Genomic DNA, 110,142 nt, shown 5'->3' on the forward strand with positions numbered 1-110,142 from the left:
TGATGGCGGCTATGATCATTTTCATCTCAGTACCCCTTGGGTTGCCCAGTTTCCGTCCAATGTTTGCCCTCAGGCGCTGTCCGTTGCGGGGCAGCTGTCAGGCGCGTTTGCATCTGCAGAAAAGACGCTGGGCCGAGTCGTGCCTATAAATTGGGAGCAGGTTTCCGCGTGCAGCGCGCCGGGCGCACAAAAATTTTGCGCCTTTTGGGGCAGTCGCCTAAAAACCGGACATCTGGAAAAGCAGGTTTGCGGGCTTCTGGCCCCTCTACATTCCCATGGCGCCGGGGTATTGTCGGCGCAAACGGGTAAACCGGGCAGGACTTCGAGATGGCACAAGGAAACGGGCGCAAGCCCTTGGTGGCAGACAAGCGCAATTATGCAGGTGGCAAGCGCAAGCCTGCCGCCGCCAAGACGTCCGGGCGCAAGCCGGCGACGGGCAAGCGCCGTGGAGGCTTCAGTCTGCTGGGCTTGTTCCGGCCCAGGAAACCGGCCCCCAGACCGGTGCGGAAAAAGCGCGGCCCCCTCGGCCTGCTTCTGGCGCCCTTCGTCTGGGCGTTCCGGCTGCTCTGGGGCTTCACCTGGCGCATTGGCATGGTGGCCTGCTTGCTGGTGGCGGTCGCAGTGGCGTTCCAATACGCAAGATTGCCCGAGGTCTCGGCCTATCTTGACGGGCGCGCGCGGGGATCGGTCACCTTGCTGGACCGCAATGGCGAAGTCTTCGCCTGGCGGGGGGACCAGTTCGGCGGCGTGGTGCGTGCCGACACCGTCTCGCCGCATCTGAAGAACGCCATCGTCGCGACCGAGGACAAGCGCTTCTACCAGCATTTCGGGATTTCGCCGCGCGGCATCGCCAGCGCCATCCGCATCAACCTGCGCGAAGGGCGGGGGCCGCTGTCGGGGCATGGCGGCTCGACCATCACCCAGCAGACCGCCAAACTCCTGTGCCTGGGGCGGATCTATGACCCTGCGGAATGGGAGAACGAGCGCGCCTACGAGGCCGACTGCCGCAAGAGTTCGCTGTGGCGCAAGGGCACCGAAGCGATCTTCGCGCTGGCGATGGAGCTGAAATACTCCAAGGATGATATCCTCTCGATCTACATGAACCGCGCCTACATGGGCGGCGGGGCCTATGGCGCCGAGGCGGCCGCGCAGCGCTACTTCGGCAAGTCCGCGAACCAGCTGAACCCGGCCGAGGGCGCGATGCTGGCGGGTCTGCTGACTGCGCCCTCGACGCTGGCGCCGACCAATGATCTCAAGCGTTCGCAGGATCGGGCCGCGACGGTGCTGCGGCTGATGCAGGAGCAGGGCTACCTGACGACGGCCGAGATGACGCGGTTTCAGAACAACCCGGCCGGGCTGAGCGAGGCAGCGGCAGCGCGGGCCGGGGGCTACTTTGCGGATTGGGTGATGGACAGCATTCCCGATTTCCTTGGCGATCAGACCACCGAGGACGTCGTGATCCGCTCGACCCTGGATCAGCGACTGCAACGTGCCGCCGAGGAGGCGCTGAAATACGTCTTTGAGAACAAGGTCCGCGAAGGCTCCAAGGCGCAGGCCGCGATCGTGGTGATGAGTGCCGACGGCGCCGTGCGCGCGCTGGTCGGTGGACGAAAGACGCGGGTGTCGGGCGTGTTCAACCGCGCGACCCAGGCCAAGCGGCAGACCGGGTCGGCCTTCAAACCCTTCGTCTATGCCACCGCGCTGGAACTTGGATACTCGCCCTATGACCGGGTGCTTGATGCACGATACTGCATGAACATTCCCGGATCAGGCCAATGGTGCCCGGAGAACTATACACGCAAGTTCTATGGCGAGGTCACCCTGGCGCGGGCGTTGCGCGATTCCCTGAACGTGCCTGCGGTCAAGCTCTCGGAGGCGGTGGGCCGCGACAAGGTGAGCCGCGTGGCGCGCGATTTCGGCATCGACAGTGATCTCGCGGCGGGACCTGCGCTGGCGCTCGGCGCGTCCGAAAGCACCCTTCTGGAGATGACCGGCGCCTATGCGGGCATCCTCAACGGCGGTTCTTCGGTGACGCCCTACGGGGTGAATGAGCTGCGGCTGGTTGCCGACAGCGAGGCGCTGATGGGCGCCAGCGGCGGCATCGGGGAGCGGGTGGTCCGCACCGAAGCGGCGCAGCAGCTGGTCTGGATGATGGAGAAGGTCATCTCCGAAGGCACCGGGCGACGGGCGCAAATCCCCGGCTGGCAGGCCGCGGGCAAGTCCGGCACGACATCGGCAGCAAAGGACGCCTGGTTCATCGGCTTCACCGCGGATTACGTGGCCGGCGTCTGGATGGGCTACGATGACAACACGCCGCTGACGGGGGTGACGGGCGGCGGCCTGCCTGCCGAAATCTGGCGGGAAACCATGGTGCGGGTCCACGAGGGGCTGGAGCCAAAGCCGCTGCCGATGCTGGAGCCTGCACCGATCGCCCCGCCGCCGCAGCCCACCCGACGAGAGCGTCGCAAGCGCCAGGTGCCCAACCTGGGCCAGGAGCTGGGGCGTGCCGTGGACAATATCCTGCGCGACATTCTGGGCAACTGACGGCCTGTCCCAATCTGTGCCGACAATTGGCGCAGAAAGGGGCGTGCTCCCGCCCGGCTCGGCGCCCCCTGCGGGGCGCTTGCGCCGGTTGGGCCCGGCGCCGCACCGGGGGTGCGGCGCGCGTCGCACTCCTTGGCGGCCCTGTTCAAGACGTCGGATCACGGGCGCATGTCGCATCATTGGTGCCATGGCGCAGGGCGGACGAGCTGGACGGTAAACGGCGCGCGCGAAACGCGAAAAAAGGCTCCCTTTTCAGGGAGCCTTTTCTGTGTGTCCAGTCACGGGGCTCGGCGGCTGTTCGGATTTGACGGCGAGCCCGGTGTCTATTCGTTTCTCGACCGGCCTCAGCCCTGGCGTTCCAGTTCCGCGATCAGCGCGTTGATGTCGCCGCCCTTGCTGTCCAGAATCGCGCCGATCTCGGTGCGTTCGGTCAGCAGGAGGTTCACACCCTCGATGAACATGTTGAAGAACAGGTCCTTGCCCGACCGGTCCGACACGAGGAACGTCACTTCGAACGGCGACTGGCCCTTGAGGTAGGCGATGGTGCTGACCTCATACCACTTCTTCACCTTCTTGACGCCGGTGACTTCCAGCTTGCCGCCAATGAACTCCCGGAACCGCTTGCCGTACTTGCGCGCGATGTAGCCCTGGAACGCCTTGGAAAACGCACGTTTCTGGGCCGCGCTGGCCCGGCGACCATCCACGCCCAGGGCGTAGGCGGCGATGTAGGAGGTGTCGCTGTAACGCGAGAAGATGCGCTCGAACTCGCGGAACATGGCGGTCTCGCCCTTGCCGGATTCGATCACCCGGTTGATGTCGCCCACCAGGTTGTTGATCAGCGTGCTTGCCCGGCTCTCGGTCAGCGCCCAAAGCGCCCCGGGGGCGGAGACGACTGCGGCGGCGCCAGCGGCAAGCGAAGACAGGAAAGTACGGCGGTTCATCATTCAGAATCCTTCAGTATCCAGTTCGAACGGGTCGATTTCCTTGATCTCCGCTCCGTCACCCAGCTCGAACCGGCGATTTTGCAGGTAGATCAGGCGCGATTGCGCATAGCTGTCGGCGCTCTCGTAGAGAATCGAATCGATGGTGTCGGAATAATTGCCACGATCCCCCATCCGCCGCACGATCTCAGCGTAGATGCTGATGTTCTTGGCGGTATTCTGCTCGACATAGCCCAAGGGGTTCAGAACGAAGTCCACTGCGATCCCCGCGGCATCGCGGCTGGTCGACGGGCCAAGCAGCGGCAATTCCACATATGCGCCTTCACCCACGCCCCAGGCGTGCAGCGTTTCGCCGAAATCGGTGTCAACTTCCGGCACGTTGAAATCCGATGCCGGATCGCCCAGCCCGCCAATCCCGAAGATGGTGTTGACGACAAAACGCGTCAGCGCGGCGCCGGTGGATTTCAAATCGCCCTGCAGCAGGGCGTTGACGGCCTGCCCCGGCATCGACAGATTTTCCGCGAACAGGCCGAAACTTGTGACCATATCCGGCGGAACGATCGAGACGTAGCCCTTCGAGGCGGGGCGGAACACCAGCCGGTCAACGCCGCGGTTGAAGCCGTGAACCGCGCGGTTGGTATTCTCGTAGGGGTCAAAAACTTCGCCTGCGCTGCGGGCCACCGGATCCTGTGTGGCACAGCCTGCAGCCAGCGCCGCCAACACAAACACCGCCGGGATTTTTAGTAGTCGCAACATGAAAGGCATTCGGATAAGGGTCCACTTGATAAGGGGGCGGCGGATCAAAAGCGACGTAAGAGCTTTCCGGCCGTTTTCCAGTCTGATTACATTTTTTTACCTGCCTTGGGCCAGAACTGCTACAAATCAGCCCTGAGCCGAGGCCACGGAACCACTATTGCAGTCTGATCATGAATAAAAGCATTTATAGGAACGGCTACGAAGAGCTGCGCGCGGTGCGGCGGCAAAGCCGCGGACTCTACTGGTCCGTCGGAATTTTCAGCTTCTTCGTGAACCTGCTGATGCTCACCGGGCCCTTGTACATGATGCAGGTCTACGACCGGGTTCTGGGGAGCCGGTCCGAGGCGACCTTGCTGGCGCTGTCGCTGCTCGTGGTGTTCCTCTATGGCATGATGGGGCTGCTGGATTATTCCCGCGGCCGCATCATGGCGCGGATCGGGGCGCGGTTCCAGGCTGCGCTGGATCGGCGGGTGTTCGATGCGATGATCCGACGTTCCGCGGTGGCGCAGGATCCGGCCGCGCAGACCGGCCTCAGCGACCTTGAATCTGTGCAACGGCTGATCGCGTCACCGGTGCTCGGGGCGGCCTTCGACCTGCCGTGGACACCGGTTTTTCTGGCGGGCATTGCGCTGTTTCACCCCTGGTTGGGACTGCTGGCGCTGGCCGGCGGCGCGGTGCTGGTGCTGATCGCGGTGCTGAACCAGATCTTCACCCGCGTGCCGATGCAAAAGGCCAACATGACCGGCCACAAGGCCAACCTCATGTCCGAGGAAATCCGCACCGAGGCGGAGATGATCCAGTCGATGGGGATGCGTGGCGCGTCCTTCTCTCGTTGGAAACAGGCCCGCGATGCGGCGCTGGCGGACAGTGTCGCTGCCAATGACACCGGCGGCGGTTTCACCACGCTGACCAAAACGCTGCGCCTGTTCCTGCAATCGGCGATGCTGGGATTGGGCGCCTACCTGGTGCTGCAGAACGAGGTGACGCCCGGGGCGATGATCGCGGGCTCGATCCTGATGGGCCGCGCCCTGGCTCCGATCGAACTGGGGCTGGGTCAATGGGGCATGGTTCAGCGCGCCCTGAAGGGCTGGCACAGCCTGGCCGAGTTGTTGGACAAGGTGCCGGAGGAGGCTGACCGTACCGCGTTGCCAAAGCCAAAGGCGCTTCTGGAGGTGCAGGGGCTGGCCGTGGTGCCGCCGGGCGGCAACACGCCTTTGCTGCGAAACGTCAACTTCCGGGTGCAGCCCGGCCAGGCGATCGGGGTGATCGGCCCGTCCGGTGCCGGCAAATCGACCCTGGCGCGGGCGCTGACCGGGGTCTGGCGGCCAGCCGCCGGGTCGGTGCGGCTCGACGGGGCATCACTGGACCAATATGCGCCGGACGTGCTGGGCGGCCACATCGGCTACCTGCCGCAGCGCATCCAGGTCTTCGACGGCACCATCGCCCAGAACATCGCCCGTCTCCAGCAGGAGCCCGATGCCGAGAAGGTGGTTGCCGCCGCGCGCAAGGCCGCCGCTCACGAGATGATCCTGAAGCTGCCCGAGGGCTATGACACCAAGGTCACAGCCTCCGGCGGGCGGCTGTCGGGGGGGCAGATGCAGCGGGTCGGCCTTGCACGCGCGCTGTATGATGACCCGGTGATCGTGATCCTGGATGAGCCGAACTCCAACCTCGATAACGAGGGCTCGATCGCGCTCAACCAGGCGATCAAGCAGATCAAGGCCGAGGGCCGCTCGGTCCTGATCATGGCGCACCGTCCGGCTGCCATTCAGGAATGTGACATGCTGCTGGTCATCGACAAGGGCACACAGACCGCCTTTGGCCCCAAGGACAAGGTCCTGCAGGAAATGGTCGCCAACCATCAGAATATCCGCCAGGCCACCGGTGCCGGAGGTGTGCGATGAGCGCTGCAAACCAATGGACCGCGCGGCGGCCGATGATCCTCGGGGTGCTGACCTTGCTGGTGCTGGTCGGCGGTTTCGGCACCTGGTCGGTAATGTCCTCCATTTCCGGTGCGGTGGTGGCCTCGGGACGTCTTGAGGTCGACCGCAACCGTCAGGTGGTGCAGCACCTGGATGGCGGCATCGTCGCCGAGATCCTGGTCGACGAGGGCGACACCGTTGCCGAGGGCGATACGCTGATCCGGCTCGACGCGACCGAGCTGATGTCGCAGCTGGTGATCACCGAAGGCCAGCTGTTCGAGCTGATGGCGCGCCGTGGCAGGCTGGAGGCCGAGCGGGACGAGGCGGACGCCATAACCTTTGACCCGGAGCTGCTGGAGGCGGCCGAACGCCAGCCGGATGTGAAGGATCTGGTCGAAGGCCAGCGTCGGCTGTTCCAGGCCCGCAAGGACACCACCGCGCGCGAGATCGAGCAGCTGGAAAAACGTCGCGGTCAGATCGAAGAGCAGATCCGCGGTATCCAGGCGCAGCAGAAATCGATGCAGGTGCAGCTGGAGCTGATCGAGGAAGAGCTGAGCAACCAGCAGTCGCTTCTGGATCGCGGCCTCGCGCAGGCGACGACCGTGCTGAACCTGCGGCGTACCCAGGCCAATCTGGACGGCCAGCTGGGGGAGTTGGTCGCTGCCGAAGCGCAGGCCGAGGGCCGCGTCACCGAGATCGACATCGAGATCCTCAAGCTGGCCACTGGGCGGCGCGAGGAGGCCATCAGCCGTTTGCGTGATCTGCGTTACCAGGAGCTGGAGCTGGCCGAAACGCGCCGCTCACTGCGCCAGCGTCTGGCACGGCTCGACATCACGGCGCCGGTTTCGGGCGTGGTTTACGGGCTGCAGGTGCAGACGCCGCGCTCGGTGATCCGCCCGGCCGATCCGGTGCTCTACCTCGTGCCGCAGGACCGCCCGCTGGTGATCGCAGCGCAGGTGGCGCCCACCGACATCGATCAGCTGTACACCGGCCAGCAGGTGACCCTGCGGTTCTCGGCGCTGGACCAGCGCACCACGCCGGAGCTCTTTGGTGAGGTCACACAGGTCTCGGCGGATGCGTTCGAGGATCCTTCGAGCGGTCTGTCCTACTACCGGGCCGAGATCGAATTGAACCCCGGTGAGCAGGGACGGCTGCCAGCCGGTACGGTGCTGCTTCCGGGGATGCCGGTGGAAAGCTACATCCGCACCGCCGACCGCTCGCCGCTGGCCTATCTGGTCAAGCCGCTGGCCGATTATTTCAACAAGGCCTTCCGCGAAAGCTGATGTTGCCCCAGTGCGATGGGGCGTCGGCGCACCTTTTCGTGCGCCGCAAGCGGGCAGGGGCTCGGAGCGGGCGGATGGCGCAATGCCACGCCGCCGCTACGCATTTGCTCTTTCCGATTTCGCGGCGGGCGAGTAGCGTCCGACCAGAACTGAACTGGAGGAATGCCACCATGAGCATCGAAGCAAAGCTGAAAGACCTGGGCGTGACCCTGCCCGACGCACCCGCCCCGGCGGCAAACTACGTGCCCTATGTGGTCAGCGGTGACATGGTCTACATCTCTGGCCAGATCTCTGCGGATGAAAACGGCCTGATCACCGGCACCCTTGGCGCGGACATGGACGTCGAGGCAGGCCAGGCTGCGGCCAAGCGCTGCGCCATTGCCCTGCTGGCCCAGCTGAAGGCAGCCTGCGACGGCGATCTGGAGCGCCTTGTGCGGGTCGTCAAACTGGGCGCCTTCGTCAATTCGACCGCCGATTTCACCCAGCAGCCGCAGGTCGTGAACGGCGCGTCCGATTTCCTCGTCGAGGTGCTGGGCGACATCGGGCGTCACGCGCGTTCGGCCGTCAGCTGCCCGTCTTTGCCGCTGGGCGTGGCGGTGGAGATCGACGGCGTATTCCAGATCCGATGACACCGGCCCTGCCAGCCGAGTTCCTGGCCGTGCCGCTGGCGCATCGTGCCCTGCATGATGCCTCGGCGGGGCGGCCCGAGAACAGCCGCGCGGCGATCCGCGCGGCGTTGACCGCGGGGTATGGCATAGAGATCGACCTGCAGCTGTCCGCCGACGGCTGTGCCATGGTGTTTCACGATGATGATCTTGACCGTCTCGCGCAGGCCCGAGGCCCGGTCCGGGCCCAGAGCCGCGACCAGCTGCGCGCCACGTCGTTGAAAGGTGGCGACGGTGAGGGCATCCCGGATCTGGCCGAGGTGCTGGCGATGGTGGCGGGACAAGTTCCGCTGTTGATCGAGCTGAAGGATCAGCATGGCCAGATGGGGCCGGGGGACGGTCGGTTGGAGAAGGCCGCCGCGGCCGCGCTGGACGGGTATCAAGGGCCGGTGGCGCTGATGTCCTTCAACCCCCATTCAGTGGCGGCGATGGCGCAACTGTCGCCAAGGCTTGCGCGGGGACTGGTCACCAGCGCCTACGTGCCGCAAGACTGGCCCGAGCTGCCGGAGGCGACCTGCGACCATCTGCGCGGCATTCCGGATTTTGACCGCAGCCACAGTGCCTTTATCAGTCACGAGGCAAGCGATCTGGCGCGCCCGCTGGTGCAGCGCATGCGCAGCGAGGGGGTGCCGGTCTTGTGCTGGACGGTGACTTCGGCGGCGCAGGGGGCCGCGGTGCAGGCGCTCGCTGACAACGTGACCTTTGAAGGATACCTGCCGCCGCTAACATCTTGATTAAGCAGGGGCACACCCCACATCATGGAAGCGGTGCGGAGGAAATCCATGGATCACGCTCAGATCAAGATTCAGCTGCTGCCATCTTTGACGCAGATCCCGGCGGCAGAGTGGGACGCCTGCGCGTGCCCCGAGGTTGCGCAAGGGGGGCGGGCGCGCGATCCCTTCACCACCCATCGGTTCCTGCTGGCGCTTGAGCAAAGCGGTTCGGTGGGGCCGGGGACGGGCTGGCAGCCGCAGTATCTGACCGCCTACAAGGACGCGCAGCTGATCGCCTGCGCGCCGCTTTATGCCAAGGGGCACAGCCAGGGCGAATACGTCTTCGACCACAACTGGGCGCATGCCTATGAGCAGGCCGGCGGGCATTATTACCCCAAGCTGCAGATGGCAGTGCCGTTCACACCGGTCACCGGACGGCGATTCCTGGTGCGCCCCGGCTTTGACGGCGTCGGCCACTCGGCCCTGTTGCAAGGCGCGGTGCAGCTCGCCTCGCAGAACAACCTGTCGTCCCTGCACATAACCTTCTGCACCGAGGACGAGGCCCGGCTGGGCGAGGAAATGGGCCTGATGCGGCGCAGCAGCCAGCAGTTTCACTGGCAGAACGAGGGCTATTCCGATTTCGAGGGCTTCATGCGGGCGCTGTCGTCGCGCAAGCGCAAGAACATCCGCAAGGAACGCATGCAGGCGCAGTGTTTCGGGGGCGAGATCAATGTCTATCAGGGCGATCGCCTGCAACCCGCGCATTGGGATGCCTTCTGGGAGTTCTACCAGGACACCGGCGCCCGCAAGTGGGGCTCGCCCTACCTGACGCGGTCCTTCTTCGACCTGCTGCATCGCACCATGGCCGATGACGTGGCACTGGTTCTGGCTGAGCGCAACGGCCGCCCGGTGGCAGGTGCCTTGAATTTCATCGGCCGCGACACTCTTTTCGGCCGCTATTGGGGCTGCACGGAACATCACCCCTGCCTGCACTTCGAATTGTGCTACTATCAAGCCATCGAACTGGCGCTTGCCCTTGGGCTGCAACGTGTCGAGGCCGGCGCGCAGGGGGAACACAAACTGGCGCGCGGGTACCTGCCGCGCCAGACCCATAGTCTGCACTGGATCGCAGATCCGGGCTTTGCCGAGGCGGTTGGCCGCTACCTGGAGGCCGAACGCGCGGCGGTCGACGAGGAAATCGAAATCCTCACCGAATATGGCCCGTTCCGCAAAGCGCAAGTAGAGGAAAAAGAATGACCGAAAAACTCTCCGACGCCACCCGCGGCCCGCTGCTGCAGCCGCTGTTCGCCACCGGCTGGAAGATGGTCGAGGGGCGCGATGCGATCACCAAGACCTACAAGTTCACCAATTTCGCCGATGCCTTCGGCTGGATGACCCGCGCCGCGATCTGGGCGGAAAAATGGAACCACCACCCGGAGTGGAGCAATGTCTATAACCAGGTGACAGTGGTGCTGACCACCCATGATGTCGACGGCATCAGCGCCCAGGACGCCAAGCTGGCGCGCAAGATGGACGGGCTGTTCGGCGAACCTCAGGACTGAGCCGCGACAAGTATCGCGGCGTCATCGCGCCAGTTGAGCCCGTTGAAACAAGGCAAGGCGCGTGGTTCGCAAAATGGGTCAGCAGGACTGCCCCAATGTTTCCCGCGCGAAACATTGGGGCATGGCTTCTGACCTGATTTTTAACAGAAAATTAAGCACCGGCAGCGATCCGGGCAGGACCGCCGCCGCAGGTTTGCGGGCGGGTCAGCCCATCGCGTCCAGCAGGCCTTCACCCGCTGACAGTTCGCACTGGCCGGGGTTCTCTTCCTTGTTGAGGATCTTGACCTCGCCGTCTTCCACCAGCATCGCGTAGCGCAGCGAGCGGCCGACCAGACCGGCCGCGGGGGCGTCAAAGCGCATGCCCAGGGCCTCGGTCAGTTTGCATTCGGCGTCCGACAGCATGGTGATACCTGCCTCGGTTGCGCCGGTATTGTCGCCCCAGATCGACATCACGAAGGGGTCATTGCCGGCCAGGCAGATGATCTCGTCCACGCCCTTTTCGGCGAATTTGTCCTTGGTGCGGATGAAGCTGGGCACATGCGCCGAGTGGCAGGTGCTGGTGAAGGCGCCGGGGACAGCGAAGATCACCACTTTGCGCCCTTTCAGCTTGTCGGCCAGTTGGACCTGCTCGGGGCCGTCCGCTCCGATCCGCGTCAGGGTGGCGTCTGGCATCTGGTCTCCAACAGAAATCATGGCAGGTTCCTCTTTCTCATGATTGCGTTTCGGTTGCCCCATTCGGTAGGGTCCGCCCAAAGCGTGACTGGAACTAATGCGAGAGGCAAGCGGAGATGTCCCATATCGTCGTGATCGGAGCCGGGCAGGCGGGGTCTTCGCTGGTGGCGAAGCTGCGTAAGGATGGATTTGACGGTGACATAACGCTGATCGGTGCCGAGGACGTGCTGCCCTATCAGCGCCCGCCGCTGTCCAAGGCGTATCTTCTGGGCGAGATGGAGCTGGAGCGTCTGTTCCTGCGACCGGCGAGCTTTTACGCCGACAACAACATCACCCTGAAGCTCGGCCAGCGTGTCACCGGCATCGACACCGCGGCCAAAACCGTGTCGCTGGGGGATGAGGTGGTCGGATATGACCAGCTGGCGCTGACCACGGGCTCGGACCCGCGTCGCCTGCCGGCCGCGATCGGCGGCGATCTGGAGGGCGTGCATGTGGTGCGCGGTCTGGGCGATGTGGACGCGATGGCACCGCAGGTCCGCGAGGGGGCCCGGGCGCTGATCGTCGGAGGCGGCTACATCGGGCTGGAGGCGGCCGCGGTCTGTGCCAAACGCGGCGTCAAGGTGACGCTGGTGGAAATGGCTGACCGTATCTTGCAACGTGTCGCCGCGCCGGAAACCTCCGATTATTTCCGCGCGCTGCACAGCGGCCATGGGGTCGATATCCGCGAGGCCACCGGGCTGGAGCGGCTGGAAGGCGAGGGCGGCAAGGTCACGCGCGCCGTGCTCAGCGGTGGCGAGGTGCTGGAGGTGGATTTTGTCGTCGTCGGCGTCGGCATTACCCCGTCCACGCAGCTGGCGGAGCTGGCCGGGCTGGACCTGGACAACGGCATCAAGGTTGACGCGCAGGGACGGACCTCGGACGCATCGATCTGGGCCGCGGGCGACTGTGCCTCCTTTCCGTATCGTGGTCGGCGGATCCGGCTGGAAAGCGTGCCCAACGCCATCGACCAGGCCGAGGTGGTGGCGCAGAACATGCTGGGGGCGGCCAGGGACTATGTTGCGCAGCCCTGGTTCTGGTCGGATCAATACGACGTGAAGCTGCAGATCGCCGGGCTGAACACCGGGTATGACACGGTGGTGACCCGCCAGGGCGCGGGGCTGCAGCGATCGTTCTGGTATTACGCCGACGGGCAGCTGGTGGCGGTGGACGCGATGAATGATCCGCGAGCCTATATGGTGGCCAAGCGCCTGATCGACATGGGCAAGACCGCCGACAAGGGGGTGGTGGCAGATCCGGCGGCGGATCTGAAATCACTGCTGAAAGCGTGAGGATCATCGCAGGCGAATTCCGCGGCCGGGCGCTGGCGGCGGTGGGCAAGGGGGACGCGGGCGCGCATCTGCGCCCCACGACCGACCGGGTGCGCGAAAGCCTGTTCAACGTGCTGATGCACACCGGTGCCATTCCCGGCGCGCGGGTGCTGGATCTGTTCGCGGGCACCGGTGCCCTGGGGCTGGAGGCACTGTCGCGCGGCGCGGCCGAGGTGCTGTTCGTCGATGACGGCCGGGTGTCGGGCGGGCTGATCCGCAAGAATATCGGCCTGTGCCGGGCGGAAGACCGTTGCACGCTGGCGCGCCGCGATGCGCTGAAGCTGGGGCAGAACCCGGATGCGCCTTTCGACCTCGTGTTCCTCGATCCGCCTTACGGCAAGGGCCTGGGGCAGAAAGCGCTGACCGCCGCCGTGGCCGGTGGCTGGATTGCGCCGGAGGCGCTGGTTGTCTGGGAGGAAAACACCCCGATGGCGGCTCCCGAGGGGTTCACGCTGCAGGACAGTCGCAAATATGGCGACACCCATATCACGCTGATGTGGCGCGAAGCGGCCGAGTGACCGCGGCGCGCAAGGAGTAAACCGCATGCCACCGACCTTTCCGACACCCAAGCTGGTGATCTTTGACTGCGACGGCGTGCTGGTCGACAGCGAGCGCCTTACCAGCCAGGTGCTGGTGGACAACCTGGCCGCCCACGGGCTGAGGCTGTCTGTGGAACAGGCGATGGCCCAGTTCGTCGGGGGCACCATGGCGGGGGTGATGCAGAAGGCACGTGCGATGGGCGCCGATCTGCCGTCGGATTGGGTGGACGAAATCTACGCTGAAACCTACGCGCGACTTGCACAGGGGGTGCCGCTGGTCTCCGGCATCCCAGAGCTGTTGGCGCGGCTGGATCAGGCGCAGATCCCCTGCTGCGTTGCCTCCAACGGCAGCGAGGAGAAGATGCGCATTACCCTGGGCCAGAACGGGCTGTGGGAGCGGTTTCACCCGCAGGCGATGTTTTCGGCGCATGCGCTGGGCGTGGCCAAGCCGGAGCCGGGGCTGTTCCTGGCGGCAGCCAGCCATTTCGGCGTGCAGGCCCGCGATTGTCTGGTGATCGAGGACAGCGCCAGCGGTGTCACCGCGGCCCTGCGCGCGGGCATGCGCTGCCTTGCCTATGCGCCCCATGGCGATGGCGCCCGCCTCGCGGAACTGGGAGGCGAGCTGGTCCGTGACATGGCCGAGGTGCCCGCACGGTTGTCGATCTGACAGGGATCATCTGGCCCTGGCCGCAAGGGGGCTTAAGGGGCCTAGGGGGGCGGGGTGGCCCGCCCGCCGTACCGGGGCAGCCTATCCGTAGGTCGGGTGGAACTTGCCCGCGGGCGACAGGGTAAAGATGTCGGCCCCGTCGGCGGTGATGCCGATGGAATGTTCGAACTGCGCCGACAGCGACTTGTCACGGGTGACCGCGGTCCAGTCGTCGGCCAGGATCTTGGTCTCGGGGCGGCCGAGGTTGATCATCGGCTCGATGGTGAAGAACATGCCTTCCTCGAGCACCGGGCCGGTTCCGGGACGGCCGTAGTGCAACACGTTGGGCGGGGCGTGAAACACCTGGCCCAGCCCGTGGCCGCAGAAATCACGCACCACGCTCATCCGTTGGCTTTCGGCATAGGATTGGATCGCATGGCCGATGTCACCGAAGGTGTTGCCGGGCTTGGCGGTCTCGATCCCCTTCATCAGCGAATCATGGGTGACCTGGATCAGCCGTTCCGCCTTGCGGCTGAGCTTGCCCGCCACATACATGCGCGAGGTGTCCCCGAACCAGCCGTCCACGATCACGGTGACGTCGATGTTCAGGATGTCGCCATCCTTGAGCTTCTTGTCGCCGGGGATGCCGTGACACACCACGTGGTTCACCGAGATGCAGCTGGCGTGCTGGTAGCCCTTGTAGCCGATGGTGGCAGATTTCGCGCCTGCGTCCTCGACCATCTGGGTGATGATGCGGTCGATCTCACCGGTGGTCTGGCCGGGGAACACATGTGCGGCGATGTCATCCAGAATGCGCGCGGCGAGGGCCCCGGCCTTGTGCATGCCGGCAAAATCGCCGGGCTCGTGAATGCGGATGCCGTCCTTTGTCGTGCGGCCGTCTTTCGATCTCATCGGGCGGAGCTCCATCGGATGTCGTTGCCCAAGCTATGTAAGGGGTTCGCGCCCAAAGGGCCAGAGGGGGCAGCCGGGAACTTTTCCGCGTGGTGCCGAGTTGGGTCCGAGTACATTTTTGCAAACAACACGGAGGGGCAAGACGGCATGGATGGGATCAACGACCTGATGCAGACGGAGATTTACGGGGGCAAGGCGCTGGCGGATCTGGTGACGCTGGAGTTCCTTGCCGAGGTGCTGGGCAGCGCTGTTGCCGCAGTCATCATCCTGATCGCGGGGTTCATCGTCGCGGGCTGGGTGAAGCGCCGGATCGTCGCCGTGGGGGACGCCCATGCCAAGTTCGACGTGACCCTTTTCCACTTCCTCGGCAACCTTGCGCGCTACGCGGTCCTGGGGTTTGCGCTGCTGTTCGTGCTGAACACCTTCGGGGTCAAGACCACCTCGATCATCGCCGCCATCGGCGCCGCCGGGCTTGCGATCGGTCTGGCCATGCAGGGTGCTTTGTCAAACGTGGCGGCCGGGGTGATGATCATCCTGTTTCGCCCCTTCAATCTGGGCGATTTCATCGAGGTCGACGGCCAGATGGGCACGGTCAAGGACATCAACCTCAACAACACGGTTCTGGCCAGCCTTGGCAATCTCAAGGTGATCATTCCCAACTCCGAGGTCTGGGGCAACACGATCACCAACTACTCCTCCTTTCCGACCCGCCGCGCCGAGTGGACCTTCGGCGTCGGCTATGGCGCCGATCTGGCGCTGGCAGAGCGGGTGATCCGCGACACCATCATGGGCGACAGCCGCTCGCACAGCGACCCGGAGCCGTTCATCCAGGTGAACGAGCTCAACAGCAGCTCGGTGGATTTCCTCGTGCGGGTCTGGGTCGATGCCGCGGACTACTTCCAGTACCAGGCGGACATGAAGCGGAAGGTGAAAGAGGCGCTGGACGCGGCCGGGGTCGATATTCCTTTCCCGACCCGGACCATCGTGCATGCGGATCAGGCCGGTATCGACGAGGAAGCCAGCGAAGCCGCCTGAGCACACCAGCCCGACGGGCTGACCTCAGCCCACGGCAGCGATGGGCTGGCCGACCTCGACGCCTGTTGGCGAGATCGTGGTGCCCAGCACCAGCCGTTCCACCCCGGCGGCCTGCGCGGCGTCAAAGGCCGCCGCGTAGGCGGGATCAATGTCGGCCGCCAGCTGGAAGCGATCGCAGTCGGTGCGCTGCACCAGATAGAGCATCACCGCGCGGTGGCCCTCGGCCACCATCCGGGCCAGTTCGCCCAGATGTTTGGTGCCACGGGCGGTGACGCTGTCGGGGAACTCCGCAAGGCCCGGCTGGCGTGACAGGGTGACGCTTTTGACCTCGACATAGCAGTCGGGCAGGCCGGGCTGAGTCAGCAGGAAGTCGATGCGGCTCTTCTCGCCGTATTTCACCTCGGCCCGGATGGCTTCATAGTCCGCCAGCCCGGCAACCTGTCCGGCCTCCAGCGCGGCGCGCAGGGCGCGGTTGGGCACCGAGGTGTCGACGCCGGTGAAATGGCCCCCCGCGTGTTCGACCAGTCGCCAGCCGAATTTCAGCTTCTTCTTCGGATCGTCGTTGGGCTCCAGCCAGATCCGCATGCCGGGTTCGGCCAGCCCCATCATGCTGCCGGGGTTGGCACAATGGGCGGTCACCTCGCGCCCGTCCTCCAGGCGGCAATCGGCAAGAAATCGTTTGTAGCGGCGGATCAGCACCGCGGGGATCAGAGGGGTTTCAAAGCGCATGGCTTCGGGCCTATACCTGCCATGACGCGGTATCAAGGGAGTACGATCATGCCCAATCCAACAGCAGCCATGCTGGTCATCGGGGACGAGATCCTGTCGGGCCGCACGCGCGATGCGAACATGCATTACCTGGCCGGAGAGCTGACCAAGCACGGGATCGACCTGAAGGAGGTGCGCATCGTCAGTGATGACGCTCCGGCGATCGTGGCGGCGGTACGGGCGCTGTCGGCGGCTTATGATCACGTGTTCACCAGCGGCGGCATCGGGCCGACCCATGACGACATCACCGCCGATTGCATCGCCGAGGCGTTTGACGCGCATCTGGATGTGCGCGCGGATGCCCGTGCGATCCTGCAGGCGCATTATGACACCCAGGGGCTGGAGCTGAACGAGGCCCGGCTGCGGATGGCGCGCATTCCCGAGGGGGCGGCGCTGATCGACAACCCGGTCTCGGCCGCGCCGGGGTTCACCCTGGGCAATGTGCATGTGATGGCCGGCGTGCCGATGATCTTCCAGGCGATGGTGGCCAGCGTGATGCCGACGCTGACCGGCGGCCAGCCGATGTTGTCCCAGACCCTGCGGGTGCAGCGCGGCGAGGGCGAGATTGCCGCGCCATTGCGCCAGCTGGCCGAGACCTATGATGATCTGACGGTGGGCTGCTATCCGTTCCAGAAGGACGGCGTCTTTGGTGCCAACATCGTGATCCGTGGCCATGACGGGGCGCGGATCGATGCGGCGATGACCGATCTCGCCCGGGAGCTGGGGCAGTGACAACCGATCCGCGCTATTACGCGGTGACCGAAGCGACCTGGCCGCCTGCCGCAACGTGGCAGCTGGGCTCCGTCACCCTGCGCAAGGGGCTCGGTGGTGGTAGCCGGGTCTCGGCAGCGACGGTGGACGGGGCGGCTTCAGAGGCCGATATCGCAGCCGCCGAAGCCGAGATGCGGGCCATGGGGCAGGCGTGCCTTTTCATGATCCGCGACGGCCAGACGGCGCTGGATGCGCAGCTCGCCGCGCGCGGCTACACGGTGAAGGATCCGGTGAACCTCTGGGTTTGCCCGGTGACGCAGCTGACCGACAGGCCGGTGCCGCCGGTCACTGCCTTCTGCGTCTGGGAGCCCCTGGCGATCCAGCGCGAGATCTGGGCCCAGGGTGGCATTGGCCCGGAGCGGCTGGCGGTGATGGAGCGGGTTGCGGGGCCGAAGACGGCGCTCCTGGCGCGGCATCGCGACAAGCCGGCGGGCGCCGGTTTCGCGGCCATCCACGACGGCGTTGCGATGGTGCATGCGCTGGAGATCCTGCCGCATCAGCGCCGTGCGGGCATGGGGGCGTGGATGATGCGCCAGGCGGCGTTCTGGGCGTTGGAAAACGGTGCCACTGAAATGGCGGTCTTGTGTACGAAACGTAACGCGGGGGCAAACGGGCTTTATGCTTCCCTCGGCATGGCGCTTTCGGGAGAGTATCACTACCGGATTTTGCAGGAAGGTGATTGAACGATGACGAACCAGACCCAGCCTACAGCTCTCGATCTGCCAATGGTGGACCCGCTGCCGCCCGAAACGCAGCGCTACTTCGATATCTGCGTGGAAAAGCTGGGCTTCGTGCCCAATGTGCTGAAGGCAAACGCCTTCGACATCGACAAGCTGAATGCCTTTACCGCGATGTACAACGACCTGATGCTGGCCGACAGCGGTCTCAGCAAGCTGGAGCGGGAGATGATCGCGGTGGTGGTGTCCTCGATCAACCGCTGCTTCTACTGCCTGGTCGCCCATGGGGCGGCGGTACGGCAACTGTCGGGCGATCCGGCACTGGGCGAAATGCTGGTGATGAATTACCGCGTCGCGCCACTGGAGCCGCGACAGCGGGCGATGCTGGACTTCGCCGCCAAGATGACCACTGCGAGCGCCGAGATCGAAGAGGCGGACCGGCAAGGTCTGCGGGACGTGGGCTTCAGCGACCGTGACATCTGGGACATTGCCAATGTGGCAGGGTTCTTCAACATGTCCAACCGCGTTGCCAGCGCCACGGCCATGGTTCCCAACCCGGAGTATCACGGCCAGTGTCGCTGAGGCGCCTGTGGTGTCTGCACGTGGCGGGCCTGCGCTGGCTCGCCCATGTCTGCGTGCTGGTGGCGATCGCCCCTGCACGGTTGGCCGCCGCCGAGTTGATGCTGCCCGCAGAGGCCGAAGCGCTGTCTCAGCGCGACACGGCTCTGGGAGTGTACCAGCTGCCCACGGGCCCCGAGCGCGCGGACGAAGTGCCCTCGCAGGCCTTTGAAGGGCGGATCAGTCGCCGGACCTGGCGCCTGCCGCCCGCGGGCAGCGCGCTGGAGGTGCTGGTGCCCCTGCGGGCGCAGCTGGTGGAACAGGGCTACGAGGTGCACCTTGACTGTGCGGCACGCGACTGTGGCGGTTTCGACTTTCGCTTCGGGATCGAAGTGGTTCCGGCACCGGACATGATGGTCGACATCTCGACCTATCACTTCCTGTCCGCCAGCCGAGGGGACGAGGCGGTGTCGCTGCTGGCGTCGCCGGCAGGGGGGGTGACCTTCTTGCAGATCATCACCGTGCAACCGCCCGAAGCGGCTGCTGCGGTGACGGTCTCGAAACCTGCGGCCCTGCCGGCGGTGCCGGGGCCGTCGCTGGTGGACCTGGCGAAGACGCTGGAAGTGCGCGGCCACGTGGTGCTGACGGACCTGGAGTTCGAAAGCGGATCCACCCGCCTGCAGGAGGGCGCGTTTCCCAGTCTGCGCGCGCTCGCCGCCTTCCTGGGCGACAATCCGCAATACCGCCTGCTGCTGGTTGGCCACACCGACACGGTCGGATCGTTGCAGCAGAACATCGGCATTTCCGAGCGCCGGGCGCAGGCGGTCAAGGATTACCTGACGCAGAGATTGGAGGCGGATGGCTCCCGGATCGATGTCGCCGGAGCCGGGTTCCTGGCGCCGATTGCCAGCAATCTGACGGCCGAGGGGCGTCTGGCCAACCGGCGGGTCGAAGCGGTGTTGCTGACGGAGTGATCCGGGGCTTGCCCCCTTATGTTGCGCATACTCGACCGACAGCGGTTCGATCCGCTTGACGCCTGAAGGGGGCAAAGGTGCGCAGGCTCTGTCTGGCACAAAAAAGCCCCCGCAGCGGATGCGGGGGCAGGTCTTCGAGGGATGTCTTGGTCCGGTGTGAGCCCGGGGAGGTCAGGTCTTCCAGTCCGAGGGGTCGCGGTCAGCAAAGGCCGCCACCAGGAAATCGATGAAGGCGCGGACCTTGGGCTGGGTGAATTTGCCCGGCGGGTAGACCGCATAGATGCCTTGGGTTTCCACCGGCAGGCTGGGCATCACGTCTTCAACCAGCCCTTCGGCCATGGCCGAAGCGTAGAGGTAGCTCGGCAGATAGGCGATGCCGAGGCCGGAAATCGCCGCATTTAGCAGCGACTGGCCGTCATTCACCGACAGCCAGCCGGAGGTGCGCACCTGGCGCTTTTCTCCCGAGGGGGCGGTGATCTTCCAGACGTTGCCGCTGGACTGGCTGGAATAATGCAGCAGCTTGTGGGCGTTCAGCTCGTCGATCTTCTGCGGGCGGCCGAATTTCTCCAGATAGGCGGGGGAGGCGATCATCCGCTTGGTGGTCTCGGTCAGCTTGCGGGCGCGCAGGGAGCTGTCCTCCAGCTCGCCGATGCGTACCGCCATATCAAAGCCTTCGGAAATCAGCTCGACGTAGCGGTTGTTCAGCACCATGTTGACGGTGATGTCCGGAAAGTCGCGCAGGAAATCCGACAGCACCGGCGACAGGTGGTTGACGCCGAAATCGGTGGCGACCGAAATTCGCAAGAGGCCGGAGGGCGCCGACTGCATCGAGGTGACCAGCGCATCCGCTTCGCCCGCATCGTTCAGGACGCGGCGGGCGCGGTCGTAGTAGGCAAGGCCGATCTCGGTCGGCGACACCCGGCGGGTGGTGCGGTTCAGCAGCCGCGCGCCAAGGCGGGCCTCAAGGCTGGAGACATGTTTGGAGACGGCGGATTTGGAGATCCCCATCTTGCGCGCCGCGTCGGTGAACCCGCCCTGGTCCACCACATTGGCAAAGGCCTCCATTTCGGTCAGTCGATCCATGATCCGGCGTCCTCATCATCCTCGGGTTGAGGTGAACTTGCCGGTGAAATCGGGCAAGATCGGGGCGCAGGTGGGATAATTGCGGGGTTTTGATGGGATCGTTTGCGCTGTGGAAACGGCCAGCTTGCGCTGCGATCACGAAGACTTCGATGCAGGGCGAAGCATTTGACCCTGTGCAGCTGCTAGTTCTGGGCCTGCAACAACCCCGGAGAACCGCCCTATGCTGACCTGTGTCATCCGCTATCACATCGACCCGACCAAACGGTCAGAATTCGAACAATACGCCCGCAACTGGGGGCAGGCGATCCCGCGCTGCGGTGCGGATCTGGTTGGCTATTACGCCCCGCATGAAGGCTCGTCGACGCTGGCCTACGGGATATACAATGTCGCCAGCCTGGCGGACTATGAAGCCTACCGCGCGCGGCTGGCGGCGGATCCGCTGGGGCGGGAGAATTATGAATTTGCACAGCGCGAGCGGTTTCTGCTGCGCGAGGACCGGACTTGGCTGCGGCGTATCCCGGGCTCGCAGGGGACAAGGGAAAGGGAGCGGCATGATCGCAGTCATTTTTGAAGTGGAGATCGCCGAGGGCGAGAAGGACAGCTATCTGGCGGCGGCCGCCGCGTTGCGGCCCCTGTTGGACGAAGTCGACGGCTTTGTGTCGATTGAGCGGTTCCAGAGCCTTGCCAATCCGGAGAAGCTGCTGTCGCTGTCCTTCTGGCGTGACGAGGAAGCGGTGGCGCGCTGGCGACAGATGTCGGAGCATCGCTCTGCGCAGGTGCAGGGGCGATCAGGGATCTTTGCCGACTACCGCCTGCGGGTGGCAGGGGTCATCCGTGACTACGGTTTGCAGGACCGGACGCAGGCGCCGCAGGACAGCCGCGCCGTTCACGGGGGGGCTGGAACGGAAGGCGTCACAGAAGCCTGAGCCAGCGCATCACCAGCAGCATGCCCGCGCCCAATCCCAGCAGGCTGAGGCAGAGGATGGGGAAGGCCAACGGCGATTCCGCGCCCGGGATACCGGCGAGGTTCACGCCGAACAGGCCGGTCAGGAACCCGAGCGGCAGGAACAGCGCCGCCACCACCGACAGCGCATAGCTGTTGCGGCCCATCTGCCGCGCCAGTTCGGCATCGGTGTGGTCCCGCAGCACGGCGAGCCGCCCGGTCAGCGATTGCAGCGTTTCCGCCGACAGGGTGAACAGGTTCACCGCTTCGCGCAGATGCAGCTGTTCGTCTTCCGAGAACAGCTGCTCTCCGGTTTCCTGCAGGTTCAGCAGGGCTTCGCGCTGCGGTTCCAGGTAGCGGTACAGCTTCAACACGTTGCGACGCGGTGCCTTGAGCGCCTCGGCGGCGGGCAGGGTGCCGTCCTCGGTCATTTCCTCCAGCGCTTCGGTTGCGGCGCTGAGTTCCAGCACGACGTCGCGGGTGTGCAGCGCCAGACCGTTGATAAGACGGTAGAGGAATTCGCCCGGCGCTTTCGGGCCGTGGCCGGTGCTGCATTCAGCGCGGATCGCATCCAGCGCGAAGGTCTTGCGCAGGCGCACGGTGACGATGGTGCGGCTGGTTGCCCAGATCCTGAGCGACAGCATCTCGGCGGCCTTGGCGCCGGGGTTGCGGTTCACCGTGCGCAGGTTCAGGATCAGCCCGTCTTCGAACATGTCACAGCGGGGGCGGGTTTCGCTCTGCAGCAGCGCCTGTCCGGGAATGCTGGGAAGCTGCGCTGCGCACCAGTCGGTCAACTCCGGGTCCGCAAGATCGAAATGCAGCCAGCGGTAGCGTCCCGGCCCGGTCACGCTGGTTTCCGCCGCGGGGCGGGCAGTGCCATCGGCCCAGAGGTCGTAAGCGGAAATCGGCATGGCGCGGCCTCGTTTGCTACCGTTTTACCATGGGTAGCGCGGATGCGCCCATGCCGCCAGTTTCATTGAAGAAATTCGGCGTGGTTTGTCCCGCTAAAACTGCACGAGGGAGGGCGCGGGCGAATAGTTGGTGAGGTTTGCGCCTGCCCGGGGTGTCCCGGCAGTGCGGGGGGCTGGCTCGCTCCTGTGGTAGGGCAGGAAGATACGCGGCTTCCGGGTCTTCCGACCCAGAAGCCGCGCGTGCATCATTGGCACAGCGCTGTGTCAGCCCTGGCTGCGCTGATGCGTGCCTTCCTCGATCTCTTCGGTGATCTTGGAGACGAAGGCCTTCAGGTCGTCGGGCTGGCGGCTGGTGACGATGCCCTGATCCGCCACGACCTCGACATCCTGCCAGTTCGCCCCGGCATTGATGATGTCGGTCTTGATCGAATGATAGGAGGTCATGTCACGGCCCTTGGCGATCCCGGCCTCGGCCAGGACCCAGGGGGCGTGGCAGACCGCGGCGATCACTTTGCCGCTCTCGTAAAAGGCTTTGACGAGGTTGAGGACGTCCTCCTCGACCCGCAGCAGGTCGGGGTTGATCTGGCCGCCCGGGATGACCAGAGCATCGTAATCCTCGGCCTTGGCATCGGCGATTTTCAGATCGGCCTCTGCCTCGCGGCCCCAGTCGCTGCCTTCCCAGCCCTTGATCGCCTTGCCGTCGAGCGTCGCGACATGGACCTCGGCGCCCTTGACGCGCAGCTGGTCCCGCGGAAATTCCAGTTCCGACTGCTCGAAACCGTGGGTGGCGATGATCAGGATTTTTGCGTCTGCGATTTTGGGCATATCAGAGTCCTCTTCTTGCCAGGATTTACGTACCGCCCCTGAGGACGGCCTCGCAGAAGCAATGCGCCACGGCCCGGATTGGTTCCGAGCCGCGGGCGAAGCAGAAGAGGAATGACTGGTGACAGGCGGCGCTTCAGAGCGCCGCGGCCAGCCGTGTGCCCTGGTTGATGGCGCGTTTGGCGTCCAGTTCGGCCGCCACGTCAGCACCGCCGATGACATGGGCGGTGATGCCCCGTTCGGCCAGCTGATCGGCCAGCGAGCGCTCGGACACCTGGCCTGCGCACAGCACGATGGTGTCGGCTGGCACCAGCGTCGGGTTTTCGCGCGCCTCGCCAAAGCTGACATGCAGACCCGCATCGTCAATCTTCTCGTAGTTCACGCCGCCGATGAATTCGACGTTTTTCATCTTCAGCGTGGCGCGGTGGATCCAGCCGGTGGTCTTGCCCAGACGTTTGCCGTGGCGTTCCGCCTTGCGTTGCAGCAGGGTGACATGCCGGGCCGGGGGCGCGGGCTGCGGGCCTTCGGGCGCGAGGCCTGCGCGGTGCTCTGCCGGGTCGGTGACGCCCCACTCCTTCATCCAGGCGGGCAGGTCGGTGGCCGGGCTGTGGCCCTCCTCCAGCAGGAATTCGGACACGTCAAAGCCGATGCCGCCGGCGCCGATCACCGCCACGCGCTGACCGACCGGTTTCTTGTGACGCAGCACGTCGATGTAGCTCAGCACATTGTCGCGGTCCTGGCCGGGGATCGCGGGATCGCGGGGGAGAACACCGGTGGCGATCACCACTTCGTCAAAGCCGACAAGATCATCCGCTCCAACCTCGCGTCCAAGCTTCAGCGTGATGCCTGCATCGGCCACCATGGTGCGGTACCAGTCCACCAACCCCCAGAACTCCTCCTTGCCGGGCACCTGTTTGGCCATGTTGAGCTGGCCGCCGATCTCGTCGGCGCGGTCGAACAGGGTGACGACATGGCCGCGCTGCGCGGCGGTCAATGCCGTCGACAGCCCGGCGGGACCGGCGCCGACGATGGCCACGGTCTTGGGCGATGCCGCCGGTTCGATCACCAGCTCGGTCTCGTGGCAGGCACGCGGGTTGACCAGGCAGGAGGTCAGCTTGCCGCTGAAGGTGTGATCGAGGCAGGCCTGGTTGCAGGCGATGCAGGGGGCAATGTGGCTGGCCTCACCGGCGGCGGCCTTGGCGACGAAATCCGCATCCGCCAGCATCGGGCGCGCCATCGACACCATGTCGGCGCAGCCCTCGGCCAGCACCTGTTCGGCGACTTCGGGCGTGTTGATGCGGTTGGAGGTGATGACCGGGATGCCGACCTTGCCCATCAGCTTTTTCGTCACCCAGGCAAAGGCCGCGCGGGGCACCGAGGTGGCGATGGTGGGGATGCGGGCCTCGTGCCAGCCGATGCCGGTGTTGAGGATGGTGGCGCCGGCCTTCTCGACCTCCTGCGCCAGCTGCACGACCTCTTCATAGGTCGAACCCTCGGGCACCAGGTCGATCATCGACAGCCGGTAGATGAGGATGAAATCGCGGCCCACGGCCTCGCGCGTGCGGCGCACCACCTCAAGCGGCAGGCGCATGCGGTTTTCGTAGGAGCCGCCCCAGCGGTCGGTCCGCTTGTTGGTGCGGGTGACCAGGAACTGGTTGAGGAAATAGCCCTCGGACCCCATGATCTCGACCCCGTCGTAGCCTGCCTCTTGTGCAAGCCGGGCGGCGTTGACGATGTCGCTGATCTGTTTCTCGATCCCGTCTTCGTCCAGCTCGATCGGGGCAAAGGGCGAGATCGGCGATTTCAGCGGGCTGGGGCCGACGCATTTCGGCCCATAGGCGTAGCGGCCCGCGTGCAGGATCTGCATCGCGATCTTGCCACCCGCATCATGCACCCGGTCAGTGACGATCCGGTGGTTGGCCACGTCCTTGTCGCTGGTCATCATCGCGGCGCCGGGCAGGACCGAACCTTCGAGGTTGGGGCCGATTCCGCCGGTCACCATCAGCGCCACGCCACCGCGGGCGCGGGCGGCGTAGAATTCGGCCACCCTGTTCCAGTCGCCGGTTTCCTCCAGCCCCGTGTGCATCGACCCCATCAGCACGCGGTTCTTCAGCGTCGTAAAGCCGAGATCCAGCGGCGCGAGCATGTTCGGGTACGCAGTCATTTGAACTCTCCCTGGCAGTTGTCGCAAGGATCGTGAACCGGGCCGCCATTGTCACGAGGAAACGCGGCGTCACCCTCTTGCGTGCCGCGGCGGCAATCGGTCTAAAGGGATGGCTGCAACGCCAAGGAGAGCCTGATGACGCCCGAAGAAATTGCCAAACTGCCCTATCGTGCGAATGTGGGCGTCATGCTGATCAACGCCGAGGGCGCGGTCTTCGTGGGGCAGCGCCGAGACCGGTTCAAGGATGCCTGGCAGATGCCGCAGGGCGGGATCGACGCGGGCGAGGACCCGCGCGCCGCAGCCCTGCGCGAGCTGGAAGAGGAAACCGGTGTCTCGCCGGAACTGGTGGAGATCGTTGCCGAATCGGACGGCTGGCTGCCCTATGATCTGCCGCATGACGTGGTGCCCAAGTTCTGGGGGGGCAAGTACCGCGGCCAGCAGCAGAAATGGTATCTCATGCGGTTCCTAGGCACGGACGATCAGGTCAACATCGAGACCGACCACCCTGAGTTCTCGGCCTGGTGCTGGCAGCCGGTCGACAGCCTGGTGGAGAAGATCGTGCCCTTCAAGCGCGAGGTCTATGCCCGGGTGGTCGAGGAGTTCAGGGAGTATCTGTGAGATGCCTGTTTTCAAGGAACTGTTCGGAAGCTCTGCCCGTCTTGCGGGGCTGCGCGTTCTGTCCGCGGCCTGCGGCGCGGTCGTGGCGGCCACACCCGCAGCGGCGCTGAGCTGCCTGCCCTGGGGGCCGGCGGATGCCTATCTGGAAGCGGCCAACTCCAGCAGCGCCTACAATGTCATCGCCGGAGAGCTGCGCTTTGACGAGACGCAGCTGCCGCGCTCGCACTCCGAAAACCCCGAAGACATGCCGGAGCTGAGCCGCATCCCGGCACAGATCTCGGGTAAGCTGCTGGACGGGAAATACTTCTCTCAGCGTGTGTCTGTCCCGGCGGTGCTGGAGGTGGAATGCGCCGGCCCGTGGTGCGCGGGGGCGCGGTCGGGCGTGGATTACGTGCTGTTCGCCGAGCAGCGCGGAGGCGAACTTGTGGTTCGCCTCGGCGCCTGTGGTGGTTTTGCCTTTGACGACACCCCCGAGGTGCGCCGCACCGTGTTGGAGTGCCATCGCGGCGGCAGCTGCGCGCCGCTGGCGCCGCGCTGACGAGCCGGGTTAGCGAGCCGTGGCGGCCTGCCGCCGCAGCCGCACCCTGCCTTGCCCGAGCCACAGGCTGAACAGGGCAAGGCTGGCGCCCAGCATCTGGTTCGCGGTCAGGGTTTCATTCAGCAACAGCCACCCGAGCACGACAGCGGACAGCGGGCTGAACACCCCCAGCAGCGAAACCTGTGCAGGGTCGAGCCGCGCCAATCCCCGGAACCACAGGATATAGGTCAGCGCGCCGCCGATCAGGCTCATGTAGGCGAGGCCCGCGATATTGGCCGCGGTGAACTGCGGCACGTCGGGCACCATCCACAAGGTAACGGGAACCAGCAGCAGTCCGCCCGCGGTCAGCTGCCATGCGGTGAAGGTCAGCGGCGGCACCGGTGGTTGCCACTTGCGGCTCAGCACCACGCCCGCCGCCATCGACAGCGCACCGCCGAGGCCCGCCAGCACGCCGATGGTATCCAGCCGTGCGGCCGGGGTCAGCACCAGCAGGGCAACACCTGCGATGCTCAGCAGCGCGGCGGTGACGGCGGCGGCGCGGACCGGGGTGTTCAGCAGCAGCGTCGACAGGAATACCACGAGCAGCGGCTGCACCGCGCCCAGCGTGGCCGCAACCCCGCCCGGCAGCCGATAGGCCGACAAGAACAGCAGCCCCCAGAAGAGCGAGAAATTCAGCGCTCCCAGCAGCAGCAGCCGTGGAATCCAGTGAACCGGTGGCAGCTCGCGCACGAGCAGCAGCAGCAACAGCCCCGCAGGCAGGGCCCGCAGCAGGGCCACCACCAGCGGCGAGTGCCCCGGCAGCAGCGTGGTGGTCACGATATAACTGCTGCCCCAGATCGCGGGGGCCAGGGCAGTCAGGCAAAGCGTTCGGACGGACATGGGACTCTCCTTATCTTGATGTCGAGATACCATATATTGTCTTGACGTCAAGATTAACCTCGCTACACCGGAGCCATGGATCATGTAGATGTCATTACCCAGCAGTGGGAACAGGAGCGGCCGGACCTAGACGTGACGGCCATGGGCGTGATTGGCCGGGTCGCACGGTTGCAGCTGGCCTATCAGCGCGAGATGCAGAAGACCTGGGCCGAGTTCGGGTTGAACGCGGCCAAGTTCGACGTGCTGGCAACGCTGCGCCGCGCGGGCGCCCCTTATGCGTTGTCGCCGGGGGCGTTGCTGGAGGCAACCATGGTGGCCTCTGGCACGATGACCAACCGGATCGACCGGTTGGCCGCGGACGGGCTGGTAAAGCGCGAGGTGAACCCGGAGGACAGCCGCAGCTTCCTGATCGGGCTTACCGAGAAAGGTTTTGCACTGATCGACGAGGCGGTTACCGCGCATGTGCAGACGCAGGCGCGCCTGCTGGCCGGATTGTCCGCCGAAGACGTCGCAGCGCTGCAGACCTTGCTGGGCAAGGCACTGAAGGCTGCGGACAGCTGACACAGGCCCGCGGTTGCGCCTGGCCCTGTGCAGCGGTCGAAAAGACGCGCCGCGTTGGGAGAGCTGATGGCGGCGAACGCCGCCAGCCGGGGCCGCCCTGGCGGTCCCGGCTGCGCCCAACGGGCGCGGCGGCACCGTCAGGTGATGTTGCGACGGGCGGGAGGCCCACCTGCGGAGACGGGCGCGGGCCGATCAGACCAGACCGGCGTCCTCCAGCAGGGCCAGCACATTTGTTTCCGGGCGCGGGCCGATGTGGCGGATCACCTCGCCTGCGCAGATGCACCCCATCCGCGCCGAGATCTCGATGTCCCGGCCCGTGGCGAGGCCGAACAGGAAGCCGGCTGCGAACTGGTCGCCTGCGCCGGTCGCGTCCACCGGAACGATGGTTTCCACCGGGACGTCGACCCGCTGGTTATCCTGCACCACGGTCACCCCGTCGCCGCCGCGGGTGCAGACCATCAGGTCGCAGATCTCCGCAGTTCTGGCCATGGCCTGTTCCAGATCCTCGGTCTCGAACAGAGCGCAGATCTCGTCCTGGTTGCCGATGACAAAGTCGAGATCATTGCCGATCAGATTCAGGAAATCCTCCCGATGGCGTTCGACACAGAACGGGTCGGAGATCGACAGGCCGACGCGCCCGCCGCTTTGGCGGCAGATGCGGGCGGCTTCCATGAAGGCGGTCTTCCCCTTGTCCCGGTCGAAAAGGTAGCCCTCGAGGAACATGATCTGAGCCGCGCTTGCGGTCTCTTCCGGCACGTCGGCAGAACTCAGCTCGGAGGAAGTGCCGAGATAGGTGTTCAGTGAGCGCTCGCCATCGGGCGAGACGAAGATCATGGAGCGCGAGGTGGGCAGCTCGTCGCCCTCGACCGGCGGGTTCACGAAGGCGACGCCCTCGTTGTTCATCGCATCGGCATAGAATTTGCCAAGGGTGTCGTCGCGCACCCGGCCGATAAAGGCCGCGTCCAGCCCCAGCGCACCGGCGCCTGCGATGGTGTTGGCCACCGAGCCGCCGGGGGTCATCACCCGGTTGCCCATCGCGGCATAGAGCTCCTCGCAGCGATCGCGCTCGATCAGCTGCATGATGCCCTTTTCGATACCCTGTTCGGACAGGAAGGTGTCTTCGCATTGTGAAATCACGTCGACCACGGCATTGCCGATGCCAACCAGATGATAGGTCTTGGTCATTGTCTCTCCTTGGGGAATGCGCCCGGCTGCGGGGCGTCCAGGTCTGGATCAGAGGGGCGGCAGGCCGGGGGCGGCGGTTGCCGGGACGATACGGAGGGCGACTGCGCGGCTCACAGGTTCTTGTCCTCGTACTGGCACAGGTCGCGGATCAGGCAGGTGCCGCAGAGGGGCTTGCGGGCCTTGCAGTGGTACCGACCGTGCAGGATCAGCCAGTGGTGCGCGTGCTGCTGAAAATCGGCCGGGATGTTGTCCTCGATGGCGCGTTCCACCGCGTCCACATCCTTGCCCGGCGCAATCCCCGAGCGGTTGCCGACCCGGAAGATATGGGTGTCCACTGCCTGCGCCGGTTGCTTCCACCACATGTTCAGCACGACATTGGCGGTCTTGCGGCCGACCCCCGGCAGCGACTGCAGCGCGGCGCGGGAATTGGGCACCTCGCCGCCGTATTCCTCCACCAGGATGCGCGACAGCTTGATGACGTTCTTGGCCTTGTTGCGGTAGAGACCGATGGTCTTGATATGCTCGATCAGGCGTTCTTCGCCCAAATCCAGCATCTTCTGCGGGGTGTCGGCGATCTTGAACAGCTCGCGGGTCGCCTTGTTGACGCCGGCGTCGGTGGCCTGCGCCGACAGCGCCACCGCCACCACCAGCGTATAGGCGTTGACGTGCTCCAGCTCGCCCTTGGGTTCGGGCTCGGCCGCCTGAAAGCGGGTGAAGATCTCGCGCAGGGTATGGTAATCGAGTTGCTTGGCCATGACGCGCCTTATGTACCGTCGAGAGATTAAAGCGCAATTGAAATTGCGCCGTGGGCGTCCTCCCTCCGGGCGGAGCGTTGCGTCGCCCGGGTCTTTTCGCAAGTTCCGGGTCGCAGGTCGGCGCGCATCGCATTAGCCTGTGGGTTGAAGACAGCAGGTGGCGGAAATGACAGTCGAGACGCAGGAAACTTCTTACCATTATGGCGTCATGCGCCGTGCGATCGCGTTGATCGACGCGGGCGGCGAGGATCTGACGCTGGAGCAACTGGCCGCCCGCATGGACATGAGCGCCAGTCATTTCCAGCGCGTGTTCTCGGCCTGGGTCGGGGTGTCGCCCAAGCGATACCAGCAATACCTGCGGCTGGGGCACGCCAAGAGCCTTTTGCGCGAACGTTTCACCACGCTGGAGGCGGCGCATGCAGTGGGCCTGTCGGGATCGGGGCGGCTGCACGATCTGTTTCTGCGCTGGGAGGCAATGAGCCCCGGAGAATATGCCCGCAAGGGGCAGGGGTTGCGCATCTTCTGGGGGTGGTTCGACAGCCCCTTTGGGGCGGCGTTGGCGATGGGGACGACCAAGGGCATCTGCGGGCTGGCCTTTGCGGCGGAGACCGGCGCGGAGGCCGCCATGCGAGATATGTGCGCCCGTTGGCCGTTGGCAGATTTTGTCGAGGATACGACGCGGCTGCGGCCGCAGGTCGACGCCATCTTTGCCCAGCGGGGAGAGGCGGCGCTGCATATGATCGGCGCTCCCTTGCAGATCAAGGTCTGGGAGGCGCTGCTGCGCATCCCGTCAGGCCACGTGACCACCTATTCCGAGCTGGCCCGGGCGATCGGGGCACCGCGAGCGGTGCGGGCAGTGGGCACGGCGGTGGGGCGCAATCCGGTCAGCTGGCTGATTCCCTGCCACCGGGCCTTGCGCAAGTCGGGCGAATTGGGCGGCTATCACTGGGGGCTGCCGGTGAAACGCGCGATGCTGGCCTTTGAAGCCGCGCAGGATGACGCCACCCCGCGCGCGCCCAATGCGGCGCAGACAGGCCTGCACACCGGCAACTGAGCCATGGCCGCACCGGGCCATGAGGCAGCTTTCAGCGGTATTTCGCCAATCTCTGACAACCTGTCCTTGAGCTTGACGCTCGGCGCCCCGATATTCGGCGGGACAGCCGGACCTGGGGGTCTGGTGCGTGCAATACAAGAAGGCAGTTTGATTATGCAGATGAAACTCACCTCGGCCGGCCTTGTGACGGCTGCCTTGACCCTTGCGGCCTGTACCGATCCCGCCACCGTGGCGACGCCCGGAAGCAACACCCAGCAGGGCGCGATCCTGGGGGGCATCATCGGCGCTGGTGTGGGTGCGCTGACCAATGATTCCGATCCGGGTCTCGGGGCATTGACCGGCGCCGTGGTCGGGGCCACTGCGGGCGGGGTGATCGGCAACCAGCTCGACAAGCAGGAGCGCGAGCTGCGCCAGACACTCGCCAATGACGAGATCACCATCGTCAATACGGGCGACCGGCTGATCCTGTCGTTCCCGAATGACCTGACCTTTGCCACCGACAGCGCCGCGATTTCGCCTGCGGTGCAGGGTGATCTGCGCAAGGTCGCCAACAGCCTGGTGCGCTACCCCAACAGCCTGGTGCAGGTGATTGGCCACACCGACAGCGATGGTGCCGCCAGCTACAACCAGGATCTGTCGGTGCGCCGGGCGAATGCGGTGGCCGATCAGATCCAGGCCGGCGGCGTGCCCTATAGCCGTCTGAGCATCATCGGTCGGGGGGAGGAGCAGCCGGTGGCGTCGAACCTGACACCCGAGGGCAAGGCCCGTAACCGCCGCGTCGAAGTGGTGGTGATTCCGCAGAGCAGCTGATCGAAAAGCAGGCTTTCACACGTCTTATGCAGCGGCCTGTCCCACCGGGGCGGGCCGTTGTTGCATCGAGGTCAGCGAGTGCCGCGGGGACTGCTGCCCCGCGCCTGCGGAATTATGCACATGCGCTGCGCGGCGGCAGCTCTTTCAGCCGGGGCCGGAGTGCATAGATGATGGGTGAAGACCAGAAACCAACGTCAGGAACATCCGATGGCAGATCCCGTCTTGCTCACTATCTCCGGCTCGCTGCGCCAGGAGGCCACCAATCGCAAGCTTCTGGCCGAAGCCGCGCGTCTGTTCGGCCCGGCCACCGTTGTCGAGGCGGAGCTGAGGTTGCCGCTGTACGATGGCGATGACGAGGCTGCCGACGGAATCCCGGCGGCGGTTCAGACCTTGTCGGACCAGATTGCGGCGGCGGATGCGGTGCTGATCTCCACGCCGGAATACAACAAGGGGCCCTCGGGCGTTCTCAAGAATGCGCTGGATTGGGTGAGCCGGACCAAGGGCAATCCCTGGGCAGGCAAGCCGGTGGCGGTGATGTCCGCGGCCGCTGGGCGGGCCGGCGGCGAGCAGGCGCAGGCGCTGCTGCGCAGTCTCCTGGTGCCCTTTCAGCCACGCGTGATCGCCGGGCCTGCGGTGCATCTGGCCAACTCCCGAAACGAGTTCGACGATGCCGGGCGGCTCATCAGTGAACGCTATCAGGAGACGCTGGCGATGCTGATGCAGAACCTGCGTGCCGAATTGGCCGACTAAGGCCGCGCGGGGCCATTCAGAGGTTGTCTTCGACGCGGAACCCCTGGGGAATGTTGTCGGTCTCCTCGAGCAGCAGGTCCGCCATCACCTCGGCCGTCTTTGGCGCCATGCCAAAGCCGATCTTGAAGCCGCCGTTGGCGATGTAGTGGTCCTCTCGTCCCGGCCAGGCCCCCAGCATCGGCGCGCGGGACCTGGCGCGTGGGCGCACCCCGGCCCAGCGTTCGATGACCTCGGCGCCATGCAGCACCGGTACCGCCGCACAGGCGCGCTCGATCACGTCGTCAAGCTGCATGTCGGTGGCCTGGCCATCCGTGAACTCCCGCTCGGAGGTGGAGCCGATCGCAAGGGTGCCATCGGCATGCGGGATGATGTGCAGCCCGTCCGCATAAAGCTGCGGCACCGCGCCTTCGTGAAAGCGCAGCAGCGCCGCCTGACCCTTGACGCCGCTGCCCACGGTCTTGCCGAAACGCTCATTCAGCTCCAGCAGCCCTGCGTGGCCCTTGGCATGGACGACCTTGCCCTGATCCGGGGCCTCGGCCACCACGGTGATGTCGCGCACCGCCAGGGCGGCCACCAGCGCCGAACAGGCGCGGCGCGGATGCATCCGGGCGCTGAGGGTGTCATGGACCACCATGCCGGTGGCGCTGGGCGGCACCCAGGGGCCGAGATCGGCGGCAGGCACCACGCGCCATTCGGCCGCGTCCTTCCAGAGTTGTGCGGCGCTGGCTTCGCGCTGGCGGGCGAGCTCCAGCGCGCGCGCGTCGTTCAAGGGCTGCAATCGCCCGGTGCGGCCATAGCCCGCGCTGACGCCGCCTTCGGCCTCTACCGTCTCCCAGAACGCCTGCGCCATCAGCAGGCTTTCCAACTGGAATTGCTTCTTGGGGTTCCAGTTCTCGGGGACATGCGGTGCGAGCGCGCCGACCAGGCCGCCGCTGGCCCCCGCACCGGGGCCAAAGGGGTCGATGACCTGCACCCTGGCGCCGCGCCGGGCGCAGGTCCAGGCGATAGACAGACCGAAGATCCCCGCGCCGCGCACCGTTACATCTGCCATTGCCATTTGCGGATCCTTTCGCCAGTGTCGCGCCGTTCGGCTTACCTTTAGGGGATTATACCATGGCAGACCAGCAGGCCCGTCTCAGCTGGCGGGAAGGCGTCATTCCGGTGTCGGATCAATTCGATGATCCCTATTTCTCGATCCAGAACGGGCTGGCGGAAACCGAACACGTATTCCTGGCGGGCAATGACCTGCCGCGACGCTTTGCGCCAGGGTTCCACATTGCCGAGCTGGGGTTCGGCACCGGGCTGAACATGCTGGCGGCCTGGCGCGCCTGGGAGGAAACCGGCCAGACGGGGGCGCTGCGGTTCACCAGTTTCGAGGCCTTTCCGATGGGACCCGAGGACATGGCCCGCGCCCTGGAGGCTTTCCCGGCGGTGGCGCCTTGGGCCGAGCGGTTCCTGGCCGCCTGGTCGGGCCATGGCGCATGCGATCTCGGCACTCTGCATCTGGAGGTGGTAGAAGGCGACGCCCGCATGTCGCTGCCAAGCTGGACGGCGCGCGCCGATGCCTGGTTTCTGGACGGGTTCTCGCCGGCCAAGAACCCCGAGCTGTGGGAACCGGCCCTGATGGCAGAAGTGGCGGCTCATACCGCGGAGGGCGGCACGGCGGCGACCTATACCGCGGCCGGTTTCGTGCGCCGCGGGCTGGAGGCCGCCGGATTCGAAGTAACCCGCATTCCCGGTTTCGGGCGCAAACGGCATATGACACAGGCGGTAAAGAGATGACCCAAGCAGCACCCGCGCAGGGCAGCGCCGGACTGGCCCCAACCCGTGGACCCCAGACCAACAACGTGCCGCTGGGCATTTTCCTGATGATTAGCGCCACGGTGGTGTTCGCCCTGCAGGACGGGATCTCGCGTCACCTCGCGGGCACCTACAACACCTACATGGTGGTGATGATCCGCTACTGGTTTTTCGCGGCCTTCGTCGTATTCCTGGCCGCCCGGGCGCCCGGGGGCATTCGCAAGGCTGCGCAGACGCGCCAGCCGTGGTTGCAGATCTTCCGCGGGGTCTTGCTGGCGGCGGAGATCTGCGTCGCGGTCTATGGTTTCACCAAGCTGGGGCTGGTCGAGAGCCAGGCTGTCTTCATCTGCTACCCGCTGCTGGTGGCCGCTCTGAGCGGGCCGTTGCTGGGGGAAAATGTCGGCTGGCGGCGCTGGGCGGCGATCGGCGTCGGACTGGCCGGGGTGCTGATCATCCTGCAACCGGGCGCCGGAGTGTTCGATCCCTTGGCGGTGATCCCCTTTGTTTCGGCGCTGATGTTCGCGGTCTATGGATTGCTGACGCGCTATGTCGCGCGTGAGGACAGCACGGCCACCAGTTTCTTCTGGACCGGGATTTCCGGCATGGTGGTGATGACCGCCGTAGGGGTGTGGTTCTGGCAGCCGATGAACCAGGCGGACTGGGGCTGGATGGCGCTGCTGTGCATCACCGGGGCCTCGGGGCACTGGCTGCTCATCAAGTGTTACGAGATGGCCGAGGCCAGCGCGGTTCAGCCCTTTGCCTATTTCCACCTGATCTGGACGGCGATCCTGGGGGTGACGATCTTCAGCGAAGTGATCCGCACCAATGTCGCCATCGGTGCGGGGATCATCATCGCCGCGGGTCTGTTCACCCTATGGCGCGAACGCGTGAAGGGTTGACCCCGACAGTTCCTGCGAGAAGGGGATGGGCAGCGGCGTCTTGCCCAGCCGCGCGCGGTAGACCGGCAGGCTTTCGGTCACCCGCATCACGTAGTTGCGGGTTTCATTGAACGGGATGTGTTCGATCCAGTCGATGATGTCCGGCTCGCCGTCGCGCGGGTCGCCATAGCGCTCCATCCAGGCCTTGGGACGGTGCGGCCCGGCGTTGTAGCCGGCCGCCATCATCACCACGTTGCCGCGGAAATCTCCGGCCAGCCCGGCGAGATACGTGGCACCCAGGCGGGCGTTGTATTTCCAGTCGGCGGTCAGCAGCGATGTCTTGTGGTTGGCGAGAATGCCCAGTTCCCCGGCCACCAGCTCGGCGGTGGCGGGCATCACCTGCATCAGCCCGCGCGCCCCGGCATGGCTGACGACATAGGGATCGAACTCGCTTTCGCGACGGGCGATGGCGAGGGTCATTTCCTCGGCCATCGGCAGGGCGTGTTTGGCCACGGGGTGCAGCGGGTAATAGGCGCCCTGCAGCTCCACCCCGTCCTGGGCGGCGCGTTTGGCGATCATCACGGCCAGGTGCGGTTCGTTCAGATCCACCGCCATCTGCCCCAGCTGCCGTGCCTGAACGGGCGTCAGCCCTTCGGTGAGGTGGGTCAGGAAACGCTCGGCCAACGCCAGATCCCCCGCCTGCAACAGCATCAATCCGGCCTTGGTCACCGAAGACCCCATGAAGGCCGCGCTACGCCAATCGGGCAGCTCGGGCGGGTTGGCGAGCGCCGGGTCGAAGGGACGGCCCAGCTTTTCCGCGGCCAACAGGCCATAGAAGGAGGTCTGGAAGTCGGCGGCCTTGGCGTAGGCTTCATGGGCCTTGTCGACCTCGCCCATCGCGGCATAGGCACGCCCCAGCCAGTAGCCGCCGCGCCCGATCGAGATCGGCGTCTCGACGGAGTCGAGGAACCGGTTGAAGTGGTAGGCTGCGAGCTCCGGGTCGCGCAGCATCTGCAGCGCGATATAGCCGGCCAGCCATTCGCAGTCGGAATAGCCATAGCCTTCCTCGGGGGTGGCAAAGTGGTAGGCCGCCAGCTGATAGGCGTCCTCGTATTTCTTGTCGCGCATCAGCTGGCGGGCAAAGTCGCGGCGGCGGCGCAGCCACTTGTCGGGCTCGCCGAGAGCGTCGGCGCTGGTGCTGCGATCCATCATCATGGCGATGGCGCTGTCTTGCATCCGCTTGCGATCGCGCCAGACAAAGCGGTCATAGGCGAGGCCCGCGGCGTCTTGCAGCTCGTCCGGCACGGCCGCGATCTTGGCGTCCACCCCCGGTGTGCGCTCCTGCAAGGCGATGCGGGCCTCGGCCAGTTTGCGCTGGGGCTCCGGCACCAGCGCCAGCATTCGCTTGGCGCTGACCCGGTGTTCCTCCCAGAGCAGCTTGTCCAGCCGGGCGCTGTGGTGGGGTTTGAGCAGCGCGGAAAAGTCGCGCAGATACTCGGCCTGGATGGCGCTACCCATGGCCATGGTGCGCCAGGCGAGCACGATCTCGGCTTCGCCTTCCCCCCGCCGTCCCGCAGCGATCAGTGCCCGCGCAAAGCTCAGCGCGCCTTCGGGGGTCTGCGGGCGGCGGCCGTCATAGAAGGCCAGCACCTCGGCGCGGGGCAGGGCGGCCACCGTGTCCTCGTTCTGGCGGCGCAGGTAGGCGAGGCCGGGCCAGTCCGGACGCCGCTTGAGGAACGACACGACATCCGCGGCGGAGCCCATCTTGGCGCGCAGGCGGTGCCATTCGATGATGTCCCAGCCGACGCTCTGCGGCTGCCCGGCGGCCCGCGCCGCCTCGGTCCATTTCTCGGCCCGCATCAGTGACAGGGCTTCCTTGAGATCATCGGCGGTGGCCCGGCTTCCGGGCAGTATGGCTGCGATGAGCAGAATAAAGACCAGGATGCGTGTCATCTCTTGCATTTTCCAGCTGTCCGGGGATACAGGCTTGAACGTTACTCATCGGCGGGCCGGTCGCAACTGAAAACCCCGGCATCGCCTGTCTTGACGGCGGCAGATTGCCGCCAGCACCGCAGCAAAGGGAGCGTGCCCATGTTCAAAGGCTCTATGCCAGCACTCGTCACCCCGTTTTCGAACGGCGAGCTGGATCTGGATGCGCTCAAACGCTTGGTCGAGTGGCAAATTGCCGAAGGGTCCAATGCGCTGGTGCCGGTCGGCACCACCGGCGAAAGCCCGACCCTGACCCACGAAGAGCATGAGACCGTGATCGCCGAGGTGGTCAAGGCCGCAGCGGGGCGGGTGCCGGTGATCGCGGGCGCGGGTTCCAACAATACGGTCGAGACGATTCGATTCGTGGAGTTCGCCAAATCGGCCGGTGCCGACGCGGCCCTGGTGGTGACCCCGTATTACAACAAGCCGACCCAGCGTGGCATGGTGCAGCATTTCACCGCCGCCCATGATTGCGCCGAGATCCCGATCATCATCTACAACATCCCCGGACGCTCGGTTGTTGACATGACACCCGCCACCATGGGTGAACTGGCGAAACTGCCTCGGATCATCGGGGTCAAGGATGCCACTGGCGACATCGCCCGCGTCAGCCAGCAGCGTGCCACCTGTGGTGCGGATTTCGTGCAGCTCTCGGGCGAAGATGCCACCGCGCTGGGCTTCAACGCCCATGGCGGCGTCGGCTGCATCTCGGTCACTGCGAATGTTGCGCCCAAGCTGTGTGCCGAATTCCAGGCTGCGACGCTGGTCGGCGACTACGCAAAGGCGCTGGAATACCAGGATCGTCTGATGCCGCTGCATGAGGCAATCTTCATTGAGCCGGGCCTTGCAGGTGCAAAATACGGCCTGTCCAAACTGGGCCTGTGCAGCGAGGAGGTGCGCTCGCCCCTGACCACGCTGGAAGACAGCACCAAAGCGGCGATTGATGCGGCCATGGTGCACGCCGGCCTGTTGTAAGCCACAGCGGATAGAATGACGAAAGGGCGGTCCCGCGACGGGCCGCCCTTTTTCGTGGTTGCCGTTGGCTGTGGCCCGAAGGGACCGCCTTTGTTCTGTCAGCTGCCGGCCGCGCGCTGCAGGTGCCATTTGCACCGGGGCGCGACGCGCGGAATGCTCCGTTTGCGCGCCCCGGAGCGGGCTCAGCGTTTGCCGTAGTAAAGCCCGACGACATGTTCCGCCTGGGCAAAGAACAGCCAGCGCGACACCGCGATGCCTGCCATATGCGACAGCACCGCGAGCGCCGCGAGCACATGCTTCAGCACAAAGCCGTGCACCGGCGCGAGGATCATCAGCAACGGCAGCACGAAGCCGAGCGCAAAGGCAATCACCCGCAGCTTCTGCGCATGTTTGCGCCCCACCACATGCACGAATTCGCGCAAGAGGTAATTGCTGCCGGTGTGCGGCGGCTCAAAGGCGCGCACCGTGCCACGGCTGCCCAGCCCGGTGGCGGTGGCCAGGTCGGTCCCCGAGGCCGCAAGCGCGCCGTCGCCCTTGGCCCAATAGGCCAGCTGCACCGCACCGGCGAGGGCCAGAAGCCAGGGCGCCAACGTCTCGGCCCCGGCCAGAAGCGCGCCGCCTGCAAGGCTGAACGACAGGAACATCACCGGCGTCAGGGCCGTGTTCCAGCGCGGCACGGTCTTGAGCTGGGTGTAGATCATCGAGGTGGTGAACACGGTGGCAAGGCTGAGCGCCGCGCCAAGCCAGCCCAGCAGCGTCCAATGGCTGTCCAGGAATAACGCCCCCAGCGCATAGAGCCCCATGACAAGCAGGGAGGCCACGGCGCAGATTCCCTCGCGACTGAGCCAGCTGGTCTTCCACTGCGTGAACGCCCGCCACGCGCGCTCGGGTCGGCCCAGGTGGAAGGTCGAGGCGAGGAGCCCGCCCACCGCCAGCGCATAGGCGATGAGGTAGAAGACAAAGGCCACCGTACCGGTGGCGGCGGGCTGCCCAAGGCCGAGAAAGAACAACAGGCCGAAACCGAGACCCGAGAGGGTTGTGAAGAGAATGACGGACGGTGCCGGATGCATCAGTTGGTTCCCCCCGGAAGTTTGTCGAGCGCCTTGTCGAGCCAGCCCATGAAACCGCCCGCGTCCTCCGCGACAGGCTTCAGCAGCGGTGCCAGCGGCGCGGCCTGTGCCTCGATCTGGTCCTTGGGGCGGGGCGGCAGGTACTTGTTCACGGGCTTGGTGCCCATCTCGGGCATCAGGTCGATGCCGCCGCGTTCCGCGACCAGTTTGGAGACGTCGCTGTCAGGATCGCCGAGATCGCCGAAATGGCGCGCGCCTGCCGGACAGGTGCGCACGCAGGACGGGATGCGGTCCTCCTCGGGCAGGTTTTCGTTGTAGATGCGATCAACGCAGAGGGTGCATTTCTTCATCACGCCCGCGGCCAGGTCCAGCTCGCGCGCGCCATAGGGGCAGGCCCAGGCACAAAGACCGCAGCCGATGCAATGGTCCTCGTTCACCAGCACGATGCCGTCCTCGGTGCGCTTGTAGCTGGCGCCGGTGGGGCAGACGGTGACGCAGGGGGCGTCCTCGCAATGCAGGCAGGATTTCGGAAAGTGGATCAGCTGCGCCGCCGGGTCCGGCTGGCTTTCACAAGGGGCTGGCTGCACCTCGTAGGAATGCACGCGGTTGAGGAAGGTGCCGGAAGGGTCCGCGCCGTAGGGATCCTGGTCCGACAGCGGCGCGCCGTAGTTCTCGGTGTTCCAGCCCTTGCAGGAAATCACGCAGGCATGGCAGCCGACGCAGGTGTCGAGGTCGATGACCAGGCCCATCTTGCGGTCCGTGGAATTGGGAAGTTCCGTCATTTGCCCACCTTCCATTTCAGTTCCTTCGGGCCGGTGCCAACCGGCGATTCCTGCGCTGCAAAGGCGGGTTTGCTTTCCTGCGGGTCGTCCGGCGGCGTGGTCTTTTCGATCCTGACCTTCAGGTCAAACCACGCCGCCTGACCGGTGATCGGGTCCGAGTTGGCCCATCGCAGCCCGTCGCCCTTGGGCGGCAGCAACTCGTGGATCAGATGGTTCAGCAGGAACCCCTTGGTGGCCTCCGGCGCGTCCGGCTCCAGCGCCCAGGCGCCCTTGCGCTTGCCGATGGCGTTCCAGGTCCAGACGGTGTTTTCATTCAGGGCCGCCATTTCCATCACCGGCACCGTGATTTCCCCATGCGGCGAGGAAACCCGCGCCCAGTCGCCGTCCTTCAGCCCATGCTCGCGCATCAGCTTGGTCGGCACATACAGGGGGTTGCGCCCGTGCAGCTGGCGCAGCCAGGCGTTCTGGGTGCCCCAGGAGTGGTACATGGCCATCGGCCGCTGGGTCAGGGCGTTGACGGTGAAGCCCTCGTTGCCCTGCTGATCGGTCTCGTACCAGATCGGCAGCGGATCCATCGTGTGCCTGATGCGCTGGCGCAGATGCTCGGGCGGCTGGCGATCGCCATGGCCTTCGGCGGCCAGCTGGAACTTGCGCATCGGTTCCACGTAGAGCTGGAACAGGTAGGGCTGGGGGCTGTCATAGATCCCCATGCCCACGGCCCAGTCCTGGTAGGCGGTGTTCCAGGGCTTGTAGTAATCCGCGCCTTCGGGGATGTGCGCGACGTAGAAGCCGCCGTTTTCGATGTAGCGGTTCAGCTGATCCGGGTTCACCTCGCCGCGGCCTTCCTGGGTGCCGTCCTTGCCGCGGAAACCGGCGAGCGGGCCGATGCCCGGCTTGCGCTCGTGGTTGACGATATAGTCGGCGTAGTCCTTCCACTTGGGGGTGCCGTCGGCATTGGTGAAGCCCGGCAGGCTCATCCGGTTGGCGAGCTCGATCAGCACCGACTGGAAACCGCGCACGTCGCGGTCGGGTTCGATCACCGGCCAGCGGATCGCATCCGCCGCCGCGTCCGCCTCGCAGATCGGGCGGTCGAGCAGGCTGATGCAGTCGTGGCGCTCCAGGTAGGTGGTGTCGGGTAGCACCAGATCGGCATAGGCCACCATCTCCGAGGAGTAGGCGTCGGAATAGATGATCCGCGGGATCATGTAGCCGCCGTCGTCGTTGCGGGCCGACAGCATCTCCATCACGCCCTTGGTGTTCATGGAGGAGTTCCACGACATGTTGGCCATATACATGAACAGCGTGTCGATCTTGTAGGGATCGCCCGCATAGGCGTTGGAGATCACCATATGCATCAGCCCATGCGCCGACATCGGGTTTTCCCAGGTGAAGGCCTTGTCGATGCGCTGGGCGGTGCCGTCCTCGTCCAGCAGCAGGTCTTCTGGACCACGCGGGAACCCCAGATGCGGCCCCTCCAGCGGGCGGCCCGGGCGGCGGTCGCCGTGCGGGGTGGGGTGGGCCTCAATCGGTTTGGGGTAGGGCGGCTTGAAACGGAAGCCGCCGGGCACCTCGACGGTGCCCAGAAGGATCTGCAGCACATGCAGCGCGCGGCAGGTCTGAAAGCCGTTGGCATGGGCCGAAACGCCGCGCATCGCGTGCATCGACACCGGGCGGCCGGTCATCTTGCTGTGCTTTTCGCCGCGGAAGTCGGTCCATTCGACGTCCAGTTCAAACGCCTCGTCAAAGGCGACGCGGGCCAGTTCCGCTGCGATGGCGCGGATGCGGCTGGCCGGGATGCCGCATTTGTCCGCCAACGCCTCGGGCGCATAGTCCGCGCTGAGGTAGCGCTCGGCCATCTGGTGGAACACCGGGCGGTGGGTGACGCCGTCCTTGTCGAAAGTCGCGGTCAGGTCCGGGCGCACGCCGGGCTGGTCAAACGGGGTGGGCAGGCCGGTGTTGCGGTCGATCACCAGCATCTTGCCGTTCTCGTCGCGCAGAAACAGCCCCTTCTGCGGGCCGTCAGAACCGTTCACCAGCACCGGCGCGTTGGTGTAGCGGCTGAGGTAGTCGAGATCGATCTTGCCGGCCTTCATCAGCACGTGGATCAGCGACAGGATGAACAGCCCGTCGGTGCCGGGCGTGATGCCGACCCAGTCATCCGCCACCGCGTTGTAGCCGGTGCGGATCGGGTTCACCCCGATCACCCGTGCGCCGCGCTTCTTGATCTTGCCGATACCCATCTTGATCGGGTTGGAGTCATGATCCTCGGCCACGCCGAACAGCATGAACAGCTTGGTATGCTCCCAGTCGGGCTGGCCGAATTCCCAGAAGGCGCCGCCCATGGTGTAGATGCCGGCGGTGGCCATGTTGACCGAGCAGAAGCCGCCGTGCGCGGCGTAGTTGGGGGTGCCGAAATTCTGCGCCCAGAAGCTGGTGAAGCTCTGGCTCTGGTCGCGGCCGGTGAAGAACGCCAGTTTCTGCGGCGCGGTTTCGTGCAGCTCGTTCAGCCAGCCCACCGCGGTGCTGATCGCCTCGTCCCAGGAAATCTCGCGGAACTTGCCCGAGCCGCGCGGTCCCACCCGTTTCAGCGGCGCGCGCAGCCGCGAGGGCGCGTTGACCTGCATGATCCCGGCCGAGCCCTTGGCGCAGAGCACGCCCTTGTTCACCGGGTGGTCGCGGTTGCCCTCGATATAGGCGACCTTGCCGTCCTTCATGTGCACGTTGATGCCGCAGCGGCAGGCGCACATGTAGCAGGTGGTCCGCCGGATTTCGTCGGAAACCTTGGGCGAGGTGTCGAGGGTCGGCTGATGATGGGTCATTGGCACCTCTGGGTTTTGCGGGCGGATTGTCTTGCGGAGGGAGCTTCTGTCAGAATGTTGTTCTCAGAAGTGGCGGAGTTTCAAAAGATAATTTTTCACAGGGCGGCCAGAATGTCGCGCGTATGCAGGGCAATCTGGCGTTCTTCCTGGGCGGGGATCACATGGGTGTTCTCCGGTCCCAACCCGGCCCAGGCCAGTTGCCGGACGACGCGCTCCCTGATGTCGGGCGCGTTTTCCCCGATGCCGCCGGTAAAGGCGATGGCGTCCGCGCCCTGCATGGCCGCCAGCATCGACCCTGCATGGCGCACGATCCAGTAGCAGAAATGATCCACGGCAAATCGGGCGGGGGCGGTACCGGCCTGTTGAATGGCGCGCATGTCATGGCTGTGGCCGGACAGGCCCAGAAGGCCGGAGCGGTGCACGAGATCGGCACGGGTGGCGCTGATGCCGTGGCGCTCGGCCCGGTCCAGTACCGCGCTGGCGTCGATCGAGCCTGACCGGGTGCCCATCGTCAGCCCTTCCAGCGGGGAATACCCCATGGTGGTGGCGACGCTTTGGCCGTCCAGAATGGCACAGAGGCTGGCACCGTTCCCGAGGTGGCAGGCCAGCAGCCGACGGGGCAGGGGGGCGCCGCCGTCGCGCAGGCTGCGCACCAGTGCCGCATAGCTCAGCCCGTGAAAGCCGTAGCGGCGGATGCCCTCGGCGTGCCAGTCCTGCGGCACCGCATAGCGCTGGGCAACCTCGGGGCAGGTGGCGTGAAAGGCGGTGTCGAAACAGGCGATCTGCGGCATGCCGGGCATCAGCTGCATCAGGCTGCGGATGGCGGCCGCGTTATGCGGGTTGTGCAGCGGCGCAAGGTGGCTGCAGGCGTCGATCTGTGCCAGCACGTCGGCAGTGACCGCCAGTGGCTGCGTCAGTGTCGCGCCGCCATGGACAACCCGGTGGCCCGCGGCGGCAAAGCTGTCGGGGCCATGCCCCTGCGCCGCCAGCCCCTTCAGCAGCAGCTGAAAGGCCGCGGCGTGGTCCGGCACGGCGGGTGCGGATTTCTGCGCCCCGATCTGCAACTCCCCTGCGGCGGAGCCGCCGACGCCGGCGGCTTGCGCGGTCAGCAGCGGCTCCAGCGTGGGGGAGAAGACCGCCAGCTTGATCGAGGAGGAGCCTGCATTGATGACGAGGATGTTCTGCATGGGCGTCTCCTTCAGGCGGCCAGCCGGGCGATGTTGAACAGCGCCAGCAGGGTCAGCAGCACCACCACCGCGCGGCGGAAGTGCACTTGGGAGACGGCGGCAAACCCGCGCGAGCCTGCCCAGATGCCAAGCGCCAGTACCGGGAAGGCCAGCAGGATGCCGGTCAGCGTCTGCGGCCCGACCAGACCGTTGGCCGCCATCAACGGCAGCGCCATCAGGTCGATACCGGTCAGGAACACGATCATCGTGGCGCGGAACACCGCCGGAGACACCGGCTGCGCCGTGAGGAAGGCCGCCACCGGCAGCCCGCCGACGCCTGCGCTGTTGGCGATGCCCGCCAATGCGCCAACGCCCAGGTTGCCGTTGCGCCCCACGGGCCGCGCCAGCTGCCAGCCACTGAGCAGAACCAGGCTCAGCCCGAGGATCAGGCAGGAGATCGCGAGCCGTGCCTCATGCTCGCCCAGCCGGGCCATGAGGGAGATCGCCGGGATGGTGGCCACGGCGGCGCCGCCCAGCAGCGCAAGGGCGCGGCGCCAGTCCACATGCGGGCGGATGTCGCGGGCCTGAAAGGCGGTCATGGCAATCTCGCAGGAAAACACAACCGGGATCAGCGGCAACGGATTGGTGATGAGGGCCGCCAGAATGATGAAGATCGCGGAGAAGCCAAAGCCGGAAAACCCGCGGATCATGGCCGCCGCAAACAGCGCGGCGGCCAGATAGAGCCCCTGGCCCGAAGACAGGTCAAAGGGCAGGGTCACGGCGTCAGACCTGCTGCTCGCGCATGTCGGCCTTGTCGATGCCCGCCACACGGACCGGCTTCTTCATGGCGTCGCGGCGGAACGGCTCACCCAGCTCCTGGTTGATCATCGCCTCGATCAGGGTGGTGGTGCCGTTCTTCTGGTCTTCGATCGCCTGCGCCAGTGCCGAGGTCAGCTCGTCCATGGTGCGGGCGACCACGCCCTTGAGCCCGCAGGCCTTGGCGATACCGGCATAGGACACCTGGGTGTCCAGCTCGGTGCCGACGAAGTTGTCGTCGAACCACAGGGTCGAGTTGCGCTTTTCCGCGCCCCACTGGTAGTTGCGGAACACCACCTGGGTGACGGCGGGCCATTCGCTGCGGCCGATGGCGGTCAGTTCGGTGACCGCAATCCCGAAGGCGCCGTCGCCCGAGAAGCCGACCACGGGTGTGTCGGGGTTGCCGATCTTAGCGCCGACGATGGCCGGCAGACCATAGCCGCAGGGGCCGAACAGGCCGGGGGCGAGGTATTTGCGGCCCGCCTCGAACGACGGGTAGGCGTTGCCGATGGCGCAGTTGTTGCCGATGTCCGAGGAGATGATAGCCTCTTTCGGCAGCGCCGCCTGGATCGCGCGCCAGGCCATGCGGGGGCTCATCCAGTCCGGCTTGTCAGCACGGGCGCGCTCGTTCCAGGTGGTGCCCGGATCGTCGTCCTCGTGGGTCATTTCGGTCAGCTGCTGCGCCCAGCGGGACTTGGTCTCGGCGATGCGGTTCTTGCGTTCGGCGCGGCCTTCGTCGCCCGCGGTGTCGCTGAGTTGCGCCAGGATGCCCTGCGCCACCTTGGCGGCGTCGCCGATGATGCCGACGGAAACTTTCTTGGTCAGGCCGATGCGATCGGGGTTGATGTCGACCTGGATGATCTTGGCCTCTGTCGGCCAGTATTCCATGCCATAGCCCGGCAGGGTCGAGAACGGGTTCAACCGGGTGCCGAGGCACAGCACGACATCGGCGTCCTTGATCAGCTCCATCGCGGCCTTGGACCCGTTGTAGCCCAAGGGACCGGCAAACAGCGGATGCGAACCGGGGAAGGCGTCGTTGTGCTGGTAGCCGACGCAGACCGGCGCATCCAGACGCTCGGCCAGTTCCCTGGACGCCTCGATGCCGCCCTTGGACAGCACCACGCCGGCACCGTTCAGGATCACCGGGTTCTTGGCACCCGACAGCAGCTTGGCGGCTTCGGCCACGGCGGACTCACCGCCCGCGGGGCGCTCGAATTCGACGATTGCGGGCAGTTCGATGTCGATGACCTGGGTCCACATGTCGCGCGGGATGTTCAGCTGGGCGGGGGCCGACGCGCGCTTGGCGTTCATGATGACGCGGTTCAGAACCTCGGCCACGCGGGAGGGATCGCGGACCTCTTCCTGATAGGCGACGCAGTCGGCGAACAGGCGCATCTGCTCCATCTCCTGGAAGCCGCCCTGGCCGATGGTCTTGTTGGCCGCCTGCGGCGTGACCAGCAGCAGCGGCGTGTGGTTCCAGTAGGCGGTCTTCACGGCGGTGACGAAGTTGGTGATGCCGGGGCCGTTCTGGGCGATCATCATCGACATCTTGCCGGTGGCGCGGGTGTAGCCATCGGCCATCATGCCGCCGGATCCTTCGTGGGCGCAGTCCCAGAAGGTGATGCCCGCAGCGGGGAAGATGTCGGAAATCGGCATCATTGCCGAGCCGATGATGCCAAAAGCGTGCTGGATGCCATGCATTTGCAGCGTTTTGACAAAGGCCTCTTCGGTGGTCATTTTCATGGCGGGTTCTCCTGAGTGAGACGCGGAATGCGCCCGGGCCTTGGGCCGGGAATTGACTCTGGTTTAGGCGCGCACTCAGGGGTGGGTTAGGGCCAGTTGTCTCGGCGCAGTAGGTCCAGATGTCGGCGCGGGGCCATCGTGGCGGAGGCCGCGATCCGGAGCCGCCGGATTACCCCTGTTTCTGGGCCTGCTCCAAAGCCTCGGCCAGCAGTGCCAGCCCCGGTTCAATACGCCCCGCCGCGATCGAGGAATATCCCAGCCGGTAGAAGTTCTGCTGCCGGTTTTCGGCAGCAAAGAAGGGCGCGCCGGGTTCGATCAGCACGCTTTGCGCCTTCAAGTGCTCCGCGACGGCCAGGGTGTCCACGTTCTGCGGTGCCTGCATCCACAGGGCGGAACCGCCAAAGCCACCGACCCCGGCGATGGTCAGCCCGTGGGCGGCGATTGCAGCCTCGATCACCGCGCGGCGATCGTGCAGCACCTTGGCGGTGCGGCGGATCTGGGCATCGTAGTGCCCCAGCGACAGGAAATAGGCCACCGTGCGCTGCACGTGGCCGGGCGGGTGGCGCAGCACGCTGGCCCGCAGGGCGCGTGCCTGGCGAATAAAAGGTTCGGAGCCGACCAGATAGCCCAGCCGCAGCCCCGGAAACAGCGATTTGGAGAAGCTGCCGACGTAGATCACCCGGCCTTCGCTATCCAGCGATTTCAACGACGGCGAGGGTGCGCCGAGAAAGGACATCTCGAATTCATAGTCGTCTTCGACGATCACCGCGTCGATGTCGCTGGCGCGTTGCAGCAGCGCCTTGCGCCGCGCCATTGGCATGGTGAAGGTGGTCGGGCTCTGATGGCTGGGGGTGCAGAAGATCACATCGGTTTCGTGGCTGATGCGGTCCGGCGGCAGCCCGGCCTCGTCCACGGGGATGCACTCCATCTGGCAGCGGGTCTGCATGATCTGGTCGCGCAGGGTGTAATAGGCGGGATCCTCCACCGCTGCCCGCCGCCCGCGGTTCAGCAGCAGCTGGGTGGTGATCCACAGGGCGTTCTGTGCCCCCAGCGTGATCAGGATTTCCTCGGGCCGGGCGGTGATGCCGCGCCGGGGCAGGGTGTGGCGGGCGATATATTCGATCAGCAGCGGGTCGTCCTGATCGAAGTAGTCATTGGCCAGTGCGGAAAAATCCTTCTGCCCCAGCGCCCGCAGCGCACAGAGCCGCCAGTTCGCATGGTCGAACAGCGCCGCATCCGCCTGGCCGTAGATGAACGGGTAGCGGTAGCTGCGCCAGTCCTGCGGCTTGCGCGGCGTGTCGCCGCCGGTAAAGTTGCGCGCCAGAACCTTGCCCCAATCCATCGCGTCGCCGGATTTCTGCTGCGGCGTATAGGAGGGCGGCACCGGCGCATTCTCCGACACGAAGTACCCTGACCTCCCGCGCGAGGTCAGGTAGTCGTTGGCCAGCAGCTCGGTATAGGCCAGCGTCACGGTGATCCGGCTGATGCCCAGATGCGCCGCCAGCTTGCGCGACGACGGCAGCTTTTCCCCGACCCGGAACCGGCCCGAGAGGATGCCCTCGGCGATCATCTCCTGGATCTGCGCTTGCAGCGTCCCATGCGCGTCCGGGTTGAGAAAGAAGGTGTCGACAGAAATAGCCATGCGGGCACGTTAGGCTGGACTTAACCCCGGCGCAATCTGGACTTAGCTGAAATTTTCGCCTCCAGGCTTGATCGAGTTTAATATATCTATAAAACTAGTTTTATCGAATCAAGTGGAGGGGACATCATGCAGTGGGAAGAAGCTGCGCAGGGATTTGCGGCGATGGGGTCGGAGGCGCGGCTGCAAGTGCTGCGCTGCCTGATCCGCGCGGGCGAAGCCGGGCTGACGGTGGGCGAGATCCAGGAACGCACTGGGATCGCGCCCTCGACGCTGGCGCATCATCTGAAATTTCTGGCAGGCGCCGGGGTGGTCGCGCAGCAGCGCCAGGGGCGGGCCACCATCAACCGCGCCGATTTCACTCGGCTGGAGGCGCTGGCGGGGTTCATCCTCAGCGAATGCTGCGCCGACGCGGGCGCAAAGGCGGCAAACGATGGCTGAGCTGACACAGAACCCGCGGCCTGCCAAGCTGCTGGCGGGCTGGCTGAAAACACCCTGGGCGCTGGCGGCGGCGCTGCTGGCGGCGGTGGCGCTGCTGGACCCCGGCAACTTTGGCCCGGTGGTGGAATTTGCCGCGACGGCGCTGGTCAGCACGGCGCGTTATATCCTGTTTGCGGTGCTGCTCTTGGCTTACCTCAAGGCCACCGGGGCGGAGGTGATGGTGGCGCGCGCCTTTCAGGGGCGCGAGACGCGGATGATCGTGCTGGCCGCCCTGTTTGGCGGGCTGGCGCCGTTTTGTTCCTGCGAGGTGATCCCGTTTATCGCCGGGCTGCTGGCGCTGGGGGCACCTTTGTCGGCAGTGATGGCGTTTTGGCTGTCCTCGCCGCTGATCGACCCGCCGACGCTGCTGATCACCGCGGGCGCGCTGGGCTGGCCCTTTGCCATCGGCAAGGCCGTGGCAGCGGTGGCGCTGGGGCTCTTGGGCGGCTTTGCCGTCAAGCTGTTGCAGCGGCACGGCGTCTTTGCCAGCCCGCTGCGTCAGGCGCCCGCCAGCAACTGCTGCGGCTGCGGTGCGCCGAAGCTCGACGGCCAGCCCCACTGGAGGTTCTGGCAGGAGGCCGGACGCCGGGCGGTGTTTCGCCGTGAGTTCGGCTCTAACGGGCTGTTCCTGCTGAAATGGCTGACGCTGGCCTATGTGCTGGAGGCGCTGCTGGTCCACTACGTGCCTGCGGAGCTGATTGCCGGGCTGGTGGGCGGCGAGGGCGTGTTGCCGATTGCCATCGCCGCCCTGGTCGGGATGCCGGCCTATTTGAACTCCTATGTTGCGCCGCCTTTGCTGGCCGGGCTGATGGAGCAGGGGATGAGCGCAGGCGCCGCCATGGCCTTCATGGTGGCGGGGGCGGTCAGCTCGATCCCGGCAATGGCGGCGGTCTGGTCGCTGGTGAAGCCGCGGGTGTTCGTGACCTATCTGGGGCTGGGTGTCAGCGGTGCGGTGCTGTCCGGCATCCTGTTCCAGCTGGTCTGACCCGCCGCGAAGGGGCGGCTTCCGCCCGGTGCCGGGACAATTGAAATTTGCCCCGCACCCGTTGGGCCGGGCGCCGCGCTGACGCGCGGCGCCGGAAGTTTTCGCTGAGAAGGCCCTGAGGGGCAGGTCTGCCCCGCAGGGCCCGCGCCGATTTTGGGGTGAAGGATGCGCGTCAAGGACAAGCCGCCTGGCGGCGGGGCCTTGCGGCCTCCTTGACCCGCGGCGACCTGCGGCCGCATGAAAAAACGCCCCGGAGCAGTCCGGGGCGCAGGTTGGTCGTCCGACAGGGAGGAGTGTCAGCCGAATACCTTGGTCAGGGCGTTGTCCACCGCGGCGCAGATCTGATCGATGTCGTCCGCGGTTGCGATCAGCGCCGGGCTGAAGCACAGGGTGTTGTTCTTGCCCGGCACCGAGCGGTTGGTGACCCCGATGATGACGCCTTGCGCGCCGCATTCGGCCACCACCTGCTGGGCCAGCTTTTCGTCCACCGGTTCCTTGGTTTCGCGGTCCTGCACCAGTTCGGCACCGAGGAACAGACCCTTGCCGCGCACGTCACCGATCACCTGATGCTTGTCCATCAGGGCGCGCAGGTTGGCCTTCATCCTCTCGCCCATGGCGGTGCAGTTCTCCAGGAGGTTTTCCTCCTCGATGATGCGCATGTTTTCCAGCGCTGCGGCGGGGCCGGCGGTGCAGCCGCCGAAGGTGGAAATGTCGCGGAAATAGTTCAGCGGATCACCGGCGTCGTCCTTGAACATCTCAAAGACTTCTTCGGTGGTGACCATGCAGGCAATCGCCGCATAACCCGAGGCCACGCCCTTGGCCATGGTCACGAAATCGGGCTGGATGCCGTACTGCTGGTAACCGAACCAGGTGCCCGTGCGGCCGACGCCGCAGACGACCTCGTCGATGTGCAGCAGGATATCGTATTTCTTGCAGATTTCCTGTACGCGCTCCCAGTAGCCTTCGGGCGCCTCGATCACCCCGCCGCCTGCGGTCACGGGCTCCAGGCACAGCGCGCCGACGGTTTCGGGGCCTTCGCGCAGGATCACCTCTTCGATGGCGTCCGCCGCGGCGCGGCCGAAATCGGCACCGGACAGATGCTCAAGGCCCAGCTCATGCTTGCGGTACTCCATGCAATGGGGCACGCGCACGAAGTCCGGCGCGAAGGGGCCGTATTGCGCGTTGCGCTCATCCTGGCCGCCTGCCGACATCGCGGCGAGCGTGGAGCCATGGTAGTCGCGGTCGCGGTAGAGGATCTTGGTCTTTTTGCCGCCGTATTTCTTGTGCGCGATCTGGCGCACCATCTTGAAGGCCTTCTCGTTCGCCTCCGAGCCGGAGTTGGTGTAGTAGACGCGGCTCATGCCCGGCATCTTCTCGATCAGCTTTTCGGCAAACAGCGCGCCGGGGATCGAGCCTGCGGAATTTGCGAAGTAGCAGAGCTTCATCAGCTGGTCGTAGACCGCCTTGCAGACGCTTTCGCGGCCGTAGCCGACGTTCACGGTCCACACGCCGCCGGACACCGCATCCAGGAACTCCTTGCCGTTCTGGTCCCAGACCCGCATGCCCTTGCCCTCGACGATGATGCGGGGGTCGGCGGTCTCCAGTGCCTTGTGCTGTAACAGGTGGTGCCAGATGTGGGCCTTGTCGGCTTCCACCACGCGGGAGAGATCGTTTTCGTTGAACGTGCCGTCCATGACATGTCCTTTCGGCGTTGAAGGTGAAACGGGCCGCCGGTTGGGCAGTCCTCTTACCTTAACACAAACGTCAGAATCGCAGCTTTCGTTAGGTCCAGTGCTTGCGGTTGTTTAGGTCCAGCGTCGGGTGCGCGAGGCGCTGGTAGTGAAAGAACATATGTTCCGAATTCTTCGTCTTGAGATCGCACGTGCTGTCTGGCCAGTCTGCCCCCGATCCCGCGCGGCAAGCGCGCAGGGGGAAACAGGCGTGGAGAACGGATATGGCGAACTATGAATTGATGGTGGCTCTGAACGGCGCGCGGCGGCAACGGCGTGATCACCCCCGCCTGCCGGTGACGGCCGCGCAGCTGGCCGAGGCCGCGGCGGCCTGTCAGGTGGCGGGTGCGCAGGCCGTGCATCTGCACGTTCGCGACGACCAGGGGGCACATTCACTGGATGCCGGGCGCTATCGGGAAGCGATGGCTGCAGTGGCCGAAGCTGCGCCGGGCATGGCCATCCAGATCACCACGGAAAGTGCGGGAATATACGATGTGGCCGATCAGCTGGCCTGCCTTGAGGCACTGCGACCGGGGGCGGCGTCGATCTCGGTGCGGGAGATGGCGCGGGAGCCGCGGCTGGCGGCCCGGACCTATGCGCTGTGCGCCGAGGCGGGGACGCGGGTGCAGCATATCCTGTATGGTGCCGACTGCATTGCCCGGTTGCGGGCCTGGTATCGGGAGGGTCTCGTTCCGGGCACGATGCGGGATGCGATCTTTGTGCTCGGCACCTATCGGCCTGCGATCCCGGGACAGCCCAAGGGGCTGGAGAAGTTCCTGAACGCCGCGTCGGATCTGCAATTGACCTGGTCGGCCTGCGCCTTTGGTCGTCATGAGCAGGCGTGTTTGCTGGCCGCCGTTTCGGCAGGCGGGGATGCACGAATCGGATTTGAGAATAACATCGAAACACCCGATGGCGGTCTGCTGGCGGACAACGCCGCGTCAGTTGCCGCGTTTGTTCAGGCCGCAAGGGCCGAGGGCCACACACTCAAGGAGTGCCGATCATGAGCCATGTCTTTCCACGCCATACCAAGGCCGACCTGCCCACTGCCGTTGCCGGGGAGGGGTGCTACCTGATTGATGCGGCGGGCAAACGCTACTTTGATGGCTCCGGCGGGGCGGCGGTGTCCTGCCTTGGCCATTCCGATGCCGATGTCATCCGCGCCGTGCAGGAACAGGTTGGCAAGCTGGCCTTCGCGCATACTGGCTTCATGACCTCGGAGCCGGCCGAGGCGCTGGCGGATCTGCTGGTTTCTCATGCGCCGGGGGAACTGGATCGGGTCTATTTCGTCTCTGGCGGGTCGGAGGCGACGGAGGCCGCGATCAAGCTGGCGCGGCAGTACCATCTGGAACGTGGCGAGCCGCAGCGCCGCCACCTGATTGCGCGGCGGCAGAGCTATCACGGCAATACGCTGGGCGCGCTGGCCGCGGGCGGCAACGAATGGCGGCGGCAGCAGTTCGACCCGCTGCTGATCGGCGTCTCCCATATTGCGCCCTGCTACGAATATGTTGACCGCGCGGAGGACGAGAGCAGCTACGACTACGGCCAGCGGGCAGCGGATGAGTTGGAGACCGAGATCCTGCGTCTTGGCCCGGAAACGGTGATGGCCTTCATGGCGGAACCCGTGGTGGGGGCCACGTCCGGTGCGGTGCCGGCCGTTGCGAGGTATTTCAAACGCATCCGTGAGATCTGCGACAAGTACGGCGTGCTGCTGATTCTGGACGAGGTGATGTGCGGCATGGGGCGCACCGGGCACCTGTTCGCCTGCGAGGCAGACGGTGTCGCGCCGGATATCCTCTGCATCGCCAAGGGGCTGGGCGCGGGCTATCAGCCGATCGGTGCGATGCTTTGCACCAAGGCGATCTATCAGGCGATCGAGCAGGGCTCGGGCTTTTTCCAGCACGGCCATACCTATATCGGCCACCCGGTGGCCACGGCGGCGGGGCTGGCGGTGGTCAGCGCCTTGCTGGAGCGCGGTCTGGTGCAGCGCAGCGCCGACATGGGCGACAAGCTGCAAGCAGCGCTGGTAGAGCGGTTCGGAGCGCATCCGCATGTGGGCGACATCCGCGGCCGCGGCCTGTTCCGCGGGGTGGAGCTGGTCGAAGACCGGGAGACCAAGGCTCCGTTTGATCCGTCGCTGGGGCTGGCCGCGAAAATCAAGAAGGCGGCGTTTCAGGCCGGGCTGATCTGTTACCCGATGTCCGGCACCCGCGACGGCCGCAACGGCGACCACATCCTGCTGGCACCGCCCTTCATCATCACCGAGGAGCAGATCACCGAGGTGGTGGACAAGCTGGAAATGGCAATCACCGAGAGCCTGCCGAAAGGCTAGCCGTCACGAAGGTGACACACCGTTCGTCCCACCGGTCGCGGGGCGGGCGGTGGTCTCAGCTGAATCTGGGGGCGGCAGCGCCCAGCTGTTCCAGAATGCTGGCGTAGGTCTCGACGCCCTGTGCGCCGGTCACCAGGTGGCGGCGGTCGAACACCATTGCGGGCACGCCACTGATGCCCTGCTGCACCCAGAAGGCCTCGCGCTGACGCACGCTGTCTGCGTGTGCGCCGCTGTCCAGCGCCGCACGCGCCTCGGCTGCGTCAAGGCCGAGGCCCTCGGCGGTCTGCACCAGAACCTGGGGATCCGAGACGTCCTTGCAATCGGTGAAATAGGCATTCAGAAGCGCCTGTTTCATCTCGTGGCCCTTGCCTTGGGGTTCGGCCCATTCGATCAGCTGGTGGGCCTGGAAGGTGTTGTAGATCCGCATGTCGTCGCCAAAACGGAAGTCGAACCCCAGCGTTGTGCCAAGTTCGGTCAGCTGGCTGCGGATCTGCGCCGACTGTTCGGCCGTACTGCCGTATTTTGCCGCCAGATGCTCGCGCAGGTTTTCGCCCTCGGGTGCCATGTCGGGGTTCAGCTCGAACGGCTGCCAGTGAATATCAAGCGCTGCTCCGCTGCGGCGGGCCGCCATGGCCAGCTGGCCGTAACCGACGGCGCACCAGGGGCAGACCACATCGGAGATGATATCAACGCGCAACGGGCGCTGGTTGGCTGTGTCGGTCATAAGGGCTCCCCGGTTGGCGCAGTGGCTGGTTGATTTGACATGGGGGTTCGGCGTGCTCGGCGCAAGCGCCTTGGTCCGAGGCACCTGTCAGGAGCGATGGAGGAGCGCTTTGTTGCGTTGGACATCATTAATTTGATCAAATCTTGCCAGAGCATGTCAGACCGTCTATTCAGCTAGGGCACGCGCTGCCGGGACAACAGGAAGGAATGCCCATGACTCCGCTTGAAGGTCTGAAAGTGGTCGAACTCGCCCGCATCCTGGCAGGCCCGTGGATCGGCCAGTCGCTGGCGGATCTGGGGGCCGAGGTCATCAAGGTCGAAAGCCCGGATGGCGATGATACCCGCAAATGGGGCCCGCCCTTCATCGAGCGCGAAGGCGACCGCAGCGCGGCCTATTACTACTCTGCCAACCGAGGCAAATCCTGTGTGACCGCTGATTTCCGCACCGAGGAAGGCCGCCAGACGGTGATTGATCTGGTCCGCGATGCCGACATCCTGATCGAGAATTTCAAGGTCGGTGGCCTCGCCAAATACGGTCTGGACTATGCCAGCCTCAGCAAGATCAATCCGCGGCTGATCTACTGCTCGGTCACCGGTTTCGGACAGGACGGACCTTATGCGCCGCGGGCGGGCTATGATTTCCTGCTGCAGGGCATGTCCGGGCTGATGTCGATCACCGGCGAACCGGACGGCCAGCCGCAGAAGGTTGGGGTGGCGATCACTGATATCGTGACCGGTCTGTACGGCAGCATCGGCATCCTCGCCGCGGTGGAGCAGCGTCATCGCACCGGACGCGGTCAGCATCTGGACATGTCGTTGATGGATTGCGCCACCGCGCTGCTGGCCAACCAGGCGATGAATTACCTGGCGACCGGTGAAAGCCCCAGACGGTTGGGCAATGACCATCCCAACATCGCGCCATACCAGGTGATGGCGGTGCAGGACGGCCATGTGATCCTGGCGGTCGGCAACGACGGCCAGTTCCAGCGGCTGTGCCAGGTTCTGGGGCTGGCGGATGTCGCCGAGGATCCCCGGTTCCAGACCAATCAGCTGCGCGTTGACAATCGCGAGGCGTTGACGATGCGGCTGGAGCAGGCTCTGTCCGGGTGGACCCAGGCTGAACTGCTGCAGGCATTGGAAGCGGCCACGGTTCCCGCGGGGCCGATCAACACCATCGGGCAGGCTTTCGACGATCCGCAGATCCGTCACCGCGGCATGCAGATCGCGCCGGAAGGGGTGCCGGGGGTGCGGGGGCCGTGGAAATTCTCCGATGCCGAACTGGCGCTGGACAAGACCGCTCCGAAACTGCCACGCTGATCCGCGTGTGCCGCGCGCAACGTCCGGCTGTGGCGCAATGCAAGATGCGAGGTCAACATGGCAGGTGCCTTTGAGGTGATCGACAATCACTGGATCCCGTTGCCGGATGGTCGACGGCTGGCAGCGCGGATCTGGATGCCCGCTGGCGCGGGGCCGTTTCCGGCGATCCTGGAATACCTGCCATACCGCAAGGGCGACGGCACCGCGCCGCGCGACGCCACCACCCATCCGGTCTTTGCCGCCGAAGGCTATGCCTGCATCCGGGTGGACATCGCGGGCACCGGCGACAGCGAGGGAGTGTTCGACGACGAGTACTCCGAACAGGAACTGTCCGACGGCGAGGCGGTGCTGGCCTGGATCGCGGCGCAGGCGTGGTGCGACGGCAATGTCGGCATGATCGGCATCAGCTGGGGCGGCTTCAACGGGTTGCAGCTTGCCGCGCGCCGCCCTCCGGCGCTGAAGGCGGTGGTCTCGGTCGCTTCGACCGTGGACCGCTATGCCGATGACATTCACTACATGGGTGGCTGTTTGCTGAGTGACAATGCCAATTGGGGCAGCCAGATGTTCGCCTATCAGTCGCGCCCGGCGGATCCCGAGCAGCGGCCCGATTGGCGTGCGGACTGGATCCGGCGGATCGAGGGGATGCCCTTCATGGCGGCCGAATGGCTGCGCCAGCAGACGCGGGGCGATTTCTGGAAACATGGCTCGGTCTGCGAGGATTGGTCCGCGATTGAGGCGCCGGTGCTGGCGATCACCGGCTGGGCGGATGCCTATGTGAACGCGCCACCGGCGCTGGCGGCCAATCTGAAGGTGCCCGCCAAGGCGCTGATCGGCCCGTGGGAGCACCGCTATGCTCATATCGCCAAGCTGGACCCGGCGGATTTCCACGGCGAGGTGCTGCGCTGGTTCGATAAATGGCTGAAAGGGCAGGACAACGGCGCCGAGGCGCTGCCGGACTACCGCACTTTCATGCAGGAACACTTCAACCCCTCCATGCAGAACAAGCCGCGCCGCGGCCACTGGATCGCGGAGGCGGCCTGGCCTTCCCCCAACGTGCGGGACCGCCGCCTGCATCTGGGGCAGGGGGGGCTTTCGGATCAGCCTGCCAGTGGTACGGTTGCGGTGCGCAACCCGGCGACGCTGGGACAGGCCTCGGGCTATTTCTGCCCGGGTATGCGGTTTGACAATGAACTTGCCGGGGACCAGGCCGGTGATGATGCGATGTCCGTCTGCTTTGACAGCACGCCGTTGCAGGAACCGTTGCAATTGCTGGGGCGGCCGCGGTTGAAAGTGGCTTTCACCGCCGACAGGCCGGTGGCGCAGCTGGTGGCGCGGCTCTGCGATGTGGCCCCGGACGGGGTGTCGCAGCGGATTACGTACCGCCCGCTGAACTTGTGCTGCCGCGACAGCTTCGAGACGCCGGAACCGCTGGTTCCGGGAGAGCTCTATGAGGCGGAGATCGAACTGAATGAATGCGCGCATCAGCTGCGGGCGGGCCATGTGCTGCGGCTGGCGCTGTCGACCTCGTATTGGCCTGTGGTCTGGCCCGCGCCGCAAGCCGCCGAGGTGACGCTGCATTTGGAGCGCTGCACGCTGGTGCTGCCACAGCGCGAGGTCACCGCGGAGATCGCGCCGCAGAACCCCGGTCCGCCGCGGGCGTACCCGACCTATGATGCCCACGAACTGCGGGCGCCGGGCGGCCGCTCGGAAACCGTATGGCGCGCCGATGGCACGCTGGTTCTGGATACTTTTGACGATTACGGCATGGCCGAGGATGCGGCCAGCGGGCTGCGTGTCGGCAGCCATGTCACCATGCATTACGAGATCCATCCGGACGATCCGGCCTCGGCCGTCTTTGCCAGCAGTTGGACGTTTGAATTCTCCCGTGGGCAAGACTGGCAGGTCTCGATCGAAACCGAGAACCGGATGCATTGCGATCAGGAAAATTTCTACCTGTGGCGCAAGGTGCGCGCCCATGAAGGGCCGGAGCCGCGCGAGGTCGTCACGCGGGAGTGGCAGGAAACGATTCCCCGCGGGCTGCTGTGACAAGGCCGGTGCGGGGTGCAAATACCGCCGCCGAGACGGTGAATTTCCGGCAGGTTTTCGGCAAGTTCTCCGCATTCGCCACGGTTTTGACATAGTGCGTTACTGAAAGCACACAGGGCCTTAACCATTTGGCTGCAAATTTGGGTCTTGGTGAACTGCCGTTGCCCTTGCTGCGCCGGACCGGCAAATATCTGGGTTAACGAGCGGTTAACGAACAGAATTGAGGGCGACACAGTGCAGCTATCGGTTGTTGTGCCCTGCTACAACGAAGAAGAGTCGGTGCCAATGCTGGTCGACCGGCTGGTGCAGGCGATTGAACCATGGGCCGACGAGGCCGAAATCATCCTTGCGGATGACGGCTCCAGCGATGAGACGTGGGCCGCGATCGAGGCGGCGCATCGGCGCTACCCGGTGGTCCGTGGCATTCGCCTGTCAGCGAACCGTGGTCATCAGGTGGCGCTCACGGCGGGGTTGGAAGCCGCGAAGGGTGAACGCATCTTCATGCTGGATGCCGACCTTCAAGACCCGCCGGAAATCCTGCCCGACATGATGATGATGATGGACCGCGGCTATGACGTGGTCTACGGCCGCCGCGCTGAACGTCAGGGCGAGACGCTGTTCAAGAAGGCGACCGCTTATCTGTTCTACCGGTTCCTGAACACCCTGTCGGATGTGGAGATCCCCAAGGACACCGGCGATTTCCGCCTTGTCAGCCGCCGCTCGCTGGATGCGGTGCTGGCGATGCCTGAGCGGGCCCGCTTCATTCGTGGCATGTTCGCCTGGGCCGGGTTCAAACAGATCGGGTTGGAATATGTCCGTGATCCACGGGTGGCCGGGGTAACGAAATACCCGTTTCGCGCCATGCTGCGCTTTGCGACCGATGCGCTGACGGGATTTTCCACCAAACCGCTGAAAATGGCGACGCGGCTGGCATTCCTCAGCCTGTATGTCACCTTTCTGATGGCGGTCTACGTCTTCCTGTCGCTGGTGCTTCACAACACGGCGCCCGGCTGGGCCTCGATGCTGTTGGCTATCTCCTTCTTCTCCGGCATCCAGCTGCTGACACTCGGCATCATGGGCGAATACATTGGCCGCCTGTACATGGAGAGCAAGCAGCGGCCGATGTATTTCGTTGCCGAGGAAACCGGCGCCAGCGACGGGCCAACGGTTCCGCAAACTCTGCGCGAGCCTCTGCGCAGGGAAGCCTCCTGACCATGGTGGATGTCGGACAGATACTGCGCTTCGCCACAGTCGGCGTCTGCGTCGCCGCATTCTACGTGCTGGGGTATTCGATGCTGCTGAGCGCCGGAATGTCGCCACTGCCAGCCAATATCCTGGCCTTCGTTGCCGCGGTGATCGCGCAATACGTGCTTCAGACCAGCTGGACCTTTCGACGATCTCTGGGGTTGCCAGACCAGATGTTGCGCTTTGCCTGCACGGTGGCAGCGGGCCTCGCTGTCTCGACGCTGGTGACCTGGGCAGTTGGTCCGGCATTGGGCTGGGCCCCCTGGGTTGCGGCAGCGGTCGTCGCGGTGCTGCTGCCCGTGCAAAATTACGTCATCTTTCGCTTGTGGGTCTATTCCGCGGCCGGTTGAAACAGGAACAAGACACCATGTCCCATATCTATTCCAACGCCTTCTACGACTATATCGACCGTGGTGCGCGCAGCTCGGCGCAGGCGATGATCTCCGTGGTGCAGCCCTGCCTGCAGGCGCAAAGCGTGCTGGACCTCGGCAGTGGCCGCGGCGTGTGGCTGGGCGAATGGCTGAAGGCCGGAGTGGCGGATGTGGCCGGGGTGGACGGCGACTATGTCGACCGCGACCGGCTGTCGATCCCGCGCGACAGTTTCCATGCCGCGGATCTGACCAAGCCTTTCGACCTGGGGCGGAAATTCGATCTGGCGCAAAGCCTGGAGGTGGGCGAGCACCTGCCCGAAGCGGCCTCGGCCACGCTGGTCGACAGCCTGACCCGCCACGCCGACCGGGTGCTGTTCTCGGCCGCGGTGCCGGGGCAGGGGGGCGAGTTCCACATCAACGAAAAGCCCTTGTCCTTCTGGCAGGAGCTGTTTGCGGAGCGCGGCTACACCGCCTTTGATTTTGCCCGTCCCAAGCTGAAGCATATGGAGGGGCTGGAGCCCTGGTACCGGTACAACACCGTGCTTTATGTCAATGACGCAGGCCGTCAGGGGCTGCCGCCGGAGGTGCTGGCCAGCGAAGTGCCAGCCGGGCAGCCGGTGCCGCTGGCGGGCAGCCTCGGCTGGCGCATGCGGCGCGGGGTCGTGTCAATGATGCCACGCGGCATGGTGACCAGGATTGCGCAGGCACGCGCCGCCGTACTGGCCCGCCAGGCGCAGCGGCAGCAAGAGGCGCAGGGATGAGCCTGACCGCCGACGTCACCGGCACAGCCGCCCGGCCGCAGGCAGCCTCGCAGCTGCCGGTGACCGTGGCGGCGGTCTTTGCCGTGATGCTGCTGGCGGCGGTGTTCCAGCTGCCGGATCCGATGCTGCGGCATGACGACTATCCTGCGCTGCTGGCGGATCCTTCGCTGTTTTACAGCAAGACACTGACCGAAGGGCGCTGGGTCAACTACCTGTGGCATCTGCGCGGGCTGGTGACACCGGCCTGGCTGAACTTTCTAGCCTACCAGTTGCTGTGGGCGATCTACCTCGGATGCCTGGTTCACAACGCCTTTGGCCGGGAGGCGGCGTTGTGGCAGCGGGTGATGGTGGCGCTGATTGCCGGGCTGGCGCTGCCTTGGGTGCTGATTTCCCTGTGGTTCAACACGCTGCTGCTGGGGCTGGCGATCGTTGCGCTTTATGCGTGGCTGACCACCCGGCTGAGCGAGCGCAGCTGCCGCTGGCTGATGCTGCTGTTCGTGCCGGTGTCACTGATGGCCTATACCACCTATCCGTTTCTGATCCTGGCGCTGAGCCTGACGCGGGCGGAGACCAAGAGATCTGCCCGCGATCTGGCGGGGCTTTTGGCGCTGTTCAGTGTCAGTTTCGCGTTGGGCATGCTGACGATCTACTCGCTCAACTACGCGGTCCATGGGGTTTTCGGCGTGCCGATGGCCGAATGGCGCAATCCCAGCCCGGCCACCGATCTGGCTTCGCTGCTGGAAAACGGCAGACTGGCACTTGATTACCTGGTGGCGCTGGTGCGCAGGGGGGCCTACGGCAATACCGGGCTCGCGCTGCTGCTGGCGGGCGTGCTGGCGGTGGCCGTCTGGTCGGTGCTGCGCCGGGACAGGTGGCGCGGGGTCTACATGCTCAGCGGTGTCGGGTTGGGGCTGGGGTTGGTCTGCCTGCAGGTCATCCGCACGGGTATCGACATGCCCCTGCGCTCTGGCGGGTTCGTGTGGCTGTATGGCGCGGTGTTTCTTGGCCTGTTCGCGATCGCTTTGCAGGATGCAGGCCGGGCCCGGCTCAGCCGCAACCTGTTGTTCACGCTGACGGCGATGTCGGTGATCTTTGCGGGGATGACGCATTATTTCGCGTCCGAGTGGCAGCGGCTCAGCCGCGCGATGGCGGACGAGCTGGGGGCGGGCAGCGGGCCGATATTCGTGACCGGCACCTATCTGTCGCTGGACGCAGCGCGCAAATCGGACCTGCAAAAGGACCAGTCGGTGGTCTTCCGGCTCGAGCACCTGACGGGCCGCCCGGTGGTGATGTGCGAAAGCCAGCCGCAGGAGTGCGCACATCTGCCAAAGGCGCTGCGCGCAGGACTGCAGGAGAGCGTCAAACCCTACGAGGTGCGCCAGATCGAGGGGGCGTCGGTGCTGATGCTGTCGCCCGTTGCCCTGCGCAAGGCCAAGCTGGAGCCGACGCAGCCTCAGCGCTAGGCGGATTGATCAGGGGCGGCGGCGCCTGGCCCCTAGAAATCGAGACCCAGGTCCAGGGTGCGCGCCGAATGGGTCAGCGCCCCCGAGGATATGTAATGCACGCCGGTTGCCGCCACCTCGGCAATCCGTTCCAGTTGCATGTTGCCCGAGGCTTCGGTCACCACATGGCCGCGTGCCATCGCAACGGCCTGCGTCAGCGTTGCGGTGTCCATGTTGTCCAGCAGCACCACGTCGGCACCGCCGGTGGCGATCACCTCTTCCAGCTGCTCCAAGGTGTCGACCTCGATTTCCACTTTCATCATGTGGCTGGCGCAGGCCTTGGCGGCGGTCAGCACCGCCTTGATGCCGCCCGCGGCGGCGATGTGGTTGTCCTTGATCAGGATAGCATCGGACAGGCCGAAGCGGTGGTTGTAGCCGCCACCGTGCAGCACCGCCTGCTTTTCGGCGATGCGCAGCCCCGGCGTGGTCTTGCGGGTGCAGGTGATGCGGGTGTTCGTCCCTGCGGTCTGTGCCACGAAACCCGCGGTCAGGGTGGCGATGCCGGTCAGCCGCCCGGCAAAGTTCAGCGCGACCCGTTCGGCTGACAGGATCGATGCGGCCGAGCCTTCGATGGTCATCAGTGTATCGCCTTTGGCGCAGGAGGACCCATCGTCCAGCAAGGTCTCCACCTTCAGTCCGGCGTCCACCAGGCGAAAGGCGATGCGGGCGATCTGCATGCCCGAAACCACACCCGCCTCGCGCGCGTTCAGCCGCGCCTGGTAGGTCGCACTGGCCGGGATCACGGCGCGGGTGGTGATATCGCCGTTCTGGCCCAGATCTTCCATCAGGGCGGCGCGCACCATCGGTTCCAGGATCAGGTCGGGCAGGCGGGCAAATTGTTGTGTCATTGGAAATCCTCTTGCACCCGGGCGCGGATGGCCAGGGCTTCGGCCAGGGTTATGCGTGTGCGTCGGGCCTGGGCCGGATCGGTTTCGGGATAGTCATCGCGGTAGTGGCCGCCACGGCTTTCCTGGCGGGCGAGGGCCGCGGCAGCGATCAGGGTGGCAGTGGCGCACATGTTGACGAAGTTCTCATCCTCTGCCTGTTCGGCCTCCAGCCGGGCAAGGATTGCCAAAGCCCGCCGCAGGCCCGCGGCGTCGCGCCGGACGCCGACAAAGGCGGTCATGGTTTCACGCAGAGTGGTCAGCGCCGTAGCGTCCATCGGGCAGCCGCCCGGCAGAAACTCCGGCGCGATCTCGGCGCAATCCGCGGCAGTCTGCAGCTGAACTGCGATGTCCTGCGCGGCGTTGCGGGCATAGACCAGCGCCTCCAGCAGGCCGTTGGAGGCAAGCCGGTTGGCCCCGTGCAGCCCGGTCGAGGAGGCCTCGCCGCAGACCCAGAGATTGCGCAGGCTGCTGCGTCCCTGCATGTCGGCCTCGACCCCGCCCATGTGGTAATGCGCGGCGACCGCGACGGGGATAGGCTCGGTGACCGGATCGATGCCCGCCCGGGCGCAGGTCTGCGCCACGGTGGGAAAGCGGCTCAGCACCTCCGCGCCGAGGGCAGCGCGGGTGTCGAGCATCGGGCGGCGGCCAGCTTGGGTCTCGGCAAAGATGGCTCGGGCGACGATGTCGCGCGGCGCCAGTTCCGCATCCGGGTGGACCGGCAGCATGAAACGCGCGCCCTCGGCATTGATCAGCACCGCGCCTTCGCCGCGGAGCGCCTCGGTGGCCAGCGGCGCGGGGTCTTCGCCGATGTCGAAGGCGGTGGGGTGGAACTGCACGAATTCCGGATCCGCGAGCCGCGCACCGGCACGGGCGGCAAGCCCGATCACCTGGCCGCGGATGCGTGGCGGGTTGGTGGTATGGGCATAAAGCCCGCCAGAGCCGCCACCGGCCAGAAGCACCGCGGGCGTGCGGATCAGCACCGATGCGGAGGGCGTGTCCGCCCGGCTGATCCAGACGCCGGAGACGCCATCCTCGTTGGTTTCCAACCTCACGGCCTGGGTGTTCTCCAGCACCTGCACGTGGCGGGCGGCCCGCACCGCGGTGATCAGCGTCTGCATGATCCGGTGACCGGCCTGATCGCCCTTGACCCGCACCACGCGGGCGGCGGAATGGGCGGCCTCGCGGTTCATCACGTAGTTGCCGGCGGCGTCGCGATCGAACGGCGTGCCCAGTTCCGTCAGGTCCAGGATGTGATCGCGGGCCACGCGTGTCACCATCGCGGCCACCCGGCTATCAACCGTACCGGCTCCGGCGCGCTGGGTGTCGGCGGCGTGGGCCTCGGGGCTGTCGGGGCGTTCCATCGCGGCGGCGACCCCGCCTTGAGCCCAGGAGGAGCTGGCGCCCCGGCCCAGTGGTTCGGGGGAGATGACCAGCACCGGGTGCGGCGCCAGTTCAAGCGCCGCGTAGAGCGCCCCCAGACCGGCGCCGACAATCACGATGCGGCCGGTGTCCAGCACGTGTCAAATGCCCAGTTTGCGGCTGAGGTCGATCATCCTCTGCACCGCGATGCGGGCTTTCTCGGCCACCTCGGGGTCCACTTCGACCGGTTCGGTCATCGTGTGCAGCGACCACAGGATCTTCTCCAGCGTGATCTTCTTCATGTAGGGGCACATGTTGCAGGGGCCGACGAATTCGACCTCCGGCAGCTGGTCGGCAATGTTGGATGCCATCGAGCATTCGGTGATCAGCAGCGCCTTTTCCGGCTTCTCGTCGGTCACGTATTTGACGATGCCACTGGTCGAGCCGGAGAAATCCGCCTCGGCCACCACGTCGGGCGGGCACTCGGGGTGTGCGATCAGCCGGGTGCCGGGGTTCCATTCACGGAAGTCGCGCAGATCCTGCGCCGTGTACTGCTCATGCACGATGCAGGAGCCTTCCCACCAGACGATGTTCTTTTCCGGCACCAGCTTGGCGATGTTCTGCGCCAGATACTGGTCCGGGGTCATGATGATGGTGTCTTCCTCCATCGCGGCGACGATCTGCGCGGCATTGGAGGAGGTGCAGCAGATGTCCGACGCCGCCTTCACCTCGGCGGTGGTGTTCACGTAAGTCACCACCGGCGCGCCGGGATAGCGGCGGCGCATCTCGGCGACGCCCTCGGCGGTGATGCTTTCGGCCAGCGAGCAGCCGGCCTCCATATCGGGGATCAGCACGGTCTTTTCCGGGCTCAGGATCTTGGAGGTCTCGGCCATGAAATGCACGCCGCACTGCACGATCACGTCGGCTTCGACCCGGGTTGCCTCGATCGCCAGCTGCAGGCTGTCGCCGACCACGTCGGAAATGCCGTGGTAGATCTCGGGCGTCATGTAGTTATGCGCCAGCACCACCGCGTTGCGCTGTTTCTTCAGCTCCAGGATGGCGGCGACATAGGGCGCATGGGTGGCCCATTCGATCGGGTTCACCACCCGGTCCATCCGCGCGTAGACATCGGCCATCTTCTCGGCCAGTGCCGGATTGGGGGCCAGATCGTAGTGGTTGGCGAGCTGATCCCGCATGGATTGCAGGTCGAACATGGCATATCCTCAAGATTGCGTCCGGGGGGGCACTTTGGGCGCGGTTTGTTTCATGTTCGCATGCCGCACGCAAGCGCAGTGGTGCGAAATAGGCACCAAATGCGGTGATTTGGCACGTTGGGCGCCGATTGGCGGCAGCGCGCGTCCCTTGGGGCGCGGCAAAGTGGCGGCAGAGCGGCGTGTTTGCCGTTTTTGACTGTCCGAATGTCCCGTCCTGTGATTGGAACAGACCTGAGCCGTGATAGTTCCGGCAGCAATTGAAACCGCGGGGAAAAGACCGGGCCGATGGGTGATTTGTGGGCAGGGCTGGCGCAGGCATTCTGGCTGCTGGTGACACTGGATGCGGATCTGGTGGAGATCACCCTGCGTTCGCTGCGGGTGACGCTGACGGCGCTGGTCATCGCCTGCGCTATCGCGTTGCCGCTGGCGGCCTTTCTGGCGGTGCGCCGGTTCCGCCTGCGTCGCGCCACCATCGCGGTGCTGAACGCACTGATGGGGCTGCCGCCGGTGGTGGTGGGGTTGATTGTCTACGTGTTCCTGTCGCGGGCCGGGCCGTTTGGCGTCTTCGGCCTGCTGTTCACGCCGACCGCGATGATCATCGCGCAGGTGATCATCGTGGTGCCGCTGGTGGCCTCGGTCGCGCATCAGTCCCTGCGGGAGCTGTGGAGCGACTACCACGACCTGCTGATCTCGATGAACGCCACCCAGTTCCAGCGTATCAAGGCGCTCTTGTGGGACGGGCGGCGGGCCTTGCTGACCGCGGCGCTGGCGGGTTTTGGCCGCGCCATCGGCGAGGTCGGCGCGATAATGGTGGTGGGCGGCAATATCGACCATGCGACACGGGTGCTGACCACGGCAATAGCGCTGGAGACCGGCAAGGGCGAATTTGCCATGGCGCTTGGCCTGGGTTTCGTGTTGATCGCGCTGGCCGTGGCGGTGAACCTGATGATCCACTGGCTGGGCCGCACCGAGAGTGAAGGGCGCTGGTGATGCAGATGTTCCCGTTGACAGTCAATGGCGCCTGCGTGCGCCGCCGCGGCAAGCTGCTGGTCGGTCCGGTGGATCTGAAGCTGGGCGGGCAGGGCAGCGCGATCATGATCGGGCCTAACGGCGCGGGCAAGACTACGCTGTTGAAGATGCTGCACGGTATCGTGCGGATGCGCGACGGCAGCCTCGACTGGGCCTGCCCGCTGGCCGAGGCGCAGAAGCACCAGGCCTTCGTCTTCCAGACCCCGGTGATGATGCGCCGCACGGTGATCGAGAACATTGCCTATCCCCTGCGTCTGACAGGTGTCCGCCGCCGCGAGGCCCGCGCCCGCGCCGCCGACTGGGCCGAGCGGGTGGGGCTGGGCAACATTCTGGAGCGGCAGGCCACCAATCTCTCGGGCGGCGAGCGGCAGAAGCTGGCTCTGGCCCGTGCCCTGGTGCGCGAGCCGCAGGTGCTGTTTCTGGATGAGCCCTGCGCGGCGCTGGACGGTCGCGCCACCCGCGAGATCGAGGAGATCCTGACCCGCGCCGCCGCCTCCGGCACACGGCTGATCATGTCGACCCACAACATGGGGCAGGCGCGGCGGCTGGCGGATGAGGTGATCTTTGTCCTTCGCGGCCGCATCCACGAATTCGGCCCGGCAGATGAATTCTTTGCCGGACCGCAAACCGCGCAAGCGCGCGCATTTCTGAACGGAGATATTGTAGAATGAAAAAGCTGATTATCGGCGCAGTTGCCTTCTTGGCGATGGCCTCGGCCGCGCTGGCCGAAGAGATGAAGATGGCGGTGACCACCTCCTTCCACAATTCGGGACTGGCCGAGATCCTGCTGCCGGAAATCAAGAAAGACCTCGGTCTGGATGTGCAGCTCTTGGTGGTTGGCACCGGCCAGGCGATCCGCCTGGGCGAGGCGGGTGATGTGGACGCGATCCTGGTGCATTCAAAAACCGCCGAGGAGAAGTTCCTCGCGGGTGGCAACGGCACCCACCGGCGCGAGATCATGTACAATGATTTTGTCTTTATCGGCCCCAAGGCGGATCCGGCCGGTATTGCACAGGCCGCCGATGCCGCCGCTGCCCTGCAGCAGATCGCACAGGCCGAGGCGGCATTTGTCAGCCGTGGCGACGACAGCGGCACCCACAAGAAAGAGCTGAGCCTGTGGTCCGCTGCCGGTCAGGCGCCGGAGGGTTTTGGCGATTGGTACCGCGCGGTTGGCGCAGGCATGGGCGCAGCGCTGAATACCGCCGCTGGCATGGATGCCTACATCATGTCGGACCGCGCGAGCTGGCTGAACTTTGGCAACAAGGGCGGCCTGGATCTGCTGTTTGCCGGTGATCCGGTGCTGTTCAACCAATATGCCTACCTGCCGGTGAACCCGGAAAAGCACCCCCATGTTAAGCATGATCTGGCGATGCAGCTGGAGGGCTGGCTGGTCTCGGACAAGGCCAAGGAACTGGTCAACGGCTACCAGATCAACGGCGAAACGCTGTTTGTCTTCAACGCCAAGCAGTAAACTCCGCACCAGCGGAACCCGGCCCCTGCCAAGCGGCGGGGGCTTTTTTGTTGCAAAGGGGGGCTGCGGCAGGCCTCAGTCCTCGCCGCCGACGGTCAGGGTGACCCGGTCACCGGCAAACCAGGTTCGGCCGAACTCGACCGGGGTGCCGTCGGTGTCCACGCTGATCGAGGTGGTGCGCAGGATTGGCGCGCCCTCGCTGATGCGCAGGTGCAGCGCCTGCGTGGCGGTGGCCAGCTTGGCGGTGATGCGCGTTTCCAGCCGGGTGTAATCCGCCACGCCGCAGGCCTTCAGCGCCGCGGTGATCGAGGCTTCTTCGCGCAAGGCATCACAGAGGTCCGGCAACCGCTCCGCCGGGAAGATTGCCTGCGCCAGCGCCACCGGCTGGCCATCCGCCAGCGACAGCCCGTCATAGACATGCACGGGATCACCGGGCGCCAGCCTCAGTGCCTCGGCCTCGCGGACACCGGCTGCACGGGTTTCCAGCATCAACACCTGCTTGGCCGGGGTGCGCCCCTCGCGCGCCAGGTTCTGGTGAAAGCGCACCCTTTTGCCGATCGGGTAATCGGCCGGCTTGGCCGCCACGAAAACGCCCGCACCGCGGCGCGCATGCACCAGCCCCTGCTCGGCCATCTCGGCCAGGGCGCGGCGCACCGTGTGCCGGTTCACCCCGAAGCGCGCGGACAGCTGTGCTTCGGGCGGTAGCTTGGCACCGGTCTCATAGCGCCCCTGCGCGATGTCGTCGGTCAGGGCGATGGCAATGGATTTCCAAACGGGGGTGCGGGCCATGTCACGGAACTTTCACAAGACTCAGATTGCGCCGCCCGGGGCGACTCGGCTAACATTTGTCTAGTTGTATAGTTGAAGTAGACAACCCGGCCAAGAGGCTTAGACAGATGAACACAGAAATTTCCGCACAGGACCGCAAAGGCTGGATGAGCCTGCTGGCCAGTGCAGACGAGGCCCGGCTTTCAGAGCTGTGGCAGGGCTACGGGGCGGATCCCGCCTTTGACTGGCTGCGCGCGCCCGAGGCGGGCGGTGTCATGGTGCGCGGCCGCATGGGCGGCAGCGGCGCGCCCTTCAACCTGGGCGAGATGACAGTCACCCGCTGCGCGCTGGTGCTGGCGGATGGCACCGCGGGCCACGGCTACGTGCAGGGCCGCAGCAAGGCCAAGGCCGAGATCGCCGCCAAGATCGACGCGCTGATGCAGACCTCGGCGGCAGAGGATCTACGCGCCGCGGTGCTGGCGCCGCTGGCCGCCGAACAGACGGCCAGGAAGGAGGCTCGCGCCGCCAAGGCCGCGGCCACCAAGGTCGAATTTTTCACGATGGTACGGGGAGAGGACTGATGCAGGCACAGGCCCGAAACACGGTCTACGGTGGCGGCTTTGCCAACCCGCCGGTGGACTCGGCGCATGGGTTCCGCGCCGCGATGAACGCCATGGCGCGCCCCGGCACGATCCAGCAGATCAGCGGTGCTGTGCCGCCCGACGGCATCTCGCTTGCGGCTGGCGCGCTGCTGCTGACCCTGTGTGACCCGGAAACCGGCGTCTATCTGGCGCCGGATGTGGACAGCGACGACCTGCGCGGCTGGCTCACCTTTCACACCGGCGCGCCGGTTGTCGCGGCGGAGCAGGCAGATTTCGCCTTGGGCAGCTGGGCGGCGCTGATGCCGCTGGATCGCTTCCGCATTGGAACCGCGGAATATCCGGACCGGTCGGCAACGCTGATCGTCGAGATGCCAGAGCTGGACGCCCCCAACGCACGGCTGCAGGGGCCGGGGATCAAGGACAGCGCCCGCCTGAAGCTGCCGGACCTGGAGGCATTTCAGCGCAATGCGATGCTCTACCCGCTGGGCGTCGATTTCTTTTTCACATCGGGTTTGCAGCTGGCGGCGCTGCCGCGCTCGACCAAAGTCACCGCTGGGGAATAGACCATGTATGTTGCAGTAAAAGGCGGCGAGCAGGCGATCGACAACGCCCATGCCTGGCTGGCCGAGGAACGCCGCGGCGACACCTCCGTGGCCGAGCTGAGCCTTGCCCAGATCCGCGAACAGCTGGCTCTTGCGGTCAACCGGGTGATGGCGGAGGGATCGCTCTATGATCCCGATCTCGCCGCGCTGGCGATCAAACAATCGCGCGGTGATCTGATCGAGGCGATCTTCCTGATCCGCGCCTATCGCACCACGCTGCCGCGCTTTGGCTACACGCGGCCGGTGGACACCGGCGCGATGGCCTGTGACCGCCGCATCTCGGCCACCTTCAAGGACGCGCCGGGCGGGCAGGTGCTGGGGCCGACATTCGACTACACCCACCGGCTGCTGGACTTCAAACTGGCTGCCGACGGGGAGGTGCCTGCCGCGCCCGAGGCGGAGCCGCGCCGCGAGCCGACGCCGCATATCACCGAGTTCCTGCAGGGCGAGGACATCATCGAGCGCGAGCTTGCCTCGGACGCGGAGCCGGGCGATCTGACCCGCGAGCCGATGGCCTTTCCGGCGGGCCGCGCGGTGCGGCTGCAATCGCTGACGCGCGGCGATGAGGGTTTCATCCTTGGCATGGCCTATTCGACCCAGCGTGGCTATGCGCGCAACCACGCCTTTGTCGGCGAGCTGCGCATCGGCACCGTGCCGGTCGAAATGGAGATCCCCGAACTGGGCTTTGCCATCGAGATCGGCGAGATCGAGCTGACCGAATGCGAGACGGTGAACCAGTTCAAGGGCTCCAAAACCGTGCCGCCGCAATTCACCCGCGGCTATGGTCTGGTGTTCGGCCAGTCAGAGCGCAAATCCATCGCCATGGCGCTGGTCGACCGCGCCCTGCGCTGGGAAGAGCTGGGCGAGGACAACGTCGGCGCGGCCGCACAGGACGAGGAATTTGTCCTGAGCCACGCCGACAACATCCAGGCCACCGGTTTTCTGGAACACATCAAGCTGCCGCATTACGTCGATTTCCAGTCCGAGCTGGAGCTGGTCCGCAAACTGCGCCGCGAGGCCGCGGAACTGGCGGAAAACCTTGCAGCACAGGAGGCTGCGGAATGAGCGACTACAACTTTGCATACTTGGACGAACAGACCAAGCGGATGATCCGTCGGGCGATCCTCAAAGGCTTGGCGGTGCCGGGCTACCAGGTGCCCTTCGCCAGCCGCGAGATGCCGATGCCCTACGGCTGGGGCACTGGCGGCGTGCAGGTCTCGGCCGCAACGCTGACGCCGGAAGACACGCTGAAGGTGATCGACCAGGGCGCGGATGACACCACCAACGCGGTGTCGATCCGCAAGTTCTTTGAACGCACGGCAGGCGTGGCCACGACGGAGGAAACCACCAAGGCCAGCGTCATCCAGACCCGCCACCGCATCCCCGAGGCGGAGCTGAGCGAGGATCAGATCCTGGTCTATCAGGTGCCGATCCCGGAGCCCCTGCGCTTCCTTGAGCCGCGCGAAACCGAAACCCGCAAGATGCACGCCTTGCAGGAATACGGGCTGATGCACGTGAAACTCTATGAGGACATCAGCCAGCACGGCGCCATCGCCACCGCCTATGCCTATCCGGTCAAGGTCGAGGGCCGCTATGTGATGGACCCCTCGCCGATCCCGAAGTTCGATAACCCCAAGATGGAAATGGCCGCGATCCAGCTGTTCGGCGCAGGCCGCGAGCAGCGTATCTATGCGGTGCCGCCCTACACCAAGGTCGTCTCGCTCGATTTCGAGGACTACCCGTTCGAGGCCAGCAAGGCCGACCACCCCTGCGACCTGTGCGGGGCAGAGGACAGCTATCTGGACGAGGTGATCCTGGATGACGCGGGCAACCGGATGTTTGTCTGCTCGGACACCGATTATTGCCGCTCGCGGCGCGAGGCGGGCCACAGCGGCCGCCTGGGAGAGGAGGCAGCGTGATGACACCTTTGCTGCAAGTGAAAAACGTCGCCAAGATGTATGGCGCGCGGATCGGCTGCACCGACGTCAGCTTTGATCTCTACCCCGGCGAGGTGATGGGCATCGTCGGCGAAAGTGGCTCGGGCAAGTCGACGCTGCTGAACAGCCTGGCAGGGCATCTGACGCCGGACCGCGGCGAGGTGATCTTTGACACTCGCGCGGACGGGCCGGTGGATACTGTCACCATGTCGGAACCGCAGCGGCGCATGCTCAGCCGCACCGATTGGGCCTTTGTGCATCAGCATGCCCGCGACGGGCTGCGGATGTCGGTCTCGGCCGGCGGCAACATCGGGGAACGGCTGATGGCGGTGGGCGACCGGCATTACGGATCGATCCGCGAACGCGCCGCCGACTGGCTGGGCCGGGTCGAGATTGCGAACAGCCGCATCGATGACCGTCCCTCTGCCTTCTCCGGCGGCATGCAGCAGCGGCTGCAGATCGCCCGCAATCTGGTGACCGGCCCGCGGCTGGTGTTCATGGATGAACCAACCGGCGGGCTGGATGTCTCGGTGCAGGCCCGGCTGCTGGATCTCTTGCGCGGGCTGGTGCGCGAGATGGGTCTGAGCGCCATCATCGTCACCCATGATCTGGCGGTGGTGCGGCTGCTGGCGGACCGGCTGATGGTGATGAAAGACGGTCATGTGGTTGAAAGCGGGCTGACCGATCAGGTGCTGGACGACCCCCAGCACGGCTATACCCAGCTGCTGGTCTCCAGCGTGCTGCAAGTCTGAGGGTGATGAGATGATTGAACTGAACAACGTCAGCAAGAGCTTCACCCTGCACAATCAGGGCAGCGCGGTGATCCCGGTGATGGAGGGCGCCAGCCTGTGCGTCAAACCCGGCGAATGCGTCGGCCTGATTGGCGCCTCGGGGGCGGGGAAATCCACCCTGATGCGGGTGATCTACGGCAACTACCTGGCAGCCTCCGGCAGCGTCATGGTTGGTGGCACCGACGTGGCGACGGCGGAGCCGCGCGAGATTCTTGAGTTGCGGCGTCACACGCTGGGCTACGTCAGCCAGTTCCTGCGGGTGGTGCCGCGGGTTGCGACGCTGGACGTGGTGGCGGAGCCGCTGCTGGCGGTGGGCACGCCAGTGGATGCCGCCCGTGACAAGGCCGCATCCTTGCTGGCGCAGCTGAACATTCCCGAGCGGCTCTGGGGGCTCAGCCCGACTACCTTCTCGGGGGGTGAGCAGCAGCGGGTCAATATCGCCCGCGGCTTTGCCCACGACTACCCGGCGCTGCTGCTGGATGAACCCACCGCCAGCCTGGACGCGCAGAACCGCGCCACGGTGCTGGAGCTGATCACAGGCGCCAAGGCGCGTGGCGCGGCGATTGTCGGCATCTTCCACGATGAGGCCGCCCGCGAGCAGGTCTGCGACCGTTTCATCGATGTCTCGGCCTTCACCCCGCGGAGTGCGGCATGACCGGCCCCGCGCCAAAAGGCCCGGTGATCGCCGTGGTCGGCCCCTCGGGCGTGGGCAAGGACAGCCTGATGTCGGCGCTTGCGGTGTCGGGGCCCAGCTTGCGGATCATGCGGCGGGTCATCACCCGCGCGCCGGAGGCAGGCGGCGAGGACTACCAGCCGGTGAGCGAGCCGGAGTTCTCCGCCCTGGCCGAGAACGGTGTCTTTGCCCTGCACTGGCAGGCGCATGGGCTGCACTACGGTATTCCGCGCGACATCGAAACGCTGCGTGAGGGCGCAGGCGGGGTGCTGGTCAACCTGTCACGGGCTGTGCTGCTCGAAGCACAGGAGGTGTTCGGCGATCTGATCGTGCTCTCGGTCACCGCCCGGCCCGAGGTGCTGGAACAACGCCTGCTTGCCCGCGGGCGCGAGGATGCGCAGGAGGTCGAACGCCGATTGGCCCGCTCCGGCAACCCGCTGCCGCAGGGGCTGGCGCGGGTGCATGAGATCGACAACAGCGGCGCGCTCAGCGCCGCGGTGCAGGCGGCGCTGAGCGCGCTTCAGCCGCTGAGGGCGTAGCGATGGATCAGGTGAAACCGCCCGTCCTCAGCCTCGCCCATCAGCGCCAGATCGCGGATTTCGCACGGTTCGGGCAGCAGCGGCAGCAGGTGGCTGGCCAGCGCGTCCTCGACAACGGGCAGTTGGGGTTTCGGCAGCTTGCCGGTCAGGGTGATGTGAAAGCGGAACTGGCCCAACACGTAAGGGTAGCCCCAGCGGGTCAGGTTCTCGTCCTGCTCGGCGCTCAGCCCCGCCGCGCGGCGGCGGGCCAGCTCAGCCTCGGGGGCAGGGGCGCGGAACGGATCGAGGTCTCGAACGCAGGCCGAGGCCAGCGCATTCAGCGCCGTCTCATCCCCCACCGGGCGCAGCGCCAGGAACCGGCCCAGCCGCGCAAGCTGCAGACCGTCCAGCGTGACGGGCTGCTGGCGCGCGGCCAGCGCGGCGCAGGCGTCCTCCAGCGCGGCCTGGGTTTGCCCCTTGGCCAGCCGCATCGGCGGCTTCATCGTCGCATGCAGCCCGTATTTGCGCGGCACCGCGGTGATTTCGGCAACATCCAGCCCGGCGATGTCGGGATGGGGCAGCTCTGCCCCCGTTTCCATGTCCCAGCCCAGCCAGCTGGCGGCAAACCGGCTCCAATCCGCCGTCGCGGGCGGAGCATAATAGATCGCGTATCGCGTGAATGTCACATTGGCCTCCTAAACGTGGCCTTCCATAGCTCGAAAGATGTGAAGTTCAGATGACAGAAGAGTTGATTCTTGCCAATGCCACCCTGGTGCTGCCCGGCGAAACCCGCACCGGCAGTGTGAAAGTCGTGGATGGCGCCATTGCCGATATCTCCGATGGGACTGCCGTGCCTGCAGGCGCGGTCGATTGCGGCGGCGACTGCATCTGCCCCGGTCTGGTCGAGCTGCACACGGACAATCTGGAACGCCACATCCAGCCGCGCCCCAGCGTCGACTGGCCCCATGCCAGCGCCATCATCGCCCATGATGCGGAACTGGCGGGCACCGGCATCACCACCGTGTTTGACGCCATGCGCGTCGGCTCGATCAAGCGCAAGGAAAGCCGCTATGGCGCCTACGCCCGGCAGCTGGCCAGCGAACTGCTGGAGCTGCGCGGCCAGAACGCGCTGAAAATCTCGCATTTCCTGCATCTGCGGGCCGAGGTCTGTTCCGACTCGCTGGTGGAAGAGCTGAACGAGTTCGGCGAGGCGGACCGGGTCGGGCTTGTCTCGCTGATGGACCACACGCCGGGCCAGCGGCAGTTTCGCGACATCTCCAAGCTTGAGGCCTATGTGAAGGGCAAGCACGGGTTCGATGACGCGGGCTTTCAGGCCCATGTGGCGCACCTGAAATCGTTGCGCGACACCTACGGCGATCTGCACGAGGCCGAGGCGGTAAAGGCTGCGCGGCGCTTCGGGGCGGTGCTGGCCAGCCATGACGACACCACGGCGGAGCAGGTCGCGGTTTCGGCGGGTCACGGCATCCAGCTGGCGGAGTTTCCCACCACGGTGGAAGCGGCGCGGGCCTGCCATGCCCACGGCATCAAGGTGATGATGGGCGCGCCAAACCTGATCCGCGGCGGCTCGCACTCCGGCAATGTCGCAGCGCATGAGCTGGCAGAGCTGGAGCTTCTGGACATCATCTCATCCGACTACGTGCCGGCTGCGCTCTTGGTGTCGGCAGTGCGGCTGGGCGAGCTGTGGGGCGATATGGCCCGCGGCCTCGGCACCGTGACCCATGCGCCTGCCGATGCGGTGGCGCTGGCAGACCGCGGGCGGCTGGAGATCAGCAAGCGGGCCGACCTGATCCGTTTCCGGCTGGTCGGCGGCGCGCCGGTGCTGCGTGGCGTCTGGTCACGCGGACAGCGGGTGGCCTGACGGCGCGGGCGCGCGCCGTCAGCGGGCAGTCAGGACGCGCGGTAGAACATGTAGCGGCCCGGCGGGATGCCCGCGGGGCCGTCCAGCTCCTCCAGCCCGACCAGCGGCTGGCCGGAGACGATGATGCCGCCGGGGGCCATCACGGCGGCGACATGCGGCGACAGGGCTGCGGCCTCGGCCACGTCCTTTTCCTTGTCACCAAAGCCGAAATCGTAGTGGGCTAGGGCAATCCGGTGACCACCGGCCGCCAGCTGCGCCAGCATCGGCTTTGCCTCACCTTGCAGGAAATCCTGTTCCGGCGGCACGCAGGAAGGATGGCATTGCAGCACCCGATCGATCACCCAGACCCGCCGGTCCGGCAGCGTTTCGCGCAGATGGTCGTAGGTGCGCCCATTGCCGAGCCCGAGGTCCAGCACATCGCCGGCGGTGTCCGCAATCTGGTTGGCAGCCCAGTTCAGCCCGTCGCGTTGGGCGGTCAGTCGGCGCAGCATGGAATCAAGGCGGCTCATGTCAGGAAATCCTTTCGTCGAAGGTCCAGGCTTCTGCCGGTCCGGCCAGCAAGCGCTCTGCAAGGGCAACGGTGAAGTCCCACGTCGCGCGGTCCTGCACAAGGTGGTGGGTCAGCAGACCATAGGGTTCGTTGTTGTCGGCTTCGCCGAGGCGGCGGTCGCGCAGCTGGCGGGTCACTTGCGCAATCAGCTGCTGCGGTGGCAGCAACCCGCGTCCCCCCTTCCAGTCAATCGGATCCAGATGGGTGTTGACCCGCAACAAACCCGGCGCAGGTTTGGCCTGCTTGCGGGGCGTGAAGGTTGAAATTGCCGAGTACCCCGCGCCTGCGAGCCAGGTCAGCATCTGCGGGGTGATGCGGTTCCAGGGCGGAACGAACATCGGGCGCAGGGCGCTGCCGAACAGGTCCTCTAAGGCCGCCAGCCCGCGTTCGGCGTCGTCCAGCAGGTCATCCAGGGGGCGATGGGCACCGAATTCGGCTTTCTTCTCGCCCGCCGGGGCATGGTTCTGATGCGCCCAGCCATGCACAACCGGCAGCAATTGCGGATGTGCCGAGACATATCGGGCAAGGTCCGCCGTGGCGCCCTGCGGGATCACCGCCAGGTGTACGGGCAGCTCCAGCCGGGCAGAGACCTTGGCCAGGCGTTCCAGCTCGGTGGAATGGGAGGTGGCGTCATCATCGCGCCACCACAAGGGGAGCGTCATGCGCGCCGCGCGCCAATGGCTCAGCTCTGTATCCAGCTCGTTCCAGTCGGGTTTCATCCGCGCTCCTTCTCCAGCTGCGCAGCAATCTCCACGGTCCGGGCGGCGCCGTCAAACCGGAAACCGCTGGAATCACGCTGCGGCGCCTGCATGGCAGCCTTGACCGCAGTGCATAGCGCCTCGGGTGTCAGCGCGGCCGTGGCCAGAACCTCGATGCCATCAAGTGGTGCGAGGCTGTCGGCACGCAGGCTCTGTTCGGTCTCATTGCCCGCATCAAAGGGGATCAGCACCGCCGGGGTTGCCGCCTGCAGAAGATCCAACGCGGTATTGTAGCCGCACATGCTGACGGAGGCGGCGGCATGCGACAGCATCTGACGGAAATCGGGGCGGGCAGGTTCCAGCAGGGCGGGGGAGTCCGCCTGCGCAAACTCGGCGATCCGCGCCGCCGCATCGGTGCCGCCGACCAGCAGCCGCCAGCGATGGTCCGGCATCAGCCGTGCGGCCTCCAGCGCGGTGCGGTAAAGATCGGCACCGACGCTGCCGCCACCGGCGCTGACCAGGATTTCGCCCGTCCCGGCCCGCTCGGGGTGCGGCCCGGCAGCGGCGGGGGCGACGTAGCCGGTATAGCGCAGCTTGGCCTCCAGCATCGGCGAGACCGGCCAGCTGACCTGCAGCCGGGTCGCGGCGGGGTCGGAATGCACCAGCACCGCGTCGTAGAATTGCGAGATCACCGCATCGGCCTTCTCGGCCTTGTCCGGTTTCGAGGGCGGCGCCAGGATATCGCGCACCGAAGACAGGATCACCGGGCGGCGCGGCATCTTGTGGGCGGCCTCCAGCAGCGCCAGAAACTCGCCGCGCAGGGAGCGGCGGCCAAAGGGGTAAAGCTCGGTAATCAGCACATCTGGCTGCGCCTCTTGCAGGGCAGCGCAAATCTGCGACTGACGCTGGGCCAGATCCTCAGCCTGCGCCACGGAGCCTCTCGCGGTCAGCAGCCGGGTGAAATCCACCCCGTCAGAGCGCAGCGGCGGCAGCTGCACCAGCGTCACGCCGCGTGTGTCCAGCTGCGGTGCCGGAAAGCCGCCGCTGACCAGCGTGACCTGATGCCCTTCGCGGTCGAAGGCCCGCGCCAGTGTCAGCGCCCGCGACAGATGGCCCGTGCCCAGAAGATGCGTGACTGCGATCAGGACTTTCATGCGGTCTCCTCGCGGATCAGGCGGATGGGTTCATCCACGGGGCGCAGGGTCGGGCCGTCGATTTCCACGACGAACAGCCGGTTGCGCTTGACGCGGAACGGCGCGGGACCGTCAAAGTCCCAGCCGTGGGCGCGGGCGAGGATCATCCGCATGATGCCGATGTGGCAGACTGCGACCGTGTCGCGCGTCAGCCCCCGCAGCCAAGGGGCGATACGGTCCCAGACCTCGGCCGGGGTTTCGCCGGCGGGCGGGCGGTAGTGCCAGCCCCAGTCCTCGATGTCGCGAAAACCGCTGCCGGGGTCCGCCTTCAGGTCGGTGCCGTGCAGCCCTTCCCACTCGCCCCAGTTCATTTCCGTCAGCGCGGGCGCGGTGCGGGGCGGTCGGCCCGCGACGAGTTCCGCGGTCTCCGCCGCGCGCTTCAGCGGGCTGGACCACAGGTCTGCATCCGCCCAGTCCGGGGGCAGACTTTGCGCTGCCAGCTCGGCGCGGGCGGCGTCATCCAGCGGGATATCGCTGCGGCCCTGAATGCGGCCCGCGCGGTTCCAGGAGGTATGGCCGTGGCGCAGCAGGGCAAGTCGGATCATCGGGAGACCTCGATCAATGGGGTGACAGTGTTCCAGAAACAAGCGGCTGCTGCCGGTTCAAGATGGCGGCGCGCGATCCGCGCGCGGGCCTGGGTGCCGTGGTGTCGGCGCAGCGCGGTATCGCCCAGCAGTTCCGTTGCCAGTGCCGCGAGGCCCGCCGCGCCCTGTTCTGGCGCAGGATACGTTCCGGGCAGCAGCACGTCGCGCACGCCGGGCCGGTCCTGTGCCACCACCGGCAGCCCATGCGCCTGCGCCTCCAGGTAGACCATGCCGAAGGCCTCGTTGACGCCGGGCCACAGCAGCAGGCTGGCGCGGGCATAGGCCTCTGCCAAAGGGTCCTGCGACAGCTGGCCCAGAAACCGGACGCGACTGGCGAAGGGCGCCATCATCGCCTCGACCTCCGGGCGGGCAGGGCCGTCGCCGGCAATGTCCAGCTGCCAGTCCCCTTCAATCAGCGGCAGGGTTTCGGCGATCAGCCGGTAGGATGCCAGTTTGTCGCCTTTGCGCATCATCGCAGCGGTCAGCATCGGTCCGTCCAGTGCGGACGCGCGGGGCAGAGCGGCGCGCGGCAGGAAGGGCGGGAGCTGCGCCAGCAGTTGACTGCCTGCGCGGTCCCGCTGCAGGGCAAAGTGGTCATGTTCGGTGAAATAAAAGATCGCTGCGGCAGCATCGGCGGCGGCATGGGCCGAACGGGCGAACTCCGCCCAGCCGCCGCTGAGCCGTTTCTTCGCGCGGGTGGATTCAATCTGCACATAGGGCATGCCGCGAACGCGCGCCACGGCCGGACCGATCAGGTCCGGCGCCTTGTAGTAGTTGTGGTAGGTGACCCAGAGATCCGCCGGGGGCATGTCGCGCAGCAGCCGGGCGACCTCTTGACTGGCTGCATCTTTCAGCCTCGCTTGCGTGTCGGCACAGCCCTGCTTGTCATAGACCCGAAGCTCCGAAGCAAGCTGCACTTCGGCCCCGCTGGCGGTCAGCATCGCCATCAGGTTGCGGGCAATGGCGCGGTCGCCCGAGGGCACCGGGTGGTGCGGCGGCTTCATTGGCGCGTAAAAGGCGATCCGCGTGCCGCGTCCCGGTGCCATCCGTGATCAATCCTGCGCCAGCATCGCTTTCAGCCGCCGCGACAGCTGGGCAATGCCGGGGTCCATGCCAAAGTCGCTGCGCAGCCGCTGCAGCGCGGCTTCGGCCATTTCTGCCAGCCGGTCCGGATGCCGCGCGGCATAGAGCAGGCTTTCGGACAGCATCTCGGGGCTGTCCTCGCTCAGCAGGCCGTGGGTGCCGTGGGTGATGAACTCGGGGATGGCTGACACCGGCGTCGACAGGATCGGCAACCCTTGCGAGGCGGCCTCCATCAGCACGTTCGGCAGCCCGTCGCGGTCGCCGTCGGCGGCCACCCGGCTGGGCAGCACGAACAGATCGCTGGCCCGCATCGCCTCGATCACCTCGGGCTGGTCGCAGGCGCCGCGCCAGGTGATGCGATCGGCGATGCCCGCATCCTCGGCCATGCCTTGCAGCAGATCGCCAAGGCCGCCGCCGCCGATATGGGTCCAATGCCAGTCCAGCCCCGCAGGCAGCAGCGCCAGCGCCGCGATCAGCCGGTCAAAGCCCTTCTTCTCCACCAAACGCCCGACCGACATGAAATGCACCGGGTCCTGCGGATGGCGCGGCCTTCGCTGCGGCGGGGGCGGAAAGCGTGACAGGTCCAGCCCGTGATAGACCAGATCCACCCGGTCGGGCGTATCGGCCATGTCCTGCAGATGGCGGGCGCCAAAGCCGGTGCAGGTCGCACCAAATGCGGCCCCGTGGTGCGCGGCAGAGAGTTTCTCGGTGATCTCCCAGTCGGGCGAGGTCCAGATGTCCTTGGCGTGGGCGGAGAAACTCCACGGCAGGCCGCGCATGATGGCGGCATAGCGCGCGACCGAGGACGGCGTGTGCAGGAAATGCGCGTACAGCCCCAGCACCTCGGCGGGCATCTCGGCGGCCAGCACGCAGGCCTGGCCAAAGCGGCGGATCCGGTTGGGGGTGCAGTCGCGGCGCAGGTCGGCGCGCCAGACGCGGTAGGCCTCGGCGTAGCCCGGCAGCTGCTGCGCGGCGGCGCGGGCGCGCCAGACCCGGTCGGGTTCCTCGTACAGGTATTCCGGCAGGTAGTTCACCCGTGCCTGCAATTGCTGATGCAGCGGATGGCGCTTGACGTCAGTGGGGTGGCGCAGCGACCAGATCTCAAAGCTGTGGCCAGCGGCTTCCAGCGCCACCAGCTCCTGCGCGATGAAGGTTTCTGACAGTCGCGGCCAGCCCTTGACCACCACCGCCAGCGGCGGGCGAGCGGCGGTCATTCTGCCGTCCTCTGCGGCGCGTCCTGCAACAGGATCTGGACCCGACGGGTGACATAGTCGAGCCCGTCCAGCAAACCTTCCGAGCCTGCGGCAGAGGGCGGCTGCTGGGTGGCGAGGGCGCGGATCGCACGGGCCAGGGCCGAAGCCGTCCAACCGTCACGGGTTTCATCCAGCATGGTCGACAGCCCCAGTTCCTCGGCGCGGTTGGCGCGGATCCACTGTTCGAGACGTGGGGTCGTGCGCGGCACGATCACTGCGGGTTTGTCAAAAGACAACACCTCGCAGAAGGTGTTGTAGCCGCCCATGCAGACCACGCCCTGGGCTCCGGCGAACAGGGTTTCGATCTGCGATTCAAAGCCAACGGCGGTTACGCGCCCCTGCAAACGGGCCACCCGCTGTTCGAAATCCGCGCGCGTGTCACCGGACAGGAAGGGGCCATAGACCAGCACGGCACGCGGAGACAGGTCAGGGTCGGCCTCGTAGGCAGACAGCACCAGATCCACCATCATCTCTCCGTCGCCCCCCCCACCGGCGGTGACCAGCAGATAGGGTTGCTGCGGCGGTTCGCCGACCTGGCCCAGGTCGCGGCGCAGGTAGCCGGTCCAGTGCATCCGGGCCCGCATCTGCGGCGTGAACGGCAGGCCCTCGGTCGGGTCATAGACGGACTTCGGCCCATAAACCCAGATCTCGTCATAGAAGTCGCGGGTGGCCTCGACCGCCTGCTTGCGCTCCCATTCGGCGGCCAGCACGTCGGGCGCATCCAGCACATCGCGCAGTCCCAGTACCAGCTTGCAGCGGCCTTCCGACTTCAGGAACTCCAGCGCGGGGATCAATTCGCCGCGAAAGCCGGTCGGTTCCTTGTCGGCAACCAGCACGTCCGGCTGGTATTGCTCCACGGTGGAGCGGATCAGGGCTGCCCGCAGTTCGGCGGTTTCCTCGATGCTCATGCCCATGGTGCGCGAGGCATAGGAGCCGTCGGAGCGCTTGATGACGCCGGGCAGGCGGATGTGATCGACCCCGGCCGGGAACGAGAACCGCCCCGCAACCGGCGATCCGGTCAGGATCAGCGCGGAGGATTGCGGCGTCGCGGTGGTGATGGCGCCTGCCAAGGCCCGGGAGCGGCGTAAATGGCCGAGCCCGAACGTGTCGTGACTGTAGAACATGACCCGCGGCCCGCGTTTCGGGGAGCTCGCAGAGGCTGGGGATTCACCTGGCTGTGTCATGGGCTCGCTTGCCTGAAGGGTCCACGCCCAAACCGGCCGAAACGGGCGGCGCCAGGACCGGAACACGGGGTTTGGGGGCTGAGCCTGGGGCCGGGCGGGGGCTGTCGTGTTGTGCCATTCTCTGCCTCGGGTTGCGCAGCCCCGACTGCTGAGGGCGGGGTGCCGACTGTTGGTTCTGCTTTTGCAGGATACAGCCGACCGCACCCGCGGGACAAAGCTGCGCTGCTGCCCGCCCGTCGGCGGAGGTTGGGATCGGTATAACCTGCCCCCCGCACCTATGCAATCATGCGGCAGGGGCAAGGGGGCAATCTGATCCGCGTCGGGAAAATTTGCATGACGTTACCGCGCGTGGTTAATTCTGGTTACAATTCCAGAAGGATAGGCGCCCATGCTGCACGTTGTTGGTCGAATTCTGCTGATGGGGCTCCTGATCCTGTCCACGGTTGCTCACGCCGAAGCGCAGGAACGTGAACCGGCGAGCGCGGATAGCCTGTCCCGCATCCTCGAACAGGCCGCGCAGGCAGGCGTCGGCGTGGTCGTTGTCGACAGCAACGGGCAGCTGCTGACCCCGCCCGAGCCCCCCGAGACGAGCGGGCAGCCGACAGGCGAGCACATGGAAAAGCCCTCGGCGCTGATGCAGGCGCAGTCCAAGGTCGCGGCCTTCCGGGCCGAGCTTGCCAGCCGTCTTGAGGCGCTGCCCTATTCGGTCTTTGAAATGCAGTACATCCTGCGCCAGACCAGCCCCGACGGGCGCATCAGCACCTATGTCGAAGTTCTGGGATGGAGCGTGCTGTTGCTGATGATCGGCCGCTGGTTGTCGGTCGAGATCTACGGCAAGCGTATTGCCAAACGCTACGTGGTCGCACGCATCAAGCAGCAGCCCGAAGGCTATCAGGAGAAGATGCCGTTCCTGATTTTCCGGTTCTTCATGGGGGTCGGGGGCACCGTCTTTGCGATGCTGTTTGCCGCCCTTGCGTCCTATGTGATCTTCGGTCCGTCCGGCGATCCCTCGATCGAGTTTACCACCACCGCGATCTACACCGCCTTTTTCCTGGCCCGGACCGTGTCGGATCTGTGGCGCATGGTGCTGTCGCCCTATCTATCGCAATACCGCATTCCGGTGTTCTCCGACCGGGATGCCCGGCGGCTCTACATCTGGGCGTCGTTGCTGGCGACCTATGACATTTCCTCGGTCCTGTTTGCCACCTGGGTGGGTGATTTCGGGCTGAACTACAACGTCTATGCGCTGGTTTATGGCGTTCTGGCGCTTGTGGGCACCTTCGGGAACCTGGTGCTTGTGCTGGTCAACGGGCGCGCCATTTCCAATGCCATCCGTGCAGGCCGCCCGCCCGAGGAATGTTCCTGGCTCGTGCGGGGGCTGGCGCTGGCCTGGGCGCCGGTGCTGATCGCCTACATGATCTTTGGCTGGCTCAAGCTGGCGTTTGATCTCGTGCTGGAAAATGACATGGCGGTGCCGGTGATGGCGGGCAGCTATTTCGTGCTGACCACGATCCTGATCGTCTACGGTGTCATCAACTATTTCATTGAACGCTATTTCAGTCGCGCGCGGCGTCCCGAGGCTGCGCCGTCGCTCGAAGAGCAGGGGGCGGACCCTGGCTCTGCAGAGGGGGAAGAAGCGGGCCAGGCAGATGCACCGGACAGGCCAGCCGAGGCCGCCGAGGTTTCGCTGCCGCTGCCGCGCCGCCACCCCATAGCGACCTATCAGGATCTTGCCCGCCGCGTGGCCGGTATTCTGGCCTTCGTGGTCGGAGCCTATTCGCTGGTGATCGTGTGGAACCCCGATGCCGCCTGGCTGAACACCACCTCCGCCGACCGGGTGATCGACATAACGGTGATCCTGTTCATCGGCTACATCGTCTATCACCTGTTCCGTATCTGGATCGACAGCAAGATCGATGAAGAAGTCGGGTCGGCACCGGCGGAGGCAGAACTCGGGGACGAAGGCGGAGCCGGGGGCGCAAGTCGCCTCGCAACCCTGCTGCCGCTGTTTCGCGGGGCCATACTGGCCGTGGTTGTGGTGTCGATCGTGCTGATCGTTCTGCTGGAACTGGGCATCAACGTCAGCCCGCTGTTCGCCGGTGCCGGTGTCGTCGGTCTTGCCGTGGGGTTCGGCTCGCAAACACTGGTCCGAGACATTTTCTCGGGCGCGTTCTTCCTGGTCGATGACGCCTTCCGCAAAGGGGAATACATCGACATCGGCGAGGTCAAGGGCACGGTCGAGAAGATCTCGGTGCGCTCTTTCCAGCTGCGCCATCATCTTGGTGCGCTGCACACGATTCCCTTTGGCGAAATCAAGGTGCTGACCAATTACTCCCGCGACTGGGTGATGATGAAGCTGCCGCTGCGGGTCACCTATGACACCGACGTCGAAAAAGTGCGCAAGCTGATCAAGAAGCTGGGCCAAAGTCTGCTGGAAGACCCGGTGATCGGCGATGCCTTCATCCAGCCGCTGAAGTCGCAGGGTGTGATCGAGATGCAGGATTCGGCCATGATCATCCGGGTGAAATTCATGACCAAACCGGGCGATCAGTGGCTGGTGCGCAAGCGGGTGTACCAGGAAATCCGCGAGCTGTTTGCGCGCGAAGGCATCAAGTTCGCCCACCGCGAGGTCACCGTTCGCCTGGCCCCGGATCAGGAAGACGAGCTGACGCCGAAACAGAAACAGCTGGCCACGGGGGCGGTGCAAGCTGCCATCGACGAAGATGCGCTGGATGAAATGGGCGGCAGTGCCGACGACCGCTGACGTCGCCGTTGCGGAAGCGGGCCTGTTTCTGGCTGAAAAGTCTCCGGGGCGAATTTCCCGGGACCGCTATGAGGGGCAGCGCCCCTAGGCCCGCCTGCTACTGCCAGCGTGGTGCGGCGCTGTCGCAGCGCGCGGCGGGCAGGTCCCAGCGCATCGCCGTCTGCCGCAGCTGCAGGGGCGGCAGCAGGCGTCGACCCGGCCCCCAGCCGCTGGCCTCCACCGCGGCGGCAAAGTCCGCGTCCTCTGCGCCCTCGATGACATCGCCCCCGGCAGACTGCGGCAGCGCTGCCAGTTCCTCTGCCGTGCGGGCGAGCGACAGGCGCGCGGTGGCAACCGGCGCGCCGCCCTGGGCGGTGTGCAGCGCGGACATCACCGCTGCCGCCATCAGATAGCCGGTGGCATGGTCCAGCGCCTGCACCGGCAGTGGCACGGGGCGGTCGGCGCCCGCCCAGCTGCGGCCTGCATCGGCGATGCCCGCGCTCATCTGCACGAGGCTGTCAAAGCCGCGCCGCTGCGCCCAGGGGCCGGTCCAGCCGTAGGCGTCCAATGCCACTTCGATCAGGTCGGGCGCGATGCGGCGGCGGGTCTCGGCGCCGAAGCCCAGCCCGTCCAGCGCGCCGGGGCGGTAGCCGTGCACCAGCACATCGGCCTGCGCCAGCAGCGCCTGGAACTGTTGCCGCCCGGTGCTGCTGCGCAGATCCAGCGTCGCCATGCGCTTGCCCAGCGACACATCCGTGATCACCCCCGGCTCGTCCCAGCCGGGCGGATCGATACGCAGAACCTCGGCGCCAAAACCGGCCAGCGTGCGGGTCGACACCGGCCCCGCGATCACCCGCGTCAGGTCCAGCACGCGCAGCCCGGCCAGGGGCCGTTCCCGCGTTGCCTGGGGCCGGTTCCGCAGACGGATCTCGCGGCGTGCGCCCCAGCGGATCAGCGGCTCTGCCGCCACCGCGCGGCCCTGCGGATGGGCGAGCCATGCCGTCCGGCTGCGCATGGCCGCGGCCACGCCACCAGCCGAAACCACTGCGGTTTCCAGATCCTCTGCCCGCCAGCCGTGTACCGCGGCAGCCACCGCCGGGCGGTCCTCGGCGCAGCCCAGCACCTGCAGCGCGGCGCGGCGATGGTGGGGCAGGTTGGTGTGCAGCCGGATCCAGCCGTCCGCGGTTTTATAATCGCCCGCGATGGCGTCCCACAGACCGGGCATTTCCCAGCCCTCGGGCCGGAAGCTGTAGCCGAACCATAGCGAGGCCAGGCGCTGGTCCACCGTGACCTCCGGCGGCGCAGGTGCCAGGTTCAGGGCGGCGATCAGCTTGGCCAGCTCCACCCCGACGGCAGCCACCGAGGCCGTGGCCAGTTCGGTCACGGCAAAGGCGCTCTGCCAGTGGCCGGTGCCGGTGACACGGTAGTGACCGGGCGCGGGGAGGGCAGAGATCAGGCTCAATGCTGGTACGGGTCTAGGCTGTCGCGCAGCCCATCGCCTAGGAAATTGAACGCCAGCACCACGATCACGATCGGCAGCATCGGAATGGCGGTCCAGGGGTAGATCTCGATCGAGGCGAGGTTCTGCGCATCGTTCAGCATCACGCCCCAGCTGACCGCCGGTGCCCTAAGGCCAAGGCCAAGGAACGACAGCGCGGTCTCGCCGAGGATCATTGCCGGGATCGACAGCGTGGCCGAGGCGATCAGATGCGACATGAAGTTCGGCAGCAGATGCTTGCGGATCACCCGGCCCGAGGAGGCGCCCATCATCTCGGCCGCGCGCACGAATTCCTCCTCGCGCAGGGACAGGAACTTGGCCCGCACCGCCCGCGCCAGCCCCGGCCAGTCGAGAATGCCGAGAATGATCGAGATGATGAAGAACACCGTCACCGGCGACCAGTTCGATGGCACCGCCGCCGACAGCGCCAGCCACAGCGGCAGTTCGGGCAGGGAGCGCAGCACCTCGATCACCCGGTTGATGACCCAGTCGGTCTTGCCGCCCAGGTAGCCCGCCAGCGAGCCAAAGAAGATGCCCAGCACGAAGGACACGGTGATCCCGATCAGGCCCACCGTCAGCGACAGCTGCGCGCCGTACAGAATGCGCGAGAACATGTCCCGCCCCAGCCGGTCGGAGCCCCACAGGAACACCGGCTTGGCCGGGTCCGGCGAGCAGAACAGATGCGTGGTGGAGGGGATCAGCCCGGCGATATGGTGCTCGGTGCCCTCGCAGAAGAATTTCAGCTTCTGCGGGTTCTCCAGATCTGGGGTGAACACCCACTGAAAGCTTTCCAGATCCGCGTGCGAGGTCAGCGGATAGACATAGGGCCCGATGAACTCTCCCTCGTGGAACAGGTTGATCGATTGCGGCGGGGAGTACAGATGCTCGCTGTGGCGCTGGTTCGGCCCGTAGGGCGCGATGAAGCCGGCCACCGGCAGCAGCACATAGCAGATCAGCAGAAACACGCCCGAGACCAGTCCCAGCCTGTGGGTGCGGAACTTGCGCCAGACCAAAAGCCAGTTGGGCGCGTCCAGATCCTTGCGCTCCACCTCCAGCAGGGCGGCCTTCGGGTTATAGGGCGCGTCGTCGACATAGCGTCCGTCGGGCAGCTGGGTCATGCGCTTTTTCCTTCATAGCGGATCCGCGGGTCCAGCAGCATCAGCAGAACATCCGACACCATCGTGCCGATTAGCGTCAGCAGGGCCACGAACATCAGCACGAAGCCGGACAGGAACATGTCCTGTGTCTTCAGCGCCGTCAGCAGGGTGGGGCCGATGGTCTGCAGCCCCAGCACCACTGACACCAGAACGGAGCCCGAGATCATCGAGGGCAAAAGGTTGCCGATGTCGGCCACAAAGGGGTTGAAGGCCACCCGCAGCGGGTATTTCGCCAGCATCCGCGACGGCTTCATGCCCTTGGCGATGGCGGTCTCGACGTAGGGTTTGCCCAGCTCGTCCAGCATGTTGGCGCGCAGCCGCTGCATCATCGCCGAGGCGCCGGCGGTGCCGATCACGAAGGTCGGCACGATCAGATGCGCAAGGATCGACTTCACCTTATCCCAGCTCATCGGCAGCCCCTCGTATTCGGGCGCCATCAGCCCGCCGATCGGCAGGTCGAACCAGCGGTGGCCGTAATAGAACAGGATCAGCGCCAGCAGGAAGTTCGGCGTCGCAAGCCCGAGGTAGCCGACAAAGGCGGTGGTGTAATCGACCCAGGACCGCGCCCGCGCCGCGGCCAGCACGCCCAGCGGCAGCGCCACCAGATAGACGAACAGCACCGCCGCGAGGTTGACCAGCACCGTCAGCCACAGGCTGTCGCCGACGATCTCGGCCACCGGGCTGTCGAATTCGAACGACCAGCCGTAGTTGCCCTGGATCATGCCGGAAAACCCGTGCGGGCCGGGCATGAACCCCATCCAGATCATGTATTGCTGCCACAGCGGCTTATCCAGCGCGTATTCCTTGCGCAGGAATTCCGCCTTGGCGACGCCCGCGGACTGGCCGGTGGCCTGCAGTTCGGCGATCTGGTTGGACAGGTAATCGCCGGGCGGCAGGTTGATGATGATGAAGATCAGCACCGATACCACCAGCAACGTCAGCAGCATGGTGCCAAAGCGGTAAAGAGCGTAGCGCAGAATTTCCATCAGCCCTGGCCGTCCTCGAAGTAGAATTCATCCGGCCGGTAGACCCCGAAATGTGCGCCCGGATCCCAGGCCCAGATCGCCTGTTCCGGCACGTTCCGCAGTCGGTTGGACACCACCACGGGCTGCGGCGCCGCCGCGACCACACCGATGGCAAAGACCTGATCCGCATGAATCTGCAGCATCTCGCGCCAGGCGGCGCTGCGCTCCTCCTCGGTGGTGGCTGCCTCCCAGTCCTCCAACAGCGACAGCAGGCGCTGCGCTTCGGGCAAGTCCGGCGGCTCACCGGCCTGGCCGCCGGTCTGATAATACTGCCCCCACTTCGGCCAGGACAGGAAGGTCTGGTCCGTGGGGGCCAGGTAGACCGGCGAGGTATAGGGTTGCGGCAGCCCGTTGTCCCAGCCGAACCACGTCGAGGCCATGGTGGTGCCGGAGAACACCCGGTTGCGCAGGATGTCGCGGTCGAGGGGGCGCATCACGAGCTTCACACCCACGTCGCGCCAATCGTCGGTGATGATCTGGAGCGCGTTTTCCTCTTCCTGACGTTCGCCCGCGGTTTCCACTATCAATTCCATCCGGCGTCCGTCAGGCAGGTAGCGGATGCCATAGGCGTCGCGCTTGTCCAGTCCGGCCTCGTCCAGCAGCCGGTTGGCCTCTTCCGGGTCGAAGTCAGCCCAGGCGTCACGCAGGCTCTGGTCGAAAAAGGCGCTTTGCTCCAGAACGGCCATCGCGCCCGGCTTGGCGAGGTTGAAATACAGGGCCCGGTTGATGGCGCGCCGATTGATCGCCAGCGACAACGCCCGGCGCACGCGCACGTCGCGGAACACCTTGCGCCACACCGGGTCGTTGACGTTCAGGTTGGGATAGATCGCAATCTGAGAGGCCGCCCCGCTGCCCCACAGGTAGGTGCGGTAGTTGCCGCCGTCCTTCTCGCCCTTGCGCAGGATCGGAATGTCGCGGAAATCCAGCCCGCGGGCCTGCAGATCCGTCTCGCCGGCGTTCGACTTGGCGGCCACCAGCCCGGCGCCGACGATCTCCATTTCGACCGTGTCGATATAGGGCAGCTGCACGCCGCGGCTGTCGATCCGGTGGTAATAGGGGTTGCGCACGAACTGGTGACGGATCTTCTTGCCGGCCGAGGCATTGATCCAGGGCTGCAGGGTCGGCAGCTCGTGATTGTCGAACTTGTACATGTTGTCGTACTTGTTGTGCAGCGCCGCCCAGCTTTTGACGCGGGCGTAATCGACCTCTTCCGCCAGCGCATTGGAATCGGCGTAATCGGCGTGGAACTTCTTCAGGAACTTCGCGGGACGGTAGATGAAGGGGGGACGCGCCAGTGCCAGCGTGTGCAGAAAGCCGGGGTTGGGGTGGTCCCACTCGTAGATGACGGTGGTTTCATCCGGGAAGCTGACCCGCGGCAGTTGGCCGCCCGCCCGCAGGAAATCCGGTGGCCCGGAGGGGCTCAGCAGCTCGTTGTTGGCGACGTCCTCCCACCAGTAGCGGAAATCGTCCGAGGTGAAGGGGTCACCATTGGACCAGCGGTGCCCGGGCCGCAGCCTGAGGGTAAAGCGGCGGTTGTTCTCGTTTTCATAGTCCAGCAGGATGTCGGGCCGCAGCTTGTAATCTTCGCCATAGCCCGCCAGCCGGGCATAGCCATAGACCACCATCTGCCGGATGTCCTTGGAGCGGGTCACCATGGTGTTCAGCGTGCCCCCCTGAACGCCATGCGTCCGGCCTTTGGCGGCGAGATCGACCACCAGCGGCACTTCCGGGAGGCGCTCGGCCACGGGCGGCAGGTGCCCGGCGTCGACCTCGGCCCGCCAGAAGGCGCTTTCCTGCACCGGCGGCTGCGCCAAGGCGGGCAGGGCGGCTAGGCACAGCGCCGCAAGAAGGGGTTTCATCACGTCAAACATGGCAGCGTACCTTGTGACCAGCCTCCAGTTGCGGCAGTTGCACCAAGGGCGGCGCTATGGGGCCTTGAAAGCGGAAGGCCTCGGGCCATTGTTCCGGGGCGCCTGCGCCCTGGGCCACCAGCTTAAGATCGATGGGACGGTCGATGTCCGGCTCCGGCTGGGCCGCGATAAGCGCCTTGGTGTAGGGATGCTGGGGGTTGTAGAACAGGGTTTCCGGCGGTGCCTGCTCGACGATCAGGCCGCGCCGCATCACCGCCACCTCGTCGGCGATGCGCGCCACCACCGCCAGATCGTGGCTGATGAACAGGTAGGACAGTTTCTGCTGGTCGCGGATGTCCTCCAGCAGGCGCAGGATCTGCTCCTGCACCGAGACATCCAGCGCAGAGGTCGGCTCGTCGCAGACGATCAGCGACGGTTCCAGCATCAGCGCGCGGGCAATCGACAGGCGCTGGCGCTGACCGCCGGAGAACGCATGCGGATAGCGCTGCAGCATGTCGGGAGACAGCCCCACCAGCCGCAGCTTCTCGGCCGCCTTTTCGCGCCGCTCGCTGCGGCTGCCGATACCGTGAATGTCGAGGGGCTCCACCAGCGTGTCCTGAATGCGCATCCGTGGCGACAGCGAGGAATAGGGATCCTGAAACACCATCTGCGCCTGCCGCTGAAAGGCCATGCGCTCGGCGCGGTCCATGTCATGCACTTTCACCGGCGGCTGGTCGGGATCGGGGCGGAACAGCACGCTGCCGCCGGGATCGGGGGGCTCTGCCCCCAGCGCGATGCGCGCCGCGGTGGTCTTGCCCGAGCCGCTTTCGCCAACGATGGCCAGGGTCTCGCCGCGGGTCACCCGCAGGTCGATCTCGCGGCAGGCCTGGATCAGAACCGGTGCCCGCCAGCCCTTGCCCGACCGCAGCGTGTAGGTCTTGGAGACCGACTTCATTTCCATGATGAGGTCATCGCGCGGCGGCGGAATGGCAACGACGGCCTCGTCCGGGATGGCGGGGGCGGCGTTGAACAGCGCCTGGGTGTAGGGGTGGGCGGGGGCGCGCAGCAGCGGCTCGGCGCGGCCTGCTTCCATCACCCGGCCCTTGTGCATCACCACAACCTGCTCGGCCATGTTGGCGACCACGCCGAGATCGTGGGTCACCAGGATCATCGCCATGCCGGTCTCGCGCTGCAGGTCCTTCATCAGGCCCAGCACCTGCGCCTGCGTCGTCACGTCCAGCGCCGTTGTCGGCTCATCCGCGATCAGCAGCTCGGGCTTGGCCACCATCGCCATCGCGATCATCGCCCGCTGCCGCATGCCGCCCGACAGCTCGAACGGGTAGGAGCGGTAGGTGCGTTCGGGATCGGGGAACCCCACACGCTCGAAACACTCCAGTACCAGCTTGCGCGCCTCGCGCTCGGTCTTGCCGCCGTGCAGCCACAGCACTTCGGACACCTGGTTGCCGATCCGGTGCAGGGGGGAGAGCGAGCGCATCGGCTCCTGGAAGATCATCGAGATGATGTTGCCGCGTACATCGCGCATACGGCGTTCGTCCAGTGTGGCAAGGTCGCGCTGCTTGCCGCCGGTGTTCAGCAGGATCCGCCCCGAGCGCAGCTGCGCCACCTTGGGCAGGATGCGCAGCACCGCGCGGCAGGACACGGTCTTGCCGGAGCCACTTTCACCGACCAGCGCCAGTGTCTCGCCCGGCTGCACCGCAAAGCTGACGTCCTGCACCACCGGCGCGCCCTTGCCGAATCCGATGCTGAGGTTCTCGACGGACAGAAGCGGTTGCATTCAATATGGCCCGCCTGGCGGGGTTGAGACGTGCATGAGATCGCATTTTCCCTGTTTTTAAGACACCTTCGCGCGTCCGGACCGGGTTAGTCAAACCCCATTTGGGCAATGTGACGCAGGGCAGGGGCCATTGCCGCCCTTTCGTGCAACTGTCGGGACCTGCCCGCGGGCTGCTAGCGGGATTCGGTGTCGAATTCATGAAGGTTTCACCCTAGCGAGGGATCTCCACACGCCAAATCACATGGCAACACGATCCGATGTCTCGATCGGGCGCGGGCAGGTCGCTGCCAACTGGCGTTACCGCGCCCGCCGCCGTAAGGTGCGGGGATCAGTGTCACCTAGGGGGGCTCAATGTCACGCAAACCTGTTCTGCACCGGGACAACCCGGCGGCATCACCGCTGATTGGAAACGTTAAGGTTACCCGCGAGGATTGGCTGAACGTCGCGATGGACGTGCTGATCTCGGACGGCGTGGAGCAGGTGAAGGTGCTGGCGCTGGCCGAGCGGATGCAGGTCTCACGCTCATCCTTCTATTGGTACTTCCGGTCCCGGCAGGATCTTCTCGATGCGCTGTTGCAGACCTGGGAGCAGACAAACACCGCCGGCATGGTGCGCCAGGCAGAATTGCCAGCCAAGACCGTCACCGGGGCGGTGCTGAACGTGTTCCATTGCATTGCCAATTCCGAGCTGTTCAATATCGCGCTTGATTTTGCCGTGCGCGACTGGGCACGGCGGTCGGGCAAGGTGCGCAGCCTGCTGGATCGGTCCGATCAGCGCCGGGTCGAGGCGTTGACGGCCATGTTCATGCGTTATGACTACCCGCCGCTGGAAGCGATGACGCGCGCCAAGGTGCTCTACTACATGCAGATCGGCTACGACATGGCGGATCCCAACGAAAGCCATGCCCACCGGTTGGAGATGACGCCGGAATACCTGCGCGTATTCACCGGTCGTGAGCCGCTGCCGGAGGAACTGGAAGAGTTCGCCGCGTTTACCCGGCAGCACTGGGATATCTGACGGCAAAACCGCCCCGGTCAGGGGCGGTTCGTCCAGGTTCACTTGCGCGCTGAGGCGCGGGTCGCAGCGTCATAGCGCCGCCAGCGCCTCGTCGGCCTCCTGCCGGACCTTTCGGGCGGCGCTGAGGCGCACGGGGCCATAGCCGCGGATTTCCATCGGCGCTTTCAGCACTTCCAGGCAGGCTTCGTGGTTCTGGCCGTCATATCGAGCGGCCACCTGTTCCAGCGCCTGTTCGTACCAGCGCAACAGGTCGCGGTGCAGCCGGGCTTCTTCGTGGTAGCCAAAGATGTTGAAGGCCGTGCCCCGCAGGCGCTTGCCCCGTGACAGCAGGTCCATCAGCGGGCGCAACCAAGGGCCAAAGGCCCGCTTCACGGGGCGTCCGCGGGTATCGCGCTTCCATGTCATCAGCGGCGGGGCGAGGTGGTACTTGACGCTGAAGTCGCCCTCGAACTCTTCGTTCAGCTGGTGCTGGAAGGTCTCGCTGGTCAGCAGCCGGGCGACCTCATACTCGTCCTTGTAGGCCATCAGCTTGAACAGGGAGCGCGCTGCGGCGCGGGTCAGCTCATCGCGCACGTCTGTGGGTAGCGCCTTGCGGAAGCGTTCCAGCGTATCCGCGTAGCGCGCGGCATAGTCACGGTCCTGATAACCGGTGAGGAAGGTCGACCGGCGGCCGATCAGCGCCTCCAGCGTCTCTTCCTTGGGCTTGGGCTCCTCGTAGTGGTCGGCGACCAGTTTCGCATCCACCGCCATGGCGCGGCCGATGGCAAAGGCCAGCCGGTTCTTCTCGATGGCAACGCCATTCAGTTCGATCGCCTGGTCCAGCGCGCCGGCACTGACCGGGACCAGCCCCTTCTGCCAGGCAAAGCCCAGCATCATCACATTCGCCAGCACCGCATCGCCCAGCAGTGTCTCGGCGGCCTCGTTGGCGTTGAAGCCCGACAGGTTCTGCGGCCTCACCGCGTCGGCGATGGTCTTTTCTCGCACGCCCGCCATCAGGTCGGCATCGCGGCGCAGCACCAGATCGCCAGTGGGCATCTCGGCGCGGTTCAGCACCACCTTGGTCCCCGCCCGATAGTGGATCGAGGCCTTGGGCGCCGAGCTGACAACCACGTCGCAGCCGATCACCGCATCCGCGCTCGCTTCGCCGATCCGCACCTGGTTCAGCGTCTCGGGGGCGTTCGACAGCCGGATGTAGCTCAGCACGGTGCCGAACTTCTGGGCGAAGCCGGTGAAGTCGAGCACGCTTGCGCCCTTGCCCTCCAGATGCGCCGCCATGGTGATCAGCGCGCCGACGGTGACCACGCCGGTGCCGCCGACACCGGTGACCAACAGGTCGAACGGGGCCTCCAGCGACGGCAGGTCAGGCGCGGGCAGCTTGGCGGTCAGCCGTGCCGCATCCAGGCCCGCGATCTTCTTCTTGCGGCGGGTGGCGCCCTCGACGGTGACAAAGCTGGGGCAAAAGCCGTTCAGGCAGGAGAAGTCCTTGTTGCAGGTCGACAGGTTGATCTTGCGCTTGCGACCGAACGGCGTTTCCTTCGGCTCTACGCTCAGGCAGTTGGATTCCACCGAGCAGTCGCCGCAGCCCTCGCAGACCAGATCGTTGATGAAGGCGAACCGCTTGGGGTCCTCCATCTTGCCGCGCTTGCGGCGGCGGCGTTTCTCGGTTGCGCAGGTCTGCTCGTAGATCAGCACGGTCACGCCGGGGATCTCGCGCAGCTCGCGCTGCACCGTGTCCAGCTCGGCACGGTCGTGGAAGGTGGTGCCGGAGGGGAAGTCGCTGCGGTGGAACTTGTCGATGTCGTCCGACACCAGCGCGATCCGCTCCACGCCCTCGGCGCGGCAGGTCTGGGCGATGCCATGCACCGAAACCGGCCCGTCCACCGGCTGGCCGCCGGTCATCGCCACCGCGTCGTTGTAGAGGATCTTGTAGGTGATGTTGGTGCCCGCGGCGACCGCCTGGCGGATCGCCAGCGACCCGGAGTGATACCAGGTGCCCTCGCCAAGGTTCTGGAACACGTGCTTGTTCCCGTTGAACTGCGACGCCACCGTCCACGGCACGCCCTCGCCGCCCATCTGGGCATAGCCCGCGGTGTCGCGGTCCATCCAGCTGGCCATCACGTGGCAGCCGATGCCGGAAAACGCCTTGGAGCCTTCGGGCAGCTTGGTCGAGGTGTTGTGCGGACAGCCCGAGCAGAAATAAGGCGTGCGGGTCGCGCCGGGCACGTTCAGCACCTTGGGCTTCTCGGCCGTCAGCGCCGCGGCCTTGGCAGGCAGGTTTTCCTCCGGGAAGAACTTGTCCAGCCGTGCCGCCACGATCGGGGCCAGCATCCGCGGGCTCAGCTCGCCGGTCCAGGGGATCAGTGGGTTGCCCTCGCTGTCATATTTGCCGACCATCTTTTCCGGCTTCTTGCCCGGCCAGTCATAGAAGTATTCCTTGAACTGGCTCTCGATGATGCCGCGTTTTTCCTCGACGACCAGCACCTCCTGCTTGCCCTGCACGAAGGTCAGCGCGTCCTTGCGATCGAGCGGCCAGACCATGCCGACCTTGTAGATGTCGATGCCCAGGCGGCGGCAAGCAGCCTCGTCCAGGCCGAGGAGCCGTAGCGCCTCCATCAGATCAAGATGCCCTTTGCCGGTGGTCACGAAGCCAAACCGCGCCTCGCTGATGTCGTAGATCTTGCGGTCGATCGGGTTGGCCTCGGCAAAGGCGCGCACCGCGTCGAGCTTGGCCTGGATGCGGGTCTCGATCTCGGGAGAGGGCAGGTCGGCACGGCGGATGTGCAGGCCGCCGGGGTAGTCCGGTAGTTCAGGGTAGATGAACTGCCGATCCGGCTGCAGCTCGACCGAGCGCGCGCTCTCGACCGTTTCCGACACTGCCTTGAAACCGACCCAGGTGCCGGAGTAGCGCGACAGCGCAAAGCCGTATTCGCCGAACGACAGGTATTCCGACACGTCGGCCGGGTTCAGCACCGGCATGAACCATGACAGGAAGGCCGCGTCCGACTGATGCGGCATCGAGGAGCTGACGCAGCCGTGGTCGTCGCCGGCCACCACCAGCACGCCGCCCTTGGGCGAGGAGCCATAGGCGTTGCCATGCTTCAGCGCATCGCCCGAGCGGTCAACGCCCGGCCCCTTGCCGTACCACATGGAAAACACGCCCTCGACCTCGCAATGCGGGTCCAGCACCGCCTGCTGCGCGCCCAGCACGGCGGTCGCGCCCAGATCCTCGTTGACGGCGGGCATGAATTTGATCCGGTTGGCCTTCATCCGGTCCTTGGCGCGCCAGAACTCCAGGTCGACCCCGCCCAAGGGCGAGCCGCGGTAGCCGGAGACAAAGCCGGCCGTGTTCAGCCCCGCGTTGCGGTCGCGGCGGGCCTGGTCCAGCATGATGCGGGCCAGCGCCTGGGTGCCGGTCAGGAACACCCGGCCCTGGGTCAGCTCATAACGGTCATCCAACTTGTAGCTGCGAAAATCGTGGCTCAGCTTGGTCATCTGCGAGAGTGTCCTTGCGCGCGTTCATATCTGAGCGGTAAGATAATCCTGATCCTTTGAAATATTTTGCCCCATTTGCTGGAGTTTCGCTTATTTGTGGTCGGCTGTGCCGGAATGGGGGTTAAAACTGGATGATTGGACCGAAAATGAAACTCGACGACAGGGACCGCCGCATTCTGAAGATGCTGCAGGAGGATTGCCGCATCTCGAACGCGGATCTGGCAGAGGCTGTGGGCATGTCCTCGTCGGCGCTGTGGCGGCGGGTGCGCGCACTGGAGGAGGCCGGAGTGATCGAGCGCTATGGCGCCATCGTCAGCGCTCCGGCGATGGGGCTGGGCTTTGAGGCGCTGGTGCATGTCCAGCTGACCCGGCACGACCCGGAAAAACTGGTCGAGTTTATCCGCGCGGTCGAGATCAGCCCGCTGGTGCAGGAGTGTTATGCGACCACTGGTCAGGCCGATTATCATTTACGGGTGCTGGCCCCGGACCTGGAGGCCTACAACCGGTTCCTGGAGGAATTTCTGTTTCGCCTGCCCGCAGTGGCAAGCGCGCAAACCAATGTTGTGTTGCGCACGATCAAGCGCGACCGTCCCCTGGTGCCCTGAGCGGCGGATCCGCCCACCGGCGCTGTGCAGGCGTGACGGGCAGGGTCAGCGCCGTGGTTTACGCGACTTGATTACAATGCCACGTATTTTATCCAGGCCCAGCCCATGGCGATATAGGTCAGTTGATGCAGCGCCTGGTCTGCCCCCATGGCCTGCCAGAACCGGGCCTGCTGGGGGTTCAGCTCCTTCATCTCGCAATAGCGTGCCTTGGCAAAGTCGATGTGGAAATGCACCACCCACTCCAGCATTGCCAGCGGCAGGATGAAGCTCAGCGGGGAGCCGAACAGAGCAAAGACGATGATCGATCCGATCACATGCACCCCGGCATGCTGGGCGCGGCCCATGTGGACATAGGCACAGCGGCCGGACAGCATTTTTGACGTTTGCAGGAAGAAGTCGGCAAACATGTGCTTGACCTGCAGAGCGCAGAGCAGCAGCAGAACGGAACCGACAAATTCAGGCAACGCAAAACACCTCCAGCAAGTGTACTTCGCTGGAACCTTACGGATTTTTTCCCTGCTGGCAAATGTTGTGACGTATGATGCCGCAACGGGATACGCGATTTTACTTGCCATTGCCTGTTCCCGTCAAACCGGGGTACCCCTATATGAGATCCTGACCAGCCGCCGCCATTGATGGAGCCTTCCCATCGAACGCTCTTTGTTCCGTTTCATTTGGAAATATTCGAAACGCGATCAGCTGGTTCTGCTGGTCGTCACCGCCTGTCTGTTTCCGCTGCTTTACCTGACGCTGGAGCTGCCCAAGCGCATCATCAATGATGCCATCGGCGCAGAGACCCAGACCATTGATGTGCTGGGCTACAGTGTCGACCAGCTGACCTTCCTGTGGCTGCTGTGCGGCGCCTTCCTGCTGTCGGTTCTGTGCCACGGCCTGCTGAAGATGCGCATCAACACCATGAAGGGCGTGCTGGCCGAGCGCATGTTGCGGCGGTTCCGCTATCAGCTGATTGGCCGGGTGCTGCGCTTTCCGCAGCCGTATTTCGAACGGGTCAGCCAGGGCGAGCTGGTCTCCATGGTCACCTCCGAATCCGAGCCGATGGGCGGGTTGATGGGCGATGCGGTCAGCCAGCCGGTGCTTCAGGCCGGACAGATGTTGACGATTCTGTTCTTCCTGTTCCTGCAGAACTTCTGGTTCGGCATGGCGGCCATCGCGCTGATTCCGTTGCAGGGCTGGCTGATCCCGATGCTGCAGCGGCAGATCAACCTGTTGAACAAGAAACGGATCAAGCAGGTCCGCGCGCTGGCCACCGAGATCGGCGAAAGTGCGGCGGGAGCCTCGACGCTGCGCATCAACGGCGGCTGGCGCTACCGGATGGCCGTCATCACCGCCCGGCTGGGGCGGCTCTACGACATCCGCTTCGAGATCTACCAGAAAAAATTCTTCATGAAGTTTCTCAACAACTTCATTACCCAGCTGACGCCGTTCTTCTTTTACGCGGTGGGCGGCTATCTGGTGCTGCAGGGCAAGGTGTCGCTGGGGGCGCTGGTGGCGGCGCTGGCCGCCTACAAGGATCTGGCCTCGCCCTGGAAGGAGCTGCTGACCTATTACAATCAGACCCAGGACATGGCCCTGCGCTGGGAGGTGATCCTGGAACGCTTCGCTCCGCCGGGCATGGTGGACGAGACCCTGATGACGGGCGAGCCGGACGAACTGGAACATCTGAACGGGGATGTGGTTCTGGAGTCGGTCAATGTGCGCGACACCGACGGTAATCTCGTCCTCGAGGATCTCAGCGCGACCTTCCCGGCCGGGCAGGTGGTCGGCATCGCGGCCCCTTCCGAGGAGGACCGCCGGGCACTGGCCGAGCTGCTGACCCGGGAAATCCTGCCGACCGCCGGTCGTGTGACGGTGGCGGATCGTGATCTGCGGGGGCTGCACCAGGCGACGATCGCGGCGCGCATCGGTTATGCCACCTCGCGACCGGTGCTGTTCCAGGGCTCCTTCGGCGACAACGTTCTGATGCCGATGCGCCTGCGCCCACTGGGCGAAGGGCTCGACAGCAAGAAGCTGGACATGGCGCAGCGGGCCGGCAACAGTCCGGACCCGTTTGATGCCCCCTGGCTCGACCCAAGCCTGGCAGGCTTCTCGAGCGAAGCGGAGCTGCGCGGATGGTGGCTCAACCTGGTGGAGGGCATCGGCTCGGACACGGCCTTGTTCCGGCGCGGGATCGAACAGCGTTTCGAGGCGCTGGCGCACCCGGAGCTGGCCGAACAGCTCACCGCTCTGCGCCCGACCTTCCGCCAGGCTGTCCGTGACGCCGGGCTGGAAGCCCATGTGCATTTCCTCGACCCCGACACCTATAACCCGACGCTTCCGGTGGTGGAAAACCTCGTCTTCGCCGCCAGCAGGGAGGCGCTGACCGGCGAGAATCTGCAGCGCCATGGCGAGTTCCTTCGCCTTCTGAAGCAGCTGGGCCTCGATGAGGGGCTGGTGGCCTTGACGCGCGATGTGGTCGAAATGCTGCGGCAGATCTTCGGCATGGATGGCACAGACCACCCGCTGTTCCGCAAGCTGGGCCTTGATGTCGCGGCCTACGAGGCTGCGTTGGCGCTGACCGAACGTCCCGGCGATGTCAGCGCAGCCGGGCTCAGCCGCGAAGAGCTGGCGCAGCTGCTGATCGTGCCCTTCACCATTTCTGCCGAACAGATCGGCCCCGCCTTCGGGGAGGATATGAAGGAGCGCATCCTGAGCTACCGCCGCAGCCACGGCGACAGCTTGCTGAAGGCCTTGCGCACCGGGTTCGAACCCTTCTCCGCGACGCGTTTCGCCCCCAGCTTGACGGTGCTGGAAAACGCGCTGTTCGGCAAGATTTCCGACAGCGCGGGCGGCAAGGGGGACGAGGTGCGCAAACTGGTTTCCGAGATCATGGTCCGCGAGGGGCTGCGCGATCAGGTGGTGGCGCTGATCTTTGACATGCCGATCGCAGTGGGCGGGCAGGGGCTGGCCGCCAGTTTTGCCGAACCGCTGGCCTTCTGTCGGGCCACCATCAAGCGGCCGGACATCCTGATCCTCGATTCCGCGATGGCGAGCTATGATCTGGAGACCCGCGTGGCGGTTCACAACAACCTGCGCAAACTGCTGCCGGAGACAACGCTGATCTATCTCGCGCCCTCCTTCCAAAGCCCCGATGTCTTTGACGCCTATTTCGAGCTGCGACAGGGCCGTTTGGTCAGCGACAAGGTGCAGGCACCCGCGTCGGGCGACGGGGCGGGCAGCCAGGATCTTGCGCGCAAGCTGCGGGCGCTGGAACAGACCGAACTGTTCTCTGGGCTGAACCGCCGCCAGCTGCGGCTGCTGGCCTTCGGCGCGCGCTGGTACGAGGCCAAGAAGGGCGAGACCGTGTTCCTCAAGGACGACGAGGCCTCGGACGGCGCCTATATGGTGCTGGAGGGCGAGGCGGGGCTCTACCTGCCACAGGATGGCGGCGAGGACCGGCTGGTCACCACGGTCGGCCCCGGCCGCCTGGTCGGCGAACTGGGTCTGATCCGGCAGGAACCGCGGGCGCTGAGCATGGTGGCGGCCACTGATCTCAAATGCCTGCGTATCGGCGAGGAGGAATTCCTGGCCGTGGTCGAAAATGACGCCTCTACCGCGTTCAAGCTGTTGCAGGTGGTCGCGGGCTATGTCTCCAACTGAACTGGCGCGGCGCCGGGTCTATTCCGCCTCTGGCGGCGCCCCGCCGACAAAGGCGTTGCCATTGGCATAATCGCAGGGCGCTTCCTGCATGTTGAGATGCAGGTCCGAGCCGGTGAACGGATGGGCGCGGGCCAGCTCCTCGTCCACCTCGATGCCGAGGCCCGGCGCATCCGGCGCGGTGACAAAGCCGTTCTCGACCCGGATCGAGCTTTTGATCAGCTGGTCGTGGAACGGTGTTTCGATGGTTTCCAGCAGCAGGATATTCGGGATCGAGGCCGCCAGATGCACATTGGCGGCCCATTCCACCGGCCCGGCATAGAGATGCGGCGCCATCTGCGCATTGAACACCTCGGCGATGGCGGCGACCTTCTTCATCTCCCAGATGCCTCCGGCCCGGCCGAGGGCAGGTTGCAGGATTTCCGCGGCCCCCGCGCGCAGGATGGCGGCAAACTCCGCCTTGGTGGTCAGCCGCTCGCCGGTGGCCACGGGGATGCGCACGTCGCGCGCGACGCGGGCCATGTCCTCAATGGCATCGGGTGGTGTCGGCTCCTCGAACCACAGCGGCGCATAGGGCTCCAGCGCCTGGCCCAGCCGGATCGCACCCGCGGTGCTGAACTGGCCATGGGTGCCGAACAGCAGATCGGCGCGGTCGCCCACCGCCTCGCGGATTGCCTTGCAGAATTTCACCGACAGGCTGATGTCGGACATCGCAGGCATATGGCCGCCGCGCAGCGTGTAGGGGCCGGCGGGGTCGAATTTCACCGCCGTGAAGCCTTCGGACACTTTCTGCGCTGCCGCTTCCGCCGCCATCTCGGGCGAGGTCCAGAAGGCGCTGATGTCATGCTGCGGCAGCGGGTAGAGATAGGTATAGGCGCGGATGCGGTCGTTCATCCGCCCGCCCAGCAGCGCATGCACCGGGCGGCCACGGTGCTTGCCCAGGATGTCCCAGCAGGCGATCTCCAGCCCGGAAAACGCGCCCATGACGGTCAGATCGGGGCGCTGGGTGAAGCCCGAGGAATAGGCGCGCCGGAACATCAGCTCAATGTTTTCCGGGTTCTCCCCTGCCATGTGGCGCTCGAACACGTCGCGGATCACATGGGCCATCGCGCCAGGCCCGACCGAGGAGGCATAGCATTCGCCCCAGCCGGTGATGCCACAGGCGGTGGTGACCTTCACCAGGATCCAGTAGCGCCCGCCCCAGCCGGGGGCAGGTGGGGCGGTGACGATGATATCCAGGTTCTGCAGCTTCATGGTCTAGCGCTCCGATGCGGCGTCAAAGGCGCCGAGTTCGCGGTTCAGCTCCTCGATGGCGAATTGGGGCGTGAAAAAGGTCACATCCGCTTCGCCGCCGCTCTCCATCACGACCTCGATCCCAAACTCCGCCGGGGCACCATCAAAGGCGCCTTCGATCTGCCAGCGGCGGCGCTGATGCAGGTCCAGATGGGGCAGGGCGGTGGCGATCTCCTCCGCCAGCCCCTCCGGCAGGCCAAAGCGCGGGTTGTTCGCGAGCCGGGTCAGAAACGGCGCGATTTCGACCACCGCAAACAGCATCGAGGTTTCGGACGTCGCCGCGGCAGGTTTCACCGCCTCCGGCTTGAACAGGCTGGTCAGGAATTTCAGCACGGCGCGAGCTCCGCTGTCTTGGGTGTTGTTCGTCGGGTGTCAGCCGAAGACAATCACATTGCGCTTGGCACTGCCAGTCCTGGTGTCGGCAATCGCCTCGTTGATCTGCTCCAGCGTCCAGCGGCCCGAGATCAGCTCATCCAGTTTCAGCCGCCCCTGCTGGTACAGGTCGATCATCCAGGGAATGTCGCGCTGGATCACCACGTCGCCCATCTTGGAGCCGATCAGCCCCTGGCCCACCGCGGCCAGCACCACCGGTTCATAGGCGGCCTTGGCGCCGGAATGCGGCATGCCGATCATCACCGCCCGGCCGCCGCGCGCCAGGTAACGCGGTGCCTGCTCGTAGGCGGGGATGGCGCCGACGGTGATCAGCACCGCATCGGCGCCACGCCCGCCAAGCGCCGCTTGCGCGGCCTTCCAGGGCTTGTCCTCGGTTGCCAGCACGCCGTGGGTGGCGCCAAACGCGCGGGCGATCTCCAGCTTCTCGGCGCTCATGTCCACGGCGACGATGCGGCGCGCCCCGGCGATACGCGCGCCCTGGATGGCGTTCAGCCCGACGCCGCCTGCGCCGATCACCACCGCGTCCTGGCCGGTCCGCAGCTGTGCGGCGTTGACCACCGCGCCGACCCCGGTGATCACCCCGCAAGAGACCAGTGCCGCGGCGTCGCGGGGCATATCCGCGGGGATCTTCACGATCTGGCGCTGATCCACCACCACCTTCTCGGCAAAGGCACCGCAGGCCATGGCCTGCTCCAGCGCGCCGCCATCGGCGGTCTTCAAGGGGCCGTTTATGGTGTCATGGGGTGTTTCGCAGATCGTCGGCTTTCCGCCTGCGCAGCTGGGGCAGCTGCCGCAGCTGCGGATCAGTGTGACCACCACCGCATCGCCTTCGACGAAGCCCTGCACGCCCGCGCCCACGGCACTGACGATGCCCGCGGCCTCATGCCCGTAGACGGCCGGCAGATGGCCGCCCCAGGCGCCGTCGGCAAAGGAAATGTCGCTGTGGCAGATCGCAACCGCGTCCAGCGTCACTTCCACCTCGCCCATGGCGGGCGGGGCCAGCAGCACCTCCTCGATCACCAGCGGGGCGCCGAATTCACGGCAGACGGCGGCTTTGATCTTCTGCATGATCTGTCTCCCTGTTTTCAGGCAGGGTGGCGCGGGGCAGGGGCGCGCATCAAGCCGGAAAGTGCCGCGGCTGCCGCTTTTACGCAGCGGCACCGCGGCACGTGGCTATTTTTTGCCCTCTTCGGCCAGCGCAGCCGCCTGCGCGGCGAACCGCTGCGCCTCGGCCGGGGCCTGGCCCAGCTGACGGGCCGGATCAAACAGCCGCGCTATGTCCAACGCGGGATAGTCGCGCGCCGCCAGTTGCCGCAGCGGCGTTGCGCTGTTCTGCGCCTCGCGGCACAGCGCTTTCACGGCGGCCTGCGCGTCCGGGCGCGGCATCTGCTCGGCCAGGGCAAAGCTCAGCGCCTCGGCGTGGATCATGTCCAGCCCGCCGGAAACTGCGGCCTGCATGGCATCCGCATTGGGGCTGAGACCCGCGCAGAGCGCCTTGCCCGTCGCCGCGGCGCTGGCGGCCCCCAGAACGATCTGCGGCAGGCACATCCATTCGGTGAACCAGGCCGCGCCGTCGCGCTGATGCTGCTGCAGGGCCGCGCCTTGCAGCACCGCCATCAGACCGCTGCCCTGCCGCGCCAGCGCCACCAGTGCCGAGGGCACCACCGGGTTCTGCTTCTGCGGCATGGTCGAGGACGCGCCGGCCCCGCCTAGGGTGATCTCGCCGATGCCGCTTTGGACCAGCGCGGTGCAATCCTCGCCGATCTTGCCGAAGGCCAGCGTGACCCGCATCAGCCAGTCGGCGATGCGCAGCACCGGGGTGCGGTCGGTGTGCCAGCTGCGGCCGGGATCGGCCAGCGCCAGCCCGCGCGCCACCGCCGCGCGCAGCTCGGCCGGTTGCGCCCCCAGCGCCGAGGCGGTGCCCGCGGCCCCCGACAGGGACACCAGCAGGCAGGTTTTGCGCAGCTCCGGCAGCTCTGCCAGCAGGTTGGCCAGCGGCGTGCCCCAGCCCGCCGCCACCGCGCCAAAGCTGGTGGGGGTGGCATGCTGCCCATAGGTGCGCGCCGCCATCGGCAGCGCGGCGTGGTCCCCGGCCAGCTGCCCAAGCGCGGCAACGGCGCGGCGCACATCGGCCTCGACCAGCGCCAGCGCTTGGCGCAGCCGCAGCATCAGCGCAGTGTCCATGATGTCCTGCGAGGTGGCCCCCCAATGCACGTATTGTGCGTGCTCGGGGGCTTTCATCTCCTCGCGGAAGGCGGCGATCAGGCCCGGCACCGGCACACCGTTCTGGCCCGTGGGCCGCTTCAGCACGCCCGGGTCCACCGCGATCTCGACCACCGCGCGGCCGATCGCGGCGGCGCTTCCCTGCGGGATCACCCCGGCTTCGCCCTGCGCCTTGGCCAGCGCGCCCTCGACCAGCAGCATCGCGCGCACTTCGGCGCTGTCGGAAAACAGACGCCCCGCCTCGCCGCAATTGAAAAGCCCGCCGTAAAGCTGGCTGTCGAATACCGAGCCTGCCATCAGAACGCCTCCGCGATACGTGTCATCAGATCCGCCAGCCCCGCCGGGTCGGCAAAGAAGGGCGAGTGTGACGCCGCCATGTCGAACACCCGGTCCGCGGGCAGGGCAGAGGCCATCTGCGCCTGATACTCCGGCGGGATCACCCGGTCTTCGGAGCAGCGGATATAGGCTTTGGCCACGCCGTCAAATCGTGCGCCCAGATGGACAGGCGTGTCCTGCGGCGGGATCGGCTGCGCACAGAGATTGTCGAGCGCAAAGCGCACCGTCTCCGGCGGGCAGTCGTGATAGAACAGCTCGGGTGCATGCTCGGCCACGAAGCTGTAGGCGCTGCCCTCCGCGTTCTTCTCGGTGGCACCGCCGAGCGTCTGGCGCGGCCCGGCCTGGCGCATTCCGATCAGCGACAGCCCGCTGACGGGGATGTAGCTGCACAGGTAGATCAACCCGCGCATCCGCTCCGGCGCGGCCTCGGCAGCGGCAGAGATCGGAACACCGGCCCAGGAATGGCCCAGCACGATGCGGTCGGGGGCGCAGGCGGCCAGCACGGCATCGGTGGTTTCCGCCAGCGTGACCGTGGCCGGGTCGCGCCCGTCGCCGTGGCCGGGCAGGGTGATGGTATGGGCAGTATGGCCGCGGGTCTCCAGCGCCGGGATCAGGTCGCGCCAGCACCACGCGCCGTGGCAGGAGCCATGAACAAGCAGAAAATCAGCCAATGTGTCCGGTCTCCTTCAGAAAGGCGCTCAGCCGGTCGGCGTATTCTTCCGGCTGTTCAACGCAAGGGATATGGCCCGCGCGGCGGATCAGGTGGAACTGGCTGCCGGGGATCAGATCCACGGTCTCGCGCACCAGATCGGCGGGGGTCGAGCCATCCTCAGAGCCCGCGATGCCCAGGCAGGGCAGGCGCAAGCCGCTGGTGGGCGTGTAGAAATCCGTGCCCGCAATGGCGGCGCAGCAGCCGGCGTAGCCCTCGCGCGATTGCTGCACCAGCATGTTGCGCCACAGCTGCAGGTCGGGCTTGGCGCGGAAATCGCGCGCGAACCAGCGTTCCATCACGCTGTCGGCCAGGGCCTCGATGCCCTGTTCCCGCACTGCCGCGATGCGCTGCTGCCACATCTCGGGCGTGCCGATCTTGGCGGCGGTATTGGACAGCACCAGCGCGCGCACCATGTCCAGCCGCTTGACCGCCAGCCCCTGGCCGATCATGCCGCCGACGGACAGGCCGACGAACAGCGCATCGCGCACCTCCAGCTGGTCCAGCAGACGCTCGGCATCGCGCACCAGCGCGCCCATGGAATAGGGGCCGGGCGGGCAGGAGGACAGGCCATGGCCGCGCTTGTCGTAGCGGATGATGCGCAGCCCGCGCGGCAGGCGGGCAACGACGGCGTCCCAGACGCGCAGGTCGGTGCCAAGGGAGTTTGCAAATACGATGGGCGCGCCGTCCGGGTCGCCGTCAACGCGGTAGTGAAGCTGGACATCGCCCAGGTCTGCAATCTGCATGCTGTGCCTCATGTTCGAGTTTGCCGCACTTTATCCGCGGCGGCGGGGCAAGGTAAAGCAACCGGGCCCGGTGCCTGCGACAACGCCGGTTCAGCCGTGCAGCGCCATATGGGCCATGATCTGCCCGTGGTCCGAGGCCAGCTTGTTATAGGGCGCCTCGGGGTGGCTGCCGTCGGTCAGGTGGTCGTTCAGCACGCTGTAATACTGCATCTCCCCGATCGCGCCGGGCCAGCTGGGGTCGAAATGGCGCGACATGTAGATCTGGTCGATGCTCTCATGCACGCCGCCAAAGGCGGTGGTGTAGACCACGTCGCGCAGGGATTTGCGCAGGAACATCTTCTCGGCCGAGCGCAGCCGCACCCGGTCGATGTCCTCGCGGATCTGGGCGTCCTCCGCCTCGTTGTAGCGGTCGCCGCCGTGGCGGGCGTCATGGCGCAGCATCCAGGCGTAGTTGCGGAAGGGCACCTCCCCCGAGATGATCTCGCTGCTGACCGCATGTTCGCCATCGTTGAAATCGCCCAGCACCATTACCGGCCGGCCCTGCTCCAGCTCGTCCAGCACGGCGCGGCGCAGCACCCAGGCTTCGCCCATGCGGCGCAGCGCGGCACGCAGCGACCCCAGCGCACGCCCGGCCGCGTCATAGGCTGTCAGCACAGTTTCGGGCGGATAGGCGGCGCCCTGCGGGGTGATGTATTCCCCCAGCTTCGATTTCAGGTGGCAGTTGAACACGCTGATGACCTGGCCGCCGACCGGCACCCGCACCTTGAGGATCGGGCGCGACAGGCGGCGCAGAGTGTAATAGCCTGCCTCTTCGTCGTCGCCGCCGAGGCTGGCCATGGGGATGTCCAAGGGCTGCTCCAGCTCCTGGATCACCTCGGGTACGCCGTCAAAGCCGAACCGCGACAGGACCGCCAGGCCAGGACGGCGGTGGCCCGGCTCGCCGCTGTCGTTGATGTTGGGCGCAAAGGCCAGTGCCGCGCTGCCATAGCTCTCATAGGCCAGCTTGCGGAAAATCGCCTTGCGGTGATAGCGCTTGGAGGGATCCGGAATGCTGGCGGCATTGGCCTCGGCGCCGCGGCGGTCGGTCTCAGCGATCACCTCGCGCAGCGGCTCTTCCTCGAAGATCTCCTGAAAGCCGACGATGTCGGCATTCAGTGTCAGCAGCTGGTCTGCCAGCCAGTCGGCTTTCCACGCGTATTCCTCGGGCGTGTAGCTTTGGAAGCGGTAATACTCGCGCTCCGGCCCGATCAGGTTCTTCACGTTGAACGAGGCAATGGTGAAACGCGTCATGTCAGCCCCCCCTTGGTCCCTTGGCCGCCGTCGCCGGGTGTCGCGGCGGTCAGATGTCAACCATAGCGCGTCAGCGCCTCGCGAAACAGCTCGGGATCGACATTGCCGCCGGTGACCACCGCGACTACCGAATCGCCGTCGATCGCATCGCCATGGAACAGCGCCGCCGCAAGGGAGGCTGCGCCGCCCGGCTCCAGCACGATCTTCAACCGCAGGAAGGCCAGCGCCATGGCCTGCATCGCCTGATCCTCGGTGATGACAAGGCCCGCGCCGCAATGCGTCTGCATAATTGGAAAGGTGATCTCGCCGGGTGCGGGCGTCAGGATCGCGTCGCAGATCGACCCCGACGGCGCCGGGTTGCTGCGGATCTCTCCCGCCGCCAGAGAGCGGGCGACGTCGTCGAACCCCTCCGGCTCCACCGGCCGCACCCGAAGCCCCGGCGCGCGCGCCGCCAGCGCCAGCGCCACGCCGGACGACAGCCCACCACCGCCGCAGTTTATCAGCACGTCGCCCTCGGTCACGCCTTCGGCGGGGGCCTGTGCGGCGATTTCCAGCCCGCAGGTGCCCTGGCCGGCGATCACCTCCGGCTCGTCATAGGGTTTGATCAGCGTCAGCCCGCGGGCCTCGGCATGGTTCGCGCCCACTGCCTCGCGGCTTTCGCCGCCCGTCCGGTCATACAGAACCACCTCGGCCCCCAGCGCGCGGGTGTTGTCGATCTTCAGCTTGGGCGCATCGGCGGGCATCACGATCACCGCGGGCGCGCCATGGGCGCGGGCCGCCGCGGCCACGCCCTGCGCATGGTTGCCGCTGGAATAGGCGATCACCCCGCGCGCCAGTGCTTCGCGCGGCAGGGCCGAAACCGCCGCCCAGCCGCCCCGGAACTTGAAGGAGCCCGTGTGCTGCAGGCACTCCGCCTTGACCAGCACGCGGCGACCGGCGATCTCGTCCAGAAAGGGCGAGGACAGCAGCGGCGTCACCCGGGCATGGCCCTGCAGCCGTTCGGCGGCGGCTTCGATCATGGCGATTGAGGTCATTGGGCTTGCTCCAGCACGGAATGGATCAGGGCGAGCGCCTCTGGTTCGTCGAGGAAGGGCACATGGCCGCGGTTGGCGAGCTCCACCGCCTGCAGGTCGGGCAGGCGGCGCTGCATCTCCAAGTATGTCGCATGGCTGAGGATGTCGGAATGCGCGCCGCGGATCACGCCGCAGGGCAGGCCCTCCAGCGCCAGGAACAGCGGCCACAGATCCGGGGCGGGCCCGGCCTCGGCCTGCGCCAGAAGCGCGTCGCGCAGGCGCGGATCGTACCGCAGCTGCAGCCCGTTGGGACCTGCGTCATAGAAGGTCTCGACCTCTTCGCGCCAGCGCGCCTGCGACACATCGGGAAAGGCCGGGGCCATCACCGCTTCCAGTGCAGCGGCCGCCTGTGCGTGGGTCTTGGCCGCGGGGCGGAAACCGACGTAGTCCATGATCCGCCCGGTGCCGTCCGCCGGGATCTCCGGTCCGATGTCGTTCAGCACCACCGCCAGCAGCCGCGCGTGCGCGGTGGCGGCCAGGGTCATCGCCACCAGCCCCCCGCGCGAGGTGCCAAGGACCGCAGCCTGCGCCAGGCCCAGGTGGTCCAGAAGCTCCACCGCGTCCTGGGATTCGCGCAGGACATTGTAGGTCATGAAATCCGCAGCATGGTCTGAGCGGCCGCGCCCGCGCGCATCGAGCGTGATCATCCGGTAGCGCCCGGCATGGGGGGAGAAATAGCGGAAATCGCGGCTGTCGCGGGTCAGCCCGGCCAAGCACAGCAAGGGTAGCCCGCTGCCGCCCGTGTCGGTGTAATAGAGCGTCAGCCCGTCCGAGGTCTCGAAATACGGCATCGCGCTCAGCCCCGCGCCAGATCGGGGATCGTGGTCAGGTCCGACAGCTCATGCGCCGGTTTCCACGGCATCCGGTCGACCGGCTCACCGGCGCGGTTCACCCAGGCGGTGACAAAGCCATAGCCGGAGGCCCCCGCCGCATCCCAGCCGTTGGAGGAGACGAACAGCACCTCGTCCCGCGCGCAGCCGAAGCGTTTCCCGACCAGGTCATAGACGCGGGCGTCGGGCTTGAAGATGCCGACGCTTTCCACCGACAGCACGTCATCCAGCACCTCTGCCAGCCCCGCCGACTGCACCGCCCCGTCCAGCATCGCGGGCGAGCCGTTGGACAGGATCGCGGTGTTCAGCCCGGCGTCCTTCAGCGCGCGCAGCATGGCGGGCACCTCGGGGTAGGCCTGCAACTGCCAGTAAAGATCCAGCAGCCGCTGGCGCAGGGCGGCATCGCCGTCCAGGCCGGTGGCCTCCAGCGCCCAGTCGAGCCCGTCCTGCGTCACCTCCCAGAAATCGGTATGGGCATCGGTGATCGCCCGCAGCCAGGTGTATTGCAGCTGCTTCAGCCGCCAGTGCTGCGCCAGCTCGGCCCAGCGGTCCTGCAGCCGGGAAAACTCCGGTTCTGCCGCGGCCTGACGG

General features: G+C 66.0%; 104 protein-coding genes (2 of these 104 only partly in view). 51 read left to right on the forward strand and 53 right to left on the reverse strand.

What is annotated here, in order from left to right; all coding sequences use genetic code 11:
• On the reverse strand, positions 1-25 hold the 5' portion of the coding sequence (locus tag ACZ52D_RS10485) for a P-II family nitrogen regulator (protein WP_222454837.1). 314 nt of this gene lie to the left of the window's left edge; the window shows 25 of its 339 coding nt (coding positions 1-25); it begins with the start codon at positions 23-25; the stop codon falls past the left edge of the window.
• Between the two features lie 302 nt (positions 26-327).
• On the opposite strand from ACZ52D_RS10485, the gene ACZ52D_RS10490 reads away from it, so the two are divergent.
• On the forward strand, positions 328-2,544 hold the full coding sequence (locus tag ACZ52D_RS10490; protein WP_464441264.1) for a transglycosylase domain-containing protein: 2,217 nt from the start codon (positions 328-330) through the stop codon (positions 2,542-2,544).
• 344 nt (positions 2,545-2,888) lie between these two features.
• Here ACZ52D_RS10490 and ACZ52D_RS10495 read toward each other — a convergent pair whose 3' ends face one another.
• Positions 2,889-3,485 (reverse strand): Tgt2/MlaC family protein, encoded by a 597-nt coding sequence (locus ACZ52D_RS10495; protein WP_222454839.1) that lies wholly within the window; start codon positions 3,483-3,485, stop codon positions 2,889-2,891.
• Positions 3,486-3,488: 3 nt separating this feature from the next.
• Positions 3,489-4,241, reverse strand: a complete 753-nt coding sequence (locus ACZ52D_RS10500) for an MlaA family lipoprotein (protein ID WP_369926608.1) — start codon at positions 4,239-4,241, stop codon at positions 3,489-3,491.
• A gap of 170 nt (positions 4,242-4,411) precedes the next feature.
• On the opposite strand from ACZ52D_RS10500, the gene ACZ52D_RS10505 reads away from it, so the two are divergent.
• The 6 genes from ACZ52D_RS10505 to ACZ52D_RS10530 all read left to right on the forward strand — a co-directional run bounded on the left by ACZ52D_RS10505 (position 4,412) and on the right by ACZ52D_RS10530 (position 10,386).
• Positions 4,412-6,145, forward strand: a complete 1,734-nt coding sequence (locus tag ACZ52D_RS10505) for a type I secretion system permease/ATPase (protein ID WP_464441265.1) — start codon at positions 4,412-4,414, stop codon at positions 6,143-6,145.
• Positions 6,142-7,446, forward strand: coding sequence for an HlyD family type I secretion periplasmic adaptor subunit (locus ACZ52D_RS10510; protein ID WP_222454842.1), 1,305 nt, complete (start codon positions 6,142-6,144; stop codon positions 7,444-7,446). Before ACZ52D_RS10505 ends, ACZ52D_RS10510 begins: the two co-directional genes overlap by 4 nt.
• A 170-nt stretch (positions 7,447-7,616) precedes the next feature.
• A complete protein-coding gene (locus ACZ52D_RS10515; RefSeq protein WP_369926611.1) occupies positions 7,617-8,075 on the forward strand; it encodes a RidA family protein in 459 nt (152 codons plus the stop codon).
• On the forward strand, positions 8,072-8,845 hold the full coding sequence (locus ACZ52D_RS10520) for a glycerophosphodiester phosphodiesterase family protein (protein ID WP_464441266.1): 774 nt from the start codon (positions 8,072-8,074) through the stop codon (positions 8,843-8,845). Before ACZ52D_RS10515 ends, ACZ52D_RS10520 begins: the two co-directional genes overlap by 4 nt.
• Positions 8,846-8,893: 48 nt before the next feature.
• Positions 8,894-10,081, forward strand: a complete 1,188-nt coding sequence (locus ACZ52D_RS10525; RefSeq protein WP_464441267.1) for a GNAT family N-acetyltransferase — start codon at positions 8,894-8,896, stop codon at positions 10,079-10,081.
• On the forward strand, positions 10,078-10,386 hold the full coding sequence (locus ACZ52D_RS10530; RefSeq protein WP_222454846.1) for a 4a-hydroxytetrahydrobiopterin dehydratase: 309 nt from the start codon (positions 10,078-10,080) through the stop codon (positions 10,384-10,386). The genes ACZ52D_RS10525 and ACZ52D_RS10530 overlap by 4 nt, the downstream gene beginning before the upstream one ends.
• 204 nt (positions 10,387-10,590) lie before the next feature.
• Here the strand turns inward: ACZ52D_RS10530 and ACZ52D_RS10535 are convergent, their stop codons facing one another.
• Positions 10,591-11,079 (reverse strand): peroxiredoxin, encoded by a 489-nt coding sequence (locus ACZ52D_RS10535; protein WP_222454847.1) that lies wholly within the window; start codon positions 11,077-11,079, stop codon positions 10,591-10,593.
• A gap of 95 nt (positions 11,080-11,174) precedes the next feature.
• Between ACZ52D_RS10535 and ACZ52D_RS10540 the strand changes: the two genes are divergently transcribed.
• From ACZ52D_RS10540 to ACZ52D_RS10550, 3 genes are read left to right on the forward strand one after another with little or no spacing between them, the layout of a single operon-like run.
• Positions 11,175-12,386: an NAD(P)/FAD-dependent oxidoreductase gene (locus tag ACZ52D_RS10540; RefSeq protein WP_464441268.1), complete on the forward strand. Its 1,212-nt coding sequence runs from the start codon at positions 11,175-11,177 to the stop codon at positions 12,384-12,386.
• Complete coding sequence (gene rsmD, locus ACZ52D_RS10545; RefSeq protein ID WP_417472978.1) at positions 12,383-12,943, forward strand: 16S rRNA (guanine(966)-N(2))-methyltransferase RsmD; 561 nt, start codon at positions 12,383-12,385, stop codon at positions 12,941-12,943. The genes ACZ52D_RS10540 and rsmD overlap by 4 nt, the downstream gene beginning before the upstream one ends.
• Positions 12,944-12,968: 25 nt before the next feature.
• Positions 12,969-13,631 carry an HAD family hydrolase gene (locus ACZ52D_RS10550; RefSeq protein ID WP_369926620.1) on the forward strand — a complete coding sequence of 221 codons (663 nt, stop codon included), beginning with the start codon at positions 12,969-12,971 and terminating at the stop codon, positions 13,629-13,631.
• Positions 13,632-13,712: 81 nt separating this feature from the next.
• Here the strand turns inward: ACZ52D_RS10550 and map are convergent, their stop codons facing one another.
• Positions 13,713-14,522 (reverse strand): type I methionyl aminopeptidase, encoded by an 810-nt coding sequence (gene map / locus ACZ52D_RS10555; protein WP_464441269.1) that lies wholly within the window; start codon positions 14,520-14,522, stop codon positions 13,713-13,715.
• A gap of 147 nt (positions 14,523-14,669) precedes the next feature.
• Between map and ACZ52D_RS10560 the strand changes: the two genes are divergently transcribed.
• On the forward strand, positions 14,670-15,557 hold the full coding sequence (locus tag ACZ52D_RS10560; RefSeq protein WP_464441270.1) for a mechanosensitive ion channel family protein: 888 nt from the start codon (positions 14,670-14,672) through the stop codon (positions 15,555-15,557).
• A 24-nt stretch (positions 15,558-15,581) separates the two neighbouring features.
• Here ACZ52D_RS10560 and sfsA read toward each other — a convergent pair whose 3' ends face one another.
• Entirely contained in the window at positions 15,582-16,286 is a 705-nt protein-coding gene (sfsA, locus tag ACZ52D_RS10565) for a DNA/RNA nuclease SfsA (RefSeq protein WP_464441271.1), read from the reverse strand.
• Positions 16,287-16,334: 48 nt separating this feature from the next.
• Between sfsA and ACZ52D_RS10570 the strand changes: the two genes are divergently transcribed.
• Genes ACZ52D_RS10570 through ACZ52D_RS10585 form a run of 4 tightly spaced genes read left to right on the forward strand, consistent with a single transcriptional unit; the run spans position 16,335 to position 19,305 of the window.
• Positions 16,335-17,057, forward strand: a complete 723-nt coding sequence (locus ACZ52D_RS10570; protein WP_369926628.1) for a competence/damage-inducible protein A — start codon at positions 16,335-16,337, stop codon at positions 17,055-17,057.
• Positions 17,054-17,779, forward strand: coding sequence for a GNAT family N-acetyltransferase (locus ACZ52D_RS10575; protein ID WP_464441272.1), 726 nt, complete (start codon positions 17,054-17,056; stop codon positions 17,777-17,779). Before ACZ52D_RS10570 ends, ACZ52D_RS10575 begins: the two co-directional genes overlap by 4 nt.
• 3 nt (positions 17,780-17,782) lie before the next feature.
• Positions 17,783-18,355 (forward strand): peroxidase-related enzyme, encoded by a 573-nt coding sequence (locus ACZ52D_RS10580; protein WP_222454856.1) that lies wholly within the window; start codon positions 17,783-17,785, stop codon positions 18,353-18,355.
• Positions 18,346-19,305 (forward strand): OmpA family protein, encoded by a 960-nt coding sequence (locus tag ACZ52D_RS10585; protein ID WP_464441273.1) that lies wholly within the window; start codon positions 18,346-18,348, stop codon positions 19,303-19,305. The genes ACZ52D_RS10580 and ACZ52D_RS10585 overlap by 10 nt, the downstream gene beginning before the upstream one ends.
• A gap of 171 nt (positions 19,306-19,476) precedes the next feature.
• On the opposite strand, the gene ACZ52D_RS10590 is transcribed toward ACZ52D_RS10585, so the two are convergent.
• Complete coding sequence (locus ACZ52D_RS10590) at positions 19,477-20,388, reverse strand: LysR family transcriptional regulator (RefSeq protein ID WP_222454858.1); 912 nt, start codon at positions 20,386-20,388, stop codon at positions 19,477-19,479.
• A gap of 220 nt (positions 20,389-20,608) precedes the next feature.
• Here ACZ52D_RS10590 and ACZ52D_RS10595 point away from each other — a divergent pair, with 220 nt between their 5' ends.
• Complete coding sequence (locus tag ACZ52D_RS10595) at positions 20,609-20,959, forward strand: NIPSNAP family protein (protein WP_464441274.1); 351 nt, start codon at positions 20,609-20,611, stop codon at positions 20,957-20,959.
• Positions 20,940-21,314 (forward strand): antibiotic biosynthesis monooxygenase family protein, encoded by a 375-nt coding sequence (locus tag ACZ52D_RS10600; protein ID WP_464441275.1) that lies wholly within the window; start codon positions 20,940-20,942, stop codon positions 21,312-21,314. Before ACZ52D_RS10595 ends, ACZ52D_RS10600 begins: the two co-directional genes overlap by 20 nt.
• On the opposite strand, the gene ACZ52D_RS10605 is transcribed toward ACZ52D_RS10600, so the two are convergent.
• From ACZ52D_RS10605 to ACZ52D_RS10615, 3 genes are all read right to left on the reverse strand, one after another.
• Positions 21,301-22,242, reverse strand: a complete 942-nt coding sequence (locus ACZ52D_RS10605) for a CorA family divalent cation transporter (protein ID WP_464441276.1) — start codon at positions 22,240-22,242, stop codon at positions 21,301-21,303. The genes ACZ52D_RS10600 and ACZ52D_RS10605 overlap by 14 nt on opposite strands.
• A gap of 264 nt (positions 22,243-22,506) precedes the next feature.
• Entirely contained in the window at positions 22,507-23,067 is a 561-nt protein-coding gene (locus ACZ52D_RS10610) for a type 1 glutamine amidotransferase domain-containing protein (RefSeq protein ID WP_464441277.1), read from the reverse strand.
• Positions 23,068-23,200: 133 nt separating this feature from the next.
• Entirely contained in the window at positions 23,201-25,228 is a 2,028-nt protein-coding gene (locus ACZ52D_RS10615; protein ID WP_464441278.1) for an FAD-dependent oxidoreductase, read from the reverse strand.
• A 135-nt stretch (positions 25,229-25,363) separates the two neighbouring features.
• On the opposite strand from ACZ52D_RS10615, the gene ACZ52D_RS10620 reads away from it, so the two are divergent.
• The gene (locus ACZ52D_RS10620; RefSeq protein ID WP_464441279.1) at positions 25,364-25,846 is read left to right on the forward strand and encodes an RNA pyrophosphohydrolase; all 483 of its coding nucleotides are present in this window, start codon (positions 25,364-25,366) and stop codon (positions 25,844-25,846) included.
• A gap of 1 nt (position 25,847) precedes the next feature.
• Positions 25,848-26,384, forward strand: coding sequence for a hypothetical protein (locus ACZ52D_RS10625; RefSeq protein WP_464441280.1), 537 nt, complete (start codon positions 25,848-25,850; stop codon positions 26,382-26,384).
• Between the two features lie 9 nt (positions 26,385-26,393).
• Here ACZ52D_RS10625 and ACZ52D_RS10630 read toward each other — a convergent pair whose 3' ends face one another.
• Positions 26,394-27,263, reverse strand: a complete 870-nt coding sequence (locus ACZ52D_RS10630) for an EamA family transporter (protein WP_464441281.1) — start codon at positions 27,261-27,263, stop codon at positions 26,394-26,396.
• Positions 27,264-27,338: 75 nt separating this feature from the next.
• Between ACZ52D_RS10630 and ACZ52D_RS10635 the strand changes: the two genes are divergently transcribed.
• Positions 27,339-27,824: a MarR family winged helix-turn-helix transcriptional regulator gene (locus ACZ52D_RS10635; RefSeq protein WP_417472952.1), complete on the forward strand. Its 486-nt coding sequence runs from the start codon at positions 27,339-27,341 to the stop codon at positions 27,822-27,824.
• 192 nt (positions 27,825-28,016) lie between these two features.
• Here ACZ52D_RS10635 and ACZ52D_RS10640 read toward each other — a convergent pair whose 3' ends face one another.
• Together ACZ52D_RS10640 and nth are read right to left on the reverse strand one after the other, a co-directional pair.
• Positions 28,017-29,009, reverse strand: coding sequence for an adenosine kinase (locus ACZ52D_RS10640; protein WP_464441282.1), 993 nt, complete (start codon positions 29,007-29,009; stop codon positions 28,017-28,019).
• A 110-nt stretch (positions 29,010-29,119) separates the two neighbouring features.
• Positions 29,120-29,764, reverse strand: a complete 645-nt coding sequence (nth, locus tag ACZ52D_RS10645) for an endonuclease III (protein WP_222454869.1) — start codon at positions 29,762-29,764, stop codon at positions 29,120-29,122.
• 166 nt (positions 29,765-29,930) lie between these two features.
• Here nth and ACZ52D_RS10650 point away from each other — a divergent pair, with 166 nt between their 5' ends.
• The 3 genes from ACZ52D_RS10650 to ACZ52D_RS10660 all read left to right on the forward strand — a co-directional run bounded on the left by ACZ52D_RS10650 (position 29,931) and on the right by ACZ52D_RS10660 (position 32,378).
• Entirely contained in the window at positions 29,931-30,818 is an 888-nt protein-coding gene (locus tag ACZ52D_RS10650; protein ID WP_464441283.1) for a methylated-DNA--[protein]-cysteine S-methyltransferase, read from the forward strand.
• A gap of 153 nt (positions 30,819-30,971) precedes the next feature.
• Positions 30,972-31,628 (forward strand): YiaD family glycine zipper/OmpA-like lipoprotein, encoded by a 657-nt coding sequence (locus ACZ52D_RS10655; protein ID WP_222454871.1) that lies wholly within the window; start codon positions 30,972-30,974, stop codon positions 31,626-31,628.
• Between the two features lie 207 nt (positions 31,629-31,835).
• Positions 31,836-32,378 (forward strand): NADPH-dependent FMN reductase, encoded by a 543-nt coding sequence (locus ACZ52D_RS10660; protein ID WP_464441284.1) that lies wholly within the window; start codon positions 31,836-31,838, stop codon positions 32,376-32,378.
• Between the two features lie 16 nt (positions 32,379-32,394).
• On the opposite strand, the gene ACZ52D_RS10665 is transcribed toward ACZ52D_RS10660, so the two are convergent.
• Positions 32,395-33,435, reverse strand: a complete 1,041-nt coding sequence (locus ACZ52D_RS10665) for an NAD(P)/FAD-dependent oxidoreductase (protein ID WP_464441285.1) — start codon at positions 33,433-33,435, stop codon at positions 32,395-32,397.
• 56 nt (positions 33,436-33,491) lie between these two features.
• Between ACZ52D_RS10665 and mnmC2 the strand changes: the two genes are divergently transcribed.
• Positions 33,492-34,160, forward strand: coding sequence for a tRNA (5-methylaminomethyl-2-thiouridine)(34)-methyltransferase MnmC2 (mnmC2, locus tag ACZ52D_RS10670; protein WP_464441286.1), 669 nt, complete (start codon positions 33,492-33,494; stop codon positions 34,158-34,160).
• A complete protein-coding gene (locus tag ACZ52D_RS10675) occupies positions 34,157-35,077 on the forward strand; it encodes a DMT family transporter (protein WP_222454875.1) in 921 nt (306 codons plus the stop codon). Before mnmC2 ends, ACZ52D_RS10675 begins: the two co-directional genes overlap by 4 nt.
• On the opposite strand, the gene ACZ52D_RS10680 is transcribed toward ACZ52D_RS10675, so the two are convergent.
• A complete protein-coding gene (locus ACZ52D_RS10680) occupies positions 35,051-37,009 on the reverse strand; it encodes a lytic transglycosylase domain-containing protein (protein ID WP_464441287.1) in 1,959 nt (652 codons plus the stop codon). The two genes, ACZ52D_RS10675 and ACZ52D_RS10680, sit on opposite strands and share 27 nt — an antisense overlap.
• 138 nt (positions 37,010-37,147) lie before the next feature.
• Between ACZ52D_RS10680 and dapA the strand changes: the two genes are divergently transcribed.
• A complete protein-coding gene (gene dapA / locus ACZ52D_RS10685) occupies positions 37,148-38,020 on the forward strand; it encodes a 4-hydroxy-tetrahydrodipicolinate synthase (RefSeq protein ID WP_464441288.1) in 873 nt (290 codons plus the stop codon).
• Positions 38,021-38,202: 182 nt separating this feature from the next.
• Here the strand turns inward: dapA and ACZ52D_RS10690 are convergent, their stop codons facing one another.
• From ACZ52D_RS10690 to pdxR, 7 genes are all read right to left on the reverse strand, one after another.
• A complete protein-coding gene (locus tag ACZ52D_RS10690) occupies positions 38,203-39,090 on the reverse strand; it encodes a dimethyl sulfoxide reductase anchor subunit family protein (RefSeq protein ID WP_464441289.1) in 888 nt (295 codons plus the stop codon).
• Positions 39,090-39,872 carry a 4Fe-4S dicluster domain-containing protein gene (locus tag ACZ52D_RS10695; protein WP_464441290.1) on the reverse strand — a complete coding sequence of 261 codons (783 nt, stop codon included), beginning with the start codon at positions 39,870-39,872 and terminating at the stop codon, positions 39,090-39,092. The genes ACZ52D_RS10690 and ACZ52D_RS10695 overlap by 1 nt, the downstream gene beginning before the upstream one ends.
• Complete coding sequence (locus tag ACZ52D_RS10700) at positions 39,869-42,691, reverse strand: molybdopterin oxidoreductase family protein (RefSeq protein ID WP_464441291.1); 2,823 nt, start codon at positions 42,689-42,691, stop codon at positions 39,869-39,871. The genes ACZ52D_RS10695 and ACZ52D_RS10700 overlap by 4 nt, the downstream gene beginning before the upstream one ends.
• 95 nt (positions 42,692-42,786) lie before the next feature.
• Positions 42,787-43,878 (reverse strand): acetate/propionate family kinase, encoded by a 1,092-nt coding sequence (locus tag ACZ52D_RS10705; protein ID WP_464441292.1) that lies wholly within the window; start codon positions 43,876-43,878, stop codon positions 42,787-42,789.
• Between the two features lie 11 nt (positions 43,879-43,889).
• Positions 43,890-44,636 (reverse strand): TSUP family transporter, encoded by a 747-nt coding sequence (locus ACZ52D_RS10710; protein ID WP_464441293.1) that lies wholly within the window; start codon positions 44,634-44,636, stop codon positions 43,890-43,892.
• Between the two features lie 4 nt (positions 44,637-44,640).
• Positions 44,641-46,416, reverse strand: a complete 1,776-nt coding sequence (gene xsc / locus ACZ52D_RS10715) for a sulfoacetaldehyde acetyltransferase (protein ID WP_222454882.1) — start codon at positions 46,414-46,416, stop codon at positions 44,641-44,643.
• A 169-nt stretch (positions 46,417-46,585) separates the two neighbouring features.
• On the reverse strand, positions 46,586-48,058 hold the full coding sequence (gene pdxR, locus ACZ52D_RS10720) for a MocR-like pyridoxine biosynthesis transcription factor PdxR (protein WP_464441294.1): 1,473 nt from the start codon (positions 48,056-48,058) through the stop codon (positions 46,586-46,588).
• 126 nt (positions 48,059-48,184) lie between these two features.
• Here pdxR and ACZ52D_RS10725 point away from each other — a divergent pair, with 126 nt between their 5' ends.
• Together ACZ52D_RS10725 and ACZ52D_RS10730 are read left to right on the forward strand one after the other, a co-directional pair.
• On the forward strand, positions 48,185-48,496 hold the full coding sequence (locus tag ACZ52D_RS10725) for an ArsR/SmtB family transcription factor (protein ID WP_417472923.1): 312 nt from the start codon (positions 48,185-48,187) through the stop codon (positions 48,494-48,496).
• Complete coding sequence (locus ACZ52D_RS10730; protein WP_464441295.1) at positions 48,489-49,520, forward strand: permease; 1,032 nt, start codon at positions 48,489-48,491, stop codon at positions 49,518-49,520. Before ACZ52D_RS10725 ends, ACZ52D_RS10730 begins: the two co-directional genes overlap by 8 nt.
• Positions 49,521-49,816: 296 nt before the next feature.
• Here ACZ52D_RS10730 and ACZ52D_RS10735 read toward each other — a convergent pair whose 3' ends face one another.
• On the reverse strand, positions 49,817-51,214 hold the full coding sequence (locus tag ACZ52D_RS10735; RefSeq protein ID WP_464441296.1) for an aminotransferase family protein: 1,398 nt from the start codon (positions 51,212-51,214) through the stop codon (positions 49,817-49,819).
• 260 nt (positions 51,215-51,474) lie between these two features.
• Between ACZ52D_RS10735 and ACZ52D_RS10740 the strand changes: the two genes are divergently transcribed.
• The gene (locus ACZ52D_RS10740; RefSeq protein WP_464441297.1) at positions 51,475-52,257 is read left to right on the forward strand and encodes a beta-keto acid cleavage family enzyme; all 783 of its coding nucleotides are present in this window, start codon (positions 51,475-51,477) and stop codon (positions 52,255-52,257) included.
• Complete coding sequence (locus ACZ52D_RS10745; protein ID WP_464441298.1) at positions 52,254-53,582, forward strand: aspartate aminotransferase family protein; 1,329 nt, start codon at positions 52,254-52,256, stop codon at positions 53,580-53,582. The genes ACZ52D_RS10740 and ACZ52D_RS10745 overlap by 4 nt, the downstream gene beginning before the upstream one ends.
• Positions 53,583-53,637: 55 nt before the next feature.
• Here ACZ52D_RS10745 and ACZ52D_RS10750 read toward each other — a convergent pair whose 3' ends face one another.
• Positions 53,638-54,306, reverse strand: coding sequence for a DsbA family oxidoreductase (locus ACZ52D_RS10750; RefSeq protein ID WP_464441299.1), 669 nt, complete (start codon positions 54,304-54,306; stop codon positions 53,638-53,640).
• Positions 54,307-54,518: 212 nt separating this feature from the next.
• Here ACZ52D_RS10750 and ACZ52D_RS10755 point away from each other — a divergent pair, with 212 nt between their 5' ends.
• From ACZ52D_RS10755 to ACZ52D_RS10780, 6 genes are all read left to right on the forward strand, one after another.
• On the forward strand, positions 54,519-55,622 hold the full coding sequence (locus ACZ52D_RS10755; protein ID WP_417472911.1) for a CaiB/BaiF CoA transferase family protein: 1,104 nt from the start codon (positions 54,519-54,521) through the stop codon (positions 55,620-55,622).
• A gap of 57 nt (positions 55,623-55,679) precedes the next feature.
• Positions 55,680-57,668, forward strand: a complete 1,989-nt coding sequence (locus tag ACZ52D_RS10760) for a CocE/NonD family hydrolase (RefSeq protein WP_464441300.1) — start codon at positions 55,680-55,682, stop codon at positions 57,666-57,668.
• 234 nt (positions 57,669-57,902) lie between these two features.
• Positions 57,903-58,880 (forward strand): glycosyltransferase family 2 protein, encoded by a 978-nt coding sequence (locus ACZ52D_RS10765; protein WP_417472907.1) that lies wholly within the window; start codon positions 57,903-57,905, stop codon positions 58,878-58,880.
• A gap of 2 nt (positions 58,881-58,882) precedes the next feature.
• On the forward strand, positions 58,883-59,263 hold the full coding sequence (locus tag ACZ52D_RS10770; RefSeq protein ID WP_222454893.1) for a GtrA family protein: 381 nt from the start codon (positions 58,883-58,885) through the stop codon (positions 59,261-59,263).
• A gap of 17 nt (positions 59,264-59,280) precedes the next feature.
• Complete coding sequence (locus ACZ52D_RS10775) at positions 59,281-60,045, forward strand: class I SAM-dependent methyltransferase (RefSeq protein ID WP_222454894.1); 765 nt, start codon at positions 59,281-59,283, stop codon at positions 60,043-60,045.
• Complete coding sequence (locus ACZ52D_RS10780) at positions 60,042-61,508, forward strand: hypothetical protein (protein ID WP_464441301.1); 1,467 nt, start codon at positions 60,042-60,044, stop codon at positions 61,506-61,508. Before ACZ52D_RS10775 ends, ACZ52D_RS10780 begins: the two co-directional genes overlap by 4 nt.
• 32 nt (positions 61,509-61,540) lie before the next feature.
• Here ACZ52D_RS10780 and nadC read toward each other — a convergent pair whose 3' ends face one another.
• Genes nadC through nadA form a run of 3 tightly spaced genes read right to left on the reverse strand, consistent with a single transcriptional unit; the run spans position 61,541 to position 65,007 of the window.
• Positions 61,541-62,395 (reverse strand): carboxylating nicotinate-nucleotide diphosphorylase, encoded by an 855-nt coding sequence (nadC, locus tag ACZ52D_RS10785; RefSeq protein WP_464441302.1) that lies wholly within the window; start codon positions 62,393-62,395, stop codon positions 61,541-61,543.
• On the reverse strand, positions 62,392-63,951 hold the full coding sequence (locus ACZ52D_RS10790) for an L-aspartate oxidase (RefSeq protein WP_464441303.1): 1,560 nt from the start codon (positions 63,949-63,951) through the stop codon (positions 62,392-62,394). Before ACZ52D_RS10790 ends, nadC begins: the two co-directional genes overlap by 4 nt.
• Positions 63,952-63,954: 3 nt before the next feature.
• Entirely contained in the window at positions 63,955-65,007 is a 1,053-nt protein-coding gene (gene nadA / locus ACZ52D_RS10795) for a quinolinate synthase NadA (RefSeq protein WP_222454898.1), read from the reverse strand.
• A 285-nt stretch (positions 65,008-65,292) separates the two neighbouring features.
• Here nadA and ACZ52D_RS10800 point away from each other — a divergent pair, with 285 nt between their 5' ends.
• From ACZ52D_RS10800 to ACZ52D_RS10810, 3 genes are read left to right on the forward strand one after another with little or no spacing between them, the layout of a single operon-like run.
• Positions 65,293-65,997 (forward strand): ABC transporter permease, encoded by a 705-nt coding sequence (locus tag ACZ52D_RS10800; RefSeq protein ID WP_464441304.1) that lies wholly within the window; start codon positions 65,293-65,295, stop codon positions 65,995-65,997.
• Positions 65,997-66,707: an ATP-binding cassette domain-containing protein gene (locus ACZ52D_RS10805; protein WP_464441305.1), complete on the forward strand. Its 711-nt coding sequence runs from the start codon at positions 65,997-65,999 to the stop codon at positions 66,705-66,707. Before ACZ52D_RS10800 ends, ACZ52D_RS10805 begins: the two co-directional genes overlap by 1 nt.
• A complete protein-coding gene (locus tag ACZ52D_RS10810; protein WP_464441306.1) occupies positions 66,704-67,507 on the forward strand; it encodes an ABC transporter substrate-binding protein in 804 nt (267 codons plus the stop codon). The genes ACZ52D_RS10805 and ACZ52D_RS10810 overlap by 4 nt, the downstream gene beginning before the upstream one ends.
• A 75-nt stretch (positions 67,508-67,582) precedes the next feature.
• On the opposite strand, the gene phnF is transcribed toward ACZ52D_RS10810, so the two are convergent.
• Positions 67,583-68,296: a phosphonate metabolism transcriptional regulator PhnF gene (gene phnF / locus ACZ52D_RS10815; protein WP_464441307.1), complete on the reverse strand. Its 714-nt coding sequence runs from the start codon at positions 68,294-68,296 to the stop codon at positions 67,583-67,585.
• A 107-nt stretch (positions 68,297-68,403) separates the two neighbouring features.
• On the opposite strand from phnF, the gene phnG reads away from it, so the two are divergent.
• Genes phnG through phnN form a run of 7 tightly spaced genes read left to right on the forward strand, consistent with a single transcriptional unit; the run spans position 68,404 to position 73,419 of the window.
• Positions 68,404-68,856, forward strand: coding sequence for a phosphonate C-P lyase system protein PhnG (gene phnG, locus ACZ52D_RS10820; protein WP_369926710.1), 453 nt, complete (start codon positions 68,404-68,406; stop codon positions 68,854-68,856).
• Positions 68,856-69,440, forward strand: coding sequence for a phosphonate C-P lyase system protein PhnH (gene phnH, locus ACZ52D_RS10825; RefSeq protein ID WP_464441308.1), 585 nt, complete (start codon positions 68,856-68,858; stop codon positions 69,438-69,440). The genes phnG and phnH overlap by 1 nt, the downstream gene beginning before the upstream one ends.
• A gap of 3 nt (positions 69,441-69,443) precedes the next feature.
• On the forward strand, positions 69,444-70,544 hold the full coding sequence (locus ACZ52D_RS10830; RefSeq protein ID WP_464441309.1) for a carbon-phosphorus lyase complex subunit: 1,101 nt from the start codon (positions 69,444-69,446) through the stop codon (positions 70,542-70,544).
• Positions 70,541-71,398: an alpha-D-ribose 1-methylphosphonate 5-phosphate C-P-lyase PhnJ gene (locus ACZ52D_RS10835; protein ID WP_417472886.1), complete on the forward strand. Its 858-nt coding sequence runs from the start codon at positions 70,541-70,543 to the stop codon at positions 71,396-71,398. The genes ACZ52D_RS10830 and ACZ52D_RS10835 overlap by 4 nt, the downstream gene beginning before the upstream one ends.
• Positions 71,398-72,168 carry a phosphonate C-P lyase system protein PhnK gene (gene phnK / locus ACZ52D_RS10840; protein ID WP_464441310.1) on the forward strand — a complete coding sequence of 257 codons (771 nt, stop codon included), beginning with the start codon at positions 71,398-71,400 and terminating at the stop codon, positions 72,166-72,168. The genes ACZ52D_RS10835 and phnK overlap by 1 nt, the downstream gene beginning before the upstream one ends.
• Before the next feature lie 10 nt (positions 72,169-72,178).
• Positions 72,179-72,862, forward strand: a complete 684-nt coding sequence (phnL, locus tag ACZ52D_RS10845; RefSeq protein WP_464441311.1) for a phosphonate C-P lyase system protein PhnL — start codon at positions 72,179-72,181, stop codon at positions 72,860-72,862.
• Positions 72,859-73,419: a phosphonate metabolism protein/1,5-bisphosphokinase (PRPP-forming) PhnN gene (phnN, locus tag ACZ52D_RS10850; RefSeq protein ID WP_464441312.1), complete on the forward strand. Its 561-nt coding sequence runs from the start codon at positions 72,859-72,861 to the stop codon at positions 73,417-73,419. The genes phnL and phnN overlap by 4 nt, the downstream gene beginning before the upstream one ends.
• Here the strand turns inward: phnN and ACZ52D_RS10855 are convergent.
• Positions 73,401-74,084: a DUF1045 domain-containing protein gene (locus ACZ52D_RS10855; protein ID WP_464441313.1), complete on the reverse strand. Its 684-nt coding sequence runs from the start codon at positions 74,082-74,084 to the stop codon at positions 73,401-73,403. The genes phnN and ACZ52D_RS10855 overlap by 19 nt on opposite strands.
• Before the next feature lie 50 nt (positions 74,085-74,134).
• On the opposite strand from ACZ52D_RS10855, the gene ACZ52D_RS10860 reads away from it, so the two are divergent.
• The gene (locus ACZ52D_RS10860; protein WP_369926724.1) at positions 74,135-75,277 is read left to right on the forward strand and encodes an alpha-D-ribose 1-methylphosphonate 5-triphosphate diphosphatase; all 1,143 of its coding nucleotides are present in this window, start codon (positions 74,135-74,137) and stop codon (positions 75,275-75,277) included.
• Between the two features lie 29 nt (positions 75,278-75,306).
• Here ACZ52D_RS10860 and ACZ52D_RS10865 read toward each other — a convergent pair whose 3' ends face one another.
• The 7 genes from ACZ52D_RS10865 to ACZ52D_RS10895 are packed head-to-tail and all read right to left on the reverse strand — an operon-like array spanning position 75,307 to position 81,822.
• A complete protein-coding gene (locus ACZ52D_RS10865) occupies positions 75,307-75,786 on the reverse strand; it encodes a class I SAM-dependent methyltransferase (protein ID WP_464441314.1) in 480 nt (159 codons plus the stop codon).
• Position 75,787: 1 nt separating this feature from the next.
• Complete coding sequence (locus ACZ52D_RS10870) at positions 75,788-76,546, reverse strand: polysaccharide deacetylase family protein (RefSeq protein ID WP_369926728.1); 759 nt, start codon at positions 76,544-76,546, stop codon at positions 75,788-75,790.
• Entirely contained in the window at positions 76,543-77,679 is a 1,137-nt protein-coding gene (locus ACZ52D_RS10875; RefSeq protein WP_464441315.1) for a glycosyltransferase family protein, read from the reverse strand. The genes ACZ52D_RS10870 and ACZ52D_RS10875 overlap by 4 nt, the downstream gene beginning before the upstream one ends.
• On the reverse strand, positions 77,676-78,263 hold the full coding sequence (locus ACZ52D_RS10880) for a histidine phosphatase family protein (RefSeq protein WP_464441316.1): 588 nt from the start codon (positions 78,261-78,263) through the stop codon (positions 77,676-77,678). The genes ACZ52D_RS10875 and ACZ52D_RS10880 overlap by 4 nt, the downstream gene beginning before the upstream one ends.
• Positions 78,260-79,348, reverse strand: coding sequence for a glycosyltransferase family 4 protein (locus tag ACZ52D_RS10885; protein WP_464441317.1), 1,089 nt, complete (start codon positions 79,346-79,348; stop codon positions 78,260-78,262). Before ACZ52D_RS10885 ends, ACZ52D_RS10880 begins: the two co-directional genes overlap by 4 nt.
• A 6-nt stretch (positions 79,349-79,354) precedes the next feature.
• On the reverse strand, positions 79,355-80,599 hold the full coding sequence (locus tag ACZ52D_RS10890; RefSeq protein ID WP_464441318.1) for a glycosyltransferase family 4 protein: 1,245 nt from the start codon (positions 80,597-80,599) through the stop codon (positions 79,355-79,357).
• Positions 80,596-81,822: a glycosyltransferase family protein gene (locus tag ACZ52D_RS10895; protein WP_464441319.1), complete on the reverse strand. Its 1,227-nt coding sequence runs from the start codon at positions 81,820-81,822 to the stop codon at positions 80,596-80,598. The genes ACZ52D_RS10890 and ACZ52D_RS10895 overlap by 4 nt, the downstream gene beginning before the upstream one ends.
• A gap of 388 nt (positions 81,823-82,210) precedes the next feature.
• On the opposite strand from ACZ52D_RS10895, the gene ACZ52D_RS10900 reads away from it, so the two are divergent.
• Complete coding sequence (locus ACZ52D_RS10900; RefSeq protein ID WP_464441320.1) at positions 82,211-84,586, forward strand: mechanosensitive ion channel domain-containing protein; 2,376 nt, start codon at positions 82,211-82,213, stop codon at positions 84,584-84,586.
• Positions 84,587-84,683: 97 nt separating this feature from the next.
• On the opposite strand, the gene ACZ52D_RS10905 is transcribed toward ACZ52D_RS10900, so the two are convergent.
• Genes ACZ52D_RS10905 through ACZ52D_RS10925 form a run of 5 tightly spaced genes read right to left on the reverse strand, consistent with a single transcriptional unit; the run spans position 84,684 to position 91,890 of the window.
• The gene (locus ACZ52D_RS10905; protein WP_464441321.1) at positions 84,684-86,027 is read right to left on the reverse strand and encodes a CoA transferase; all 1,344 of its coding nucleotides are present in this window, start codon (positions 86,025-86,027) and stop codon (positions 84,684-84,686) included.
• A complete protein-coding gene (locus ACZ52D_RS10910; protein ID WP_464441322.1) occupies positions 86,024-87,181 on the reverse strand; it encodes an ABC transporter permease in 1,158 nt (385 codons plus the stop codon). The genes ACZ52D_RS10905 and ACZ52D_RS10910 overlap by 4 nt, the downstream gene beginning before the upstream one ends.
• A complete protein-coding gene (locus ACZ52D_RS10915; protein ID WP_222454922.1) occupies positions 87,178-88,206 on the reverse strand; it encodes an ABC transporter permease in 1,029 nt (342 codons plus the stop codon). The genes ACZ52D_RS10910 and ACZ52D_RS10915 overlap by 4 nt, the downstream gene beginning before the upstream one ends.
• Positions 88,206-90,116: an ABC transporter substrate-binding protein gene (locus ACZ52D_RS10920; RefSeq protein ID WP_464441323.1), complete on the reverse strand. Its 1,911-nt coding sequence runs from the start codon at positions 90,114-90,116 to the stop codon at positions 88,206-88,208. Before ACZ52D_RS10920 ends, ACZ52D_RS10915 begins: the two co-directional genes overlap by 1 nt.
• Positions 90,109-91,890 (reverse strand): ABC transporter ATP-binding protein, encoded by a 1,782-nt coding sequence (locus ACZ52D_RS10925; RefSeq protein WP_464441324.1) that lies wholly within the window; start codon positions 91,888-91,890, stop codon positions 90,109-90,111. Before ACZ52D_RS10925 ends, ACZ52D_RS10920 begins: the two co-directional genes overlap by 8 nt.
• 351 nt (positions 91,891-92,241) lie before the next feature.
• On the opposite strand from ACZ52D_RS10925, the gene ACZ52D_RS10930 reads away from it, so the two are divergent.
• Entirely contained in the window at positions 92,242-92,907 is a 666-nt protein-coding gene (locus tag ACZ52D_RS10930; RefSeq protein WP_222454925.1) for a TetR/AcrR family transcriptional regulator, read from the forward strand.
• 69 nt (positions 92,908-92,976) lie between these two features.
• On the opposite strand, the gene ACZ52D_RS10935 is transcribed toward ACZ52D_RS10930, so the two are convergent.
• Positions 92,977-96,399, reverse strand: a complete 3,423-nt coding sequence (locus ACZ52D_RS10935; RefSeq protein ID WP_464441325.1) for an indolepyruvate ferredoxin oxidoreductase family protein — start codon at positions 96,397-96,399, stop codon at positions 92,977-92,979.
• 146 nt (positions 96,400-96,545) lie between these two features.
• On the opposite strand from ACZ52D_RS10935, the gene ACZ52D_RS10940 reads away from it, so the two are divergent.
• Positions 96,546-97,004 (forward strand): Lrp/AsnC family transcriptional regulator, encoded by a 459-nt coding sequence (locus ACZ52D_RS10940; RefSeq protein WP_464441326.1) that lies wholly within the window; start codon positions 96,546-96,548, stop codon positions 97,002-97,004.
• Positions 97,005-97,075: 71 nt separating this feature from the next.
• On the opposite strand, the gene ACZ52D_RS10945 is transcribed toward ACZ52D_RS10940, so the two are convergent.
• Complete coding sequence (locus tag ACZ52D_RS10945; RefSeq protein ID WP_222454928.1) at positions 97,076-97,468, reverse strand: DUF3307 domain-containing protein; 393 nt, start codon at positions 97,466-97,468, stop codon at positions 97,076-97,078.
• 196 nt (positions 97,469-97,664) lie between these two features.
• Here ACZ52D_RS10945 and ACZ52D_RS10950 point away from each other — a divergent pair, with 196 nt between their 5' ends.
• Positions 97,665-100,661: a cyclic nucleotide-binding domain-containing protein gene (locus ACZ52D_RS10950; protein WP_417472855.1), complete on the forward strand. Its 2,997-nt coding sequence runs from the start codon at positions 97,665-97,667 to the stop codon at positions 100,659-100,661.
• A gap of 18 nt (positions 100,662-100,679) precedes the next feature.
• Here the strand turns inward: ACZ52D_RS10950 and ACZ52D_RS10955 are convergent, their stop codons facing one another.
• From ACZ52D_RS10955 to ACZ52D_RS11000, 10 genes are all read right to left on the reverse strand, one after another.
• The gene (locus tag ACZ52D_RS10955; protein WP_464441327.1) at positions 100,680-101,912 is read right to left on the reverse strand and encodes a mandelate racemase/muconate lactonizing enzyme family protein; all 1,233 of its coding nucleotides are present in this window, start codon (positions 101,910-101,912) and stop codon (positions 100,680-100,682) included.
• 3 nt (positions 101,913-101,915) lie between these two features.
• Positions 101,916-102,284, reverse strand: coding sequence for a hypothetical protein (locus ACZ52D_RS10960; protein WP_369926753.1), 369 nt, complete (start codon positions 102,282-102,284; stop codon positions 101,916-101,918).
• Between the two features lie 39 nt (positions 102,285-102,323).
• Entirely contained in the window at positions 102,324-103,412 is a 1,089-nt protein-coding gene (locus ACZ52D_RS10965) for a Zn-dependent alcohol dehydrogenase (protein WP_464441328.1), read from the reverse strand.
• A gap of 105 nt (positions 103,413-103,517) precedes the next feature.
• Positions 103,518-104,864 carry a class-II fumarase/aspartase family protein gene (locus ACZ52D_RS10970; protein WP_464441329.1) on the reverse strand — a complete coding sequence of 449 codons (1,347 nt, stop codon included), beginning with the start codon at positions 104,862-104,864 and terminating at the stop codon, positions 103,518-103,520.
• Positions 104,864-105,574, reverse strand: coding sequence for an alpha/beta fold hydrolase (locus ACZ52D_RS10975; protein ID WP_464441330.1), 711 nt, complete (start codon positions 105,572-105,574; stop codon positions 104,864-104,866). Before ACZ52D_RS10975 ends, ACZ52D_RS10970 begins: the two co-directional genes overlap by 1 nt.
• Positions 105,567-106,358: a 3-oxoadipate enol-lactonase gene (gene pcaD / locus ACZ52D_RS10980; protein ID WP_464441331.1), complete on the reverse strand. Its 792-nt coding sequence runs from the start codon at positions 106,356-106,358 to the stop codon at positions 105,567-105,569. Before pcaD ends, ACZ52D_RS10975 begins: the two co-directional genes overlap by 8 nt.
• Positions 106,359-106,448: 90 nt before the next feature.
• On the reverse strand, positions 106,449-107,648 hold the full coding sequence (locus ACZ52D_RS10985) for an endonuclease/exonuclease/phosphatase family protein (protein ID WP_464441332.1): 1,200 nt from the start codon (positions 107,646-107,648) through the stop codon (positions 106,449-106,451).
• A 56-nt stretch (positions 107,649-107,704) separates the two neighbouring features.
• Complete coding sequence (locus ACZ52D_RS10990) at positions 107,705-108,682, reverse strand: threonine ammonia-lyase (RefSeq protein ID WP_464441333.1); 978 nt, start codon at positions 108,680-108,682, stop codon at positions 107,705-107,707.
• Positions 108,679-109,512 (reverse strand): alpha/beta fold hydrolase, encoded by an 834-nt coding sequence (locus ACZ52D_RS10995; RefSeq protein WP_464441334.1) that lies wholly within the window; start codon positions 109,510-109,512, stop codon positions 108,679-108,681. The genes ACZ52D_RS10990 and ACZ52D_RS10995 overlap by 4 nt, the downstream gene beginning before the upstream one ends.
• 5 nt (positions 109,513-109,517) lie before the next feature.
• Positions 109,518-110,142, reverse strand: the 3' portion of a protein-coding gene (locus tag ACZ52D_RS11000) for a haloacid dehalogenase type II (protein ID WP_464441335.1). The gene runs 62 nt beyond the window's last position; the window shows 625 of its 687 coding nt (coding positions 63-687); the start codon falls outside the window, past its right edge — the gene reads right to left on this strand; the stop codon is at positions 109,518-109,520.

It is taken from the genome of Leisingera sp. S2M4 (genome assembly GCF_055398055.1).

What these genes read in the sequence shown, in the direction of transcription:
- ACZ52D_RS10860 (WP_369926724.1), top strand. Translation starts at nt 74,135, where the DNA reads ATGACAGAAGAGTTGATTCTTGCCAATGCCACCCTGGTGCTGCCCGGC.
- ACZ52D_RS10895 (WP_464441319.1), bottom strand. Translation starts at nt 81,822, where the DNA reads ATGACACAGCCAGGTGAATCCCCAGCCTCTGCGAGCTCCCCGAAACGC.
- ACZ52D_RS10800 (WP_464441304.1), top strand. Translation starts at nt 65,293, where the DNA reads ATGGGTGATTTGTGGGCAGGGCTGGCGCAGGCATTCTGGCTGCTGGTG.
- ACZ52D_RS10930 (WP_222454925.1), top strand. Translation starts at nt 92,242, where the DNA reads ATGTCACGCAAACCTGTTCTGCACCGGGACAACCCGGCGGCATCACCG.
- ACZ52D_RS10495 (WP_222454839.1), bottom strand. Translation starts at nt 3,485, where the DNA reads ATGAACCGCCGTACTTTCCTGTCTTCGCTTGCCGCTGGCGCCGCCGCA.
- mnmC2 (WP_464441286.1), top strand. Translation starts at nt 33,492, where the DNA reads ATGGCAGACCAGCAGGCCCGTCTCAGCTGGCGGGAAGGCGTCATTCCG.
- ACZ52D_RS10695 (WP_464441290.1), bottom strand. Translation starts at nt 39,872, where the DNA reads ATGACGGAACTTCCCAATTCCACGGACCGCAAGATGGGCCTGGTCATC.
- ACZ52D_RS10730 (WP_464441295.1), top strand. Translation starts at nt 48,489, where the DNA reads ATGGCTGAGCTGACACAGAACCCGCGGCCTGCCAAGCTGCTGGCGGGC.
- ACZ52D_RS10995 (WP_464441334.1), bottom strand. Translation starts at nt 109,512, where the DNA reads ATGCCGTATTTCGAGACCTCGGACGGGCTGACGCTCTATTACACCGAC.
- nth (WP_222454869.1), bottom strand. Translation starts at nt 29,764, where the DNA reads ATGGCCAAGCAACTCGATTACCATACCCTGCGCGAGATCTTCACCCGC.
- ACZ52D_RS10620 (WP_464441279.1), top strand. Translation starts at nt 25,364, where the DNA reads ATGACGCCCGAAGAAATTGCCAAACTGCCCTATCGTGCGAATGTGGGC.
- ACZ52D_RS10590 (WP_222454858.1), bottom strand. Translation starts at nt 20,388, where the DNA reads ATGGATCGACTGACCGAAATGGAGGCCTTTGCCAATGTGGTGGACCAG.
- ACZ52D_RS10870 (WP_369926728.1), bottom strand. Translation starts at nt 76,546, where the DNA reads ATGAAACCCGACTGGAACGAGCTGGATACAGAGCTGAGCCATTGGCGC.
- ACZ52D_RS10605 (WP_464441276.1), bottom strand. Translation starts at nt 22,242, where the DNA reads ATGCCGATTTCCGCTTACGACCTCTGGGCCGATGGCACTGCCCGCCCC.
- ACZ52D_RS10615 (WP_464441278.1), bottom strand. Translation starts at nt 25,228, where the DNA reads ATGACTGCGTACCCGAACATGCTCGCGCCGCTGGATCTCGGCTTTACG.
- ACZ52D_RS10880 (WP_464441316.1), bottom strand. Translation starts at nt 78,263, where the DNA reads ATGATCCGACTTGCCCTGCTGCGCCACGGCCATACCTCCTGGAACCGC.
- ACZ52D_RS10865 (WP_464441314.1), bottom strand. Translation starts at nt 75,786, where the DNA reads ATGAGCCGCCTTGATTCCATGCTGCGCCGACTGACCGCCCAACGCGAC.
- ACZ52D_RS10680 (WP_464441287.1), bottom strand. Translation starts at nt 37,009, where the DNA reads ATGACACGCATCCTGGTCTTTATTCTGCTCATCGCAGCCATACTGCCC.
- ACZ52D_RS10970 (WP_464441329.1), bottom strand. Translation starts at nt 104,864, where the DNA reads ATGGCAGGCTCGGTATTCGACAGCCAGCTTTACGGCGGGCTTTTCAAT.
- phnL (WP_464441311.1), top strand. Translation starts at nt 72,179, where the DNA reads ATGATTGAACTGAACAACGTCAGCAAGAGCTTCACCCTGCACAATCAG.
- ACZ52D_RS10490 (WP_464441264.1), top strand. Translation starts at nt 328, where the DNA reads ATGGCACAAGGAAACGGGCGCAAGCCCTTGGTGGCAGACAAGCGCAAT.
- ACZ52D_RS10595 (WP_464441274.1), top strand. Translation starts at nt 20,609, where the DNA reads ATGCTGACCTGTGTCATCCGCTATCACATCGACCCGACCAAACGGTCA.
- ACZ52D_RS10500 (WP_369926608.1), bottom strand. Translation starts at nt 4,241, where the DNA reads ATGTTGCGACTACTAAAAATCCCGGCGGTGTTTGTGTTGGCGGCGCTG.
- ACZ52D_RS10570 (WP_369926628.1), top strand. Translation starts at nt 16,335, where the DNA reads ATGCCCAATCCAACAGCAGCCATGCTGGTCATCGGGGACGAGATCCTG.
- ACZ52D_RS10725 (WP_417472923.1), top strand. Translation starts at nt 48,185, where the DNA reads ATGCAGTGGGAAGAAGCTGCGCAGGGATTTGCGGCGATGGGGTCGGAG.
- ACZ52D_RS10625 (WP_464441280.1), top strand. Translation starts at nt 25,848, where the DNA reads ATGCCTGTTTTCAAGGAACTGTTCGGAAGCTCTGCCCGTCTTGCGGGG.
- ACZ52D_RS10955 (WP_464441327.1), bottom strand. Translation starts at nt 101,912, where the DNA reads ATGAAGCTGCAGAACCTGGATATCATCGTCACCGCCCCACCTGCCCCC.
- ACZ52D_RS10940 (WP_464441326.1), top strand. Translation starts at nt 96,546, where the DNA reads ATGAAACTCGACGACAGGGACCGCCGCATTCTGAAGATGCTGCAGGAG.
- ACZ52D_RS10640 (WP_464441282.1), bottom strand. Translation starts at nt 29,009, where the DNA reads ATGACCAAGACCTATCATCTGGTTGGCATCGGCAATGCCGTGGTCGAC.
- pdxR (WP_464441294.1), bottom strand. Translation starts at nt 48,058, where the DNA reads ATGGCTATTTCTGTCGACACCTTCTTTCTCAACCCGGACGCGCATGGG.
- ACZ52D_RS10935 (WP_464441325.1), bottom strand. Translation starts at nt 96,399, where the DNA reads ATGACCAAGCTGAGCCACGATTTTCGCAGCTACAAGTTGGATGACCGT.
- ACZ52D_RS10920 (WP_464441323.1), bottom strand. Translation starts at nt 90,116, where the DNA reads ATGTTTGACGTGATGAAACCCCTTCTTGCGGCGCTGTGCCTAGCCGCC.
- phnK (WP_464441310.1), top strand. Translation starts at nt 71,398, where the DNA reads ATGACACCTTTGCTGCAAGTGAAAAACGTCGCCAAGATGTATGGCGCG.
- ACZ52D_RS10505 (WP_464441265.1), top strand. Translation starts at nt 4,412, where the DNA reads ATGAATAAAAGCATTTATAGGAACGGCTACGAAGAGCTGCGCGCGGTG.
- ACZ52D_RS10655 (WP_222454871.1), top strand. Translation starts at nt 30,972, where the DNA reads ATGCAGATGAAACTCACCTCGGCCGGCCTTGTGACGGCTGCCTTGACC.
- ACZ52D_RS10560 (WP_464441270.1), top strand. Translation starts at nt 14,670, where the DNA reads ATGGATGGGATCAACGACCTGATGCAGACGGAGATTTACGGGGGCAAG.
- ACZ52D_RS10740 (WP_464441297.1), top strand. Translation starts at nt 51,475, where the DNA reads ATGGCGAACTATGAATTGATGGTGGCTCTGAACGGCGCGCGGCGGCAA.
- ACZ52D_RS10965 (WP_464441328.1), bottom strand. Translation starts at nt 103,412, where the DNA reads ATGCAGAAGATCAAAGCCGCCGTCTGCCGTGAATTCGGCGCCCCGCTG.
- ACZ52D_RS10665 (WP_464441285.1), bottom strand. Translation starts at nt 33,435, where the DNA reads ATGGCAATGGCAGATGTAACGGTGCGCGGCGCGGGGATCTTCGGTCTG.
- ACZ52D_RS10770 (WP_222454893.1), top strand. Translation starts at nt 58,883, where the DNA reads ATGGTGGATGTCGGACAGATACTGCGCTTCGCCACAGTCGGCGTCTGC.
- ACZ52D_RS10885 (WP_464441317.1), bottom strand. Translation starts at nt 79,348, where the DNA reads ATGGCACCGGGACGCGGCACGCGGATCGCCTTTTACGCGCCAATGAAG.
- ACZ52D_RS10760 (WP_464441300.1), top strand. Translation starts at nt 55,680, where the DNA reads ATGGCAGGTGCCTTTGAGGTGATCGACAATCACTGGATCCCGTTGCCG.
- ACZ52D_RS10875 (WP_464441315.1), bottom strand. Translation starts at nt 77,679, where the DNA reads ATGAAAGTCCTGATCGCAGTCACGCATCTTCTGGGCACGGGCCATCTG.
- ACZ52D_RS10610 (WP_464441277.1), bottom strand. Translation starts at nt 23,067, where the DNA reads ATGCCCAAAATCGCAGACGCAAAAATCCTGATCATCGCCACCCACGGT.
- ACZ52D_RS10530 (WP_222454846.1), top strand. Translation starts at nt 10,078, where the DNA reads ATGACCGAAAAACTCTCCGACGCCACCCGCGGCCCGCTGCTGCAGCCG.
- ACZ52D_RS10540 (WP_464441268.1), top strand. Translation starts at nt 11,175, where the DNA reads ATGTCCCATATCGTCGTGATCGGAGCCGGGCAGGCGGGGTCTTCGCTG.
- ACZ52D_RS10550 (WP_369926620.1), top strand. Translation starts at nt 12,969, where the DNA reads ATGCCACCGACCTTTCCGACACCCAAGCTGGTGATCTTTGACTGCGAC.
- ACZ52D_RS10925 (WP_464441324.1), bottom strand. Translation starts at nt 91,890, where the DNA reads ATGCAACCGCTTCTGTCCGTCGAGAACCTCAGCATCGGATTCGGCAAG.
- xsc (WP_222454882.1), bottom strand. Translation starts at nt 46,416, where the DNA reads ATGAAAATGACCACCGAAGAGGCCTTTGTCAAAACGCTGCAAATGCAT.
- ACZ52D_RS10510 (WP_222454842.1), top strand. Translation starts at nt 6,142, where the DNA reads ATGAGCGCTGCAAACCAATGGACCGCGCGGCGGCCGATGATCCTCGGG.
- phnG (WP_369926710.1), top strand. Translation starts at nt 68,404, where the DNA reads ATGAACACAGAAATTTCCGCACAGGACCGCAAAGGCTGGATGAGCCTG.
- phnH (WP_464441308.1), top strand. Translation starts at nt 68,856, where the DNA reads ATGCAGGCACAGGCCCGAAACACGGTCTACGGTGGCGGCTTTGCCAAC.
- ACZ52D_RS10915 (WP_222454922.1), bottom strand. Translation starts at nt 88,206, where the DNA reads ATGGAAATTCTGCGCTACGCTCTTTACCGCTTTGGCACCATGCTGCTG.
- ACZ52D_RS10580 (WP_222454856.1), top strand. Translation starts at nt 17,783, where the DNA reads ATGACGAACCAGACCCAGCCTACAGCTCTCGATCTGCCAATGGTGGAC.
- pcaD (WP_464441331.1), bottom strand. Translation starts at nt 106,358, where the DNA reads ATGCAGATTGCAGACCTGGGCGATGTCCAGCTTCACTACCGCGTTGAC.
- ACZ52D_RS10750 (WP_464441299.1), bottom strand. Translation starts at nt 54,306, where the DNA reads ATGACCGACACAGCCAACCAGCGCCCGTTGCGCGTTGATATCATCTCC.
- phnN (WP_464441312.1), top strand. Translation starts at nt 72,859, where the DNA reads ATGACCGGCCCCGCGCCAAAAGGCCCGGTGATCGCCGTGGTCGGCCCC.
- ACZ52D_RS10780 (WP_464441301.1), top strand. Translation starts at nt 60,042, where the DNA reads ATGAGCCTGACCGCCGACGTCACCGGCACAGCCGCCCGGCCGCAGGCA.
- ACZ52D_RS10985 (WP_464441332.1), bottom strand. Translation starts at nt 107,648, where the DNA reads ATGACGCGTTTCACCATTGCCTCGTTCAACGTGAAGAACCTGATCGGG.
- map (WP_464441269.1), bottom strand. Translation starts at nt 14,522, where the DNA reads ATGAGATCGAAAGACGGCCGCACGACAAAGGACGGCATCCGCATTCAC.
- ACZ52D_RS10635 (WP_417472952.1), top strand. Translation starts at nt 27,339, where the DNA reads ATGGATCATGTAGATGTCATTACCCAGCAGTGGGAACAGGAGCGGCCG.
- ACZ52D_RS10705 (WP_464441292.1), bottom strand. Translation starts at nt 43,878, where the DNA reads ATGCAGAACATCCTCGTCATCAATGCAGGCTCCTCCTCGATCAAGCTG.
- nadC (WP_464441302.1), bottom strand. Translation starts at nt 62,395, where the DNA reads ATGACACAACAATTTGCCCGCCTGCCCGACCTGATCCTGGAACCGATG.
- ACZ52D_RS10650 (WP_464441283.1), top strand. Translation starts at nt 29,931, where the DNA reads ATGACAGTCGAGACGCAGGAAACTTCTTACCATTATGGCGTCATGCGC.
- ACZ52D_RS10660 (WP_464441284.1), top strand. Translation starts at nt 31,836, where the DNA reads ATGGCAGATCCCGTCTTGCTCACTATCTCCGGCTCGCTGCGCCAGGAG.
- ACZ52D_RS10525 (WP_464441267.1), top strand. Translation starts at nt 8,894, where the DNA reads ATGGATCACGCTCAGATCAAGATTCAGCTGCTGCCATCTTTGACGCAG.
- ACZ52D_RS10830 (WP_464441309.1), top strand. Translation starts at nt 69,444, where the DNA reads ATGTATGTTGCAGTAAAAGGCGGCGAGCAGGCGATCGACAACGCCCAT.
- ACZ52D_RS10745 (WP_464441298.1), top strand. Translation starts at nt 52,254, where the DNA reads ATGAGCCATGTCTTTCCACGCCATACCAAGGCCGACCTGCCCACTGCC.
- ACZ52D_RS10755 (WP_417472911.1), top strand. Translation starts at nt 54,519, where the DNA reads ATGACTCCGCTTGAAGGTCTGAAAGTGGTCGAACTCGCCCGCATCCTG.
- ACZ52D_RS10890 (WP_464441318.1), bottom strand. Translation starts at nt 80,599, where the DNA reads ATGACCGCCGCTCGCCCGCCGCTGGCGGTGGTGGTCAAGGGCTGGCCG.
- ACZ52D_RS10810 (WP_464441306.1), top strand. Translation starts at nt 66,704, where the DNA reads ATGAAAAAGCTGATTATCGGCGCAGTTGCCTTCTTGGCGATGGCCTCG.
- ACZ52D_RS10675 (WP_222454875.1), top strand. Translation starts at nt 34,157, where the DNA reads ATGACCCAAGCAGCACCCGCGCAGGGCAGCGCCGGACTGGCCCCAACC.
- ACZ52D_RS10700 (WP_464441291.1), bottom strand. Translation starts at nt 42,691, where the DNA reads ATGACCCATCATCAGCCGACCCTCGACACCTCGCCCAAGGTTTCCGAC.
- sfsA (WP_464441271.1), bottom strand. Translation starts at nt 16,286, where the DNA reads ATGCGCTTTGAAACCCCTCTGATCCCCGCGGTGCTGATCCGCCGCTAC.
- ACZ52D_RS10835 (WP_417472886.1), top strand. Translation starts at nt 70,541, where the DNA reads ATGAGCGACTACAACTTTGCATACTTGGACGAACAGACCAAGCGGATG.
- ACZ52D_RS10535 (WP_222454847.1), bottom strand. Translation starts at nt 11,079, where the DNA reads ATGATTTCTGTTGGAGACCAGATGCCAGACGCCACCCTGACGCGGATC.
- ACZ52D_RS10630 (WP_464441281.1), bottom strand. Translation starts at nt 27,263, where the DNA reads ATGTCCGTCCGAACGCTTTGCCTGACTGCCCTGGCCCCCGCGATCTGG.
- ACZ52D_RS10910 (WP_464441322.1), bottom strand. Translation starts at nt 87,181, where the DNA reads ATGACCCAGCTGCCCGACGGACGCTATGTCGACGACGCGCCCTATAAC.
- ACZ52D_RS10600 (WP_464441275.1), top strand. Translation starts at nt 20,940, where the DNA reads ATGATCGCAGTCATTTTTGAAGTGGAGATCGCCGAGGGCGAGAAGGAC.
- ACZ52D_RS10520 (WP_464441266.1), top strand. Translation starts at nt 8,072, where the DNA reads ATGACACCGGCCCTGCCAGCCGAGTTCCTGGCCGTGCCGCTGGCGCAT.
- ACZ52D_RS10735 (WP_464441296.1), bottom strand. Translation starts at nt 51,214, where the DNA reads ATGGACGGCACGTTCAACGAAAACGATCTCTCCCGCGTGGTGGAAGCC.
- dapA (WP_464441288.1), top strand. Translation starts at nt 37,148, where the DNA reads ATGTTCAAAGGCTCTATGCCAGCACTCGTCACCCCGTTTTCGAACGGC.
- ACZ52D_RS10775 (WP_222454894.1), top strand. Translation starts at nt 59,281, where the DNA reads ATGTCCCATATCTATTCCAACGCCTTCTACGACTATATCGACCGTGGT.
- ACZ52D_RS10690 (WP_464441289.1), bottom strand. Translation starts at nt 39,090, where the DNA reads ATGCATCCGGCACCGTCCGTCATTCTCTTCACAACCCTCTCGGGTCTC.
- ACZ52D_RS10900 (WP_464441320.1), top strand. Translation starts at nt 82,211, where the DNA reads ATGCTGCACGTTGTTGGTCGAATTCTGCTGATGGGGCTCCTGATCCTG.
- ACZ52D_RS10805 (WP_464441305.1), top strand. Translation starts at nt 65,997, where the DNA reads ATGCAGATGTTCCCGTTGACAGTCAATGGCGCCTGCGTGCGCCGCCGC.
- nadA (WP_222454898.1), bottom strand. Translation starts at nt 65,007, where the DNA reads ATGTTCGACCTGCAATCCATGCGGGATCAGCTCGCCAACCACTACGAT.
- ACZ52D_RS10515 (WP_369926611.1), top strand. Translation starts at nt 7,617, where the DNA reads ATGAGCATCGAAGCAAAGCTGAAAGACCTGGGCGTGACCCTGCCCGAC.
- ACZ52D_RS10990 (WP_464441333.1), bottom strand. Translation starts at nt 108,682, where the DNA reads ATGACCTCAATCGCCATGATCGAAGCCGCCGCCGAACGGCTGCAGGGC.
- phnF (WP_464441307.1), bottom strand. Translation starts at nt 68,296, where the DNA reads ATGGCCCGCACCCCCGTTTGGAAATCCATTGCCATCGCCCTGACCGAC.